This window comes from Nonomuraea sp. NPDC047897, from assembly GCF_043204415.1.
In the GTDB taxonomy this organism is placed as follows: Bacteria; Actinomycetota; Actinomycetes; order Streptosporangiales; family Streptosporangiaceae; genus Nonomuraea.
The window spans coordinates 1-107,702 of sequence record NZ_JBIDCC010000021.1; the positions used below are offsets into that span (position 1 = coordinate 1).

Consider the following 107,702-nt stretch of genomic DNA (forward strand, 5'->3'; position numbering starts at 1 on the left):
CACCACCGGTAACGCTCCGAGCGTCTTCTCCAGACTGGCCTGGCCCCACTGCGCACGCTGTCTCACCAGCCACGTCATACCGCGCAGCGGATCAGCACAGCAACCCGGAGATCTTCAATCAACCCAACGTGCGGAAAACGGGGCTAGCCCCAAGGCCGTTCAGTTTGCGAGTGGCTGGAGTTTGTCAAGGGGTGGGGTAAGAATGTTGATGCTGGTGGCTGCCTCGTAGCTGGTGCGGTCGATGCGGGGGCCCCGGGCCTGGTACTTGGAGATGGCACGTTTGACGATGCGAGGGCAGACGCGTAGCCGCCGCTCGGGCAGCAGCCGGACAAGGACCTGGGCTCCGGTGTCCGCGATGTCGGCCAGGAGCCCTTGGGCGGCGAAGTCGCGGTCGGCCAGCAGGATCATTCCGGGCCGCAGGCTGGGCAGCAGGCGCGGGGTGTAGGTCGTCTCACCTGCGGTGGTCGGGCCGAACACGGCGTCGATGATGGTGCGGGTGCCGCAGGCGACGAGGGCGAGCAGACGGATCTGCGGGTAGCCGGTGCCGCCGTGGTTGCCGGCCTGTCTGGTGAACCTGGTCAGGACTGCGGGGGTGTGGGGGACCGTCAAGGTGGTGCCGTCGAGCGCGACCACCAGCAGACCGCGCCAGCGAGTCCCCGGCCCGTGTGGGATTGCGGCCGGGCCGCGTAGCAGGTCGAACAGCCACTGCAGCGGTCTGCTGCCGACGCGTTGGCGGGCCTGGGCCGGCGCGCTCGCTGTCGGCGCGGCTTGGGGTAAGCCGGCGAGCGCCCCGGTGAGCTTGCGCCACACGCCGGAGTACCCCACCTCCGTGAACAGGCAGGCGGCCAGGATCAGGTACACCACGACCCGGGAGGGCAGATCCCGCAGCCGGGCCTGGACTCTTCCCGTCGCGCGCAGGGCCTCGTCGACCATCTCGAACGGTAGGAGCTGGGTGAGTTCACCGAGGTGGCCGGGCGTGAACCGTCCCCCGGCCAGACTGATGGTAAGGGTGATGACGGACTGGGTGCCCATCGGAGTCCCTGTACTTCAGCGATCTCGGTCGACGCTGTTCCAACAGGGACTCCGTTGCTTGTAGCGGCCGCCTTGACACCCTCACCCAGCCGTAAACTCAACGGCCTTGGGGCTAGTCGACCTTGGAGACCAGGACGGCGCCGCTGTCCCGGGTGGCGGTCGCGGTGTCGGCGTTGACGGACGTGACGTTGGTCGCCGCGCCGGTGCCGGAGGCGCGGGTGAAGACGTTGCCGAAGACGTTGCCCGACTGGGCGGACTCACGGACGGAGCTGGAGTTCTTGGTGGTGGTGGTGTCGGCGAGCGCAGGGGAGGCGATCGCGGCCAGGCCGGCTGTGGCGGCCAGGGACGCGGCGGCGAGACGAAGAGTGCTGATCATGATGGGTCCTCTCAGTAGAAGATGTAGGTCACCACGGTGCCGCCGTGGGTGGCGGTCGTGGCGGTGCCGTTGACGTTGGTCACGTTGGTGGACCAGCCCCAGGCGCGGTGGGAGGCGGCGATGTCGCCGAAGACGTTGCCCGAGTAGGCGGAGTCGTCGACATCGCTCCGGTTGCCCGTCCAGGTGTCGGCCTGGGCCGGCAGGGCCGGCAGGGCGGGCAGCACGGCTCCGGCCGTGGCCGCCGCGATGACGCACAGCTTTTTGATCACGCGGACGATCCTATAACTCTGCGTTGACACGATGCGACGGAGAGTTACTAGAAGATTGTTCGGCCATAGACGCTGACAGGGGATGACAGGGGGCCGGCCGTACCGTGCGGCCTGTGATCTACGAGTTCAGGCGCTACACGCTACGTCCCGGCCACAGGGACACGCTGATCGAGCTGTTCGAGCGGGAGCTCCTGGAGCCGCAGGAGGCGGCCGGCATGGGGGTCGTCGGCCAGTTCAGGGACATGGACGAGCCCGACGTCTTCTGCTGGATGCGGAAGTTCCCCGGCATGGAGGCTCGGCGGGCCGCGCTGACGGCCTTCTACGGCGGGCCCGTCTGGCGGGCGCACCGCGACGCCGCGAACGCCACGATGATCGACTCCGACGACGTGCTCCTGCTCCGCCCGGCGTTCCCCGGCGACCCCCTCCCCGCCGCGCGGCGGCCTGCCACCGGCGCCATCGAGGCGCCCGAGGCCTGGTACGTGGCCCACGTCTGGCCCGTCGGACCGGGGTTCGCCGGGTTCTTCGCCGACCGGGTGGCCCCCGCCCTGGCGGCGGCCGGGACGCCGCCGGTCGCGTGCTTCGAGACCGAGGACGCGGAGAACACCTTCCCCGCCCTCCCCGTACGCACCGGCGAGCGGGTCTTCGTGTGGCTCGCCAGGTTCGGCGGCCCGGCGGAGGCGGGCACGCCCGAGCCGCCCGGGGTGGACGCGTGGCTGACGGCCCCGCCGCGGCGCTTCCGGCTCTCCCCCACCCCGCGATCGGCCCTGCGGTGACGTCGGCCCTGGGTGACGGGGACGCGCGGGCCGGCCGCGCGGCCGGGACCCGCCCCGGCCCGGCGGGCCGGGGCGACGTTCGTCGTTGGCTGACTCCAGGGTGGGTGACGCCGGCGCCGGAGTCAGGCTAGGAGCGGGGGCGCTGCAGGGCTCTGCCGAGGACCGCGCGGATGTGGTCGGGGTCGGCCTCCTCGTCGTTGAGGAGGATGGCCGTGCACAGGCCGTCGGACAGGGCGACGAAGGCTTCGACCGCTTCGGGGTCGCCGGTCTGGGTGCGGGCGAGCTCCGCGACGTTGTCGCGCCATCCTCGTGCGGCCGGCCGTAGGGCGGGCCGGCGAGCCGCCAGGGTCGACAGCTCGCGTTCGGCGAGTGCTCGTTCGCGGCCCGTGCCGGCGGATTCGGCGATGAGGTGGGCCAGACCGCCGACCGGGTCGTCCTCGGACTCGATGAGCCGACGGATGCGGCGGGTGTACTCGTCCGTGACGCTGGTCAGGGCGGCGACCAGCAGGTCGTCCAAGGTCGCGAAGTAGTAGAGGGTCAGGCTGGTGGTGATCCCCGCTTCCTTGGCCACGGTGCGGTGGGTGACACCGCTGGCCCCGTCGCGGCGGACGATCGCGAGCGTCGCCTCGATGATCTGCGCCCGGCGGCGTTGGCCGCGCAGTTTGCGTCCGTCGACAGTGTCGTGTTCAGCCGCCATCATCCCGTTCACTCCATCGCCACTCCTGCGTGTGAGGCTATCGGCTCGGCCTCGGGGCCGGCGTGGCCGAGCGGCCGGAGGTGTCGCAGTGTCGTGAAGCAGGCCAGCGCGGCGGCCGCCACGGCGAGGCCCGCCACCACGGCGGCGGCGTTGAGTCCGCTGGTGAACGCGGCTCGTGCGTGGTCGAGAGCCCCGGCCGGCAACTGGTCCGCCAGGAGCGAGGCCCCGGGGAGACCGTCGCTGTACGTCTCCGCCGCGGACGGGGACAGCCCCGACGGGACCGAGACCCCGCTTCGGTAGATCACCGTGGTGAGGCTGCCCAGGAGCGCGACCCCTGCCGCGATGCCCAGCTCCTGAACGGTCTCCGAGAGCGCGGCGGCCGACCCGGACTTCTCCGATGGCGCCGCACCCACGACGATGTCGGTGCCGAGCGCGGCGATGACCCCCAGTCCGAGGTAGACGACGGCGAATCCGGCGACCACGCTCACCTTGTCGCCCGCCCCCGCGAGGCCCAGCAGCGCGTATCCGACCAACGACGACGCCAGGGTGACCGACATGACGACCCCGGGTGACACCCGACCGGCCACCAGAGGGGCGCCGATGGCTCCGACGAGCATGGCCAGGGCCGGCGGACCCATCCAGAGCCCGGCCGTCGTCAGCGAGAGGCCCTCGACGAGCTGCAGGTACTGGGTGACCAGGTACATCACCCCACCGAAACCGACCAGGCCGATCAACAGGACGCCCAGAGCCGCGGAGAAGGCCCGGCTGGTGAAGAGCTTCATGTCCAGCAGCGGCTCGCTCAGGCGCAACTGACGGCGGACGAACGCGACGGCGCTGCCGCCACCGACGAGGATCGCGACCCATGCCTGGACGTCGACGCCGTGGGCGGCCGCATGCTTGATCGCGTAGATGATCGGCAGCATCGCCGCCAGGGACAGCCCGACGCTCAGCAGGTCGAGCCGGCCGGCAGGGGTCCGATGCTCCGGCAGCAGCGCCGGCGCGCCGGCCAGCACCAGCACGGCGACCGGTACGGCGACGAGGAAGGCCGCGCCCCACCAGAGTTCGGCGACCATCACCCCGCCCAGCACCGGGCCGGCGGCCATCCCCAGGGCGAACATCGTGGCCCACACGCCGATCGCCAGCGCCCGCTGCCGGACGTCGGTGAACATAGTGCTGATCAGCGACAGTGTGGAGGGCATGAGCGTCGCTCCGGCCACTCCGAGCAGCGCCCGGGCCACGATCAGCCACCCGGCACTGGGGGCGAACGCCGCGAGGACCGAGGCCGCGCCGAACGCGGCCATTCCGATCATCAGCATCCGGCGTCGTCCGATCCGATCGCCCAGCGTCCCCATCGTGATCAGGAACCCGGCGATGAGGAAGCCGTAGGCATCCATGATCCACAACGTTTCCGTCGCGGTCGGATTCAGGTCGGCGGTCAGGCTGGGGACGACGAGGTAGAGCGCCGTCACATCGAGTCCCAGCAGCATGGTCGGTAGCGCCAGCAGCGCGAGACCACCCCACTCACGCCATCCGGCGCGCGCCGGCTGTCCCATGGTGGTCACACCTCACCCCTCAGTAGTTGAACCATCGTACTAGTTGTACCATAGTTCAAATTTTGTCGGGCGAGCGGCTTCCGGGCGCGTCAGGGGTTCCGTGGCGGGTGGGCGACCAGCCGGCTCCAGGCGGGCGTCTCACCGCCGCCGTGCACGTGCACCTCGGCGCCCGTGACGTAGCCGGGGGCGGCCAGCCACAGGCAGGCGGCGGCCACGTCGGCCGGGGTCGCCATCCGCCCGGCCGGGACGGTGGCGGCCACGGCGGCCGGGTCGGGACCGTAGTGCGCGGCGGCGTTCTCGGTGGCCGCCAGGCCCACCACCACGGTGTTGACCCGCACCTCGGGCGCCCACTCCGCCGCCAGGCAACGGGCCAGGTGGTGCAGTCCCGCCTTGGCGGCACCATAGGCGGAGGTGCCGGGCGACGGCCGGGCCCCGCTGGCGCTGCCGATCATCACGATCGCCCCGGCCGCCGCCCTGAGCAGCGGGTACGCCTGCCGTGACACGAGGAGCGGGGCGACGAGGTTGAGCTCGACGATCCGGGCGTGCAGCCGCGGCGAGGCGTCCGCCAGCGGCGCGTACGGCGACCCGCCGGCGTTGTTGACGACCACGTCGAGCCGGTCCAGGCCGGAAAGGAGCCGCTCCACGTCGGCGGGGTCGCGCACGTCGGCCCGGACGAAGCCGACACCCGGCCCCGGGACAGTCGGCGGCGGGGTGCGGGCGCAGACGACGACCCGCGCGCCGGCGGCGGCGAACGCGGCGGCGATGCCGGCGCCGATCCCCTTGGTCCCGCCGGTCACGAGGACGGTGCGGTCCGTGTAGTCGTAAGTCACGGTCACGGGTGCTACCGTACCAAGCAAGCGTTAGGTATACACCTGGGGAGCGGGATGGGGATCACGCTGCGGGCCGGGCCGATCGCCGAGGTCGTCATGAACGTCCCGCCGGTCAACGCCCTCGCCGTCCGGCACTGGCACGACCTCGCCGACGCCGTGAGCGCGGCCGGGCAGGACCACGCGACCCGCGTCGTCGTCCTGCGGGCCGAGGGGCGCGGCTTCAACGCCGGCGTGGACATCAAGGAGCTGCAGGCCGCGCAGGGGCACCGGGCGCTGGTCGGGGTCAACCGGGGCTGCTACGCCGCCTTCGCCGCCGTCTACGACTGCGCCGTGCCGGTGATCGCGGCGGTGCACGGGTTCTGCCTGGGCGGCGGCGTCGGGCTGGCGGGCAACGCCGACGTCGTGGTGGCCTCCGACGACGCCTACTTCGGCCTGCCGGAGGTGGACCGCGGGGCGCTCGGCGCGGCCACCCACCTGGCCAGGCTGGTCCCCCAGCACCTGATGCGCGCCATGGTCTACACCTGCCGGACCGTCACGGCCGCCGAGCTGCGCGGGTTCGGGTCGGTGCTGGAGGTCGCGCCGCGCGACAAGCTGCGCGACCTCGCCCTGGAGGTGGCGGGCGGCATCGCCGCCAAGGACCCGTACGTCATCCGCCGCGCCAAGGAGTCGCTCAACGGCATCGACCCGGTGGACGTCAAGCGCGCCTACCGGTTCGAGCAGGGGTTCACCTTCGAGCTGAACCTCATGGGAGCCGGCGACGAGCACCGCGACCGCTTCGTGGAGGGCCCGTGACCAAGGTGATGACCGCCGAGGAGGTGGCGGGCCGGATCCGCAGCGGGATGACCGTGGGCATCGGCGGCTGGGGGTCGCGCCGCAAGCCGATGGCGCTGGTGCGCGCCCTGCTGCGGACGCCGGTCAAGGACCTCACGCTCGTCTCCTACGGCGGGCCGGACGTCGGCATGCTGTGCGCGGCGGGCAAGGTGCGCCGGGTGGTGGCCCCGTTCGTGACGCTCGACTCGATCCCGCTGGAGCCGCACTTCAGGAGGGCGCGGCAGAGCGGCTCGGTGGAGTTCACCGAGTACGACGAGGGGATGTTCATGTTCGGGCTGCTGGCGGCCGCGCACCGGCTGCCGTTCCTGCCGACGCGGGCGGGGCTCGGTTCGGACGTCCTGCGGGTCAACCCGCACCTGCGGACCGTGCGCTCGCCGTACGGGGACGGGGAGGAGCTGGTGGCGGTGCCCGCGCTGGCCGTGGACGTGGCGCTGGTGCACCTCAACCGGGCCGACCGGCGCGGCAACGCCCAGTACCTGGGGCCCGACCCGTACTTCGACGACCTGTACGCCAAGGCGGCGGCGCGCGCGTACGTGTCGTGCGAGCGGCTGGTGGACACCGCCGCCCTGCTGAAGGAGGGCCCGGTGCAGTCGCTGCTGATCAGCCGGTCGATGGTGGCCGGCGTGGTGGAGGCGCCCGGCGGAGCCGGGTTCACCTCGTGCGAGCCGGACTACGGCCGGGACGAGGAGGCGCAGCGGCGTTACGCGGAGACGCCGTGGGAGGAGTTCCATGAGCAGGGCTGACGTGTGCGTGGTGGCGTGCGCGGAGGCGTTCAGGGGCGACGGGGAGATCCTCGCGGCCGGCATCGGCGGGGCGGTCACCGTCCTCGGGGCGCGGCTGGCCCGGCTGACGTTCGAGCCGGACCTGCTCACCTCCGACGGCGCGTGCCTGCTCACGGGCGACGTGCCGGCCCTGGGCGGGACGCCGGAGGTGGTGGAGGGGTGGCTGCCGTTCCGCGAGCACCTGTGGCTGGTGCTGAACGGGCGGCGGCACGTGATGCTCGGCGCGAGCCAGATCGACCGGTTCGGCAACACGAACATCTCCTGCGTCGGCGACTGGGCGCGGCCCCGGGCCCAGTTGCTGGGCGTGCGCGGCGCGCCGGGGAACACGCGGTGCGACCCGACGAGCTACTGGATCCCGCGGCACTCCCCCCGGGTGTTCGTGCCGCGGGTGGACATGGTCAGCGGGCTCGGCACCGACCGGGGGGCGTACGAGCTGCGGCGGGTGGTGACGGACCTGGCGGTGCTGGACCTCGGCGGGCCGGGCGGCACGATGCGGCTGGTGTCGGTCCATCCGGGGGTGCGGGTGACGGACGTGGTGGCGGCCACCGGCTTCGAGCTGGACGTGCCCGGGGAGGTGCCGGAGACCCGGCGGCCCACCGCGGCCGAGCTGCGGCTGCTGGACGAGGTGCTGGACCCGGGCGGCCTGCGCCGGCGCGAGGTGCCGGAGCGGGCCGCGTGAGGGCCGCGTCAGGGCGGCGTGTCGGCCGTGTGAGGGCCGCGTGAGGACCGCGCTGACCGAGCTGGTGGGCTGCCGGCATCCGATCGTGCAGACCGGGATGGGGTACGTCGCGGGCGCCCGGCTGGCGGCGGCCACCTCGGCGGCGGGCGGGCTCGGCGTCATCGCGGCGGCCACCCTGTCGGTCGGGGAGATGACGGCCGCGATCAGGAGCGTGAAGGAGCGGACGGACGCGCCGTTCGGGGTGAACATCCGCGCCGACGCCGCCGACGCCGCCGAGCGGGTCGAGGTGATGGTCCGGGAGGGGGTGCGGGTCGCGTCGTTCGCGCTGGCGCCGCGGCGCGAGCTGATCGCCCGGCTGAAGGACGCCGGGGTGGTGACGATCCCGTCGGTGGGCGCGCGCCGGCACGCCGAGAAGGTGGCCGCCTGGGGCGCCGACGCGGTGATCGTGCAGGGCGGCGAGGGCGGCGGGCACACCGGTCCCGTGGCGACCACGCTGCTGCTGCCCCAGGTGGTGGACGCGGTGGACATCCCGGTGGTCGCCGCGGGCGGCTTCTTCGACGGGCGCGGGCTGGTGGCGGCGCTGGCGTACGGGGCGTGCGGCGTCGCGATGGGCACCCGTTTCCTGCTGACGAGCGACTCGCCGGTGCCGGACGCGGTCAAGCGGGTCTATCTGGAGGCGCGGGAGACGGTCGTCACCACCCGGGTGGACGGGGTGCCGCACCGGGTGCTGCGCACGCCGTTCGTGGAGTCGCTGGAACGGTCGCGGTTGCTGCGCGCCGTCGTCAACGGCGCCCGGTTCAGGAAGCTGTCGGGGCTGTCGTGGGGCGAGCTGATCCGGGAGGGGCGCCGGATGCGGCACGGCCGCGAGCTGACCTGGGCCCAGGTGCTGCAGGCGGCCAACACGCCGGTGCTGTTGCGGGCCGCCATGGTGGAGGGCCGCGCCGACCTGGGCGTGATGGCCGCCGGTCAGGTGGTCGGCGTGCTCGACGACCTGCCGTCGTGCCGGGAGCTGATCGACCGGATCATGGCCGAGGCGGAGGCCGCGCTCGGGGTGCTGGCGGCCGTCAGACGACGGTGATGCCGCGGGCGGCCAGGATCGCGGCGGCCTGGACCGGGTTGATCGTCGCGCCGGCGAAGGCGCGGAGTCTGGCGTCGTCGGGCTCGCCCAGGTCGGCTCCGCGCAGGTCGGCCTGGGCGAACACGGTCCTGATCAGTTTGGCGCCGCGCAGCCGGCAGTCGCTGAACGTCGCCCCGGTGAAGTCGCAGCCCGACAGGTCGGCGTCGTCGAAGCGGACGCCTTCGATGACCTCGCCGCGCAGCGAGCAGCCGCCGAGGTTGGCCAGGGTGAGGTTGCAGCCCGAGACCCTGAACCCGGTGCCGCGTGACGCCGTGAGCGACGCGCCGATCATGCGGCAGCCGGTGAACGTGACGTCGGTGAGCAGCGCGCCGCCGAACCGCGCGGAGGCCAGGTCGACGTCGGTGAACGTCGCGTCGACCAGGTCGGCGTCGTCGAACCTGATCCGCATCCCGCCGCCGCCCCTGAACACGGCCCCGTCGAGGTCGGCCTTGCGCAGGTCGGCGCCGTCGAGCACGCACGCCTCGAACCGCGCCCCGCCCAGGGCCGCGCCGCCGAGGTCGGCCTCGGTGAGGTCGCACTCGCGGAAGACGTGGGGCTCGCCCGGTTCCAGCCGGTCGGCCAGCGGGGTGTGGGACAGGTCCGCTCCGGTGACGTTCACGGTGCCCGAGCCTAGCCGGTGGCCGCCCGGCCGGTGATCACTTCGGCCGCCGCCCGGCCGCACACCTCGGCGGAGCCGTACGTGGCGATGTGCACCGCGCCCAGGTCGGAGCGCTCGGGCAGGCCCATCTCGACGACGACGGCGCCGGGGCGGGCGCTGAGCAGGTGACGTACGGCCTGCTGCTGCCAGGGGTGGCGGTGCACGTCGCGGACCACGACCACGAGTGGACGGCCGGCGCCCGCGCGGATCAGGCGCTCGATCGCCGCTCCGGTGGCCTCGGCCGCCGTCAGCCTGGTCACGGTGGTGCCGGGCAGCAGCGCGGCGAGTGGCGCGCCGACGCCCCACGGGGTGCCCTTGTCGATGGCCAGGTTCATCTCGGGGGCCAGCTCGACGACGTGGGGCGCGGTGGCGACGGGCAGCGCGGGGGCGGCGGACCTGCGGGTGACGCGGACGGCCCGCCGGGCGGCTTCCAGGCCGACGCGGCGGTCCGGGGGCGTGGTGGTGGTGCTGCCCGAGGAGGTGGTCCAGACGGCCAGCTCGCGGACCCGGCGAGCGGCGTCGGCCAGGCGCTCCTCGGGCAGCACGCCTTCGGCGACGGCGGCGGCGATCGCGTCGCGCACCTCTGCGGCCGTCGCCTCGTCGGAGCGTTCGCCGCCGACGCAGACGGCGTCGGCGCCGGCGGCGACGGCGCGGGCCGCCGCCCCGCCGATGCCGTACGCGGCGGAGACGCCGGCCATCTCGATGGCATCGGTCACGATCACGCCGTCGAAGCCGAGCTCCTCGCGGAGCAGCCCGGTGAGCAGCTTGGGGCTGAGGGTGGCGGGCAGGCCGGGGTCGTAGGTGGGGACCAGGAGGTGGCCCGTCATGACGGTCCGTACGCCTTCGGCGATCGCCTCCCGGAAGGGGCGCAGGGCCGCCTCCACCCCGTCGAGCGACACCGTCGGCACCCCGTGGTGGGAGTCGACGGAGGTGTCGCCGTGGCCGGGGAAGTGCTTGACGCAGGCCGCCACGCCCGCCGACTGCAGGCCGCGGACGAAGGCCCTGGCGTGCCGGGCCACCAGGTCCGGGGCGGCGCCGAAGGCGCGCAGGCCGATGACGGGGTTGTCGGGGTTGGAGTTGACGTCGGCGGACGGCGCGAAGTCGAGGGTGATGCCGGCGGCGGCCAGCTCCCGGCCGAGGTCGCGGGCCAGTTCCTCGGTGAGGGTGACGTCGTCCACGACGCCGAGCGCGTACGCGCCGGGCCGGCTGCTGCCGGTGGCCGCCTCCAGCCGGGTGACCTCGCCGGACTCCTCGTCGGTGGCGACGAGGGCGGCGGGGTTCTCGGCGCGCAGGGCGGCCGCGAGCCGGGCGACCTGGGCGGGGTCGGCGATGTTGCGGGAGAACAGCACCGCCCCGGCGAGGCCCTGGCCGAGCCGCCGCCGGATCCAGTCGGGTGGGGTCAGGCCCGCGAACCCCGGCAACAGGACGGCGTCGGCCAGGCGAAGCAGGTCACCGCTGAGGCGCATGACCCGAAATCTAATAGGAAAGTTTCCTATTTGCTAGAGGCATTTTCTGACGTCAACGGCTCACAGGCGTTCAAGGATGGTGACGTTGGCCTGACCTCCGCCCTCGCACATCACCTGCAGGCCGTACCGGCCGCCGGTGCGCTCCAGCTCGTGCAGCAGCTTGACGGCGAGGACGGCGCCGGTCGCGCCGAGCGGGTGGCCGAGGGCGATGGCGCCGCCGTTGGGGTTGACGCGGGCGGGGTCGGCGCCGGTCTCCCTGAGCCAGGCCAGCACGACGGGGGCGAACGCCTCGTTGATCTCCACGGTGTCGATGTCGCCGATCGCCATCCCGGTCCTGCGCAGGGCGTACGCGGTGGCCGGGATGGGGGCCGACAGCATCTCGACGGGGTCGCCGCCGCGCGCGGACAGGTGGTGGACGCGGGCGCGCGGGGTCAGCCCGTGCTCGCGGACGGCCCGGGGCGAGGCGACGAGCAGGGCGGCGGCGCCGTCGGAGATCTGCGAGGCCAGCGCGGCGGTGAGCCGGCCGCCGTCGACCAGCGTCGGCAGCGCGGCCATCCGCGCCGGGCCCGTGTCGCGGCGCGGCCCCTCGTCGGCGGCGACGCCCTCGTACGGGGTGATCTCGCGGTCGAAGCGGCCGGCGTCGGCGGCGGCGACGGCCCGGCGGTGGGACTCGCAGGCGTAGGCCTCCATCTCCGCCCGCGACAGCTCCCAGCGGGCGGCGATCTGCTCGGCGCCGGCGAACTGCGAGATCTCCCGCGCGCCGTAGCGCGCGCTCCAGCCCTTGGACCCGGAGAACGGGGTGTCGTGGCCGAGCGGGCGGCCCGCGAGCATCGCCGACGAGATGGGGACCATGCTCATGTTCTGCACGCCGCCCGCCACGACGAGGTCGGCGGTGCCGGACAGCACGGCCTGGGCGGCGAAGTGCAGGGCCTGCTGGGAGGAGCCGCACTGGCGGTCCACGGTGACGCCGGGCACCTCCTCCGGCAGCCCGGCCGCCAGCCAGCAGGTGCGGGCGATGTCGCCGGCCTGCGGCCCGATCGTGTCGACGCAGCCGAAGACGACGTCCTCCACGGCCGCCGGGTCGGCGCCGGTGCGCGCGACCAGCTCCGCCAGCACGTGGGCGCCGAGATCGGCCGGGTGGGCGCGGGACAGGCCGCCGTTCCTGCGCCCGACGGGGGTGCGGACCGCGCCGACGATGTACGCCTCGTTCATCCCCGTATCTTAGCAAGCGCTTGGTCGCACGGGGAACGCCGGATGAGCAGGGCGAGTTCGGTGAACAAGCGATTGTGAAAGGGCTCATAATGGGAGACGTGACAACGCGTAAGAGCTCGGGCTCCACCACCGCCACCCCGGCGAAGCGCCAACGCGCGACCTCCGGGTCGGCATCCGAGCGCCGGGACCATCTCGTCAAACTCGCCGCAGAGATCTTCGCGCGCAAGGGCTTCCAGGCCACGACCGTGCGCGAGATCGCCACCGAGGCCGGGATCCTGTCCGGGAGTCTCTACCACCACTTCGACTCCAAGGAGACGATCGTCGACGAGGTGCTCTCGACCTTCCTCGATGATCTCATCGCGCGTTACCGCGCGGCGCTCGACTCCGGCTCCGACCCGCGCACGGTGCTGTCGGAGATGGTGCGCATCGGCTTCGGCACGCTGGAGCCGCACCGCGCCGCGATCACCGTCATGCAGAACGACTGGAACTACCTGCGCCAGTTCGAGCGGTTCAACTACCTCGTCAAGGCCGAGGACGAGGTCGAGCAGATGTGGGTGACGCAGATCAAGGCGGGCCAGGCGGCCGGCCAGTTCCGCTCCGACGTCGATCCCAAGCTGACCTACCGGATGATCCGCGACACGATCTGGGTCGCGGTCCGCTGGTTCCGGCCCGGTGGCCGGCTCAACCCCGCCGGGCTGGCCGAGCACTACATCACCGTGCTCTTCGACGGCCTGGCGACAGGCGAGCGGACCAGCCAGCGCGCATGAGCCTCGGCAAGGCGGTGCGCGAGGCACTGCGAGAGGCGGCGGAGCCCGACAAGGCCGCCGCGATGCGGGCCTACATGAAGTCCACGATGCCCTTCCTCGGTGTCCAGGCCGGCCCGCGGCGGGCCGCGCTCCGGCCGGTGTTCGCCGACCACCGCATCGCCACGGCCCCCGAGTGGCGGCGGACCGTGCTGGAGCTGTGGCGCGATGCCGAATACCGCGAGGAGCGCTACGCGGCGGTCGAGCTGACCGGCCACCGCTTCTACCGGGAGTTCCAGACCCTCTACACGGTCCCGATGTACGAGGAGATGATCGTCACCGGCGCCTGGTGGGACCTGGTGGACGAGCTGGCCACCCACCGGATCGGCAGCCTGCTCGCCGCGTTCCCCGACTCGATGCGGCCGCTCATGCTGGACTGGGCGCACGACGCCGACCTGTGGAAGCGCCGCACCGCGATCCTGTGCCAGAACCGGTTCAAGGGCCGCACCGACACCGCCCTGCTGTACGCCTGCATCGAGCCGAGCCTGTCCGACAACGACTTCTTCGCCCGCAAGGCGATCGGCTGGGCGCTGCGCGAGTACGCCAAGGTCAACCCACGCGAGGTGGTCCGCTACGTGCAGGCCAAGGGCCTGTCGGGCCTGAGCCGCCGCGAGGCGCTGAAGAACGTCCCGGCCGGCTGAGGCCCGTCACCGGGTCCACAGGGCGTCCTGGACGGCCTGCACCAGCGCCATCAGCTCCGGGGTGACGCGCTCCTTGGGCCAGGCCAGCGCGTACGTGACGCGCAGGCCCGCCGCCTCCAGCGGCACGAAGCTGACGTCGGTCCGGCGCACGCCCCTGACCAGGAGCTGCGGCGTCGGCAGCAGCCCGGACCCGGCGGCCACCAGGTCGAGCGCGGCGGCGAAGTCGTCATCGGCCACCAGGCGCGGCCGGCCCGGCAGCCCCGGCCACGGCCGGCCGCCCGGCGCGAGCACCACCTGGCCCGCCAGGTCGGCCACGACGGCGCGGGGCCGGCCGGCCAGCGGGTGCCCGGCCGGGACGGCCAGGTGATCCACCGAGACGTGAAACCGGGCCGCGGTCACGAACCTCGCCGGGGCGGGGGTCGCCAGGATGGCCGCCGACGCCTCCCCCGCGTCCAGCGCCGCCGACGCCGCGCTCCGCCCGGCCGCCGTCAGCTCCACGCCGATGGACGGCGTGCGCCCGGCCAGCCGCCGCGCGACCCGCGCCGCCAGCGTGCCCACCAGCGGTGGATAAGCAAGATGAATGGTTGGCCGGGCGAGCCGGGCCGCCTCAGCGGAGAACGCCACGGCCGCCTCCAGCGCCTGCTCGGCGTACGGCAGCAGCGCCCGGCCCCCGGCGGTGAGCCGGACGGCGCGGGCGGTGCGCTCGAACAGCCTGACCCCGGCAGCCCGCTCCAGGCGGGTGATCGCCTGGCTCATCGCCGGCTGGGACATCCCCAGGTCGGCCGCGGCGCCGGAGAAGCTGAGCCGGGCCGCCACCCTGGCGAAACACTCCAGCTCACGAAGAATAAGCGTCACGAATAGATGATGCATGACGTCGTCCGGGCCGGACACGATGCCCTGGTTGATCTGCCGCCTGATGTGAGGAGCCCGCCATGCCCGCCGTTCAGCCCGCCTTTCCCCGTTCCACCGTGCTCGGATACCCGCGGATCGGCCCGCGCAGGGAGCTGAAGCGCGCCCTGGAGGCGTACTGGGACGGCCGGTCCGGCCGTGAGGAGCTCGACCGGGTGGGCGCCGACCTGCGGGAGCGGACCTGGCGGCGGCTGGCCGAGCTGGGGCTGGAGGGGCTGCCGTCCAACACCTTCTCGCTGTACGACCACGTGCTCGACACGGCGGTGCTGCTGGGCGCGGTGCCGGAGCGCTACCGGGAGGCCGACGACCCGTACTTCGCCATGGCCCGCGGCACCCGGGGCCTCGCGCCGCTGCGGATGACCAAGTGGTTCGACACGAACTACCACTACATCGTGCCCGAGGTGGGGCCCGAGACGGTGTTCGCGCTGGACGCCGCCAAGCCGCTGGCGGAGCTGCGGCAGGCGCGGGCGCTGGGGTTCGAGACGCGGCCCGTCGTGCTCGGGCCGGTGACGTTCCTGCTGCTGTCGGAGCGGGGCGCCGCGGCGCTGGACCGGCTGGACGAGGTGCTGGGCTGTTACGCGGAACTGCTCGGCGTGCTGGCCGCCGAGGGCGTGGCGTGGGTGCAGCTCGACGAGCCGGCGCTGGTCGCCGACCGGACGCCCGGCGAGCTGGCCGCGGTGCGGCGCGCCTACGACCGGCTGGGCGGGCTGGCGGCGCGGCCGGGGCTGTTCGTCGCGGCGGCCTACGGCGACCTGGGCGAGGCGCTGCCGGTGCTGGCCGCGACCCCGGTGGAGGCGATCGGCCTGGACCTGGTGCGCGGCGGCCTGGACGAGCTCACCGCCCCGGCCGGCGACCGGCCGGTGCTGGCGGGGAAGACCGTGGTGGCGGGGGTGGTGTCCGGGCGTGACGTGTGGCGGACCGACCGGGGCCGGGCCGCGTACGCGCTGCGGGTGGCACGCGAGCACGCCGGGGACGTGGCGGTGAGCACCTCGTGCTCGCTGCTGCACGTGCCCTACGACCTGACGGCCGAGCCGGACCTCGACCCGGAGCTGCGGGCGCGGCTGGCGTTCGCCGAGCAGAAGGTCGCCGAGGTGGTGGAGCTGGCCCGCGCCACCCCGGACGGCCCCGTCGCCGTCCCGGCCCCGCCCGCCGCACCGGCCCCGGTGGCGGCCGAAGGACGCGGCCCGTACGAGGCGCGGGCGGCGGCGCAGGCCGGACGGCTGCGGCTGCCGCCGCTGCCGACCACCACGATCGGCTCGTTCCCGCAGACCGGCGAGCTGCGCGCGGCCCGCGCGGCCCTGGCGGCGGGCACGCTGGCCGAGGGCGCGTACGAGGAGCTGGTGCGGGCCGAGATCGAGCGGGCGATCCGCACCCAGGAACGGCTCGGCCTGGACGTGCTCGTGCACGGCGAACCCGAGCGCAACGACATGGTCCAGTACTTCGCCGAGCATCTCGACGGCTTCGCGGTGACCCGCAACGGCTGGGTCCAGTCGTACGGCTCGCGCTGCACCCGCCCGCCGATCCTGCACGGCGACGTGAGCCGGCCGGAGCCCATCACGGTCCGCTGGGCCCGCTACGCGCAGTCGCTCACGGACCGGCCGGTCAAGGGCATGCTGACCGGCCCCGTCACGATCGTGGCGTGGTCGTTCGTCCGCGACGACCTGCCGCTGCGCGACGTGGTGTTCCAGGTGGCGGACGCGGTGCGGGAGGAGGTGCGCGACCTGGAGGCGGCGGGCGTGCCGATCATCCAGGTGGACGAGCCGGCGCTGCGCGAGCTGCTGCCGCTGCGGTCGGCCGGGCGGGCGCGCTACCTGGAGTGGGCCGTGGCGGCGTACCGGCGGGCCACGTCGGGCGCCGGCGACGCCACGCAGATCCACACGCACCTGTGCTATTCGGACGCCGACCAGATCCTGGAGGCGATCGACGGCCTGGACGCCGACGTCACGACGATCGAGTCGGCCCGGTCGGGCGGGCGCATCCTCGGCGCGGTCGGCGCGTTCGGGCGGGGCCTGGGGCCGGGCGTGTACGACATCCACTCGCCGCGGGTGCCGGGCGAGGACGAGGTCGAGGAGCTGCTGCGCGGGACGTTGAAGGCGCTGCCCGCCGGCCGGGTCTGGGTGAACCCGGACTGCGGGCTGAAGACCCGCACCTACGAGCAGGTGGAGGCGGCGCTGGCGGCCATGGTGGCCGTCGCGCGCCGCCTGCGCGCCGAGCTGACCGCGTAGCTCGGCGAGGGGTCAGCCGGTGAAGGTGCGGGCCAGGTGGGCGAGGGCCGCGTCGGCGTAGCGGCGCGGGCCGGGGCCGAGGCCGTGGGCCAGGTCCTCAAGGAGGGCGCAGCGCGCCAGGAAGCGGACCCGGTCGGTGACCGCGTCGTCGAGCCGGCCGTCGTAGCGGGCCAGGGTCAGCTCGTACACCTCCGGGCCGAGGTCGCGGTGGATGCGGGCGAAGTCGTGGGCCGGGTCGGTCAGGGCCGCGTCGGTCCAGTCGAGGACGCCGGTGAGCGTGCCGGTGACGGGGTCGGCGAGCAGGTGCTCGGCGCCCAGGTCGGTGTGGCACAGGCGCGCGCCGGCCGGTGACTCTGCGAGCGGGTCGGCGGGCGGGTCCGCGGCGAGGAAGTCCTCGACCAGGCGGCGGTGCCCGGACGGGACGTGCGCGGCCACGGCCTCGTACGCCTGGGCGGCCTCCTCGCGCAGGTCGGCCAGCGGGTAGCGGTCGAGCGGCACCAGCTCGCCCAGCGGGCCGGGCGGGACGGCGTGCAGGGCGCCGAGGAAGGCGGCCAGCGGCCCGGCGAGCCGCCGGGGGTCGGCCACGGGGTGCCGGTTCAGCGGCCGGCCGGGGAGCCGGCGGTAGGCGATCACGCCCGCCGCCGGGTCGCTGAAGACGACCTCCGGCACGGGCAGCGGGGAGATCGGCGCGACGGCGGCCAGCACCGCCACCTCCGCCGCCGTGGCCTCGGGGTCGGGCTCCTTCGCGCACCGGACGATCAGCTCGCCGTCGACCTCGTACGCGACGTTGTCGAGCCCCTGCCCGACCGGGACGACGGAGCGCGCCTCGCGGCCGGGCAGGTGGCGCGCCAGCAGGGCGCGGACATCAGGGGGCACAGGGGTCACCCGGACACGCTACTTGAGCGCTCCCGCCGTCAGGCCCGACTGGATCTGGCGTTGGAAGACCGTGTAGATCACCAGCATGGGCAGGATCGCCAGCGTCAGCGCGGCGAACAGCGCCGACCAGTCCTGGTCGTAGCCGGCCGCCGTGGAGATGTCGGCGATGCCCTGCGGCAGCACCCACATGGAGCGATCCTGCAGCAGCACGAGCGGGAGCTGGTACTGGTTCCACTGGCCCAGCACGTTGAAGATCGTGACGCTGATGATGCCGGGCCGCGCCATCGGCAGCATGATCTGGAAGAAGACCCGCGTGTGGGACGCCCCGTCGACGAGCGCCGCCTCGCCCACGGCCGTGGGCAGCGTGCGGAAGAACGCCGCCAGGAAGAACACCGTGAACGGCATCGAGTAGGCGATGTAGACCAGCACGAGACCCGCGTGGGTGTTGAGCCCGATGAACGGCCCGACCAGCGGCACGTTGCCCATGTTCTGCACCACGAAGAACAGCGGGGTCAACGCCAGGTAGACGGGGAAGGCCAGCCCGGACACGAACAGGAGGTAGAACGCCCGGTTGCCGCGGAAGGGGTAGCGGGCGAGCACGTAGGCCGCCATCGACCCGAGCAGCATCGTGCCGAACGTGCTGAACGCCACCACGATGACGCTGTTGAGCATGTACTGCCCGATGTGCGCCTGCTCCCAGGCGCGGGCGAAGTTGTCCCAGCGCAGCGTGGCCGGCAGCGACCAGGCGTCGCCGAAGATCTCGTCCTCGCTCTTGACCGAGGCGAGGAACGTCCACAGGATCGGCACCACGGTCAGCACCGTCCACAGCAGCAGCGCGACGTGCGACAGGGCGCTCAGCGGGCCGAGCCGCCGTCTGCGCTCCTGCCGGGCGGCCCGGCGCGAGGTGGCCACCGCGGGCGAGGTCATCGTCGACATCAGTACTCGATCCGTTCGCGACGGGACAGCCGCAGGGACAGCACGGCGAAGCCCACGGTGAAGAAGAACATCACCACGCCCAGCGCGGAGGCGTAGCCGAAGCGGAAGTAGGTGAAGGCGTTGCGGTAGATCTCGGTGGCCATGACGGTGGTGGAGAAGTCGGGGCCGCCGTGCTGGTCGGTCATCACCCACACGATCGCGAACACGTCCAGCGCCAGGATGCCGAGGTAGACCCAGGCCACCTGGACGGTGTCCCACAGCAGCGGCAGCGTGATCCGGAAGAACAGGCTGACCCGCCCGGCCCCGTCGATCTGCGCCGCCTCGAACATGTCACGCGGGATGGAGGCGAGCCCGGCCGAGAACAGCACCACGTAGAAGCCGACCGCCTGCCACACCATCACGCCCAGCACCGACCAGAAGGCGATGTCCGGGTCCGACAGGAACCCGACCGGTCGCAGCCCCAGCGCCATCAGCGGCCCGTTCAGCATGCCGCTGCCGTCGGGCCGGAACACCTGCTGGAACAGCACCGCGACCACGGCGACGGCGAGCACCTGCGGGAAGAAGAACACCACCCGGTAGAACCGCGACCCGGGCACCCCGGCGGTGCCCCGCCCCGCGCCGCCCACGTTGAGCAGGAACGCGAAGAGCAGGGCGATGACGATCGTCAGCAGCGGCAGCAGCAGCAGGAGCGCCCCGTTGTGCGAGACCGCCTTCCAGAAGATCGAGTCGGAGAACAGCCGGACGAAGTTGTCGAACCCGATGAAGTTCGGCGTGGCGGTGACGCCTCTCCAGTCGGTCATCGCGATGTAGAACGCCTGCAGGTACGGCGAGATCACGTACACCAGGTAGAGCGTCACCGGGGCCGCCAGGAAGGCGGTGATGAACAGCCCGCGGCGATACCTGTTGATCATCAGCGCCGGTACTTCTTGATCGAGGAGTCGCCCTTGATCTCGTCGGCCTTCTTCTGCAGCCGCTCCAGGTACTTGTCGGGCGTGAGGCCGCCGCTCATCAGCTCGCCCGTGGCGGCCACGGCCTCGTCGTGCAACTGGGCGTACCAGTTGCGCCAGCGGAAGAAGACGGTGTTGTCACCGGCGGCGGCCAGCGCCTCGGTGGCGCTCTTCGCACCGGGCGACAGCGGGCGGCCCTCGCCCGCGCCCTTGACCACCGACACGGTCCTGACCAGCTCGCTGAAGTCGCCGGCCGCCTTCTTCGACAGCATGGCGCGCAGGTACTCCATGCCGCCCTGCGGGTTGGCGGCCTTGGCCGGCACCAGGAACGTCTCGCCGGGGCGGGAGTGCAGGGTGCCGTAGGGCAGCTTGTCGGAGGAGGTGAAGTCGGGGATCGGGAACATGCCGTACTCGAAGTCGGCGGGTGTAGTCGTTTTCTGCTCGTTCTCCAGCCAGGAGCCGGACGGCAGCATCGCCACCTTGTACTTGTTCTGGGCCGTCTGGGTCTGCACGTGGTCGAGCCCGGCCGTGCCCTCCATGAGGTACTTCGCGCCGATCTCGGCCCAGGCGGCTGCCGACTGCCGCATCGGCTCGGCCGTCCAGGCGCCGTCCTCCAGGTTGTCGAGGTTGACCAGCACCTCCTTACCGCCGATCTTCGCGGCCATGGTCATCAGCGGCTCGTAGAGGTACTGCGGGTGCTTGCCGGCGTAGGTGAACGGCGCCATCTTCCCGGACTTCTTGATCGTCTCGCACAGCTTGACGAACTCGTCCCAGGTCTTGGGCACCTGCCAGCCGTTGTCGCGGAAGACCTTCTGGGAGTACCAGATGCCGTGGATGTAGTTGACGTAGCCGAGCACGTGGAAGGCGCCGTCGTAGGTGCCGAAGTCGATGACGGCCGGGTCGAGGGTGTCGCGGACCTTGGTGCCGGGGTCGTCCCAGCTCGGCGCGTCGAGCAGCGGGCCGAGGTCCTGGAGCTGGCCGTCCTGCGCGAGGGCGCCCATGTCCATGGCGCCGGCGCCGGAGTTGTCGATGACGTCGGGCGGGTTGCCGCCGGCGAAGCGCGGCTGCAGGACCTTGGTGATCTCCTTGGTGGAGTTGTGCTTGACCTCCACCTTCGGGTACTTCACCTTGAACAGCGGCTGGTGGATGTCCTTGGCGTAGGCGTCGCCGAAGCCGCCGTCGAAGATCCAGACCTCGAGGGGCCGGTCGGCGGCCACGCCGAAGGGGTTGGCGGCGCTCGTCGCGACGGGCGCGGCCGACGGCGCCGGCGCCTTGCTCGCGGGGGTGGCGCACGCGGCCAGCGCGCCGGCCACGGGCATCAGCGCCGCGCCGCGCAGCAGCTCGCGCCGCGACAGGCGGGACGGGGTGCCGGGGGGGTCGATGGGGTTCGGCATGGTGCCTCCTGAAGGTTCAAGCTCCACGTCTGGTGCGAGGTTCAAGCTCGGCGGCTGGTGTCTCGGCGGTTGGCGGCTCGGCGGCTGGTGCGAGGCTCACGCTCCGCGTCTGATACGTCCTGCGTAGCGGCTCTCCAGGGCCTTGTTGTGCTCGTCGCCGCCGGTCACGTTGACCGAGAGGTAGACGGGCGGGGTCTCGCCGAGCGCCGCCAGCCCGGACACGGTCTCGGTGACCACCATCTGCGCGAGCAGCGCCGAGGTGATGGTGGAGACGGCGCCGTACGAGCCGCCGCCCGGCAGGTCGAGGATGGCGTCGCCGTACGGCGAGCCGTTGTCGAGCACCACGTCGGCCAGGTCGAGCAGCTTGCGGCCGGACGGATGGCGCGAGGTCATCCGGGTGCTGTGACGCACCGAGGTGATCGCGATCAGCGGGTGGCCCCGGTCCTTGACCAGCGTGGCCAGCTCGACGACGGCGCCGTTCACGCCGGAGCTGGAGACCAGCACGAACACGTCCTGCGGCTCGACCGGCGCCAGCGCGTAGATCTGGTGGGCGACGGCCGGGTCGCGTTCCAGCTCGGGGGTGAGCACGCCCGGAGGGTGCCCGCCGTACAGGACGAGGTCGCGGGGCGAGAGCCGGTTGCTGGGCACCAGGCCGCCGGCCCGGCCGGCGATCTCCATGGCGATCGCCTCGGAGTGGCCCGAGCCGAACGCGTTGACCACGCCGCCGGCGCGCAGGGAGGCGATCAGCAGGGCCGCCGCCTGCCGCACCGGCTCCGCCTGCGTCTCGGCGACGTGGTGCGCCAGCTTCAGGGCCTTCGTCGCGTACGTCATTCAGCCTCTCTCCACCCGGTGGCTCTCCACCGCGCTGATCGTGCGTTCGAAGGCTTCGTTGGTGCGCTCGTAGGTGCGCTGGGCGACGGCCACGTAGACCGCGTCGAGCACGAAGAGCTGCGAGTGGACGGCGGCCAGGCCGCCGAGCCGAAACGTGGTCTCCCTGCTGGCCGTGGTCAGCACGAGGTCGGCCAGCTCGGCCAGCGGCGAGCGGGCGAACGAGGTGACCGCGACCGTGGTGGCGCCGTGGCTGCCCGCCTCGGCCAGCGCCTCCATGACCTCGCGGGTGCGGCCCCGGTGGCTGATGCCGATCGCGACGTCGCCCGTCGCGAGCAGCGCGGCGTCCGACAGCGCGACGTGGGCGTCGCCCGCGCTCCAGCCCGGGATGCCGATGCGGCGCAGCCGGCCCTCCAGCATGGTGGCCACGTTACCGCTGGTGGAGACGCCGACGAGGAGCACTCGCGAGGCGGCCACGACCGCGTCGGCCACCCGGGCGACGACCGCGGAGTCGAGCTGGGCGGCGGTGTCCTGGATGAGCCGGGCGTCGGCCGCGGCCATCACCTCGATGGCGGAGTCGAGCGGGTCGTCGGGGCCGATCTCGTGGCCGACGCCGGCGCCCCAGCCGGCCTGCGCGGCGCGGCCGGTCTCGGTGGCGAGCGCCACCCTCAGCTCGGCGTAGCCGGTGAAGCCGAACGCGCGGCAGAACCTCGTCACGGTCGCGGGCGAGCTGCCCGCGCGCTCCGCGAGCGCGATGATCGTGGACCTGGCGGCCTCCGCGGGGTCGCCGAGGATCACCTCGCCCACGCGGCGCAGCGCCTCGGGCAGGCCCGGAAGCTCGGTGCCGATCCGCCCGAGGGCTCCTGAGGTCACGAATATTCCTTCCGAATCCCGGGCTTCTGGGCGAAAATTATTCTTGCTTACCGGTCACGTCAAGACCCAGAATCAAGCCGTGACTGAGTCGTTGGCGGGGCAGACCGCGAGGGCGTCCGTGGGGCCGTCCGTGGGGCCGTTCGTGGTCGGGGTGGACGCCGGCGCGACCTCCACCCGGGTCGCGGTGCACGCGCTCGACGGGACGCGGGTCGGCTACGCCACGGCGGGGGCGGGCAACCCCACCGCCCACGGCCTGCCCAGGGCGGTGGCGGCGATCGGCGCCGCGCTGGAGCGGGCGCTGCGCGGCGTGGACGCTTCGCGCGTGGTGGCGTCGCTCGCGGGCGTGGCCGGCCACGTCGACGCGCTGGAGCCGGAGTTGGCCACGGTCTGGGCGGGGCTCGGCGTTCCCCGGGGCCCGCGGGTGGCCGGTGACGTGGCCATCGCGTACGTGGCGGGCACGCCCGAGCCGTCGGGGTCGCTGCTGCTGTCGGGCACCGGCGCCGTGGCGGCCCGGATCGAGGACCACGAGCTCGCCGCCATCGCCGACGGGCTGGGCTGGCTGCTGGGCGACGCCGGCTCGGGTTTCTGGATCGGCCGCGCCGCCGCGCGGGCGGTCGTCGCCGCGCTGGACCGCGGCTCGCGGGACGGCCTGCTGGTGGAGATGGTGGCCGCGGACTTCCTCGGCGCCGGATCCACCGGTGGGGTGGGCGCGGGGGCCGGCGGGGTGGGCGCGGGGGCCGGCGTGGCGTGGGGCGCCTCGCCGCGTGCCGACGCCGATCGGATCGTCCGGCTCGCGCAGGCCGACCACATGCGGCTGGCCGCGCTGTCCCGGCTGGTCAGCCGGGCCGCCGCCGAAGGTGACCCGATGGCCGCGCGGATCGTCGGCGAGGCGGCCGCGCACCTGGTGGCCACGGTGCGGCGGGTGCACGTGTCGGGCCCGGTGGTCCTGGCGGGCAGCGTCCTGACCAGCGAGGGGCCGGTCCAGGACACGGTCCGCGAGCTGCTGGCGGGCGCGGACCCGACCGGCGCTGTCGCTCCGGTGAGGAGCGGTGGCGATGTCGACCGGCGGACCGTGGTCGACCGGCGGACCGTGGTCGACCGGCGGGCCGTGGTCGACCGGCGGGCCGTGAGCGTGGCGACGGCCCGCGACGCGGCGGGAGCGGCGGCCTGGCTCGCGGCCCGCACCGGCGGCGCGCTGCACCCGGACCAGGCACGCGAGCTGCACCCGGCCTTCACCGCGCCCGCCTGAGCCGGGCGGCGGGTGCGGCCGTCAGCCCGTGACCGTCCCGGCGGGGGCACTCACGGGCTGACGGCGAGCCGTTCGCTCAGCCGCTGGTCAGCTCCGCGGGTTTGGGGCCGCCGTAGACGGGGTTCCTGGGCAGGCGCTTCTCGGTGACCAGCAGGCGGACCACCCCGGGCTGCTCGGACTCGGCTTCCCAGACGATCCAGTCGTCCGCCACCGGCTCCGAGGGCGCGCCGGGGCGGATGCCGTAACCGTCGCCGTTCTCGTTCGGCACGATGGCCTGGAAGACGACCTTCAGGCCACGCCGGCGCGCCTCCGCGACGACCTCCCCGACCGGGCGCTCGTCCACCCGGAAGCCCGCCAGCATCTCCCCCTGACGGGTCGCCGTGCCGGACCCTTGGTACCTCTCCCCCGACCGGGCCGGCCGTCCGAGGTACAGGACTCCCTTGCCGGTGAAGTCGCGGCCGACCGTTACCTTGAGCCGGCAGTCCCCCTGCCCGAACGTGCAGCCCGCCGGCTCCCGGTCGCCGCCGACGCCCTTGCTGTGGCCCTTGCCGCCCGCGAATCCCATCCGCACGATCTCGCCCACCTGGCCGGGCGACACCGGCAGCAACTGCAGGTCGATGTCCAGCCCGACCGCCCGGAACGCCTCCGCGTACTCGTGGTGGTCGGCGAACGGGTCACGCACCTCGGCGACCCAGTAGTCGCCGCGCAGCTCGATCTCCATCGCCGCGTTGGCGTACGAGGTGGCCGTCCCCGCGCGGTCGCCCAGCAGACCGGGACCTGCGGCGACCGCGGTGACGACTGCCGCGGTGACGAGCGCGCCCGCGAGCAGGCGCCGCATGCGGCGACGGCGGGGCGGCGGCGGACCCGGTTCGTGGACGGTGTCGGCGGTGCCGGTGGCGGTGCCGGTGGCGGTGATGGCGGACAGCAGCGCCCGGGCCCCCGCGCCGGACGCCTGGCCCGCCAGGTCCTCGTCACGGACCCTGGCGAGCTGCCTGAGCTCGTTCATGTCGACTCCACGGGGATGTGAACGGCGACGCCCGCGCCGGCGAGCGCCTTGGAGAAGCGCCTGCGCGCCCGGTAGAGGCGGATGCGCGCGGCGTTGCGGGAGCAGCCGAGGACGTGGGCGATCCGGCCCGCGTCCAGCCCTTCCCAGGCGACCAGCGACAGCAGCTCGCGGTCGGCCTCGGGCAGCTCCCGGAACGCGAGCGCTATGGCGCCCACCTCGATGGCGCTGTCGGGGGTGCGGGCGTACAGGTCGGCCACGTCGTCGCCGAGCGCGGCCGGCCGTCTCCTGGCCGTGCCGCGGCGGTGGTTGGCCAGGACGTTGCGTGCCACGCCGTACAGCCAGAGCCGGGCCTGCTCGCCCTGCGGCAGCGCGTCCACGCGCCGCCAGGCGATGGCGAACGTCTCGGCCACCACGTCGGCGGCGTCCTCCGGCGAGTCGCAGCGGCGCACCGCGTATCCGAGGATCTGCTCGTAGGTCTGTGCGTAGACGGCCTCGAACCGGGTCTTCCGGTCGTCATCCACGGGCGGTCCCCATGGTCGGCCTCCTCTGTCGGGAACGATCGAACATCCCCTTCATGTCGGCCGACCCGCCGTCATTTCACCAAAATTCAGGACACGAGGATGGCGGCGCTGCCGTAGCTGCCGCCGAACCCGGTCACCAGCGCCGCCTGCCGGCCGTCGCGCAGCTCCCGCACGGCCTGGGCCACGTTGTTGAGGCCGTGCACGTACCCCTCCGACAGCAGCCCGCCGTGCGGGTTGACCCAGGCGTGCCGCCGCTCCAGCAGGTACGGCCCGAGGTCGCCCCGCGCCACGAACCCGAAGTCCTCCAGTTGTCTCGGCACCAGCCACGAGTAGGCGTCGTACGGCAGCGCCACGTCCACGTCCGCCGGTCGCATGCCGGAGACCTCCCACAGCCGGGGCGCCACGTACGCGGAGAAGACCGCCGTGACGTCGGGCGCCCGGTCCATCGCCGAGCAGCCGGGCCCGCCCGCGCGCACCACGGCGCGCACCCGCGGCCCGTCCAGCTCCCCGCTGACCAGCAGCGCGCACGCTCCGTCGCTCTCCTGGCAGCAGTCGGCGGTGCGCAGCGGCGTGCACACGTACGGCTTGGCCAGGTAGCCGGCCAGGTCCAGCGGCCCGGCGCGCAGCGCGCGGGGGTTGGCCACGGCGTTGGCGCGCGACTGGGCGACCACGGCGTGCAGGTGCTCCTCGGTGAGCCGGGTGTCGTGCAGGTACCGGGTGGCGGCCAGGGCGAACAGCGGGATCGGCCCGGCCATCCCGTAGGTGAACCGCTCCTGCTCGCCCGTGGAGACGGTGTTCATCCGCCGGCCGGAGCGGCCGTTCAGGGCCCGGTAGACGAGGACGTGCCGGGCCAGCCCGGCGTGGATCATCATGGCCGCGTCACCCAGGATGGAGGCCGCCTGGGTGCCGCCGCCGGCGATGTCGTTGTGCCAGCCGAGCCGTTCGACGCCCAGCGCGCGGGCGACCCGGGTGACGGGGACGGAGTCGTTCAGGTGGTAGCTGAGCAGCGCGTCCACCTCGCCGGGCGCGACGCCCGCGTCGGCGCAGGCCGCCCGGCACGCCTCGACGGCGAGGTCGAGCACGGTGCGGCCGGACGCGCGGGTGAGCGCGGTCATCCCCACCCCTGCCACGGCCGCCCGCCCGGCGAACGGCTGCATGGCGACCTCCCGGTTTGCCGCGCGGTCGCCCGCCGGGGCGGGGCGCGATCCATCCCGGCGGGCGACGTCCGCGGTGCTTGCCCGCCACGCTAACCCTCCACCGCGAGTCAGACAAGCGCTTGCTCGGCACGAGCTCAGAGCCCTCCCGCTGGATAGCGTTATTATCCATTGATGCGCATCTCGGAGCTGAGCGACCGTTCGGGCATCGCCCTCGCGACGATCAAGTACTACCTGCGCGAGGGCCTGCTCCACCAGGGCGAGCAGGTCGCCGCGACGCGTGCCGTCTACGACGACTCCCACCTGCGCAGGCTCCGCCTCATCAGAGCCCTGCTGGAGGTCGGCAGGCTGCCGGTCGCCGCCATCAAGCAGGTCATCGACGCCGTCGAGGACGAGTCGCTCCCCGTCCACCAGATGCTCGGCACCGCCCAGTACGCGCTCGGCCCGGCCACCGAGCCCGAGCCGGCCGAGGAGTGGCAGACGGCCCGTGCCGAGGCGGACCGCCTCATCGACGAGCGGGGCTGGACGGTCGCCCCCGACGCCCCGACGCGGAACGAACTCGCCCAGACCCTCGTCACCCTGCGCCGGGTCGGCCTGCCAACCGACCTGACCCGCTACGCCGAGACGGCCGGCGGGCTCGCCGCCGCCGAGCTGGACAGGCTCCCCCTCGACGGGTCCCGCGAGAGCACGGTCGAGGCGGTGGTGCTCGGCACGGTCCTGTACGGCCGGGCGTTCGACACGCTGCGCCGCCTCGCCCACGAGTCGGAGTCGGCCCGCCGCCTGACCGCAAAGGATCAACCTCCGTCAGCCGGGTAGGGCGGACGCATGTTCGAGGACTTCACGGAAGACATGATCGACGTCGGCGAGACGGAGCTGTACGTCAGGCACGGCGGGACGGGCGCCCCGGTGCTGCTGCTGCACGGCCACCCGAGGACGCACGCGACGTGGCACAAGGTCGCCGCCCTGCTCGCGCCGCACCACACGGTCGTCTGCCCCGACCTGCGGGGCTACGGCCGCTCCGGCAAGCCGCCCACCGCCCCCGACCACTCCCCCTACTCCAAGCGGGCCATGGCCGGGGACATGGTGGCCCTCATGCGCGCCCTGGGCCACGACCGCTTCACCCTCGTCGGCCACGACCGCGGCGCGTACGTCGCCCACCGGCTGGCCGTGGACCACCCCGAGATGGTGACCCACCTGGTGCCGCTCGACTCGGTCCCGCTGGGCGAGGCGCTGGCCCGCTGCGACGCGAAGTTCGCCGCCTCGTGGTGGCACTGGTGGTTCCTCGGTCAGACCGCCAAGCCCGCCGAACGGGTCATCGACGCCGACCCCGACGCCTGGTACCAGGTGGACGCCTCGGCGATGGGCGAGGAGGCGTACGCGGACCTGCGCCGCGCCCTGCACGACCCGGCGACCGTGCACGCGATGTGCGAGGACTACCGGGCCGGGCTGGGCGTGGACCGGGCCGCCGACGACGCCGACCGCGCCGCCGGACGGCGGGTGCGCTGCCCGGTGCTCGTCCTGTGGGCGACCAGGGACGACATGGAGGACCTGTACGGCGACCCGCTCGCGGTGTGGCGCGACTGGGCGGACGACGTGCGCGGCCGTGTCATCGACAGCGGGCACCACCTGGCCGAGGAGGCCCCGGCGGAGCTGGCCCGGGAGATCAGGGACTTCGCCGCCTGCTGACCGTCCGGCCCCGCCGGCTCAGTCCCGGACCGCCACCGGGCGCTTGAGCAGCCAGAGCGCCGCGCGCTGGAGCAGCGTCCGGTGGATCTCGTTGTCGTAGGAGCGCGTGTCGTGGCCGAGCGCGTCGTACAGGACGCGGCCGCGCCGTACCGGGCGGGCCCAGACGAGGGGCTGACCACCGGACGAGGCGAGCGGCCGGACGTCGGGCAGCACCTCCAGGTCGCTGTAGACCTCGTCCACCACGTCGAAGTCGCGCAGCCCCTCGACGACCGGGTGACCGCCGTGCACCCGCACGCCGGTCCAGCCGAGCGGCGGGTGGTGCGACTTGGGCCACGTCCAGCAGCCGCCCAGCACGCGGGGCCAGCCCTGCCAGTCTGGAGCGGAGGAGTCACCAGCCAAGACCATCACGCCTGCCCCGGCGGCGCCACCCCGTCAGGCGCGGCCGTCGCGGAGACCGTCACACCCGGTTGTCACATCCGCGGGCGGTGTCCCGTCCCTGTAACGGAACGGAACACCGGACCCCTGGAGTGATCATGCGTGTGCTCGTCGCGGGCGCCACCGGCGTCATCGGCCGTCAGCTCGTCCCCCTGCTCGCTGCCGTGGGGCACGAGGTCGTCGCCCTGTCCCGGACGCCCGGCGCCGTCGTGCCGGGCGCGGCCCTGACCGTCATCGCCGACGCGCTCGACCGTGACGCGACCGTCCGCGCGGTGCGGCAGGCCGGCCCGGACGCGGTCGTCCACCTGCTCACCGCCATCCCGAAGGTCATCGACCCGAGGCGGGTGGACCGCCAGTTCGCGCTCACCAACCGGCTGCGCACCGAGGGCACCCGCAACCTCGTCGAGGCCGCGCCGGGGGCCAGGTTCATCGCCCAGGGCCTCGCCTTCGCCTACCGGCCCGGCGACGGGCTCGCGGACGAGGACGCGCCGCTGTGGTCCGACGCGCCCCGGCCGTACGGGCCGGTCGTCGCGGCGCTGACGGAGCTGGAGCGGCAGACCGCCGGCGCCGGGGGCCTGGTGCTGCGTTTCGGGCACCTCACCGGGCCCGGCTCGGTCTACGCGGACGACGGGTCCACGGCCGAGGCCGTCCGCCGGCGCAGGCTGCCCGTCGTCGGCGACGGCGGTTCGGTGCTGTCGTTCACCCACGCCTGCGACGCGGCCAGCGCGATCGTCGCCGCCCTCGACAAGAACGTCACCGGCGCGCTCAACGTGGTCGACGACACTCCCGTGACCATGCGCGACTGGCTGCCCGCCTACGCGCGGGGGCTCGGCGCCCCCGCGCCCCGCCGGGTGCCCGCGCCGCTGGCACGGCTCGCCGTCGGCCCGTTCGGCGTGGCGTACATGACCCGGCTGCGCGGCGCCGACAACAGCCGGGCGCGGCTGCGGCTCGACTGGCGGCCCCGGCACGCCGCCATGCTCGACGGAGAGGGATGATTCCGGGGTGGACTTCGAAGAGCACCGTCCGACGCTCCTCGGGCTCGCCTACCGGCTGCTGGGCAGCATGTGGGACGCCGAGGACGTCGTCCAGGAGGCGTGGCTGCGCTGGCAGGCCACCGACCACGACGAGATCAGGGACCCGCGGGCGTTCCTGGTGACGGTCGTGTCGCGGCTGGCACTCGACCAGCTCCGCTCGGCGCGGGTCAGGCGCGAGTCCTACACCGGGTCGTGGCTGCCCGAGCCGGTGCTGACGGCCGAGGCGGGGCCGCTCGACACGGCGGAGCTGCGCGACACGGTGTCGTACGCCACCCTGCACCTGATGGAGCGGCTGACGCCGCCGGAGCGGGCCGTGTTCGTGCTGCGGGGGGCGTTCGAGTTCCCGTACGACGAGATCGCCGGGATCGTCGGCGTGTCCGTCGCCAACGCCCGCCAGTTGCACCGGCGCGCCTCGCTGCGGCTGGCCGACGGCCGCGACAGGTTCCAGCCGACCGGGGAGGAGCACGCCCGGCTGCTGGAGAAGTTCATCCGGGCGGCGGGCGGCGGCGACCTCGGTGCGCTGGCGGAGCTCCTGCACGAGGACGTCGTCATCTGGAGCGACGGCGGCGGCAAGGTGCGCGCCGCGCTCCGGCCGATCCTGGGCCGGCGCAAGGCGGTGTCGTTCATCGGCGGTGTGGTCGCCCAGCACGGCGCCGAGGGCGTCGTCACCGACGTCAACGGCCTGCCCGCGGTGTGGAGCGCCATCGGCGGCCACGCCCAGCTCACGGCGATCGCGGTCCGCGACGGCCGGATCAGCGAGATCTTCATCGTGCGCAACCCGGACAAGCTGCGACGAGTGGCGCCGGCGGACCTATAGTCGGCCCATGGATCTCGGCATCGCGGGCAAGGTAGCACTCGTCACCGGCGGCAGCGCGGGCATCGGCCTGGCCGCCGCCAGGAGCCTGGCGCGGGAGGGGTGCGACGTGTGCGTGAGCGCCCGCGACCCCGAGCGGCTCGCCGACGCGGTGGTGGAGCTGCAGGAGTTCGGCGGCGTGGTGCACGCCGTGCTGGCAGACGTGGAGGACCCGGAGGCGGCGGCGCGGGTGGCCGCCGAGACCCGCGAGGTGCTGGGGCCCGTCGACATCCTGGTGGCCAACGCGGGCGGGCCACCGGCCGGCCGGTTCGTCGACCTCGGCGCCGCCGAGTGGGACGTCGCCGTCCAGCGCAACCTGCTGGGCACCGTCCGGCTGATCCACGCCGTGCTCCCGGAGATGCGCTCGCGCGGCTGGGGCCGCATCGTCACGATCACCAGCAGGTCGGCGCGCGAGGCGCTCGACGGCCTGGCCCTGTCCAACGCCACCCGCCCGGCCGTGGCCGGGCTCGTGCGCACGCTGGCCCGCGAGGTCGGCGGCGACGGCGTGCTCGTCACCAACGTCATGCCGGGCCCGATCGACACCGGCCGGCTGCGCGAGCTGGCGGGCGGCGAGGACGGGCTGGCGGCGCGCGGCGCCCGCGTGCCCGTCGGCCGGGTCGGGCGGCCGGAGGAGGTCGGCGACGTGGTCGCGTTCCTGGCCAGCGAGCGGGCCTCGTTCGTCAACGGGGTGTCGCTGCTGGTGGACGGCGGCGAGGCGCACGTCGTCGCCTGAGCGGCGGGGCAGCGCCGCCCGCGGGGCCCGACGACCGCCCGGCGCATGACATGCTTCCCTTGAGGGACCACGTGGGGAAGGCAGGGCCATGGAAAAGCCGGTCATCGTGACGGTGGACGACGACCCGGGCGTCTCGCGGGCGGTGGCCCGCGACCTCAGACGCCGCTACGGCCAGCACTACCGGATCGTCCGGGCCGAGGCCGCGCACCAGGGGCTCGACGCCGTCAAGGAGATGCGGCTGCGCGGCGACGAGGTCGCCGCGATCCTCGCCGACTACCGCATGCCGCAGATGAACGGCGTGCAGTTCCTCGAGGCGGCGATGGACATGTACCCCTACGCGCGCCGCGTGCTGCTGACCGCCTACGCCGACACCGACGCCGCCATCCAGGCGATCAACGTCGTCGATCTCGACCACTACCTGCTCAAGCCGTGGGACCCGCCGGAGGAGAAGTTCTACCCGGTGATCGACGACCAGCTCGACGCGTGGCAGCGCACCGAGCGGGTCGAGGTGGCGGAGCTGCGGGTGGTGGGCGACCGCTGGTCGGCGCCGTCCTACCGGGTGCGCGACTTCCTGGCGCGCAACCATGTGCCCTACCAGTGGATGCTGGCCGAGGACCCGGAGGGCGCGCAGCTCGTCGCGGCGGTGGGCGAGCAGTGCCACCTGCCGCTGGTGATCACCTCCGACGGGGTGTCGCTGCAGGCTCCCGATCCGTCCACGCTCGCCTCGGCCGTGGGGCTGTCGACCACGCCGGCCACCGACTTCTACGACCTCATCGTGGTCGGCGGCGGGCCGGCCGGGCTGGGCGCGGCCGTCTACGGCGCCTCCGAGGGGCTCAACACCGTGCTGGTCGAGGCGCAGGCCTCGGGCGGGCAGGCGGGTCAGAGCTCCCGCATCGAGAACTACCTGGGCTTCCCCGACGGCGTCTCCGGCCAGCAGCTCGCCGACCGGGCGCGCCGGCAGGCGCTGAAGTTCGGCGCCGAGCTGCTGACCGCGCGCAAGGTCACCCATCTGGAGCCGCGCGGGCAGGCCCGCGTCGTGGGCTTCAAGGACGGCGGCGAGATCGCGGCGCACGCGGTGATCCTGGCGACCGGGGTCAGCTACCGCCGCCTGGAGGCGCCCGGCCTCGACGACTTCGTCGGCCGGGGCGTCTACTACGGCGCCGCGCTGACCGAGGCGCCGGCCTGCCGCGGCGCCGAGGTGTACATCGTCGGCGCGGCCAACTCGGCGGGCCAGGCCGCGGTCTACCTGGCGGGATTCGCGAACAAGGTCCATCTGTTGGTGAGAGGTGACGGTCTGGAGAGATCCATGTCGCACTATCTCATCGAGCAGATCCACGCCACACCCAACATCGAGGTGCACGTGCAGACCCGCGTCACGGCCGGGTCGGGCGACGGGCACCTGGAGCGGCTCACGCTGTCCACCAAGGGCGAGGAACACACGGTCGACGCGCAGTGGCTGTTCGTGTTCATCGGCGCCGAGCCCTACACCTCGTGGCTCGGCGACACGGTCGAGCGTGACGCCAAGGGGTTCGTGCTCACCGGCCCCGACCTGGTGCAGGGCGGGAAGCGGCCGCGCAACTGGCCGCTGCGCCGCGAGCCCTACTACCTGGAGACCAACGTGCCGGGCGTGCTGGCGGCGGGCGACGTGCGGGCGGAGTCGATCAAACGGGTCGCCTCGGCCGTCGGCGAGGGCGCGATGGCCGTCGCGCTCGTACACCGTTACCTGGAGAAGCAGTGAGCGTTCCGACCGACCTCCCCATCGACATCGACGAGCTGCGCAAGCTGTTCCTGTTCGAGCGGCTGACCGACGGGCAGCTCACCAAGCTGGCCGCCAGCGGTGCCGTGCGCTCCTTCGCGCAGGACGAGGACATCCTGCGGCAGGGTGAGCCCGCCGAGTGCTTCGCGGTGCTGATCGAGGGCGAGCTGCAGATGATCCAGGAGACCGTCAGCGCCGGCACCGTGGCCATGCCGCGCACCGCCCAGCCCGGCGTCTACGGCGGCGCCACCGCCGCCTACCTCGGCGACCGCGCCCCGGCGACCTACCAGCACACGCTGCGGGCCACCGCGCCGTCCCGGATGTTCATGCTGCCCGCCAAGAAGTTCGCGCACATCGTGGCCGAGTGGTTCCCGATGGCGATGCACCTGCTCGACGGCATCTGGTCGGGTGGGCGGATGCAGCGCGAGGTCATCGACCGGCGTCAGCGGCTCACCGCGCTGGGCACGATCACCGCGGGGCTCACGCACGAGCTGAACAACCCGGCCGCCGCGGCCGTCCGCGCGGTCGGCGAGCTGCGCTCGCTGATCAGGACGTCCCGCGTGGAGCTGGCCCGGCTGGCCGAGGACGGCATCCCGCCCGAGCGGCTGCGCGCGCTCATCGAGATGCAGGAGAGCTGCACCGAGGCGGTGGGCAACCTGCCGCCGCGCAGCCCGCTGGAGATCTCCGACGCCGAGGACGAACTGGCCGAGGCGCTCGCGGCGATGGGCGTGGACGACGCCTGGGACCTGGCACCGGCGCTGGTGCAGGCCGGGTTCGGCTGCGAGCATCTGGCCAAGGTGTGCGCGAAGGTGGGCGAGGAGCACGCGCCGGCGGCGCTGCGCTGGCTGTCGGAGGCGGTCGAGATCTCCCAGATGCTCGGCGAGGTCACCGAGGCGACCGAGCGCATCTCGTCGCTGATCCGCTCGGCCAAGCAGTACTCCCAGATGGACCGCGCGCCGTTCCAGATCTGCGACGTGCACGAACTGCTCGACAGCACGATCGCGATCTTCCGCGGCAAGACCCCGCCGGGCGTCACCGTGGTCACCGACTACGACCGGACGCTGCCGCCGATCCCCGCCTACGGCGGCGAGCTCAACCAGGTGTGGACCAACCTCATCCACAACGCGATCGACGCGATGGGCGAGGAGGGCACGCTGACCGTCCGCACCGCGCACGACGAGGACGAGGCGATCATCGAGATCGGCGACACCGGTCCGGGCGTCCCCGACGCGATCAAGGACCGGATCTTCGAGCCGTTCTTCACCACCAAGACCGTCGGCCAGGGCACGGGGCTGGGGCTCGACATCTCCTACCGCATCGTGGCCGGGCGGCACGGCGGCGAGATCAAGGTCCGCTCGGTGCCCGGCGACACGTGGTTCGAGGTGCGCCTGCCGCTGCGCGAGCCGGCCGCCGCGGCCGCGCCGGACCCCGGCGAGACGGACTGACCCCGCCCCGCCCCGGCCCACCCGTCCCTTCCTGACCGACGCCTGCCCGCCTGACCGACGCGCCCTCCGCCCTGACGTGCTCCCGCCGACCTGACGTGCCCCTCCGACCTGACGTGCCCGGCCGATCGGTCCGGGCCGACCGACTCAGCCCGTACGCACGCCTTTCCCGCGAACACCGTCCGCCAGGGAGGAACCCCCCGTGCCGATCGCCGACTGGACCCGTCAGGCCCTGCCCGCCATGCTCGCCGACATCAGGACCCTGGTCGAGCTGGAGACCCACAGTTACGACAAGGCCATGCTCGCCACCGGGCTCGCCGGGCTGCGCGCCCTGGTGGCCGGGCGGCTCGGCCGGCCCGCCACGGAGGTGGTGCGCGACGGCGGCGGGCACGGCGACACCTGGGAGGTGACCTACCGGGGCACCGCGCCCGGCACCGTGCTCCTGCTGTGTCACTACGACACCGTCTGGCCCACCGGCACGCTGGCCGAATGGCCGTTCCGGCTCGACGGGGAGACCGCGTCGGGGCCGGGCGTGTTCGACATGAAGACCGGGCTGGTGCAGGCGGTCTGGGCGGTGCGCGGGCTGCGCGAGCTGGGCCTGCCGCACCCCTCGGTCAGGATGCTGTTCAACGGCGACGAGGAGCTCGGCAGCCCGTTCTCCCGCCCGTACATCGAGGCGGCGAGCGACGGCGCGCTGGCCACGCTGGTCTTCGAGGCGTCGGCCGACGGCGGCAGGCTCAAGACGGCGCGCAAGGGCGTCGGCGTGTTCGACGTGACCGTCACCGGTGTGGAGGCGCACGCGGGGCTCGACCCGGAGGCGGGGGCCAGCGCGATCCACGCGATGGCCGAGGTGATCACGCGGATCGCCGCCTCCGGCGCGCCCGAGCGCGGCACCACGGTCAACGTCGGCATGGTCAACGGCGGCACCGGGCGCAACGTGGCCGCCGGGCGGGCGCGGGCGGGCGTGGACGTGCGCGTGGGCGAGCCTGCGGAGATGGCCCGCATGGACGCGGTGTTCGCGGGGCTGGGCGTCGCCGACCCGCGGGTCACGGTGACGGTCTCGGGCGGCTGGAACCGGCCGCCCATGGCGCCCAATCCGGGATCGCGGCGCCTGTTCGAGGCGGCGGTCGCGGTGGCGGCCCGCCTCGGCCTGCGGCTGGAGGGCGTCGCGGTCGGCGGCGCCAGCGACGGCAACTTCGTCTCGGCGCTGGGCCGCCCGGTGCTGGACGGGCTGGGCGCGGTGGGCGGCGGGGCGCACGCCCGGCACGAGCACGTGCTCCTTGAGCACGTCCCGGTGCGTACCGCGCTGACGATGGGGCTGGTCACGGGGCTGGTCGGCGGGCTGGTCGACGGGCCGGGGTAGGGACCGGCGCGGGAAAGCCGGGCCCGGCGGGGCTCTCAACCGGCGGCTGACCTGATACGCTCCCAAGCGAGCGCTTGGTTCACATCTGTGAGAGGCCACCGCATGAAGTTCTCCACCTTCCACCTCTTCCACCGGTTCGACGGGCAGAGCTTCAAGGACGTCTACGACCACCACCTGGAGCTCATCGAGCTGGCCGAGGAACTGGGTTTCGACGGGGTGCGGCTGGCCGAGCACCACTTCCGCGACTACGGCGTGGCGCCCAACCTCTTCACCGTGCTCGCGCACGCGGCCGCCCGGACCTCGCGCCTGCGGCTGGGCACCGGCATCGTGGTGCTGCCCCTGCACAACCCCGTCCACGTGGCCGAGGAGGCCGCCCAGGTGGACGTGCTGTCGGGCGGGCGGCTGGACCTGGGGATCGGGCGGGGTTACCAGAGCTTCGAGTTCGAGGGGTTCGGCATCGACCTGGCCGAGGCCCGCGACCGGTTCAACGAGGCGCTGGAGGTGATCCTCGGGTTGTGGACGCGGGAGACGTTCGGGCACGAGGGCAAGTTCTACCGGACCGGCGCCGAGGTGGCGCTCGCTCCACGCCCGCTCCAGACGCCGCACCCGCCGCTGCACGTGGCCGCCGTGTCGCCGGAGACCGTCACCATGTACGCCGAGCGCGGGCTGCCCATCCTCGCCGACCCGGCGGCGCCCTTCCGCAAGGTCGTCAAGGCGGCCGAGACGTGGCGGGAGACCGCCGCCCGGGCCGGCCACTCCGCGCGGGCCGAGCTGGTGGTGGCGCGCAGCGTGTACGTGGCCCCGACGGCCGAGCAGGCCCGGCGCGACCAGGAGAGGTTCGAGGCGGCCTTCGACCGCTCACGCATCTTCAACGAGCGCAGCGCTCCCATCGACCCGCGGACCGGCCGGGCCGCGCAGGGGTTCGAGTACTACCAGGACCGCTACCTCAAGGGCGGCAGCGTGTCGGCCGACTTCCGGTGGGAGCAACTGGAGGTGATCGGTGACCCGGAGCGGGTGATCGAGCAGATCACGCTGCTGCGCGACGCCGGGTTCGCGAACCTGCTGTGCGACTTCGGCAGCACCCGCCCGATGCCGCTGGAGGAGATGAAGAAGGTCATGCGCTTCTTCGCCGCCGAGGTCATGCCCGCTTTCTCGTGATCCGTACGCACGACCGGGCCGCGGCCCACTGGCGGGCACGGCCCCCACCCCCGCAGGAGGCGCGATGATCCACAGTCTCACCCTCTCCGACGTCCTGGCCGAGCACGCCCGCAGCCGCCCCCGGCGGACGGCGGTCGTGGACGGGGACATCCGGCTCACCTACCCACAGCTCGACGCCCGCGTCAGCCGGCTGGCCGGCGCCCTGGCGGCACGCGGGGTCACGCCCGGCGAGCGGGTGCTGTGGCTCGGCCAGAACTCCCACGCCGTCCTGGAGCTGCTGCTGGCCTGCTCGCGGCTGGGGGCGGTGTTCTGCCCGGCCAACTGGCGGCAGTCGGCGGACGAGCTGCGGTTCGTGGTGGAGGATCTGACGCCGCGGGTGGTGGTCTGGGAGCCGTCGGAGGCGACCGCGGCCACCCGGGAGGCGGGAGCGGCGACGGCCGCGTGGGTGCGGGCGGGCGAGGAGTACGAGGGGCTGCTGGCGAGCGGGCCGGAACGGGAGTTCGAGCCGGTGGCCGACACCGAACCGGTGCTGGCGCTCTACACCGCGGCCTTCGGCGGGCGGCCGGCCGCCGCGCTGCTGAGCAGCGCCGCCCTGGTGGCCCACAGCACGTCCCTGCTGGTGGTGCGCCAGATGGAGCCGGACTTCACCTTCCTCAACAGCGGGCCGCTGTTCCACGTGGGGACGATGATGTTCTGCCTGGCCACGCTGCAGATAGGCGGCGTGAACGTCTTCATGCCCGCCTTCGACGCCGAGGAGGTCTGCCGCCTGGTCGATGCCGAACGGGTCACGCAGGCGTTCCTGTTCGGGCCGATGATCGACGCCGTGCTGGCGGTGCGGCCGCAGGGCAAGTACGACCTGTCGTCGCTGCGGTTCGTCTCGCACTCGGCGGAGTGGGACGCGCTGATCACGGTGGACGACTCGCCCTGGTGCCGGTCGAAGATGGGCGGTTACGGGCAGACCGAGGTGGGCGGGATGCTCACGTTCCTGGGACTGGCGCCGGGCGCGGCGGGCCTCGCCGGGCGGCCGTCTCCGCTGACGCAGGTCCGCATCCTCGGCCCGGACGGGACCGAACTGCCGGTGGGGGAGGTGGGCGAGATCTGCGCCCGCGGCAAGGCCCTCTTCTCCGGATATTTCGCCCGGCCGGCCGTGAATGCCGAGAAGTTCGCGTACGGCTGGCACCACACCGGCGACCTCGGCCGCCGCGAGCCGGACGGCACCCTCACCTTCATCGGACCCAGGCTGCGCATGATCAAATCGGGCGGCGAGAACGTCTACCCGGCCGAGGTGGAGCGCGCGCTGCGCAGCCATCCGGCCGTCGCCGACGCCGCGGTGATCGGCGTGCCCGACGAGCGGTGGCACCAGGCGGTGAAGGCCGTGGTCGTCCTCGACGGCGGCGCCCGGGCCACGGCCGAGGAGCTGATCGGCCACGTCAAGGGGCTGGTGGCCGCGTACAAGAAGCCCCGGGAGGTGGTGTTCGCCGACGCTATACCCAAGCGCGGCCACACCCCCGACTACGACGCCCTCGACCGCGCGTACGGCGGCGGCAACTACCCCGGCGCCTGACGGGACCCGCCGTCACAGGATCGCCAGGGGGTTGACCGGGCTGGCCGTGCCGCCCTCGATCCTGAGCGGCGCCGCGACGAACACGAACTCCGTGCGCCCCGTCTCGCTCAACTCCTCCAGCCACAGCATCTCCATCAGGTGGATGCCGTGCCGGTGCAGCAGGACGAGGTGCAGGTCGTCGTCGAGGCCCTCGGCCGCGGCCTGGCCGGAGTCGAGCCCGCCGACGGCGGCGTTGTCGCAGGCCACGGCCGACACGTCGTGGGCGGCCAGCCACCGGCCCGCCTCGGCCGACAGTCCCGGCTGGCCGGACCAGTACTCCTCGGGCGAGCGCCGCCAGACGGCGGGCCAGCCGGTGCGGACGACCGCGACGTCACCGGCGCGCACGTCCGGCACCAGCGCCTCCAGCTCGCCCACGGTGACGCGGTGGCCGGCCGGCAGGTGGCCGAGGCCGAGGTGGCGTGGCACGTCGAACAGCACGCCCCTGGCCACCACGCCGCCGACCTGCTCGATGCCGCACCTGGTGGCGCCGTAGGAGCGCACCCGGGCGGCGGGGTGGCCGTTGTAGAGCTCGTCGCCGGACCACATGTGGCACAGCGCGTCCATGTGCGTGGTGGTGCCGTGCGGCGAGACGACCAGCGCGTCGTCGGCGACCCGCAGGCCGGCGCCGATCGGGCGCGCCCCGGCCGCGTAGTCGCCGCCGTCCACCGACATGAAGTGCTGCGGCAGCGGCCTGCCCCGCAGGTGCGGCACGGTCGTGGGGGCGGCCGAGGAGGTGGCGCCCCTGATCGGCAGGGCCAGGCTGAGCACCCGGCCCGTGGCGGCGGCGCCGAGGGCCCGCAGGACCACCTCGGGGGTGAGCAGGTTGAGGGTGCCGCGTTGGTCGGCTGGGCCGAACCGGCCCCAGTTGTTAGGCTCGGCAACCAAGTAAGCGCTTCCTTTCCTCACGGTCCGGCAGTCAGGGAGGCACGATGCACTGCGATCCCCGGTTCTCGCGCGTGCGCGAGGTGTTCGAGCGGCACTTCACCGACGGCGAGGAACTGGGCGCCGCGTTCGCGGTGTACCTGGACGGCGAGCTGGTCGTGGACCTGTGGGGCGGCCTGGCCGACCGGCACACCGGACGCCCGTGGCGGCGCGACACCCCCGTCTTCGCCTACTCCTGCACCAAGGCGATCACCGCGACGGTGCTGCTGCAGCTCGCCGAGCGGGGGCTGGTGGACGTCGGCGCGCCGGTGGCCGAGGTGTGGCCGGAGTTCGCGGCCGCGGGCAAGGCGGCGGTCACCGTCCGGCAGTTGCTCACCCACGAGGCGGGGCTGCCGGTGCTGGAGGAGCCGGTGCCCGTCGAGGAGTTCGGCGACCATCCGGCCATCGCGGCGCGGCTGGCGCGGCAGCGGCCGCTGTGGGAGCCGGGGTCGGCCCACGGTTACCACGCGCTGACGTACGGGTTCCTGGTGGGCGAGGTGGTGCGGCGGGTGACCGGCAAGTCGGTGGGCGAGCTGGTCGCGGCGGAGATCGCCGGCCCGCTCGGCCTGGACCTGTGGCTCGGCGCGCCCGACGCGGTGATCTCCCGCGCCGCCCGCATCACGGCCGGCGACCGCCGCTCCCCCGCGGCCGACGAGGACCGGGCCGCGACGGAAGGCGCGGGTACGGAGGGCGCGGGGACGGAAGGCGCGGGAACGGAAGGATCGGGGACGGGGGGCGCGTTCGGGCGGATGGCGCGGGACGCGCGGGACCCCGGCAGCCTGATGAACCGGGCCCTCGGCAACCCCGCCATGCAGCGGCTCAAGGGCGGCGCCAACCACCCCGTGATCATGCGTGCCGGCTGGCCGGCCGCCGGGGTCGTCACCACGGCCACCGCGCTGGCCGGGTTCTACCGGTCCCTCGTCGCGGGCGACATCCTGCGCCCCGAGACGCTGGCCGGCGCCGTCCGCGCCCGCGTCTCGGGCCCGGACCGGGTGCTGCACGTGGACAGCTCGTTCGGGCTCGGGTACATGCGCCCGTCGACGACCTTCTTCGTCCCGTCGCCGACGGCGTTCGGCCACACGGGACTGGGCGGCTTCCTCGGGCTGGGCGATCCCGATCGCGGCCTGGCCGTCGGCTACGTGATGAACCGGATGGCCGACGCCGTCTCGGGCAGCCTGCGCGCCTACCGCCTGACCGAGGCGGTCTACGGGTCGTTGTGAGCGCGGGGGGCGCACGGCGGTCATGGCGGTCATGGCGGTCAGTGCATGGTCACGCCGCCGCTGACCGACAGGGTCTGCCCCGTCAGGTAGGCGGCGCGCTCCGTGCACAGGTAGGCGACGAGTCCGGCCACGTCGGCGGGCGTGCCGAGGCGGCGCAGCGGGACGGTCCTGACGATGCGCTCGACCAGGCCGGGCGAGGCGGCCGACACCCGGTGCAGCATCGGGGTGTCGGTGGGGCCGGGACAGACGACGTTGGAGGTGACGTTCGCCCGGGCGGCCTCCCGGGCGAGCGTCTTGGCCAGCCCGAACAGCCCGGCCTTGGTGGCCGCGTACGCCCCCTCGCCGCCCGAGCCGGCCCTGGCCCCGTCGGAGGAGACGAACACCAGCCGCCCCCACCGTCTGCGCATCATGCCGGGCAGGAGCAGCTTGGTCAGCAGCATCGGGCCCCGCAGGTTGACCTGCCACATCAGGTCCCAGCCGGCGGGATCGCTCTCGGTGAACGGCTCGACGACCGAGACGCCGGCGTTGTGCACGAGGACGTCCACGTCGTGCCCGGCGACGGCCTCCCGGCAGAAGCGTTCGACCGACTCCGGGGAGGCGAGGTCGAGGGCCAGCGGGACGCCGCCGGCCAGGCCGGCGGCGACCCGTTCGGCGCCGCGCAGGTCCACGTCGGCGACGACGACGCGGGCGCCCAGTGCCGTCAGGTCGGTGGCGATGGCCGAGCCGATGGCGCCGGCGCCGCCGGTGACCACGGCCACCCGCCCGTCCAGCCGCATCCCGTCCATCACCGGTCCGTCCCGGCCTTCCAGCGGTCCACGAGCGCGGCCGCCGTGGTCCGGGTGGCGAGCAGGCTGATCGTGTGCCGCAGCACGGACCGCGCGTACTCTTCCGGCACGCCGGCCACGGCGTCGGTGACGACGGTGACGCGGTAGCCGAGGTTCACCGCTTCGAGGGCGAGCCCGGGGATGCCGAGGTTGAGGGAGACCCCGACGGCGACGACGGCGGAGACGCCCAGCGAGCGCAGCGTCATGTCGAGGGAGGTGCCGGTGAACGGCGAGAAGCCGTGCAGGCGCCTGCTCTCCAGGTCGCCGGGGTGGCGCAGCTCGGGCAGCACCTCGACGGCCGGCGTGCCGTCGAGCATGTGGGCGGGGTCGTCGAGCAGCGACACGATGAACGGGCAGTTGGCGGTGTGGGAGCCGGCCCGGTCGGCGCGGAAGGCCGCGGTGCAGTGGACGACCGGGAAGCCCGCCGCGCGGGCGGCCTCCAGGACGGCGGCGGTGTTGGGGACCACGTCGCGCAGCCGGCAGGCGGTGACCAGGTCCGGGAACGTGGTGAGGTCGCCGACGACCCCTCTCTGCATCTCCATGACGAGCACGGCCGTCCGCTCCACCGGCGCCCCCTTCTTAGCCGAGCGCTTGCTTGGGTACACCGCAGCGTACACGATGGGCCGCCGCCGCGCGGCCCACCGGGCGCGGCACTGTCGGGACACACGGTGATATTTCGGCAGACGTGACAACCCGCACCGCGGGTGAGACCGTCAAATCCACGAGGAACGGCGCGATGGGGGTGGGACGTGGTCCCGGGGTACCGCGAAGTTCGCCAGCTCGGCGCGGGACGCACCGGCCGGGTGTTCCTCGCCACCTACGAGGCGACCGGCGCGTACGTGGCGATCAAGTACCTGAACGCCACACTGCGCCGCGACGCCGGGTTCATGGAACGCTTCCGGTCCGAGGCCCGCGCGCTCGTCGAGATCGACCACCCGGCCGTCGTCAGGACGTACGAGTACGTGGAGACGCCCGACCGGGCGGCCGTGGTGATGGAGCTCGTCGACGGGGTGTCGCTGCGCACGCTCCTCGGCGAGCACGGGCGGACCGGCCCGGAGGCGGCCCTCGCCGTGCTCAAGAGCACGCTGCTGGCCCTGGCCGCCGTGCACGGCGCGGGGGTGCGGCACCGGGACGTCACGCCGGGCAACGTGTTGGTCCAGGCCGACGGCACGGTCAAGGTGGGGGACTTCGGGATCGTGGTGCACGCCGAGGAGCCGGGAGTGCCGGCCGGCAGCCCGCCGTACATGGCGCCGGAGCTGTGGACCGGGAGCGCGGCGGGGCCGGCCACCGACCTGTACGCGGCGGCATGCCTGCTGTTCGAGGCGGCCATGGGGCGGCCGCCGTACGCGGCGGGCGACGTCGCGTCGCTGCGCGAGAGGCACCTGTCGGAGGCGGTGCCGCTGGAGGTGGCCCCCGACACGCTGCGCGACCTGCTGCGGCGGGGCATGGCGAAGAACACCGACTTCAGGTACGCCTCGGCCGCGCAGTTCGCCGCCGAGCTGGAGGAGGACGCGGCCGCGGCGTACGGTCCGGCCTGGGAGCAGCGCGGCCGGCGGCACCTGGCGGAACTGGCCACGGTGCTCGCGCTCCGCTTCCCGCTGGCCGCGGGGACCGAACCGGCGCCCGCTGCGCGGACGCGCGCCAGGCCGCCGAAGCTGCCGCCGCACCTGTGGATCACGGGGGCGGCGGTCTCCGCGGTGCTGGCCGGGCTGCTGCTGGCCGGTGGGGGATCGTCCGGGCCGGGCACGGTGCTGATGCCGCCCCCCAGCTCACCCGGCGAGGAGCCGGCGCCCGACGCGACGGCTCCGCCCCGCCGGACCCCGACCGGCTCGCGCCCGCCCGCCACCCCGGACCGCAACCCGCCGGACACGGACACCGCGCCCGACACCCGGCCGCGCACCGCGACACACGCCGGGACGCACGCCGGGACGCCGCCCGGGACACGCGCCCCGGCCTCCGCCTCGCCGCCCGGCCCGAGCGGCACGCGCCCGCCCGTGCGGCCCACCCCCTCCCCCGGCACGGCGGCGCCCGTCCCGTCGCGCGGCGCGGTCGCGCGGCCGTCGGTGCGGTCGGCGGACATCGTGCGGTGGAGCGGTTCTGCGGGCGCGGTGCGGGTGGCCGCCGACGGCACCGGACCGGTCCGATTACGGATCACCTACACCCGGCGGGAGGGCGACGGTCCGGCCCGTACCGTCGCCGAGGAGACGCGCACGCTCACCGGGCGCGACGTCTACACGAGCACCGTGCTGCGCGACCTGGGGGACGTGCCGTGCGGCACCCGCGCGCACTTCGGGCTCGTCGTGCTGACCGAGCCCGTCGCGGGCAACGGCCCGCAGGTCAGCGAGGCCGCCGTGGACGGCGCGCCGTGCCCCTCCACCCCCGCCCCCGCCGCACCTCCTCCGGATCCGGGCCGTGACGGCGCCCTGCCCTCCCCGGCGACCTGGTCGCCTCCGGACGACCGGTCGGGCGCCGGCGGAGCCGGCTGAACGGCGCGCCGGGACCGGCAGGGGTAGCGGACCCGCACGACCCTTGTCCATCAACCAAGCGTGCGCTAGCTTGGCAGGCGATGACCGGTGACACCTCCGCCTACTGGGCGGCCTGCAGCCGCGGCGAGCTGGTCGTCCAGCGCTGTACGGCCTGCGCCCGGCGCGTCCACCTCCCCGAGGCGGACTGCCCCTGGTGCGGAGGCGGCCCGCTCGTCTTCGAGCCGGTGTCGGGCGACGGCGTGGTGCACACGTTCACCGTGGTGCACCGGTCGTTCGCGCCCGGCTACCAGGGGCGCGAGCCGTACGTGCTGGCCTGGGTGGACCTGCCCGAGGGGGCCCGCGCCTTCGGCCAGGTCGTGGGATGCGCGCCGGGCGAGGTCCGCGTCGGCCTGCCGGTGCGGGTGACGTTCGTGGACGACCTACCGCATTGGAGGCCCCGGTGAGCGTGCTCGGCAAGGTGGGCAACGTGCTGATCCCCGTCGCCGACCTGGACCAGGCGATCGCCTTCTACGGGCTGCCGGTCAAGTTCCGCGACGGCGACCGGTTCGCCGCGCTCGACGGAGGCGGTGTCACGGTGGCGCTGGCCGGGCCGGCCGAGCACGTCACCGACTCGGCGGCGCCCGCGTACCGGGTGGCCGACGTGGCCGCCGCCGTACGGGAGCTGTCGGCGCGGGGCGGCGAGGTGGTGCGCGCGCCCGAGGACGGGCCGCACGAGACGCGGGCCGTGCTGCGCGACCCCTCGGGAAACGTGTTCGTGCTCTACTCGCCCCGCTGACCGGGAGGCCCCCATGACGCGATCCCCCTACGGCAACTACGGCCACGCGATCCTGACGGCCGGCGCGCTGCGTGCCCCCGACCAGGTGGCGCTCACCTACTGCGGTGAGCGCCGCTTCACCTACGACGAACTCAACCGCGCGGTCAACCGGCGCGCCCACGCCCTGCTGGCCGCCGGGATCACCCCCGGGCAGCGGGTGGCGGCGCTGCTCGACGAGACGCTGCACGTGGCCGAGGTCTACCTGGCGCAGGCCAAACTCGGCGTGGTCACCGCCGCCCTGAACCCCTACTGGCCGCTCGACACGCTGCGCGCCGTCGTGGCCCACTCGCGCTGCACGGCCTTCGTCTACGACGCGACGGCCGAGCGGGCGGTGGCCGAGATCCGGCCGTCCCTACCGGAGGTCACCACCTGGATCAAGGTCGGCGGCCCCGGCGCGGACGCGGTCGACCTCGACGCGCTGGCCGCCGCCGCCCCCGAGGAGGAGCCGCCGCTCGTGGGCGGCCACGACGACCCGCTCGCCCTCTACTACACCTCGGGCACGACCGGCCTGCCGAAGGCCGTGGTGCACACGCACGCCTCGTCGCTGGCGACCGCGCAGATCTGGCTGGACGTGCCGCGCGGGCCGGACGCGGTGTTCGGCACCGGCGCGATCATCTGGGGCATCGGCTTCCCCGCCATCGTCGGGCCCGCCCTGTACGCCGGGATGCGCCTGGTGCTGGAGCAGGACTGGGGCCCGGCCAACTTCCTGCGCGTCGTGCCGCGCGAGCGCGTCACCCACGTCTCGCAGATCCCGTCGTTCTACACGGCGCTGCTCGGCTCCGCCGACCACGCCGAGGCGGACCTGTCGTCCCTGCGCGTGATCATGCTGGGCGGCGAACCGCTGACCGCCGCCATGCTGGAACGCGTCAAGCGACGCCTCCCCGGCGCCGCCGTCTACTCCTACTACGGCCAGACCGAGGCCCCCTACACCTGCATGGGCCGGGTGGACGACGGCTCGGCACCGCTCGGCTCGTCGGGCCGGGCCCGCACCGGCAACGCGGTGCGGGTGACCGGGCCGTCCGGCGAGCGGGTGGTGGGCCGCACGGGCGAGATCAACCTGGCCGGGCCGCACGTCATGGCCGGGTACGACGGCCTGCCCGAGCGGACCGCCGAGGTGCTGCGCGACGGCTGGTACGTGGGCGGCGACCTCGGCTCCGTCTCGGCCGACGGGGTGCTGCGCGTGCTCGGCCGGCGGGAGGACGCCATACTCAAGGGCGGCGTGTGGAGCCAGCCGGTCGCCGTCGAGGAGGCGGCCACGGCGCTCGACGGCGTCGCCGAGGCGGGCGCGGCCGGCATCCCCGCCCACGCCGACGGCCAGGAGGCGGCCGAGCAGCGGATCCTGCTGGCCGTGGTGCCGCGCGCCGGGCACACCCTCGACCCGTCCAAGCTGGCGCTCGCGCTGGCCGACGCGCTGCCGCCGCACCAGCGGCCCGACCACGTCGTGGTGGCCGACGCGCTGCCGCACTCCCAGGACGCCTCGGGCGGGCCCGGCAAGCTGCTGCGCCGCGAGCTGCACCGGCTGCTGGAGAGCTGAGTGTTCGAGTACCAGGCCAAGGAGCTGCTGCGCCGGGCGGGGGTGCCGGTGCCCCGCGGGGTCGTGGTCACCGGGGATCCCCGCCCGGCCGACCTCGCGGGGCTGGACGAGCCGCTGGTGCTCAAGGCGTTCGGGGCGGGGCTGGTGCACAAGTCGGACGCCGGGGCGGTGGCGCTGGACCTGCGGCGCTCTCAGGTGGCCGAGGCGGCTGCCCGGATGCGGGCCGCCCTCGCCGGGCGGGGCATCGCGCCGGCGGGCTTCCTCGTCGAGGAGCAGGCGGCGGCCGGGGTGGAGCTGATCGTCGGGCTGGTCCGCGACCCGGGGTTCGGGCCGGTCCTGCTGGCCGGGCTGGGCGGGGTGTGGGCCGAGGCGCTGCGCGACACCTCGGTGCGCCTGTGCCCCGTCTCGGAGGCGGACGCGCGCGGCATGCTGGCCGCGCTGCGCGGCGCGGCCCTGCTGCGAGGGTACCGGGGACGGCCCGGCGTGGACGTGGACGCGGTCGTCAAGCTGCTCATGACCGTCGGCGGGGCCGGTGGGCTGTGGGAGCGGCTGGAGCTGGGCGAGTTCGAGGTCAACCCGGTCATCGCCGCGCCGTCCGGCGTGACGGCCGTGGACGCCCGCTACCTCCCGGCCGCGGGCCGGGCCGGGTCGCCGACGGCCGCGCCCGCCGTGGCGGTCCCGTCCGCCCCGTCCGGGCCCATGGTCGCCGCCGGGGGTGGTGCCGGGGGTGGTGCCGGCTTCGCGGCGCTGTTCGAGCCGCGCGCCGTGGCCGTCGTGGGCGCCTCCACCACCCGGCCGAACTTCGGCAACATGTTCCTCGACTTCTACCGGGCCGCCGGGATGCCGGTGGTGGCCGTGCACCCCGAGGCCCGCGAGGTCGCCGGGGTGCCCGCCGTGCCGTCCCTGGCCGAGGCCGCCGGCGTGGACTACGCGCTCGTCGCGGTGCCCGCCGAGCGGTGCGCGGGCGTCGTGCGGCAGGCGGCGGGGATCCCGTACACGCAGGTCATGAGCGGCGGGTTCGGCGAGGCGGGACGGCCGGAGCTGGAGGCGGAGCTGCTGGCCGCCGCGCGGGCGGCGGGCACCAGGCTGCTGGGCCCCAACTGCATGGGCGTGTACTGCCCGCGCGGGCGGCAGACCTTCACCGGCGGCGGGCTCGGGCCGCCCGGCACGATCGCGCTCGTCTCGCAGAGCGGCGGCCTCGCGGGGGAGGTCGTCAAGGTCGGCGAGCGGCGCGGGCTGGCCTTCAGCCGGGTCGCCACGGTCGGCAACGCCGCCGACGTCACCCCCGCCGAGCTGCTGCGCTGGCTGTCGCGGGACGGCGAGACCCGGGCCGTCGGGCTGTACCTGGAGGACCCTCGCGACGGGCGGGCGCTGTACGAGGCGCTGGCGGCCACCGTCCTGCCCGTCGTGCTGCTCGTCGGCGGGCGCAGCACCCAGGGGCGGCGGGCCGCCGCCTCCCACACGGGCGGCCTGGTGAGCGACGGGCGGATCTGGCGGGCGCTGGCCGAGCAGACCGGCGCGACGTTCGTGACGAGCCAGGACGACCTGATCGGGGTGCTCGCCTTCTTCCAGGCGCACGGCTCCCGGCCGGTGACCGGCGACGGCGTGCTGGTCGTGGGGCCGAGTGGCGGGGCGAGCGTGCTGGCCGCCGACGCCTTCGACCGGGCCGGGGTACGGCTGGACCCGCTGCCCGGCGAGGTGCACGGCGACCTGCGGGAGCTGGGCCTCGGCGCGGGCAGCGCCCTGGCCAACCCCCTGGAGGTTCCCGTCGGGCCGCGCGGGCGACCGGAGCTGGTCCCGCGCGTGCTGGCGGCCGTCGCGCGGCGCCGGCCGTACCGGGATGTGGTCGCGCACGTGAACGTGCAGAGCTTCTTCACCTACGGCACGGCGGCCGAGCCGCTGCTCGGCTACGCCCGCGCGCTCGCGGGGGCGCAGGACGCCCTGCCCGGCGCCAGGGTCACCCTGGTGACCCGGAACGCCGAGTGCGCCCCGGCGGGCGTCGAGGACGAGATCAGGGCCATCGCGGCGGCGGCCGGGGTGCCCGTCTACCGATCCATGGAGGCGGCGGCGGTGGCCGTCGCGGCAGGAGGCCGGCATGGGACTGCTTGACGGCAAGGTGGCGCTGGTCACCGGCGGGGCGCGCGGCATGGGCGAGGCGCACGTGCGGCTGTTCCTGCGGGAGGGGGCGGCGGTGGTGTTCGGCGACGTGCTGGACGAGGAGGGCAAGGCGCTGGCCGAGGAGACGGGTGCGGCGTACGTCCATCACGACGTGACGAGCGCGGCCGAGTGGCGGCAGGCCGTCGAGACGGCCGTCAGCGTCCACGGCAAGCTCGACATCCTGGTCAACAACGCCGGGATCCTGAAATATCGGCGGATCGCCGATATGGAGCCCGAGGACTTCGACCGGGTGATCGGCGTGAACCTCAAGGGCACCTGGCTCGGCATCAAGAGCGTGATCGAGCCGATGAAGGCCGCCGGGCAGGGCTCGATCGTGAACATCTCCTCGATCGAGGGCTACGTCGGCGCCGAGGGGCTGTCGGCGTACGCGGCGTCGAAGTTCGGAGTGCGCGGCGTCACCAAGGCGGCGGCCAGGGAGCTCGCCCGGTTCGGGATCCGGGTCAACTCGGTGCATCCCGGCGCGATCGACACCGCCATGGTCAAGAACCCCGACCTGATGGGTGAGGTGGACGGGGAGGCGTTCGTGAAGTCCATGGTGATCAAACGGTTCGCCGAGCCGGTGGAGGTGTCGCACGTGGTGGCGTTCCTGGCCTCGGACCGGTCGAGCTACTGCACGGGCAGCGAGTTCACCGTGGACGGCGGCCTGCTCACCGGTGCCGGTTACTGACGGGCGGGGCCGCCGCCCGCCGCCGGCCGGCCGGTGCCGCCAGACGGGGCGGGGCCGCGCTCCAGCCAGCCGGTCGGGGTGACGAACAGACCGGTCGCCTCGACCAGCACCGTGCCGTCCGGCAGGGCGATGCGGCCCTCGGCCCACGACTTGCGCCCCTCCGAGCGGGTGTGCTCGGCGGTGGCGAGCAGCGGCGTGCCGTACGGGACGGGCGCCCGGTAGCGGACGGTCAGGGTGCCGGTCATCCCGGCCAGGCCGGCCGCGGCCACCGCCTGGCCGAGCAGGTGGTCGAGGATCATCGCGCTGATCCCGCCGTGGACCGCTCCCGGCGGCCCCTCGTGCAGCGGGCGGAAGGCCAGGTCGGCGCGGACGCCGCCGCCGTCCGCCCGTTCGACGGTGAGCGGCAGGGCGTGCGGGTTGGCGGCGCCGGTGACGGCGTTGCCGAGCTGGCGCAGCGTTCCGTCCGGTGCGACCTCGAACGGCTGGGGCGTGGTGCGGGCGGCGGCGCGCAGCCGCCCGGTGAGCGCCGAAAGCTCGGCGGTGACGGCGGCCAGTTCCTCCTCGGCCACGTCGGTCAGCGCGACCGCGTCCATCAGCTCGCGGGCGTGCCGGGCCAGGACGCACAGGGCGTCGAGGCGGGGTTCGCCGGCCGTGACCTCGATCGTCATGCTGGCATCCTAGAACACGTTCTACCGTAACGGCTTTGTCACCACGACGCCAGAACATAGATCATTTTGCTATAAGCACAACTTTCTTGGGACATTTCTGGCAGGCTCTTGACCTGCAGCTTCCCCCCTCCCTTGAGCGCGACACTCCCTTGGTGAGTGCTTGACCTGCCTTTTTGTCACGGTAGCCTCCCAGATCACGGAAGACTACAGGCCTCCGGTTTTGTCACACCGGTCCCGGGTTACCCCTCCTTACCCGGGGCTGTGCGGACAAACCCGGTCTTGCCCGGAAGGTTCCACAGCACTTCGATGACGCCAGAGACACAGAAGTTCATCGACCTTCTCGAAAGCCAGCTGGGCTACGCCGAGAAGGCCGGTGCCTACACCAAGTTCGGCGCCTGGTACGGCAAGAACGTCGAGTTCGACGCCGACTACACCGGCGCTCCCTGGTGTGACATGTTCCTCGCCTGGGCAGCCAACAAGCTCGGGTACGAGGAGTGGATGGGCGAGTTCGCCTGGACCGTCAGCCACGCCAAGTGGTTCAGGAAGAACGACGCGTGGGGCACCGAGCCCGAGGTGGGCGCGTTCGTCTTCTTCGACTGGAGCGGCACCAACGACCTCGACCGCATCGACCACGTCGGCGTCGTCACCAAGGTCGTGGGCCGCAAGATCCACACCATCGAGGGCAACATCGACGGCGGCGTCGCCAAGCGCAAGGTCCGCGACACCGACAAGGTCGTCGGCTACGGCTACCCCGCGCGGATCAAGGAACGCCTCGACGAACAGCTCGCCAAGCAGCAGGCCATCGAGAACGCCCACCGCGAGCAGCTCAGCCAGCCGCCCGGCCAGCAGGTCAACCAGCTCCAGAACGGCCCGCTCAGCTCGCTGATCCCCTCCACCGAGGTGCACGTGGAGGTGCAGCCCCCGCTGGCCTCCCGCAAGGAGGCGGCGCCCAGGACGGGCGACCAGGCCCGGCAGGAGGGCGCCCCGTCGGCCGCCCACGCCAAGCCCGGCGCCCAGACGCGGGCCGACGGGCGGACCGAGGCGCAGGCAGGACCGCGGGCCGAGGCCCCGCGGACCAGCGCCACCGGGCGCACCGAGAAGAAGGGCAAGCACGCCAAGCCCGCCACCGCCGACACCACCGCGGTGACCGCCGAACCCCTGCCGCCCACCGTCGAGGCGGCCCGGCCCATCACCTCGACCTCGCTCGACTCGCCCACGCTGGTCGGCTCCGCGCTGGTCGCCGCCCTCGCCCTGCTCGCGATCGCCAAGACCCGGCAGTTGCGGACCCGGCCCGCGCTCGCCGGCACGGCCACGGCCGCCACCAAGGCGACGCCGGCGGCCCGCCGCCACCGGCACCGTCGCAAGGCCCGCGCCCTCTTCGCCGCCGCGTCCGGAGGCACGCCCGCCACCGTCCCCGGCCGGCCCGCCGAGCTGCCCACGCCCGAGGCGCCCGAGACGGTCACGGTGCCCGCCGGGTTCCCCGCCGAGCTGCCCATCGCCGCGCGGCTCGCCGTCGGCGCCGGCGCGGAGGGCCCGCTGGAGTCCTTCGAGCCGATCGTCATCCCGCGCACCCCGGCAGCCGGCTCCTCCGGCCCGCGGTTCCGCCCGTTCGAGCCGGTCGCGCTGCGCCTGCCCACGCCGTCGGCGGGCGCCCTGACCCCCTCGGGCGCCGACCCCCTGACCGCCCGGCTCGCCGCCCCCTCCGAGCCCCTGGCCGCCCGGCACACCGCCCCGTCCGGGGCGGTCGCCGCCGGCCGCGCTTCCGCGCCGACCGGGGGGCGGCCGGCGCCGCCGTTCGGGCCGATCACCATTCCCGAGGCGACGAGCGCGTTCGACGCCTTCGCGCCGCCCGCAGGGAGGGCCGCCACCGCCCGCCGGGCAGCCGGCGACCGGCGCCCCGCCACCGAGTACGCGCGCGGACGCGACTCCTGGGACGCCTTCGAGCGTCCGGCCCGTCCGTCGCGCCGGCACGACGCCGGGTACGCCGCCCAGGCACGCGCCACCCGCCCGGAGGGCGCGGGCGGCGGCTACCGGGGCAGGCGGCGCAGGAGCGGACACCCGGTCGAGGAGCCGGCGGCCTTCACCGCGGACGCCCCGCTGCGCGGCCGCCGCCACCGCGTCACCGCTCCCCACTGTCCCGACCAGCAGCGCCACGACCCGCACGGCCCCGACTCGGCCCGCCCGGGCCAGCGCCGCCTGGACGCCCCCTGGGCCGAGTACCGGCTCGACGGGTCTCCGCGGCGGGGCGGCGACGGCGGCGGGGCCGCCCAGCAGGACCGGACGGCGTTCGCCGCATGGGATGGTCCGGCTCGCGGACGCCGCCACGCCCGGGGGGCCGACGGGCCCGCCGACGGCCCGTTCTTCCAGGACACGCCGTCGCGCGGCCGCCGCCACCGCGCCTCCCGCCCCGCCGAGGGCAGCACGCCCGCGCCCGCCACCGTCACGGCCTTCACCCCCGCGGAATCCACCGTCACAGCCTTCACCGCCGCGGAGTCCGTCCCCGAGGGCTGGTCCCCCACCACCACCGGCGCGTTCGCCGCCGTGACCTTCCCGGCCCCGACCGCGGCCGACACCTCCGACCTGCCCGGCCCCGGCGTCCCCGTACCCGGGCCCGGACCGGCCAGGCTGGCCGCATCCGCCAGCACCGCATCCGCCACCATCGCAGCGGCCAGGGAAGGCCGCACCGGTGCACGCCGAGGCCGGCACCGCGCCTGACCACGAGACCCACCCGTGAAGTCCCACCGACCAAGCCCTGACCCACCGGGCCGACACCACCGGGCCTGGCCCGCCGGGCCGGTGGGCAGCCGCGATCAGAGCGTCGTCGCCGGTGGCGCGACGCCGTAGGCGGCGGCGAAGGACTCCAGCGCCGCCACCGCGTCCCGGCCGCGCCGCCAGGGCCGGACGATGAGCCGGTCGACGCCGAGCGCCGCCCAGGACGGCACCTCCTCCGGGGAGCCGAGCCCGTAGGCGTGGGCCGTCACGGAGCCGGTGCCGCCCAGCGCGGCCAGCCGGTCGAGCTGCGGCCGGATGGACTCCAGGGTGTGCGGCATGCTGATCCACCCGTCGCACAGGCGGGCCGCCCGCCGCAACGCCGCGGCGGATTCGCCGCCGCAGAGGACCGGCAGCCGGTGCTGGACGGGCTTGGGCTCGAAGGCCACCTCGGGGAAGGCGTAGAAGCGGCCGGAGTGGGCGACGACGGGTTCGCTCCACAGCCGCCGGGCCACCGTGATGGCCTCGTCGAGCCGGGCGCCCCGCCCGGCGAAGGGGATGCCCGCGGCGTCCCATTCGCCCCGGTACCAGCCGGCGCCAACCCCGCAGACGGCCCTGCCGGACGAGACGACGTCCAGGGTGGCGAACGCGCGGGCGGAGACGAACGGGTGGCGCAGCGCGAACAGGTGCACGGCCGTGCCGAGCCGGACCCGGGTGGTGCGGGCGGCCAGCCAGCACAGGTAGGCGGGGGCGTCGAACAGCGGCGTCGACGGCCTGATGCCGGGGTCGGCGGTTCCGGGGTAGCCGGCCGTGGACAGGCCGGTGGTGAAGACGAGGTGTTCGGGCAGCCACACCGACTCGAAGCCCAGCTCGTCGGCCGCGACCGCGACGTCCTTCCACGCGGCCGGGTGGAGCAGGCCGAGGGGCACGCCGAACTTCACGGGTACCTCCGGGTGTCCCCGGCGAGCACGGCGGCGCGGATCGCGGCCCGGTGTTCGGCGGCCCCGCCGTAGGCGGCCGACAGGGACCAGGCGCGGGCCAGCCAGAACCGCAGGTCCAGCTCCTCGGTGTAGCCGATGGCGCCGTGCGTCTGCAGGGCGGCCCGCGCGGCCAGCACGGCGGCCTCCCCCGCCGCGGCCTTGGCGCTCCTGGCATCCCGCCACGCGGTCCCCCCGCCCGGGCCCGTGGCCCGCTCCTGGACGTCCGCGCAGACGGCGGCCCGGTGGACGAGGGGCGCGGCGAAGGAGACGGCGACGGCCACGTCGGCGAGCTGGTGCTTGACCGCCTGGAAGGAGCCGATGGGCGCGCCGAACTGGCGGCGTGTGCCCGCGTACGCCACCGACAGCTCCAGCAGCCGCCGGGCCACCCCGATGAGCTGCGCCGCGGTCGCCACGGTGGCCCGCAGCAGGGCCGGCTCCAGCGGCCGTTCCAGCGGCGTGGAACCGGTGTACGACACGTCGAACAGCGGCCGGCACGGGTCCGTGCCGGGCCGGGGCGCGAGCCGTACCGACTCCCTGGTCACCAGGCGGGCCCCGCCGGGCCGGGCCACCACCACCAGGTCGGCGAGGTCGGCGTCCGGCGCGAAGGCGGCGCCCGGCGGCAGCACGGCCACGCGGACGGCGCCCGAGGCGAGTCCGGGGACGCCCGGCAGCAGGTACGGCGCGGCGACGGCGGTCTCCACGACGGGCCCCGGCAGGCAGGCCCGGCCGGTCTCCTCCAGCGCGGGCAGCGCGTCGGTCAGCCCGAGGCCGAGCCCGTCGGCTTCGGGCGGGACGAGCAGGGCGAAGAACCCGACCTCGGCGAGCCGGTCCCAGGCGGGCAGGCGTTCGGTGCGCAGCGCCCGCGGCGGGCAGTGCGCGGCCAGCACGTCGCGGACGGTCCCGGCCAGGGCGAGCTGGTCGGGGGTGAAGGCGAAGTTCATCGGGCGGCCCCTCGGCTGGGAGACGGGTCAACGGGGCAGGTCAACGGGGCAGGCCGAGGACGCGCTCGGCGATGATGGTGCGCTGGATCTCGTTGGTGCCGGCGTAGATGGGCCCCGCCAGCGAGAAGAGGAACCCGTCGAGCCAGGCCGTCTCACCGGCCCGGTCGCCGAGGAGTTCCATGGCCAGGGTGTGCATGCGCAGGTCCAGCTCCGACCAGAAGACCTTGCCCATGCTGGTGGCGGGCCCGGCCTCCTCTCCCGCCATGAGCCGGCGCGCGGTCTGGAAGGTGTGCAGCCGGTACGCCTCGGCGTCGGTCCAGCAGCGGACGGCCCGGTCGGCGAGCACCGGGTCGGCGAGCGTCGGGTCGGTCTGGCGGGCGAGGGCGATGAGCCGGTCGGCGGTGGCCAGGAAGCGGCCGGGGCTGCGCAGGGTGAGGCCGCGTTCGGAGGAGGTGGCGGCCATCGCGATCCGCCAGCCCTGGCCCACCTCGCCGATGACCATGGAGTCGGGAGTGAAGACCCCGTCGAAGAACAGCTCGGCGAAGCCGGGCAGCCCGTCGAGCTGCGCGATCGGCCGGACGGTCACCTCGTCCATGGGGAACATGAGGTAGGTCAGCCCCTGGTGCCGCGCCCCCGAGGTGCGGAACAGCCCGAATCCGTGCGAGGCGTGGCAGGCTCGCGAGCTCCACGTCTTGTGGCCGTAGAGGCGCCAGCCGCCGTCGGCCCGGACGGCGCGGGAGGTGAGGGCGGCCAGGTCGCTGCCCGCCTCCGGCTCGGACCAGGCCTGCGCCCACACGTCGTCGGCGCGCGCCATCGCCGGCAGCCAGGTGCGCCGCTGTTCCTCGGTGCCGAAGGCCATGAGGGTGGGGGCGAGCAGGAAGATGCCGTTCTGGCCGACGCGGGCGGGCGCGCCCGCCGCCCAGTACTCCTCCTCGAAGATCAGCCATTCGACGAGGGAGGCGTCCCGCCCGCCGTAGGCGACCGGCCAGGAGACGACCGACAGCCGGGCCGCCGCGAGCTCCGCCTCCCACGCGCGGTGCGCGGCGAAGCCCTCGGGGGTGTCCAGGGAGGGCAGCGAGCGGGGGACGTGGGCGGCCAGCCAGTCGCGGACCTCGGTGCGGAAGTCCTGCTCGGCCCGGGAGAAGTCGAGATCCACGCCACCAACCTAGCGCACGCTTGGTTAACTGGCCAGGCCGCCGAACGCCCGCCCGAGCGCGGCGATCCGCGCCTCCTTGGCCCTGACGCTCAGCGCGGCGTCGGGCACCAGCATGTCGAAGCCGTGGAAGCCGCCCGGGTACACGTGCAGCTCCGTCGACACCCCGGCCGCCAGCAGCCGCCGCGCGTAGTCGACGTCCTCGTCCCTGAAGACCTCCAGCTCCCCCACGTCCACGAACGCCGGAGGGAGCCCCGACAGGTCCTCGGCCCTGGCCGGAGCGGCGTACGCGGAGACGTCACCGCCGCCGGCCCGCTCGCCGAGCAGGGCACGCCAGCCGAAGAGGTTGGCGGCCCGGTTCCACATGACGGCGTCGGTGAACTCGTGGCTGGACGGTGTGACGTTGCGGTCGTCGAGCATCGGGCAGACCAGGAGCTGGAAGGCGACAGCGGGGCCGCCCCTGTCGCGGGCCAGCAGCACGGTGCCCGCGGCCAGCCCGCCGCCCGCGCTGGCGCCGCCCACGGCCAGCCGATCGGGATCCACTCCCAGTTCGGCGGCGTTCTTGGCGGCCCAGACGAGTCCCGCGTAGCAGTCCTCGACCGGGGCGGGGTCCGGGTGCTCGGGCGCGAGCCGGTAGTCCACGGCGACGACGACGCAGCCGAGCCGCCGGACGAACTCGGCGAGCAGGTCGTCGTCCATCTCCGGCTTGCCGATCATCATCCCGCCGCCGTGGATCCAGTAGAGGCAGGGCCGGACCTCCTCCGGCCCCTCCGGGCGGTGGACCCGCAGCCGGACGTCGGGCTGGCCCTGCGGCCCCGGCACGTGGCGGTCCTCGGCCACCACGCCGGCGCCGGGCGGGGGCGCGGCCGCGATCATCGCGTGCACCTGGGCCCGGACGCCCGCGACGTCCTCCATGGTCATGGCCGAGGCGTCGAACGCGGCCATCGGCGTCCGCTCCAGCGCCGCCCGGAGTTCCGGATCAAGGTTGGGGTGATGTGCCATGCCGCATCCCCTTTCCACCAGGCGGATGCCGTACTCCTCGTGGCAGTCGCGGAGGCGGCGCGCGACGGCCCCGGACGACCCGGTCCATCGGCCACGTTCAGCCGAGGTAGGCGGCGCGGACCACCGGATCGCCCCGCACCTCGTCCGGGGTCCCCGACGCGATGACCCGGCCCAGGTCGAGCACGACGAGCCGGTCGCAGGTCCGCATGACGAAACCCATGTCGTGCTCGACCAGCAGCACCGTGGTGTCCAGCGCCGCGACGACCTCCCGCAACCGGGCCGTCTGCTCGGCGTCCAGACCCGAGGTCGGCTCGTCCAGCAGCAGCAGCCGGGGCCGGTCGGCGAGGGCGCGGGCCAGCTCGACCAGCCGCCGCCACCCGGCAGGCAGCCCGGCGGCGTGCACGTCGCGCAGCCCGGTCAGCCCGCACAGCTCCAGCACCTCGGCGACCCGCTCGCCGCGCTCGCGCTCCAGCCGCCGCCGGGCGGGCCGGCCGACCAGGTCGGCGAGCAGGCCGCCGCCTCCGCCGTGCCAGTCGAGCGCCGCCAGCACGTTCTCGGCCACGGTCAGCCTGCCGAACACCTGGGTGCGCTGGAACGTCCGGCGCACGCCGAGGCGCGCCCGGCCGACGGCCGACGTCCTGGTCAGGTCCACGCCGGCCACGCTGACCCGGCCGGCGACCGGCCGGCGCAGGCCGGACACCACGTCGAACAGCGTCGTCTTGCCGGCCCCGTTCGGCCCGATGACGCCGCACACCTGGCCGTCGGGCACCTCGAACGACACCCCGTCCAGCGCCCGCACCCCGCCGAACGCCACGGACACCTCACTCACGCCGAGCATCACGACACCCCCAGGTAGGCGGCGGTCAGCCGGTCGGCGTCCACCTCGGACCGCGGCCCGCTCCACACGACCCGGCCGAGCCGCACGAACGCCACCCGGTCCGCCACGGCCAGCGCCTCGGTCGCCTTCTCCTCGACCAGCAGCAACGCCACCCCGCGCTCCCGCAGCTCGGCGAACACGTCGAACACCTGCCGCACGACGAGCGGCGCCAGCCCGAGCGACGGCTCGTCGGCGATCAGCACTCGAGGAGGGCGCACGAGGGCGGGCGCCAGCGTCAGGAGCTGCTGCTCGCCGCCCGACAGCGCGCCGGCGAGCACGGTACGGCGCGCGGCGAGCTGCGGCATCCGCTCGTAGGCGGGGCCGGGGTCGGGCAGCCAGGTGCGCAGGTTCTCCTCCACGGTCAGACCGGGGAAGACGCCCCTGCCCTCGGGGGCGAGCACCACCCCGGCGCGCGCCCTGCGGTGCGCGGGCCAGGCGGTGATGTCGGCGCCGTCGAGCAGCACCCGCCCCGCGGTCACCGGCACGTCACCGGCGGCGACGGCACACGTGGTGGACTTGCCGGCCCCGTTGGCGCCGAGCAGTGCCACGACCTCGCCGGGCCGCACGGCCAGCTCGACCCCGCGCAGCACGGTCACGTCGCCGTACCCGGCCACGACCCGCTCCAGCCGGAACACCCCGTCCCCGCCGCCCGCCACCACCACCCTGGACGGCCCGCTGGACGGCCCGCCGGACGACGTCGGACCCGCCACCACGGACACCGCGTCGGACACCGCGTCGGACACCGCGTCGGACGCCACACCGGACACCACCGCGGGCGCCGGTGCGGATACCGCATCGGACGCCGGTGTGGACGGCGGCGCGGACTCAGGCGTGGACGGCGGGGCCCCGCCCGGTGGCGGCGTGCCACCCCCGGTGGCACCGGCGCGGGACCCGGCGCGCCGCCGGCGGCGGTGGCGCCGCTCGGCGAGCTGCGCCAGCACCCCGTCCGGGTGCCTGGCCAGGATCACGCCGCCCGCCCCGAACAGGATGGCCCCCACGTGCCCCGACACGTCCCAGGCGGCGAGCAGCTCGGGGAAGACGGCCGCGATGAGCCCGCCGAGCACGGCCCCACCGACGCGGCGCACCCCCTGCAGCACCACCACGGCCAGCCAGACGAACCCGGCGAAGGCCGGCAGGTCGGTCGCCGTGACCGAGCCCTTGGAGATCGCGAACAGCACCCCGCCCAGTCCCGCGATGCCGGAGGCCAGCACGAACAGCGTGATCTTGGCGCGCGGCGCCGACAGCCCCGAGGTGACCGCGGCGGCGGGCGCCGAACGGACGGCGAGGATCGCCCGCCCGGAGGGCGACCGTTCCAGGTTGCGGATGAACAGCGCGACGAGCCCAATCAGCGCCAGCAGCAGCACCACCCGCACCCGGGGGTCGGAGGTGTCGGCGAACCCGAAGCCCAGGGCGGGCAGCGGCCAGCCGATCGTGCCGTTGCTGAACGCGTCCACCTGGAACAGCACCTGGTCGGCCAGCAGCGCCAGGGCGAGCGTCGCCAGCGTCAGCACCCGCCCGCCGAGCCGCAGCGCGGGCAGCGCCACCAGCAGGCCGACGGCGCACGCGGCGAGCACCCCGAGCCCGATCGCCACCACGAACGGCAACCCGGAGGCGAACGCCCAGCCGCAGGTCAGCGCGGCCATCGCGGCGAAGGAGGCCTGGGCCAGGTTGACCATGCCGCCGATCCCGGTGACCACCACGAACGAGCAGAAGATCAGCGCCAGCACGAGTCCGTGCGCCGCCACGCCCACGTAGTACTCCGGCCCCACGGCGGTGAACGCCAGCAGCGCCGCCAGCGACAGCGCCCACGGCAGCCGCCGCCGCCAGACCGGCACGCCGGCCAGGTGGTCGGGCGGTGGCGCGTCCTCGGCCGCGCTGCCGGCGACCCGCTCCCGCGACCGGTTGAGCAGCACCAGCCCGGCGAACAGCAGGATGACCGGCACCGCCGTGCGCAGCCCGGTGATCTCCTCCAGGAAGTCGGTGTAGCCGGCGACCAGGTTCTGCACGACGCCGAGCGCCAGCCCGGCGGCGAACGTCCACGGGACGGACCGCAGCCGCCCGAAGACGGCCGCCGTCGCCGAGGCGAACAGCAGCACCGTGTACGCGGTCGCGTCCAGCCCGAGCACCGGCACGGCCAGCACTCCGGCGAGGCCGGCCAGGCCGGAGCCGAGCATCCAGGCCACGGCCGAGGTGGCGTCCGCGTCGATGCCGCGCAGGGTGGCCAGCCGCCTGCGGTCCACGCAGGCGCGCATCCGCAGCCCGTACGGGGTGTGCCGCATGAACGCCCACAGGCCGGCGGCGGTCACGATCGACGCGCCGAAGGTGATGAGCTGGTCGGTGTCGAGGCGCACGCCGAGCACGTCGAACGGCACGGCGGGGTGCGGCCCGATGCCGCGCGGCAGGGACGTGGCGTCGGCCGGCGGCAGCCCGGCGACGTCCACGACGAGCAGGCCGAGCGCGGGCAGCGCGATCGTCAGCCCGATCGTGCCGACGATCTGCGCGGTCTCTCCGGCCCGGGCGAGCCCGCCGAACATGGCCCGGTGCAGCAGGTAGCCGAGCGCGGGCGCGAAGAGGCCGGCCGCGAGCAGGGCCGACAGCCAGGAGGGCAGCCCGGCGGCCACGTTGCACTGGTAGAACAGCAGCGCCGAGACGAACCCGATGGCGCCGTGGGCGAAGTTGAACACCCCGGTGGCCGCGTACGACAGGGTCAGCCCCGAGCCCATGATGGCGAAGATCGCTCCGGTGACGAGCCCGCTGACGACGTAGCCGACGATCATCGCAGCGGCACGTTCTCGAAGCACTTCATGCTCTTGGCCACCGTGAAGGCGCCGTCCTCCAGCTTGACCAGGGCGCCGCAGCCGTTCGGCTCGCTGTGGTCCCCGGGGTAGCGGATCCGCCCGAAGCCGGGGTTCTCGTAGGAGTAGGAGCCGTTGCCGGTGGCCAGGAATCTCTCCCTGGTCAGGTCCTTGCCGGTCTTGGTGAGCATGTCGAGGAAGATGTCGGCGGCCCAGTAGCCGATCGCGAGGTGCTGGGTGAGCCGGGTGCCCGGCGCGGTCTTCGCCACGTCGGCCTTGAGCTGGGCGATCTCGGGGGCGGTCGACTCGAACGGCTCGAACATCGGCGCGGCGATCACGCCCTCCAGCGCCTCGGCGCTGGCCGGGTCGGCGAGGATGGCGGTGTCGTAGCTGGTGGCGTCGGTGAGCACGCCCTTGTACCCGGCCCGCTTGAGCGCGGCGTAGAGGCCGACGTTGAACTTCGTGCCGGCGATGACGGAGACCACGACGTCCGGCGGTCCGCCGCCGTCCGATGTCATGATCTTGTTGACGTACGGCAGCCAGTCGGGCGGCGGGGCGGCGGCGGGCAGCCCGGAGTTCACGCCGGCCAGCTCGAACCCGGCCGCGGTGAACGACTGGGAGATCGTGGTGCCGCCGTACTTGCTGCCGCTGGAGTCGCTGGTCTGCACGTAGACGCTCTTGCCGGCGGCGCCGCCGAGCAGCTCGGCCATCTGCCTGCCCCACCAGGTCTGTGAGCCGGCGCCCTTCTTGGGTGCCAGGCAGCCGTTGTAGCCGAACCCGGTCCTGGTGCCGCACCACTGCGGGCCGGTGGCCCAGCCGAACCACGGCACGCCCTGCCGCTCCAGGAAGGCCGCGCCGCCGAAGTTCGGGGCGTGCACGGGCACGAGGGCGAACACCTCGTCCTTCTGCACGAGCTTCTTGGCCGCCGCGTCGCCCTTGGCCGCGTCCTGGCCGTCGTCCTCGGCGCCGAGGAACTCGATGCGCCGCCCGTGCACGCCGCCCGCGGCGTTGGCCCGCTCGAACCTGGCGCGGGCGCCGATCTCGGCGTCCTTGGTGGAGTAGCCGCTGGCGCTGGTCTTGGTCAGCACGCCGCCGACGCGGACGGTGGTGTCCGTGACGCCGGGCGCGGCGCCGCCGCCCGCGCCGGGGGCCCGCTGCGGGGCGGCGCACCCCGCGAGCAGCGCCGTCGCCAGCACGGCCGCCGCGCCCCGCCGCACCCGAACCCGCCGCGCCCCAACCTGCCGCGCCCCAACCTGCCGCGTTCCGTCCTGCCGCGTTCTGTCGTGTCGTCCGCGCACCCCACGCCTCCACCTCGTGTACGGCAGGCACCCCGCCCGCGACTTGGCCTAGCGCTCGCTTGGTTTTGGGCTGAGCGTAAATTCGCCCCAAAGGGGTGTCAACGGACGCCGACCCGACAGCCGAGCAATCGCTTGCTCAGACAACGCGGGCCAGGCTAGCGTGAGCCCATGCTGATGCGCGCCGCCGTCCTCACGGCCTTCCACAAGCCGTTGGAGATCCGCGAGGTGGAGATCGCCGATCCCGGCCCCGGCGAGGTGCGGGTGCGGATCAAGGCGTCGGGGGTGTGCGGGTCGGACCTCAAGGCGATCGACGGCAAGAGCCCGGTCGTCAGCCGCCTGCCGTTCATCCTGGGCCACGAGAGCGCCGGCGTCGTGGAGAGCACCGGCCCCGGCGTCACCGGGGTCGCGCCGGGCGACCACGTCATCATCGCGATGAACGGGCCGTGCGGCGGCTGCCGCAACTGCGGGGCCGGCCACTTCCACCTGTGTTCGGGCCCGGCCAGGATGACCGCTGTCATGGGCGGCGCGCCCCGGGTCACGCTGGACGGCGAGCAGACGCGCCGTTTCATCGGCATCGGCTCGTTCGCCGAGTACGCGGTCGTGAGCGAGGGCATGTGCATGCGGATCGACCGGGGCGCGCCGTTCGCCGCGATGTCACTGCTGGCCTGCGCCGTCGTCACCGGCGTGGGCGCGGTGCTGAACGTGGCGCGGGTGGCCCCCGGCGCCTCCGTCCTCGTGGTGGGCTGCGGCGGCGTCGGGCTCAACGTCGTCCAGGGGGCCGTCCTGGCGGGCGCCACCACGATCATCGCGGCCGACGTGGCGGAGACGAAGCTCAAACTCGCCGAGCGCTTCGGCGCCACCCACACCCTGATCCCGGGCGACCTGCCCCGCCAGGTGGGCGAGATCGTCGGCGGCGGCGTGGAGCACGCCTTCGACGCCACGGGCGTCCCCGGCGTCCTGGCCGCCACGTTCGCCGCCACCGCACCGGGGGGCACCACCGTCATGGTCGGCAGCCCTCCGGCCGGCCGGCCGGTCGAGATCGACCCGGCGCTGCTCTTCTCCTCACGCCGCCTCATGGGCACCCAGGGCGGCGACGCCGCACCCCGGCGTGACCTGCCGATGCTCGCCGCCCAGTATCTCCGCGGCCGCCTCGACCTCGACGGCCTCATCACCGAGCGCCTGCCCCTGGAGCGGGTCAACGAGGCGGTCGAGCACGCGCGCCGGGGCACGGTCGCCCGGACCGTGATCGTGTTCTGACGACAACCCTGCTACTCTTCTAACGAACTTTAGAAGAGAGGCACGTCCATGTCCTACCCCGACGCCCGCTACTTCGGTGACAAGGGCGAGACCGGCGGCCGGTTCCGGCCCGCCGACGCCCCCCACGACCTGCGGATGGGTCCCGCCACCGACGACCCGGCCCAGCGGCGCACCCACGTCCACTACCTCGCCACCGGCGACACCACCGGCGGCGCCTTCGGCCTCTACCGCTGGGAGATGGGCCCGCGCCCCGGCGGCCCCGACCCGCACTTCCACCGCACGATGACCGAGTCGTTCTACGTCCTGGACGGCACCGTTCGGCTCTACGACGGCGACCGGTGGCGCGACGGAAAGGCCGGCGACTTCCTGTTCGTGCCGGAGGGCGGCATCCACTCCTTCAAGAACGAGTCGGGCGAGCCCGCCACCATGCTCATCCTGTTCACCCCGGGAGCCCCGCGCGAGAGCTACTTCGAGGAGCTCGCCGAGATCGCCACGTCCGGCCGGCAGCTCACCGAGGAGGAATGGACCGAGCTGTACCTGCGCCACGACCAGTACATGGTCGGATGACCTCCTTCCCCGAAGAGCCGATCTACGAGCAGCTCGCCCGCATCGGCAAGGTCCTGGCCAACCCGGTGCGGCTGCGCCTGCTGGACGTGCTCGACCAGCGCGAGCGCACGGTCGAGGAGCTGGCCGAGGAGGCCGGCATCCCGCTGAAGAACACCTCGGCCCAGCTCCAGCGGCTCCGCGACGCCCACCTGGTGACCAGCCGCAAGGAGGGCACCCGCGTCCACTACCGGCTGGCCGACGAGGAGGTCTCGCGCTTCCTCGGCCGGATGCAGGACTTCGCCCAGGGCCGGCTGGCCGACCTGCGCGACGCGGTGACGCGGCACCTGGGCCTGGCGGAGGGAGTGACGGCCGACGAGCTGGCCGCCCGCCTCGACGACCCCGGCACGGTCGTCCTGGACGTGCGCTCGGCGGCGGCCTACGCCGACGCGCACCTGCCGGGCGCCCTGTCGCTGCCGCTCTCCCAGTTGGAGGGCCGCCTGTCCGACCTGGACGCCCGGCTCGCCGGGCTGCCCCGCGACGCCGAGATCGTCGCCTACTGCGGCGGTCCGTACTGCGTCGTCTCGCCTCAGGCGGTGCGCCTGCTGCGCGAGCGCGGCTACACCGCCCGCCCGCTGGACGGCGGCATCACCGGCTGGCGCCGCTCCGGCCACGCCGTCCAGACGAGCTGATCTACGTACGGACCAGAGGACGGGCGGGCGACGCCGGAGCGGGCTCGTCCTCCTCGTGCCCCTCCACCGACAGGTTGGGCAGCAGGCGGTCCAGCCGGCGCGGGCACCACCAGTTCGCCCGGCCGAGCAGCACCATGGTCGCGGGCACCAGGAAGCCCCGGATGATCGTGGCGTCCACGGCGATGGCCGCCGCGAGTCCCACGCCGAAGGTCTTGACCATCGGGTCCGGGTAGGCGATGAACGCCACGAACACCGACACCATGATCAGGGCCGCCGAGGTGATGACCCGCCCGGTGGATCCCAGGCCCTCGGCCACGGCGCGGGCGTTGTCGCCGTGCCGCAGGTACGACTGGCGCACCGCGGTCAGCAGGAACACCTCGTAGTCCATCGACAGCCCGAACAGCACGGCGAACAGCATCAGCGGCACGTAGTTCTCGATCGGCACCGTGAAGAAGAACTCCCGCACGTAGGACCCGTCGAGCGGCGGGTCCATGCCGACGAGCCGGCTGCCCAGCCCGTACGAGAAGACCAGCGCCAGCGCCCCGAAGGCGGCGCCCAGCGACACCAGGTTCATCAGCGCGGCCTTCACGGCGACGAGCGGGGCGCGGAAGGCCAGCAGCAACAGCAGCGCGCTGAGCAGCACGACCACGCCGATGACCAGCGGTGTCCGCTCGGCCATCCGGTCGGCGGCGTCGGTCATCCCGGCCACCTCGCCGCCGACGTGCACCCGCGCGCCGGGCACGGACAGGGCGCGGACGTCGTGCACCACGTCGGCGGTGCGCGTGTCGCTCGGCGCGTAGTCCGGGACGGCCTGGATGAGGACCGAACGCCCTGACTCGTTCAGCTTCGGCGGGGACACGTGCGCCACGCCCTCGACGTCCCCGATCTCGCGCGCGAGCCGGCGCACGACCGGCGCCTCGGCGTCGGCGGCCCGCTCCGCCAGCTCGGCCAGGATGATCATCGGACCGTTGCTGCCGGGGCCGAAACCCGCCGCCATGAGCTCGTACGCCCGCCGGGACGGGGCGTCCTGCGCCGCGTACCCCTCGTCCAGCGGCCCCAGCTTGATGGCCAGGGCGGGGGCGGCCAGCGCGGCCAGCACGACCACGCTGCCGATGAGCACCCGCCACGGGCGGCGCGCCACCCAGGCGCCCAGCCCGCCCCAGCCCGACGACTCGGGACGCCGGCCGAGGAACGGCACCTTCAGCGCGTTGATCCGGTGGCCGAGCAGCCCGAGCAGCGCGGGCACCAGGGTCACCGAGGTGAGCACGGCCATCACCACGGAGATGCCGGTGATCCACCCGAGCGTGCTCAGCAGCGGGAAGCCGCCCAGCATGAGGGCGCTCAGCGCGACGATCACCGTGCCGCCCGCGAACACCACGGCCCCGCCCGAACCGGCCACGGTCCGCCGGATGGAGTCGTGCACGGCGACGCCGTCGGCCAGCAGCCTGCGGTGCCGTGACAGCAGGAACAGCGCGTAGTCGATGCCCACGCCCAGCCCGATCATCGTGGCCATGATCCCGGCCTGCTTCGGCACGTCGAGGACGTGTCCGAGCAGCCCGATCAGGCCGAGCCCCGCGGCCACGCTGACCAGCGCGGTGAAGATCGGCACGAGTGCGGCCGTCAGCGTGCCGAACGCGAACACGAGGACCAGCAGCGCGCACAGCACCCCGATGATCTCGCTGGGACCGGTCTTGATCTCCTTGTCCGCCGGGGAGCCGCCGTCCACGGCCACGACCTCCAGGCCGGCGTCCCGGGCCGGGTCCGCGGCCTTCGACAGCGCCTGCGTGGTCTCGCCGAGCTTGGCCGGGTCGTGCCCCTCCATGCGCACGGTGATCAGGCCCACCTGCAGGTTCGAGGAGATGCCACCCGCCCGGGAGGGCGTGTCCACCTTCTCGACGTGCGGCATCACCCGCAGGCGGTCGGCGGCCCGGTCGAGCGCCCGCTGCCGGTCCTCGTCCAGCAGGGACCCCTGGGGAGAGTGGACCACGAGCTGCACCGTGCCGCCCTGCGCGTATCCGGGGCCGAACCCGGACCGCATCAGGTCATGGGCACGCTGCGCGTCGGTGCCGGGGATCGACACGTCGTTGCTCACCGGGCTGCCCAGCACGAGGCTGCCGCCCATCAGTCCCGCAGCCGCGACCACCCATAACGCCAGCACCACCAGCCCGTGCCGGGCGCACCAGCCGCCCAGCCGTCCCAGCAAGCGCGCCATCGCCAGCCCCCTCCTCTACGGCCGTCCTGTACGGTCGTACAGGACCTACGATAGGGCGGAGAAGACCGCGAGGGCTGCGGAGAGCCTGGAAATGAGACGATGACCACAGCCGACGACACGCGCAGCCGCATCCTGACCGCCGCCCGCGAGCTGTTCGCCGAGCGCGGCTACGCCGGCACCTCGCTGGCCGACATCGCGGCGGCCGTGGGGCTGACCAAGACGGCCGTGGCCTACCACTTCCACCCCAAGGACAAGCTGGCCGCCGAGCTGATCGCCCCCGCCGCCGAGGACATGATCGCCCTGCTGGGCTCCGACTTCGCCGGCCGGTCCGCGTTCGTCGAGGCGCTGGTCGGCTTCACCGTGCGGCACCGGGCGGTGATGCGCCTGCTCATGGACGACATCAGCGGCGCCGACCACGCCCCGCCGGGCTCCACCGGTGAGGCGATCAGGACGTTCAGGGACGCGCTGTACGCCAAGCTCGCCGGCCCGGACCCCGACGCCGAGACCCGGCTGCGGAGCTGGGCCGTGCTCGGCGCGCTCCAGGGCGCCATCGTGCAGACCATGGACCTGCCGGAGGCGCAGGTCCGCGACGCCCTCGTACGGGCCGCCCTGGCGATCTGAGAGCCCGGCCCTGCTATCCGGCCGGATCTTCGGCCCCGCTGTCGGTCGGCGTCGGCCGGGGCGTCTGCGTGGCCGGGGGTTCGGTGGGCTCCGTCGGGTCGGGCTCGCTCTGGCCGGCGACGCCGACCGTGATCGCCACACCGGCGCCGGACGAGGCGCAGGAGCCGGCCGCGACGCCCTGCGCCAGCACGGTGCCCACCTGCGCCTCGTCGGCCACGACCCGGGTCCGCGAGGTCACGTCGAACCCGGCGGCGCGCAGCGCGGCGCGGGCCGCCGGCCCGGAGCGGCCCACGACCGCGGGCACGACCGCGCCGTTGCGCGACACGACCAGCGCCACCTTCGCGCCGCCGGAGACCCGCGTGCCCGCCGCCGGCCTGCTCGACAGGACCTCGCCGTCCGGCCGGGCGGAGCAGGAGGCGCCGACCGCGCCCACGGCGAGCCCGGCCGCGCGCAGGGCGCTCTCGGCGGAGCCCCGCGGCAGGCCGGTGACGGCGGGTACGGCCTGCCCCGCCGAGACCCGCAGCGCGACCGCGCTGCCCCTGGGCACGGAGGCGCCGGCGGCGGGCCTGCTGTCCAGCACCCGGCCGATCCGCTGCCGGGAGCCGACCTGCGTGACGGCGCCCGCCACCAGGCCGGCCCGCTTCAGCGCGGCGGTGGCGGCGGCCCGATCGAGTCCCTGCAGCGCCGGGACCCGGACGCCGACGGCCGCCCTCGCGGGCGGATCCGCGGAGGGCCGGCTCTCGGGCGCCTCCCTGTCCCGCTGGGTGGCGATGCCGTCGGCCCGTTCGGGCCCGGTGTCGGTGCCGGTGTCGGCCGGCCCGACGGTGACGACGGTCGGCACGGCGGCGGCCTGGGACGGTTCCTCCTTGCGCAGGCCCGGCACCACCACGCTGAACAGCACCGCCGCGCTCACCAGCAGCGCGGCGGACGCGGCCAGCCCGGCCCGGTTCGCCGCCCGGCCCGTGCGGCGGGTCACCTCCGGGTCGCCGGGAACGTCCCCGATGATCCGCAGGGCCGCCGCGCCGCGCCGCCCCTCCGGCGGACCCGAACCGGCGACCGAACCCGAGCCCGAGCCGGAGACCCAGCCCGAGCCCGAGCCGGAGACCGAACCCGAGACCGAGCCGGAGCCGGAGTCGCAGGCCGAGATCGGCAGGTGATAGCCACCCGGCGTGCCGGTCTCCTCCGGCTCCGCGACGGCGGGCAGGATGTGCTGCGGCGGCGGCGAGCGGAGCACCTCCGCCGGCCCGCCGTCACCCCCGCCCAGCAGTTCCAGGAGGAGTTCCCGGCTGCTCGGCCGGTTGCGGGCGTCCTTGTCCAGGCACACCGCGACGATCTCCCGCAGCCGCCCCTCCAGCCGCCCCAGCTCGGGCGGCGCGGTGAGGATGCGGTGCAGCACCGGCGCCACCGAGTCCTGCCCGAACGGCGCGCTGGCGTTGGCCGCGAAGCACAGGGTGGCGGCCCAGGAGAACACGTCGGCCGCCCCGGTGACCGCCGAGGCGGTGATCTGCTCGGGCGCCATGTACGCGGGCGTGCCCACGCCCCTGCCGCTGACAGTCGCCGCCGCGTCGAGCGCGCGGGCCAGCCCGAAATCGATGACGCGCGGCCCGTCCGCGCCGAGCAGCACGTTCTGCGGCTTGACGTCGCGGTGCACGATGCCGGCCCGGTGGATCGCGGCGAGCGCCGTGGCGGTGCCCACGGCGAGCCGTTCCAGCGCGGCGCCCGTCCGCGGGCCGGTCCGCGCGACGTCGCGCGCCAGCGAGGGGCCGTCGACGTACTCGCTCACGATGTACGCGCGGCCGTCGTCGAACCCGGCCTCCACCACCTGCGCCGTGCAGAACCTGGCCACCTGCTTGGCCAGTTCGACCTCGCGCAGGAACGCCGCCCGCTCGTCCCCCACGGGGCCGTGCAGCAGCTTGACCGCGTAGTCGGCCTCGTTCCTCGTCCCGAGGTACACCACGCCCTGACCGCCCTCGCCCAGGCGCCCCGACAGCTCGTACGCCCCGAGCCGTCGCGGGTCCCCCGTTCTGAGCGGGTGCGCCGTTGGCACGGGGCGCCTCCCCTCGCCGCCACCCCACTTCTCCCTCCACTGAAGGCAACGGAGGCCCGGCCGTCAACGGCCCGGCCCGCAATCGCGGCCGGACCGTGACACGGCAGCTCAGCACAGGTGTGAAGACCTGGCCCGTCGGGTGACATCCCTGGCACCCCGGGGTGTCAGCTTGCTGGCGGGGCGGCTTCAGATCAGCCGGGCGTACGCGTCGAGCACGGGCAGGACCGCGTCGGCCGGGGCGCTCGGCAGGCTGGCGACGGTCTCCTCGATGCCGAGTCCGGCGTAGTAGTCGAGCTTCTCCCGCGTCGGCAGCGTCCCGAACGGGATCACCCGGGCGGCCGGCCTCCCGGCCTTGTCGCACGCCTCCCGCAGGGCGGGCAGCGCGGCCTTGACGCCCCGGCCGCCGATCGGCATCCAGCCGTCGGCGTACTCGGCGATGTGCGCGAACAGTGTCGGCCCGGCCGCCCCGCCGAGGTAGACGGGTGGCCCGGAGACCGGTTTGGGCCATGACCACGACGGCTCGAACCGCGTGTGCGCGCCGTCGAAGGCGGCGACCTCGTCGCGCCACAGGGCGCGCATCGCCAGCACGTGCTCGCGCGCCACCTCCCGCCGCGAGCGGTACGGCACGCCGTGGTGGGCCAGTTCGTCGGCGTTCCAGCCGAAGCCGACGCCGAGGACCACGCGTCCGCCGGACAGGTGGTCGAGGGTGGCGACGGCCTTTGCGGTGACGATCGGGTCGCGCTGGGCGGCGAGCAGGATGCCGGTGCCGACCCGCAGCCGCGTGGTCACGGCGGCGGCGTAGGCGAGCGCGACCAGCGGGTCGAGGGTGCGCCGGTACTCCTCGGGCAGCTCGTCCTGTCCCGCCGGGGGCGGCGTGCGCCGGGAGGTCGGGATGTGGGTGTGCTCGGGCAGGTAGAGGGAGGCGAACCCGCGCTCCTCGGCGGCCCGGGCGAGCTGGTGGACCGGCATGGCCAGATCCGTGGCGAACATCGTGACCCCGAGCCGCATGCGCCCTCCCTAGGTCAACCAAGCGATTGCTCGGCTAAGATTTCTAGAGTAGCTTGCCGCACAGAGACGCGCCCCGCGGAAAGAAGAGGTCTCCCGGTGAAGTTTTCCATCTTCCTGAATCCGCAGATCCCCGGCTCCGGATACGCGGCTGAGGAGAACGCCAAGGCCAGGCGTCCCATCGGGCGCGACACGGAGTCGTACCAGCGGCTGCTGCACGAGGTGCGGGAGATCGCCGTCCACGCCGACCAGCTCGGCTTCGACGCGCTGATGATGACCGAGCACCACTTCCACTCGGAGGGGATGGAGTTCTCGGTCAACCCGCTGATGTTCCTCACCGACCTCGCCGCCCGCACCGAACGCATCCTGCTCGCGCCGCTCGGCCTGGTGCTGCCCGCATGGGACCCCATCCGCGCGGCCGAGGACGTGGCCCTGCTCGACCAGTTCTGCAAGGGCCGGCTGCGCCTGGGCGTCGCCCGCGGCTACCAGAACCGCTGGATGAACGTGCTCGGCCAGCGCTGGCACGCGGCGGCCGCCCGCTCCGACGGCTCGGCCTCCGACACCCGCAACTTCGACGTCTTCGGCGAGGTGCTGAAGATCATGAAGCTGGCGTGGACCCAGGAGACCCTCCGCTACCGGTCCGACGTCCTCGACTACCAGGTGCCCTACCCGTACGAGGGCATCGAGGGCTGGCCCGCCCAGGAGTGGACCCGCACCTTCGGCGCGCCCGGCGAGCTGGACGACCAGGGCCGCGTCCAGGCCGTCTCCGTCTGCCCCCGGCCGTACCAGAACCCCTACCCGGAGCTGTGGCAGCCGTTCACCATCTCCGACCGCTCGGTGATCAGAGCCGCCCAGGAGGACATCCTGCCCTGGCTGTTCACCCCCAACCCCGACGACCACGCCGCCAAGGCCAGGCTCTACCAGCAGGAGTCGGCCAAGCACGGCCGCGACTACAAGCTCGGCGAGCACACCGGCATCCTCAAGGTCGTCGGCATCGCCGACACCACCGAGGAGGCGATCGACACCTTCGGCCGCAGCATCCCCCGCGACTTCGCCGCCTTCTTCGGCCCGTTCGGCTACCTGGAGGTGCTGCGCAAGCAGGAGGACGAGAAACACCAGCCCATCTCGCCGGAGAAGGGCGACGCCAAGCGGATGAACGAGGTCGAGATGGCGCTGTTCGGCAGCCCGGACGACGTCAAGCGCGGCATCCAGCGCATGCTCGACCGGATGCCCGACCTGGAGTGGTTCGGCCTGTACATGCAGGGCCAGCAGGGTGTGCTGCCGCTCGACACGGTCAAGCGCAACCTGGAGCTGTTCGCCACCAAGGTCGCCCCGGAGTTCCGGTGAGGTTCTGGCTGGGGGCCTCGTTCTCCGACACCGGGCACTTCGTGGAGCTGGCCCGGGTCGCCGAACGGTGCGGCTTCGACACCCTGACGCTGTCGGACCACCTGTTCTACGCCGACTTCGCCTCCCCGTACCCCTACTCGACGTCGGGGCGGCCGCGCTGGGACGCGCGCACCCACTGGCCGGACGTGTGGGTGACGATCGGCGCGATGGCCGCCGTGACCAGCACCCTGCGCTTCTCCCCCAACGTCTACATCGCGCCGGCCCGCGACCTGTTCACCGTCGCCAAGCAGGTCTCCACGGCCGCCGTGCTGTCCGGCGACCGGGTCACGTTCGGCGTGGGCGTCGGCTGGTGCAAGGAGGAGTTCACCGCCACCGGCCAGGACTTCCACACCCGGGGCCGGCGGCTCGACGCGATGCTGCCGGTGCTGCGCGAGCTGTGGTCCGGACGCGCGGTCACGCTGGACGGCCTGCCCGAGCTGTCCATCGCCCCCGTCCCGGCGCGGCCGGTGCCCGTGCTGGTGGGCGGTGACAGCCCGGCGGCGCTGCGCCGGGCCGCCCGGCTCGGCGACGGCTGGATCGGCAACCGCGTCTACACCGAGGAACAGCTCGACGCCGTGCTGGAGTCGCTGCGCGGACGACTCGCCGAGCACGGCCGCACGGCCGGCGACTTCGAGATCATCGCCCCGCTGGCCGTCATGCCCGACGCCGAGACCTACCACCGCTTCGCCGCCAAGGGCGTCACCGGCACCATGGCCGCCCCCTGGTGGCTCGCCACGCCGCAGGAGAAGGAGAAGTACGGCGAGCACAGCCTGGCGCTCAAGGTCGCCACCATGGAGCGCTTCGCCGACGAGGTGATCGCCAAGATGTAGGACGCCGCCGTGATCCGGGCCCGCCCCGCGGGACGATAGCCTCGTGGCGTGCTGGAATCCATCGCGGCCACCCGCTACGTGACGCCGCTGCGGGAGGGCGGATCGCTGCCCGGGGTCGTCGAGGCCGACGATCTCGGCACCTACGTGGTGAAGTTCCGCGAGGCCGGGCAGGGCCGGCGGGTCCTCGTCGCCGAGATCATCTGCGCCGAGCTGGCCCGGCGGCTGGGCCTGCGCACGCCCGAGCTCAAGCTGATCGACCTCGACCCGCAGCTCGGCGTCCGCGAGCCCGACGAGGAGGTGCAGGACCTGCTCAAGGCCAGCCCCGGGCTCAACCTCGCGATCGACTTCCTGCCCGGCGCGCTCGGCTTCGAGCCGCTGGCCTGGCCGCCCGACCCGGTGTTCGCCTCCCGGGTGGTCTGGTTCGACGCCCTCGTGCACAACGTCGACCGGAGCTGGCGCAACCCCAACCTGCTGGTCTGGCACCGCGACACCTGGCTGATCGACCACGGGGCCGCGCTGTGGTTCCACCACAACTGGCGGACGGCCGACCCGCAGCGGCCGTTCGACGCGAGCGACCACGTGCTGGCGCCGTTCGCCACCAAGCTCGACGCCGCCGCGGCCGAGCTGTCGGCGAAGATCACCCCCGAGCTGCTGGAGACGGTGACCGCCCTCGTGCCCGACGCGTGGCTGGACGGCGAGCCGGGGTTCGGCTCCGCGCAGGCCGTCCGCGACGCCTACGCCGACCACCTGCTGCGGCGCGCGCACGGCCCACGGCAGTGGCTCACCCTGGCGGGCGCCGAGCCGCGGCACGAACGCCCGGGCCCGGGATCGGTCGGCGAGTTCTGGCGAGGAGGCGGCCGGTGACCAGGGACGTCTACGAGTACGCGGTGATCCGCGTCGTGCCCCGGGTGGAGCGCGGCGAGCTGATCAACGCCGGGGTGCTCCTCTACTGCCAGCCGCGCGGCTACCTGTGCGCGCGGGTCGAGCTGGACGCCGCGCGCCTGCGTGCCCTCGACCCCGACGCCGACACCGACGCCGTGCGGCAGGCCCTCGGCGCCTACGAGCTGGCCTGCGGCGAGCAGGCGGGACCGCTGGCCGGCGAGTCGCTGGGCGGCAGGTTCCGCTGGCTGACCGCGCCGCGCAGCACGATCGTGCAGGCGGGCCCGGTGCACGCCGGCCTCACCGGCGATCCGCACACCGAGCTGGCCCGCCTCTTCGACAAGCTGGTGCGCCTCTGACCCGGCCGGCCGGGCGGGTGGAGCCGCGCCGACGAGCCCGGCGAACCAGCACCGCCAACGCGAAGTGAAATGTGCATGAACGCTGATGATCTTGTTTGATGATCCCCGCCCGGACCCCTAATCTGGGAGACCATGGATTTTCTGCATGATTTCCTGGCGTTACGGGAGTCCGCCACGGCCGCGGACGGGCTCGTCAGCGTGGAAGTGGACGGCACCTCCGACCTCACCGGACTGGAACTCGACCCGCGGGCCATGCGGCTGCCCGCCGCCGAGCTGGCCGAGGCGATCATGGAGGCGTTCGGCCGGGCCCGGGAGGCGGCCCAGCAACGGGCCACCCAGGCCATGCCCGACGTGCTGAAGCAGGACCCGCTGGAGCTGACCGACCTGATCGAGAAGGTCAAGGCCGACACCCAGGCGGACATGGACGAGCTCCTGTCCACCGTCAACGGGCTCACCGCGCGCCTGGATCGGTTGATGCGGCCATGAGCGAGACGTTCGACGGGATCCAGGTGACCTTCGGCTCCCGGGTCCGCACCGCCCAGGACCTGGCCGCGGTCGCCGACCGCCTTCAGCGGGCGGTCACCCTCGCGCTGCCGGGTGTGGCCCGGTGCGCCGGCACCCGTGACGAGCTGAGCGAGGAGTTCGACGCCGAGTGCGCCGGCCTCACCGACCGGTTGGGACAGCACTTCGAGAGCATCGCCACCGGCCTGCGCGGCATGGCGGCCAGGCACGTGGCCGCCGAACGCGGCTACGTCCACACCGAGTACGCCAACGGGGCGGCGTCGTGAACGAAGGACTGCCCGAGAGCTTGCGCTGGGCCCACAACCTGATCGCCGACGTGGCCCCGTTGGGCAGCCATGGCGACGACCTCGACCGCCTCCAGGGGACGTCGGCCTCTCTCGACATCGCCACCGAGGCCAAGAGCGGCCGGAGCGGCACGAACGACGCGGCGGCCCATGTGCGCACGGCGGGCAACGTCAGCGACGACCTGACGGCCTTCGAGGACCTCCTGCCCGTCGCCCAGGCCGAGACCGACAAGGGCGGCGTGGCCGCCGCCGTCTCCGGCACGGCCACGATGCTCCTGGTCACGCTGAAGATGGTCTGGAGACTGTACGTCATCGCCGCACTGATCGCCCTGGTGATCGCGCTCGTCCGCTACTTCGCCCTCGGCCCCGCGCTCGGCACCGCCGGAAGCAGGCTGTACATCGCGGCCCTGCGCCAGCGGATGCAGGTGGCGCTCGCCGGCATGAAGGACAACATCCGGCGCAACCCGGTCGCCGCGTTGAGGCACGCCAAGGCCCTGCTCAGGGCCACCGCGAGGATGGGAGACCTGGGCGCGGTCGGCTACGTCACGGGCTTGGCCACCGTCCCCGCCCTCGTCGCGGCGGGGTTCGCCGTCCCCTGGGACGACAACGAGGAAGCCCGCGACCTCACCGAGCGAACGCTGCGCGAGACGGAGGAAGGCCGTGCGGCGCTCGCCTACGCCAGGGACCACGGCATCACCACGATCTACCGCAACGAGCTCTCGGGCGCCGAGACGTCCAGGTACCATCCCGAGAGCAAGCTCCTCATCCTCGACGCGCACGACTTCGGCCGCTGGAACGACTCCGACGATCTCGCCGAGGACTTCATCCGCCACATCGAGGTGGCCAGAGGAGATGACGGCCGTTTCGGCGACGGCTCCGGCCGCGCCGACACCCGGACCGAAGACGAGCGAGAGCAGGACGCGGCCTGGTATCGCCTCCACTACGAGCGGCCGACCTCCGGCGGCCAGGGAGTCGACCCGGACAAGATCACCTGGCCGTACGCGCGGATCAACGAGCTGTTCGACCTCCGCTGACCGGACACCACCCCGGTCGGCGGACCCTCACCAGCGCGACGTCCACCGCCGGAACACCGCTAGAACAGGACCGACATGAACGTGTCGACCTCGTGGAAGCCCACCCTGCGGTAGACGGCCCGAGCCGCGTGGTTGTAGTCGTTGACGTACAGGGTGACGACCGGCGCGAAGCACGCCAGCGCGGCCTTGACGACCGCGGCCATCCCGGCCACCGCGTGCCCCCGCCCGCGCAGCTCCGGGTCCACCCACACGCCCTGCACCTGGCAGGCGAACGGGGTGACCGCGCCGACCTCCGCCTTGAACACCACCCGCCCGTCGTCGATGCGGGCGTACGACCGGCCGATGCGGATCAGCTCGGCCACGCGGGTGCGGTAGAGGGCGCCGCCGTCACCCAGGTTGGGCGAGACCCCCACCTCCTCGGTGAACATCGCCACGCAGGCCGGCAGCAGCAGGTCGAACTCGTCGGGCGTGACCCGCCGCACCAGCGGGTCGGCGGGCACCGCAGGCGGATGCGAGATGGCCATGACCGGCTGCTCCCACCGGATGGCCCGGGCCCGCCCCCAGTGCGGCTCCAGCCGCTCCCACAGCGGCGAGACCGCCTCGGCGGGCCCCACGATCGACGAACAGCGGCGCCCCTGCTTGCGGGCGCGGTCGGCGAAGGCGTGCACGGCCTCGGGGCCGGCGTTCACCGGCACCAGGTTGGCGCCGGCGTAACAGAGCGAGACGAGCCCGCCGCGCGGCCCGAACCCCCACATCTGCCCGCCCAGACGCGCCGGGTTGAGTCCGACCGTGCGCACTCGGGAGGAGACGAAGACGTTGGCGACCGGATCCAGGTCGAGCAGGGCCAGAGCCTCGTCCCGGTCGCTGTCGTCGAGCACACGCGACGCCGATGTACGCAGCATCACATGGTCAGACTACGCGACACCCTGCCAATTGGCTCATCCCTGACGCGGCTCGGTGCGCCGATCGTGACCCCTGGCCCGGCCGGTGGCCATCCGGGCGGCCGGCTTGGGCGCCGGGACGGCCGCGCACGTGGCGCCGCGCGCCGGCACCGTGCCGTCGGCGAGGTAGGCGGTCAGGTGCCGGTCGACGCAGGCGTTGCCGACCAGCGAGACGCCGTGGTTGCCGCCCTCGTCCACCACCATCCGGGCGGTCGGGAAGCGCTCGCGCATCCCCAGTGCCCCCTCGTACGGCGTCGCGGCGTCACCACGCGACTGGAGGATGAGGATCGGCGGCAGGTCGGACGAGCCCTTGATCGCGACGGGCGTGCCGGCGCGGGCCGGCCAGAACGCGCAGGGCGCGTTGTACCAGGCGTTGGGCCACGTCATGAACGGGGCGCGGCGGTGCTGGCGCGTCATGTCGGCCCGCCAGGCGGTCCAGTCACGCGGCCAGGCGGCGTCGGTGCACTGCACGCTCAGGTAGACGGCGTAGCCGTTCTCGTCCTCGGCGTCCTGCTTGCCGTGCCGCTCGTAGGCGGCGAGCATGGGCCGCGCGTCGCCGCGGCGCACGTAGGCCGACCAGGCGCCGGCGAGCTCCGGCCAGACGCGGTCGGTGTAGCCGCCGACGGTGAACATGTCGTCCAGTTCGCTCGGGCCGACCACTCCGCCGGCCGGATTCTCGCGCAGCCGCGAGCGCATGGCGTACCAGGCGAACGTCGTCTGCCGGGCGTCGGTGCCGAGCCGGTAGGCCCGGTTGTTGCGGGCGGTCCAGGCGAGGAAGTCGCGGTGCCTGCGGTCGAAGGCGAGGTTCTGCGCCAGGTTGGTCTGGTACCAGACGCCGCCCGGGTCGACGGCGCTGTCCATGACCAGGCGGTCGACCCGGTGCGGGAAGAGCGTGGCGTAGACGGCGCCGATGTAGGTGCCGTAGGAGTAGCCGAGGTAGCTGATCCGCTCCTCGCCGAGTGCCGCGCGCAGCACGTCGAGGTCGCGGGCGACAGCCTCGGTCGTCATGTGCGGCAGCAGCCACGCCCACAGGCTGCCGCACCGCTCGGCGTACGTGGCGGCCCGGCCGAGCAGCGCCTGCTCGTCGTTCGCGTCGCGCGGCACCGCGTCGGGGCGGGGCGGGGCGTAGTAGACCTCCGGGTCGACGCAGCGCATGGCCGGTCGGCTCAGGCCCACACCGCGCGGGTCGAACCCGATCACGTCGTAGCGCTCGGCCACCCTGCGCGGCAGCGTCCTGGCGACGTGCTCGGCGAGCGAGCGCCCGGACGCGCCGGGGCCGCCGGGGTTGACCAGCAGCGTGCCCAGCCGGCCGCCGTCACGCGGCTTCGTGGCCCTGATCCGGTTGACGGCCAGCGTGATCGCGTGACCCGCCGGGTCGGCGTGGTCGAGGGGCACGCGCAGCGTCGCGCACTCCGTGGCCGGGACGCCGGCCTCCCGCACGGCGGCCGTCGCCGTGCCCTCGGCGGGACACGCCCCCCACTCCAGCCCCGGCACCGGCCTGACCGGCTCCGCCACGGCCGGCCCGGCGGCGCTTCCCGCCACGCTCACCACGCCACCGGCCAGCACCGCCACGGCGGCGACCATCCGTACGCACCGCTTCACCCGTCTCATGACCAGTGATGCTGCCCGGGTGACCGGCCCGTCACGATCGGTATGGGGGAACGCTTGCCATCCTGTAATGACTCAATGGCTCAGCGTAACGAAAAGGCGGCTCAGCCCACGGTGACCTGGGGGCCGGGAGCCTCGTCGTCGTCGAGGTCGACCTCGACGCCCATCTCCTCGGCGATCCGCAGCGCCTCCTCGATGAGGGTCTCCACGATCTGCGACTCGGGCACCGTCTTGACGACCTCGCCCTTGACGAAGATCTGACCCTTGCCGTTGCCCGAGGCGACGCCCAGGTCGGCCTCACGCGCCTCGCCGGGGCCGTTGACGACACAGCCCATGACCGCCACCCGCAGCGGCACCTTCAGCCCCTCCAGGCCGGCCTGCACCTGCTCGGCGAGGGTGTAGACGTCGACCTGCGCCCGGCCGCACGACGGGCACGAGACGATCTCCAGCCCGCGCTCGCGCAGCCCAAGCGACTCGAGGATCTGCGTGCCGACCTTCACCTCCTCCACCGGAGGCGCCGACAGCGACACCCGGATCGTGTCGCCGATGCCCTCGGCCAGCAGCGCGCCGAACGCCACGGCCGACTTGATCGTGCCCTGGAAGGCCGGCCCGGCCTCGGTCACACCCAGGTGGAGCGGGTAGTCGCACCGGGCGGCGAGCAGCCGGTAGGCGTTGATCATCACGACCGGGTCGTTGTGCTTGACCGAGATCTTGATGTCGCGGAAGCCGTGCTCCTCGAACAGCGAGCACTCCCACAGCGCCGACTCGACGAGCGCCTCGGGCGTGGCCTTGCCGTACTTCTGCAGCAGCCGCGGGTCGAGCGAGCCGGCGTTGACGCCGATGCGGATGGGAACGCCGTGCTCGGCGGCCGCCTTGGCGATCTCACCCACCTTGTCGTCGAACTTCTTGATGTTGCCCGGGTTGACCCGCACCGCCGCGCAGCCCGCCTCGATCGCGGCGAAGACGTACTTCGGCTGGAAGTGGATGTCGGCGATCACCGGGATCTGCGACTTCCTGGCGATGATCGGCAGCGCGTCGGCGTCGTCCTGGGACGGCACGGCCACGCGCACGATCTGGCAGCCGGACGCCGTCAGCTCGGCGATCTGCTGCAGGGTGGAGTTGACGTCGGCGGTGACCGTGGTGGTCATCGACTGCACGGAGACGGGCGCGTCGCCACCCACGAGCACGTTACCCACCCTGATCTGCCGCGAGTGCCGTCGTTCGGCCAGCGGCTTGGGGCGGACCGTCGGGATGCCGAGTGCTACAGAAGACATTGCTCCTCTTAGATGTCGAAGACGGTGTCCAGTCTAGGAAGTCAGCGGGACTGCCGCGTCGTCAGCTCCGCCGCCCGGGCCCGCGCCCACCCGTCGGCGGCCAGCACCTCCTCGACCGAACCGGCGGGAGTGACGTCGTGCTCCTCCACCACCCGGGCGACCGTGTCGACGATGGCGAGGAACGGCAGCTCACCGCGGAGGAACGCCTCCAGGCACGCCTCGTTGGCCGCGTTGTAGACGGCCGGGGCGGTGCCGCCCGCCGAGCCGACGTGCCTGGCCAGGGCCACGGCGGGGAACGCGGCGTCGTCGAGCGGCTCGAAGGTCCAGGTCTGCGCCCGGGTCCAGTCGACGGGCCGGGCGACGCCGGCCAGCCGCCGGGGGTGGCCCAGGGCGAGCGCGATCGGCAGCCGCATGTCGGGCGGGCTGGCCTGGGCGACGGTGGAGCCGTCGACGAACTCGACCATGGAGTGGATGACCGACTGCGGGTGGACCACCACCTCGATCCGGTCGAAGCCCAGGTCGAACAGCAGATGCGCCTCGATCACCTCCAGCCCCTTGTTGACCAGGGTCGCGGAGTTGATCGTGATCATGGGGCCCATCGACCAGGTGGGGTGGGCGAGCGCCATCTCCGGCGTCACCTCCCCCATGTCGGCACGGCTCCAGCCGCGGAACGGGCCGCCGCTGGCCGTGATCACGAGGCGCCTGACGGCGTCGGCGTCGGGGCCGTCCGGCCCGGCCGCCCACAGGCACTGCTGGACGGCGGAGTGCTCGGAGTCGACGGGGAGGATCTGGCCCGGCTTGGCCAGCCGCTTGACCAGCGGCCCGCCGATGATCAGGGACTCCTTGTTGGCCAGCGCCAGCGTCCGGCCGGACTCCAGGGCGACGAGCGTGGAGGTCAGGCCGAGCGCGCCGGTGATGCCGTTGAGCACGGTGTCGCACTGCCACGCGGCCACCTCCGCCACGCCCGCCGGACCGGCGAGCACCAGGGGCGCGGCGCCCAGCGCGGCCAGCGCGTCCTTCAGAGCCGGCACCGCCGCCTCGTCGGCGACGGCCACGACCTCGGCCCCGACCTCGGCGGCCTGCCGGGCCAGCAACTCGACCTTGCCGCCCCCGGCCGCGAGCCCCGCGACACGGAACCGGCCGGGGTCGGCGGTGAGGACGTCGAGGGCCTGGGTGCCGATCGAACCGGTGGAGCCCAGCACGACGACGGAGCGGAGGGACTCTGCTTGCACCCGTCCATTGTCCCCGCTCGAGGGCGCGCCTGGGCACTCTGCCGCGACGTTCCCGGAATCGACCGGGTTAGTGACGGACGGTATCGTCGCCGGTTCGTATGGTGATGCGCCATATCGGATTGCGCATAGGTTGAGAAAAAGGGATATCGCCATACGTACCTTCCAACGGCAGATTCCGGTTTCGGGAGGTACGCAATGCACCGCAGAGTCGCCCTGCTCTCCGCCGTCGCGCTCGCCGCCGCGGGCGCGCTGATCCCCGCGTCCGCGGCCGCCGCCCGGGCCGGCACCTCTGCGACCGGCCTGGACCCCGGGCCCGTCCGCTGGTCCACCACGGACTCCTGGGCGGAACGCCGCACCGTCCTGCAGTACTGGACGTCGCAGCGCATGCTGGCGGCCGAGCCCCTGTCGTCGCCGGCGCCCCGCCGCGCCTCCTCGGACACGCCGACGCAGGGCAGCCCGTGGGCCACCCGCGGCTCCTCGACCACACCCCGTGGCGGCACCGGCACCTGGAACGGCACGGGCACCGGAGCCGACACCGGGCGCGTGCCGTACACGATCCGCGGCTCCTCGATGGGCGGCGGACGCGGCGCACCCTGGTCGGTGGGCGGCACCGCGCCCGCCGCCGTCCGGCAGGCCACCCGGCAGGCGCAGGTGCCCAACAGCCCCGGCCTGCGGTGGACCGACGGCGGCGGCGTCGTGCGCACCGTGGGGCGCGTCTTCTTCACCACCGCGGGCGGCCGCAACTCCTCCTGCTCCGGCACGGCCGTCACCAGCGCCAACGAGAGCGTCGTGATGACCGCGGGGCACTGCGTGAAGCTGAACGGCGCCGCCCACCGCAACTGGGTGTTCGTCCCCGGGTTCGACAACGGCCGGCGTCCGTTCGGCACCTGGGTGGCCACCAGGCTGCTGACCACCCAGCAGTGGAACGCCCGCGAGGACATCAACTTCGACATCGCCGCCGCCGTGGTCGCGCCACTCGGCGGCCGGACGCTGACCGACGTGGTGGGCGGGCAGGGGATCGCCTTCAACCAGGCCAGGCGGCAGCAGATGTACTCCTTCGGCTACCCGGCGGCCGCGCCGTTCGACGGCTCGCGGCTCATCTACTGCAGCGGGCGCTCGTTCGACGACACCGTCATGACCCGCGATCTGGGGCTGCGCTGCGCCATGACAGGCGGGTCGAGCGGCGGACCGTGGTTCCGCAACTTCGACGAGTCGACCGGGCTCGGCTGGCTCAACTCCGTCAACAGCTTCAAGTACAACTTCGCCCCGGACTTCATGTTCGGCCCGTTCTTCGGCACCGAGGCGCAGGCCGTCTACCAGGCCGCGCAACGCACCAACGCACTCTGAGGCGTTTTACCGAAAGTAGCCACAAGGGCACACGTTGTAGTGCACACTCGGGTGCCATGACGCTGAGCTCCCCTCTGCTGGCGGCCGTTCCGCTCGTCGCGGGGCTGATGGGCCCCGCCCTCGTCGGCGCGACTCCCCCACAGCGACCCGCGCCCTCCGCCCAGGCGGACCATCGACCGCCCGGAGCCCCGGGCGCCGGGCCCCGGGCGGCGCGGACCGGCCAGGCCACGAAGGCGGCCGGCGCGGCGCGGCGCACCGACGTCGTCGAGCACGTCGCCGCCCGCGGCCCGGCCGACGAGCGGCGGGTGCTCGGCTACTGGACGCCGCGGCGGATGGCCGCGGCGCTGCCGCTCGGTCTCGCGGGCTCCGTGACGGGCTCGCTGGCGGGCCTGACGCGCACCGCGCAGCGGGACGGCGGCCTGCTCGGCGGGCTCACCACCCCCGAGCGCCGGCCGGCCGCCGCCGAGCGCCGCCCCGCCCTACCGCAGCAGACGACGTACGGCGCGCGCTGGTCGGCCGGCGGCGTGGTGACCAAGACCACCGGCCGCGTCTTCATGACCATGAACGGAGCCGACTTCGTCTGCTCGGCCAGCACGGTCAGGAGCGCCAACCGCGACGTGGTGGTGACGGCGGGCCACTGCGTCAAGGACGGCGCCGGCCAGTGGGCCGCCAACTGGACGTTCGTACCCGGCTACCGCGACGGCGGCGGCCACCCGTACGGGAGGTACCCGGCGCGCCGCATGTTCGTCGCCGGCCCGTGGTCCCGCTCGGCCGACGACAGTCACGACGTCGGCATGGTCGTCCTCGGCACCTCGTCGGGCAGGCACGTCGCCGACGTGGTGGGCGCCCAGGAGATCGCCTTCAACCGTCCGCGCGGCGGGCACGCCTTCGGCTTCGGCTACCCCGCCGACCCGCCGTACAACGGCGAGCACCTGGTCTACTGCGCCGGACGGCTCCGCGACGACCCCTACGGCGAAACCCGCGACCAGGGCCTCGGCTGCGACATGACGGCCGGCTCCAGCGGCGGCCCCTGGCTGTCCGGCTTCGACCACGACACCGGCAAGGGCACCCTGACCTCCCTGAGCAGCTTCAAGTACAGCGACGACCACCGCACCATGTACGGCCCCTACTTCGGCGACGCCGTGAAAACCCTCTTCACCACCGCCGAACGCGCCTGACCCACCACGTGGCGTCAGATCCAGCCCTCCTCCCACGCGCGGTGGGCGGCGGCGTGCCGGGAACCGACGCCGAGTTTGGCCATGGCGGCCGACAGGTAGTTGCGCACCGTGCCGGGGGCGAGGTGGACCTGGGCCGCGATCTCGTTGACCGAGGCGCCCGTGCGGGACGCGCGCAGCACCTCCAGCTCCCGCTCGGTCAGCGGGCAGTCGTCCTCGGCCAGCGCGGAGGCGGCGATGTCCGGGTCGACGTACCGGCGGCCGGCGGCGACGTCGCGGATGATCTCGGCGAGCCGGGTCGCGGCTGTGGTCTTCGGCACGAAGCCGCTCACCCCCGCGGCGAGGGCGCGTCGGAGCACGCCCGGCCGGGCGTGCCGGGTGACGAGGACGATGCGGGTGGGCAGCGCGGCGCGGATCTCCTGAGCGGCGCTGAGCCCGTCGGCGGGTGGCATCTCCAGGTCGAGCACGGCGATGTCGGGCCGCCGTTCGCGCGCCAGCCGCACCGCGTCCGTGGTGGTGGCCGCCTCGGCGACGACGTCCAGGTCGTCCTCCAGGCTGAGCAGCGCCGCCAGGGCGCCCCTGATGAGGTCCTCGTCGTCGGCGATCAGCAGGCGGATCACGGCGTGCCCGCCTCGGCCGGGTGCGCGGGCGGGGCGGGCGGGGCGGGCGGGGCGGCCGGCAGCGAAGCCGCCACCTCGAACCGCTCGCCGTCGCGCCGCCAGTCCAGCGTGCCGCCGGCCCGCTCCAGCCGCTCGGCCAGGCTGCGCAGCCCGGTGCCCGGGTCCGGCCGGGGCGGGTCGGCGGCGCCGTCGTTGCCGACCAGCAGGCGGGCGCGGCCGTCCTCGACGCCGTAGGCGATGCGCGCCCGGCGGGCCCGGCTGTGGCGCAGCACGTTGGTGGTCGCCTCGCGCATCACCAGGCCCAGCACGTGCCGGGCGGGCTCAGGCAGCGGGCGCGCGCCGGCGGCCCTGTCCCGGTCGACGGCCGTGTCGATGCCGGCCGCGGTCAGCACCTTCGCGGCGTTGGCGATCTCGTCCTCCAGGGTCGTGCGCCGGTATCCCTGCACCACGGCGCGGGTGTCGCGGAGCGCGTCGGCCGCCAGGCGCCGCACCTCCCGCATCTCCGCGGCGGCCCGGGCCGGGTCGGCCTGGACGAGCCGCGCCGCCAGCTCGCCCTTGAGCGCGATCACCTGGAGGTGGTGCCCCTGGATGTCGTGCAGGTCGGCGGCGAACCGCAGCCGCTCGTCCTTGACCGCCAGCTCGGCGGCCAGGTGGCGTGCCCGGTCGAGCCGGTCGGCGACGTCCCAGGCCCACAGCATGCCGAGCGCCATCCAGGCGACGGACGCGACCATGCCGGCCGGGAAGGCCGCCGCGAGCAGCCACCCCTCGTCGCCCGAGGCGAGGGCCGCGGCCCCGCCGACCGCCGCCGCCGCGACGATCGCGCCCGCGATGAGGGTACGTCGGCGGGCCGGCCTGAGGAACGTCGCCGTGATCGACACCATGACCGCCGGGGCCACCGACCACAGCCCGTCGTCGCGCACCGCCAGCGGAACGGCCCCCAGCACGGCCGCGGCCAGCCCCCCCGTGACCAGCCAGCCGACCGGAGGCCGCCCGCGCACCGCACCGCCGGACACGCCGTTCCCGGGCGGGCGGCGGAGGCGGCGCGCGAGGAGGACGGCCGCGGCCACGACGAGCAGCACCAGCGCCAGACCGCTGACAGCGCCGGCCCACGGCGGCACCCCGTCGTCCAGGGCCCATGTCCGGACGAAGAGCACCAGGGAGAGCGTGATGCTCCCCGTGAGGCTCCACCACGTGTAGCGGCGGAAGCCGCTCAGCCCCGCCCCTCGATCGCCCGGCCCGTCACGCACGCGGCCATTCTCCCCCTTCGCCGCACGGTACGGGGGTATGGCGGGCGTGGATGACAAATGTCACGCGATCTGATGACAGCTCCATGCTCGGACGTGCCGTTCCGGCACTACTGGCCCGACCCGCCGTCCAGCAGTCTGGGTTCCGGATACCCCAACCCGGTACACAGGAGGAGCACGAGATGAGAGCGACAGCGGCCCACGGGCGCGGCTGGTGGCCGTTCGCCCGCCACTACCTGGAGATGGTTGCGGCGATGTTCGTCGGCATGGCGGTGCTCGGCGCCGCCGTGCGCGGCGGGCTGGCGCTCGCGGGCCTGGAGTTCCCGGCACGGCCGGAGCCGGCCGCCCTGGAGATGGCCGTCCACATGTCCGTCGGGATGATCGTCTGGATGCGTTACCGCGGCCACGGCTGGGCCTCGACGCTGGAGATGGCCGGCTCCATGTTCGTCCCCGCCCTCGTCCTGTTCCCGTTGCTGTGGACAGGCGTCGTCTCGGCCGGCGCGCTGCTCCTCCTGGAGCACGTCGTGATGCTCCCGCTGATGCTCCTGGTGATGCTCCGCCGGCGCGCCGAGTACGGGGGTCCCGCCCGTGCCTGACCCCACGTCGCGCCGGTCCCGCTGGACTGCCGTGCTGCGGCGCTGGCCGGCCGCCCTGGCCGTGGGTACGGCGGCGGCGCGGCTGGCCGGGGGCTCCTCGGACGGGGAGATCACCGCGCTCGCCGAGGTGGCCCTGCTGCTGCCCCTGGTCTACCTCGTCGTGGCCGGCGTCCGGCGGCGGGCGGCGTCGTGGCCGACGCTCGCCGTGTTCGTCGTCCTCTACGTGAGCCTGCGGGTGCTGGACGCGGTGCCCGCGCCGACCGTGTTCGCCGGGATGGCACTGGCCGTCCTGGTGTGGGGCGCCGTCTCCGATGAGCTGCGCCGCTCGAAGGAGTTCCGGGTGCAGGCCCTGGGCGTGCTCGCGTTCGGGGCGCTGGTGCTGGCCGCGCTGGCGGCGGAGCCGGACCTGGGCCGCTACCTGGTGGCCGCGGCCTGGTTCCTGCACGGTGTCTGGGACTTCGTCCATCTCAGGAGGGACGCGGTCGTGTCGCGTTCGTACGCGGAGTGGTGCGGCGTCTTCGACGTCCTCGTCGCCGCGCAGCTGGTCTTCCTCGCCTGAACGGCGCGCACGGGCCCGCCCGTGCGCGCCGCCGGGCGCCGTCTCAGAGCGACAGCCCCGTCACCACCATGACCTTCTCGTACGTGAGGTCGCGCATCGCCGATCCGAGGCCCTCGCGGCCGATGCCGGAGTCCTTGACGCCGCCGTAGGGCATCTGGTCGGCCCGGTACGAGGGCACGTCACCGATGATCACGCCGCCGACCTCCAGCTCCCGGTTGGCCCGGAAGGCCGCGTCCAGCGAGCGGGTGAACACCCCGGCCTGCAGGCCGTACGCGGAGTCGTTGACCATCGCGTACGCCTCCTCCATCGACGCCGCCGGTTGGAGGATCATGACGGGCCCGAAGACCTCCTCGCGGGCCACCTTGGCGTCGGCGGGGACGTCGGCGAGGACCGTGGGCGCGACCGTGGCGCCCTCGCGGGTGCCGCCCGCGAGCACGCGGGCGCCGCCGCGCACGGCCTCCTCGATCCACTGCTCGACCCGCTCGGCCGCCGCCTCCGACACCAGGGGGCCGACCTGCGTCTTCTCATCGGCCGGGTCGCCGGTGACGAGCGCGCCGACGGCCGGGAGCAGCCGCTCGACGAACGCGTCGTACACCGGCTGCTCGACGATCACCCGCTGCACGGCGATGCAGCTCTGGCCCGCCTGGTAGTTGGAGTAGAGGGCGACGCGGCTCGCCGCCCAGTCGAGGTCGGCGTCGGCCAGCACGACGGCCGCGGCGTTGCCGCCGAGCTCCAGCGTCACGTGCTTGCGCGGCACCTGGTCGGCGATGGCGTAGCCGACCGGGGCCGAGCCGGTGAACGACACCACGGGCAGCCGCGGGTCGTGCACCAGGCCGCTCGCGCGTTCGTTCTCGACCGGCAGCACCGAGAACATCCCGGCGGGCAGGTCGGTCTCGGCCAGGAGTTCGCCGAGCAGCAGGGCGGTCAGCGGCGTGGCGGGGGCGGGCTTGACGACGACGGGCGCGCCGACGGCGATGGCGGGGGCGACCTTGTGGGCGACCAGGTTGAGCGGGAAGTTGAACGGCGTGATCGCCAGCACCGGCCCGTACGGCACGCGCGAGACGTAGGCCAGCCGGCCGGCTGCGGCGGGTTCGGTGTCGAGCCGCTGCACCTCGCCCGACCAGCGGCGGGTCTCCTCGGCCGCGAAGCGGAACGTCGCCACGGCGCGGCTCACCTCGCCCCGCGCCCACAGGATCGGCTTGCCGTTCTCGGCGGTGATGAGCTGCGCGAACTCCTCGGACCGCGCGGTCAGCCGGCGTGAGACGTGGGCCAGCGCCTCGGCGCGCACGTGCACCGGGAGCGCGGCCGCCTGCCGGGCCACCGCGTCGGCGGCGGCCACGGCCTCCTCCACCTGCGCGTCGGTCGGCACCGAATGCCGGCCGACCTCGCGACCGTCGTGGGGATTGGTCACGGTGTGCTCGCCGTCCCCTGAGGCGGGGCGCCCGGCGAGCCAGAAGGTACGCACGTCCATACCCCCGACGTTATGCCACCCCGGGATCGGCGCCCTGTGCCAACTTGCACAACACCGCGCCCCCCGCTGGCCGTCCCGTACAAGTCGCGGCGACGCGGGCCGCGTCTGGTGGCCGGCGGCGGCGATGACATCGAGGAGGTCATGGCGCAGCTCGTAGACGGCGCGTTGGCGGGCCGCCCCGGAGCCCACGCACCGGAGTCGGTCCAACTGGCCCCGCACCCGGTCCGCGTCGCCCGCGGCTACGAGAGCCTGTTCGACGTGGCGGACGAGCCGGTGCACCAGATGCCACGCCGGAACCAGGGTGGCCGATGCCACGTCCAGGCCCTCGCCCTCCAGACCGTCGCGGGCGGCACGCCAGTATGCGGCGCGCAGGACCGCCTCGGCCGGGTGGGGGGCCGGACGGCCGGTCCGGATGTCGCCGAGCGCGGTGGCGACCAGGCCACGCACCAACGCGGCCTGCAGGACGGCTTCGCCCGCGGTCGTGCCCACGTCGGCCACTCGCACCTCCACCGTGGGCAGGTGGTGTGAGCGCCGCACCAGCCAGTAGACCATGGCCTCGTCGAGGATCATTCCCGAGCGCAGCAGCAACCGCACCGCGGCACGGTAGTCGGCGGCCGAGGTGAAGTACGGCGGCAGGCCGAAGCTCGGCCATCTCCCCAAGGCGACGGCGCGCCAGCTCGCGTAGCCGCTGTCGCCTCCTCCGGTGAACGGCGAGTTGGCGGTCAGCGCCTGCAGGCAGGGCAACCACACGCGCAGGTGGTTCGAGACCTGGACGGCCTCCTCGTCATCGGTCACCTCGACGTGCACGTGGCAGCCACAGCACTTCTCGCCCCCGACCACCGCCCCGTACGCGCGGGCCATGCATCGGTACCGCGCGTCGTCGGTCAGCTCGGCACGGCTGGCGGAGTGCTCGTAGGGGGCCACCCCGATGGCGACCAGCCGGTCCCCTTCTTCACGGGCCGCCTGCGACAGGCTACGCCTGAGCAGGTCGAGCTCGGCCTGCAAGGGAGTCAGCGTGAGGTGGGGCGATGACGTGATCTCGACCTGGCAGGCGGCGAACTCCCTCCCGACCATCGGGCGGAGGACGGCCGGGACGCGGCCGATGACGGCGGCGGCCTTCGGGGACGTACGGCCGCTGTCCGGATCGATGAGGAAGAACTCCTCCTCCACTCCCACCCGCAGGTTCTCCACCGCACCCCCATCGCGCTCCTCGGGGAGGCCCAGGCGGCCGTCGCGCGGCCTCGTCGTCGGTGAAACGGCACGGCACCGACCGGTCCGCCGTGCCGGAACGTACTGCCTGAGCTGCACGTATGCTTCCCCGGCCGGGAAACCTCACACCGGGCTGCCGGGAAGCCGCGCACCCTGATCCGGAGGTCTTGGCCGGAGACCGGCGAGCTCGCCCGGTCGCCGGGGCGCGGGCGGCGGCGCGGCGCGAGGATCGGGGGCACCGGCCCTGCGCTCGACTCTCACACACCCCGGCCAACCCCCTCCTTTACCCACGATGTAACAGAAGTAGACCTAATTCGGGATGTTTACCGTGCGGAGCGGTTTGAACGGGCTCCGCCGTGGCTAAGTCAACGGGTGCGGGTCTCCAGTGCGGCGGGCCCCCGAGCAGAAAGGCGTGGGCCCATGACCTCCTCGGCGCCGCTTGGGCTTCAGGGCGCCTATCTCCTGGGCGAACGGGCCGGCCACGACGAGTTGCGATCGCGGCTGCTCGACGTCGCGGTCAACCTGCTGGTGACCGACGGACCCGAGAGCCTCACCACGCGCCGGATCGCCTCCGAGGCCGGTTGCACCACCACCGTCATCTACACGATGTTCGGCAACCGGGAAGGGCTGGCCGAGGCCCTCTACCTGGAGGGTTTCGAGCGGTTCAGGCGTTTTCTGGAGGCGGTGCCGCAGCGCCGCGACCCCTTCGAGTACCTCACCGCGCTCGGCCCCGCCTACCGGCAGGCGTGCCTGTCGGAGCCCGGCTACTACAGCCTCATGTTCGAGCGGGCCATCCCCGGCTTCGAGCCCAGCGAGCGCGCCAGGACCCTGGCCCGCGCCGCGCTCAACATCCTCGACCGGGCGATCGCCGACTGCATCTCCGCCGGCTACCTGGTCCCCACCCAGCCGCGCAAGATCGCCGACGCGCTGTGGGCGGCGGCCCAGGGCGCGATCAGCCTGGAGCGCGCCGGCCATCTGCGCGACGGCCGCACCTACGAGGCGGTCACCACGGCCACGATCTGCTGCTACCTGGCCGACAAGTAGCCGTCACCGGCTGTCCGGCGCTCCCCCGGGGTCCGGCGCAGAGGCGGCGGCCAGCGCTATCCACAGCTCGGCCCGCACTCCCGGGTCGTCCAGGTCGCGGCCGAGCAGCTCGGACACGCGCCTCATCCGGTAGCGCAGGGTGTGGCGGTGCACCCCGAGCCGCTGGGCGGCCGCGTCCCAGTGGCCGTTGGCGCCCAGGTAGGCGCGCAGCGACTCCATAAGGTCGGCGCGGGCCCCGTACCGGACGAGGGGGGCCAGCAGCGCCGCCGAGAACGCCCGCGCCGCGGCCGGATCGAGCAGCCGCAGCAGCCCCTGACCGGCCAGGTCGGCGTAGCGGACCACCCCGCCGCTCCCGGCGCCGAGCGCGCGCCGCGCCTGCTCCAGCCCGCTGCCCAGCTCCGCGTACGCGCACGGCGCGCTCATCCCGGCGGCCCCGCCGGCCAGCGCCGCCACCTCCTCGGCGGCCTGCTCCGCGACGAGCGCCACCACCTCCCCTCCGGGCGGCGGGGCCTCCCCGGCGGGGCACGTGGGAGAACCCGTGGGGAGGCGAGCGGTGAAGGCGTGCGCCTCCAGGGCGTCCAGCGCCTCGCCACCGGCCGCGAGCACCACCAGCGGCTCGCCGGGCAGCCGGCCGCCGAGTGGCGCCAGCACCTCACGCGCCCGGTCGGTCGCGCCGGCGAGCAGCAGCCCGAGCACGGCGGACCGGACCCGGCGTTCGGCCTCCTGCCGGGCGCCGCCCTGCTCCAGTGCCAGGGTCAGCAGGGACGCGGCGGCGTTGATCACCGTCTGGGTGACGGGTGAGAAGGGCCGCACCGCGCCGACCGCGAAGAACCCGCGCGGCCGCGGCCCGCCGCCCAGGGGTTGCACCACGATGTGCCGGCCGGGCCCGGAGATCGCCAGGCTCGACGGCAACCGCTCGGCGCCGCCCGCGCCGGGTCCGCCGCCGGACCGCGCGGCCGGACCGCCACGGGAGCCGCCCGCAACGCCCGTCCCCTCCGCGGCAGCGGCGGCGGGGCCCGTCGTGTCCGCGGCGCGCAGGCGGCCCAGCTCGGCGGCGACCGCGCCGGCCTCGGCCCCCGGCGTGGCGTGCCGCAGCTCGCCGTGTTCGTCCAGCAGCGCCGCCCAGCCGCCGATCTCCCGGGCCAGCCGGTCGATCACCGCGTGCATGCCCTCGGGACGCAGCGCCGCCCGGGTCAGCCGCCCCTGCGCGGCGAAGGCCCTGGTGATCTCCTCGTACTGCTCGGCCGCCAGCAGCTCGCTGACCGCCTTGCCGATCGTGATGAACGGCGTCTCGCGCGGCACCTCCAGCAGCGGCAGCCCGGCCGCCGAGGCCGCCTGGACCAGGGCGGGGGGCACGTCCTCGTGGGTGAGGCCGACGCCGAACGCCAGCCCGGCCACGCCCCGCGCCACCAGCCGGGCTACATAGTCGGAAAGGTCGCCTTCCAGGCGCATCCCGGTCGTCAGCAGCAGCTCGTCCCCCTCCAGGAACGGCGTGGGGTCCTCCAGCTCGCTGACCGCCACCCAGCGCACCACCGGATCGAGCGACCCGGTGACGGGCCGCAACCCGGTGCGTCGCACCACGACCCGCAGCGAAGGCGCCATGTCCTCGAAGTTGTCCATTCCGGCGAAGCAAGCCCCCTCAGTGTGCCATATCGACAGATAAGCGCAGCTCAAGGGGGGCCGTACCGTCGGAGGTATGAGCATTCCGCAGGAGCGTCGCCTCGCCACCGCCATCCCTGGACCCAGGTCTCAGGAGCTGCTGGCCCGCAAGCAGGCCGCCGTGCCGCCCGGCATCGGCACCACGCTGCCGGTGTTCGTGACCCGCGCCGGCGGCGGCGTGATCGAGGACGCCGACGGCAACACGCTGATCGACTTCGGCTCCGGCATCGCCGTGACCAACGTCGGCAACGCCGCCCCGCGCGTGGTGGAGCGGGTTCAGCGGCAGGTCGCGGACTTCACCCACACCTGCTTCATGGTCACCCCGTACGAGTCGTACGTGCGGGTCTGCGAGAAGCTCAACGAGCTGACGCCCGGCGACCACGACAAGCGCACGTTCCTGGTGAACAGCGGCGCCGAGGCGGTGGAGAACGCGGTCAAGGTCGCCAGGTACGCCACCGGGCGGCAGGCCGTCGTCGTGTTCGACCACGGCTACCACGGCCGCACGCTGCTGACCATGACCCTGACGGCCAAGAACATGCCGTACAAGCAGGGCTTCGGACCGTACGCGCCGGAGGTCTACCGGGCGCCGCTGGCCTACCCGTTCCGCTGGCCGACAGGGCCGGACAACTGCGCGGCCGAGGCCGCCGCCCAGGCCATCGACATGATCGACAAGCAGATCGGCGCGGGCAACGTGGCCGCCGTGGTGATCGAGCCGATCGCGGGCGAGGGCGGGTTCATCGAGCCGGCCAAGGGGTTCCTGCCGAGGATCGCCGAGTTCTGCCGCGAGAACGGCATCGTGTTCGTGGCCGACGAGGTGCAGACCGGGTTCGCGCGCACGGGTGACCTGTTCGCCTGCGAGGACGAGGGCCTGGTGCCGGACATCATCTGCACCGCCAAGGGCATCGCGGGCGGCCTGCCGCTGGCCGCGGTCACCGGCCGGGCGGAGATCATGGACAAGGTGCACCCGGGCGGCCTCGGCGGCACGTACGGCGGCAACCCGCTGGCCTGCGAGGCCGCGCTCGGCGTGCTGGAGACCATCGAGGAGCAGGACCTGGTCGCCCGCGCCCGCCGGATCGGCGAGATCATGCTCCCCCGGCTGGAGGCGCTGCGCGAGCGCTTCGACGTGATCGGCGACGTGCGCGGGCGCGGCGCGATGATCGCGATCGAGCTGGTACGGCCCGGCACGAAGGAGCCGAACCCGGCCGCCGTCGCCGAGCTCGTCCGGCGCTGCCACGCCGAGGGCCTGCTGGTGCTCACCGCGGGCACCTACGGCAACGTGCTGCGCTTCCTGCCGCCCCTCGTGATCCCCGAGCAACTGCTGGAGGAGGGGCTCGGCATCCTGGAGAAGGCGTTCGCGGGACTGTAGAAACCCTTACGAAACGGGCGTCCAGCTTGTAGCTGGATGCCCGTTTTTGTTGGCGTACGCCGCTGTCACCGGGTAGAGAATTCACCCTGACTTGACGCTCAGCTAGACGATCACGGGGATGGTCGGAGTTATAACGGATCCGGTACACGGGTGCGCGATCACCGCGAGGAGCGTGATGAACTGGGGCCCGACAGGAACGACGCAGGACATGGTGACGTTCGACCCCGATGACCTCAGCTGGGCGCAGCGCGAGGGCGACGCCTGCGTCGTCTGCCACAAGAGGTGGCCCAGGCCACGCGTCCGCGTGGGCCGCCTCCCCGACGACTCGGCCGTACTGGCCTGCGCCGACTGCGCCGAGGCCCTCATGCCGGCCTCACTGGCGACGGTGGTGGCCTTCCCCGGCCGCTGACACCGGAGGAAGAGACCGTCGCTCAGGGGAGCCGGCTGGCCATGGGCGCGAAGCGGGAGGGAGACCCTCCCCCCTGAGGTGGCACGCGCGCTGTCGTCCTGCGAGCATCTGCGGATGCGCATACTCGCCGACGATCTCGGCCACCTCTCCTACGTCGTCGCCGGCGACGGCCCGCCTGTCGTCCTCGTGCACGCCGGCATCGCCGATCACCGCATGTGGGACGCGGTCGTGCCCGCCCTCGCAGAACGGCACACGGTCATCCGGTACGACCTGCGCGGCTTCGGTGAGTCCGCACCCCCGACCGGGCCTTTCAGCGAGACCGACGACCTGCGCCGCCTTCTGGACCACCTCTGCCATGAACGGGTCCGGCTCGTGGGCGCCTCCTGGGGCGGCCGCGTGGCCGTGGACTTCACTCTCACCCACCCGGACCGGGTGCGTTCCCTGGCGCTGCTCGCCCCGCCATGGCCGGGATACCACTGGTCTGCGGACATGGTCGCCTACGACGAGGCCGAGACCCTGGCCCTGGCCGCCGGCGACCTGGACGCCGCCATCCGCGTGAATCTGGACATGTGGTTGCGCGGGCCCGCTCGCGGGTGGGATGACGTCGCCGCGGTCCTGGCCGACCGACTCCGCGGCCCGCTACGGACGTCGCTGGTGAACCAGGCCGTCGTGGGCAGGCACTCGCGGGGCGCCACGACCGGCGACATCGCCGCCATCTCCGTCCCCACGCTGGTGGGCATCGGCGGGCTCGACGTCGCCGACTTCCAGGACATCGCCCGCCGGTACGCCGCGGAGATCCCCGACGCCACGCTGGTCGAGTTCGCTGCCGCGGCCCACCTCGTCGCACTGGACGCCCCCACCGAACTCGCCGCGGTACTGGGCCCGTTCCTCGCCCGTTAGCGTCCTCTCCGCCGATGCGTCCAGCCCGGCCGAGCGGGCGCGCTGGACGGGCGGCGGGCTGGACGGGCGCGCTAGGCGGCCTGGCGGGGCGTCTCGCGGATGTCCCACGGCGAGCCGTACTCGTGGAGCAGGTGGAGGAACGGCACCGCGTCGAACGCCTCCGGCCCGAGCACGCCCGACCCCTTCCAGGCTCCGTTCGCGACCAGCTCCAGCGCCACGACCGGGTGGATGGCGGTCTGCCAGACGACGGCCTGCGCGCCGTACTCGCGCATCGACCAGGCGTTGTCCACCACGTGGTAGAGGTACACCTCGCGCGGCCGGCCGTCCTTGCCGGTGCCCTTCACCCAGGTGCCGGCGCAGGTCTTGCCGTGCATGCGGTCGCCGAGCGTCGCCGGGTCGGGCAGGCTGGCGGCCACCAGGTCGCGCGGCGCCACCTCCGCACCGCCCACCCTGATCTTCTCGGCGCTGTCGAGGCCCAGCTTGTGCAGCGTCTTGAGCACGCCGATGAACTCCTCGCCGAGCCCGTACTTGAACGTCACCCTGCGTGCCGGGATCCACCGCGGCACGAGCAGCACCTCCTCGTGCTCGACGTTCACGCACTCCACCGGTCCGATGCCGGCCGGGAAGTCGAACACCTCGGGCTCGCTGAACGGCTCGGTGGTGCGCCAGCGGCCGTCCTCCCACACCACGGGCGGGTTGAGGCACTCCTCGATCGTGGTCCAGATGGAGAAGGTCGGCGCGAAGTCGTATCCCTCGACGACCAGGTTGGAGCCGTCGCGCACACCTACCTCGTCGATGCTGGAGAACAGGTGGTCGGCGGCGTAGCGGGCGAACACGTCGGCCAGCCCCGGCTCGACGCCCATCCCGACCAGGGCGAGCCTGCCCTTCGCCCGCCATTCGCCGTCGCGGGCGAACTGCTCGTCGCCGAGCTTGACCCCGGGCTCGGCGTACGGCCTGCTGGGGTGCGGCTTGGACAGCGACATGGCCATGTCGAGATAGTGCGCCCCGGCTTCGAGCGCCGCCTCGAACAGCGGCATCGTGAAGCGCGGGTCGACCGCGTTGAACAGCACGTCGCAGCGGTGCTCGCGCAGCGCGGCCACGACCTGGGCGCGGTCGGCGGCGTCGAGGGTGACGGCGGTGAAGCGCGGGTCGTCCACGGCGGCGACGGCACGGGCCGCGCGGCTGCGTTGGGAGTCGGCCACGACGATGTGTTCGAAGAAATCTCGGCGGGCGGCGATGGGCACGACGGCGGAGCCGACGCCGCCGGCTCCCACGAGGAGGATTCTCATGTACCGACCATACTCACTGACTGGTCATTCAGTCGAATTTCCGGGCAGGTCTCACCCGGAGGCGAGAACCGCCGATGGCGGCCTACTTGACCAGCTCGCGCCAGCGGTCGGTCCACGCCTCGTAGTCGGCGCACTTGCCGTCCGCGCACCCGCCCGGCGGGCGCACGGCGAAGGCGATGCGGTCGAGCCTGCCGTCCTTGCCCACGCCGTAGGCGTCGCAGACGCGCTTGGCCCCCCGCGTGCACGCCTTCGGGTTGGCCGGAGCGAGCCCGACCCAGGCGGCCGCGCGCCGCTGCACCGCCGCCGAGGTGGTGTAGCCGAGCCAGCGGTAGGCGCACTCGGTGTCGGACACGCCGGCGCCGAGCATCCAGGAGTCGACCCAGCCGGTGGTCCGCCGCAGGGTGACCGCCTTGACCGGCTTGCCGGCCTTCTCCAGCAACAACCGGTGGTAGGGGGTGGCCTGGGCGTAGTCGAGCCTGCCCGTGGCGAAGCCCTTGACCAGGTCGAGGGGGTTGCGCCAGTAGGCGCGCCCGGCGTGCTCGGCCAGCACGCGCACGGCCCGGTCGAGCTGCTCCTTCGTCAGCTCGTACGGGTCGTCCACATCCTTGTCGGTGAGGGCGGCGTCGGCGATGGTCAGCGGGCTGTCCTGGAGCGCCACGTCGTCGGAGTCGAAGACCCGGCGCAGGTCGTCGCCGTCCTTGACCCGGGAGGAGTCGTAGAGGAACTCGTGGGAGCCCCACAGGTAGGGCACGCCGTACACCTTGCCGGACTCGGTGGACATGTCGCGGAACCGCTTGCTCAGCTCGGTGTAGCCGGTGACCTCGGCCGTGTCGATCGGCTGCACCTGGCCGCTCTCGACGAGCGCGGCGCCCAGCGCGGGCCCGGCGGAGATGACGTCGTAGGGCCGCTGGGCGGCCCAGGAGGCCATCTCGTCGGCGGTCTGCACGGTGTCGAACCGGGCGATCCGGCAGCCGGTGATCTTCTCGAACTCGGCGGTCGTGCCGGCGTAGTCGGCGTAGCCGCGGTAGGTGAGGATCTGCAGCGTGCCGTCGCTGCGGGTGGGGCTCGCCGACGGCTTGGGGGTGGGCGAGGCCGTCGCCCTGACCGGTGCGGAGGAGGCCGGCGTGGCAGGGGCCGCCGCGGGCGCGGCCGCGCCGACCCCGGCGACGGCCAGGGCGGCGAACGCCATGACGCGAGTACGGCGATCCACGATGTCTCCCCCCTAGTGCCGTGCCCTGGAGCTTACCGGGGACCGCACCAGGGAGGAGAGCCTCGTGGTGCTACCTGCCTCGTGATGCTACTTGTTGGTCGGGAAGCCGAGGTTCACCCCGCCGTGCGACGGATCGAGCCAGCGGGAGGTCACGACCTTGCCGCGGGTGTAGAAGTGGACTCCCTCGGTGCCGTGCACGTGCGTGTCACCGAACAGCGACGCCTTCCAGCCGCCGAAGCTGTAGAACGCCATGGGCACCGGGATCGGCACGTTGACGCCGATCATGCCGACCTCGACCTCGTTCTGGAAACGCCGGGCGGCGCCGCCGTCGTTGGTGAAGATCGCCGTTCCGTTGCCGTACTCGCCGTCGTTGATGACCTGCACCCCCTCCTCGTACGAGCCGACGCGGACGATCGACAGGACGGGCCCGAAGATCTCCTCGGTGTGCACCCGCGAGCCCGCGGGCACGCGGTCGAGCACGGTGGGCCCGAGCCAGAAGCCGGACGCCTCGCCGGCCGTGCCGCCGCCCAGCACCGAGGTCTTACGCCCGTCCACGACGAGCTCGGCGCCCTCCTCGACGCCGAGGTCGAGATAGGAGGCGACCTTGTCGCGGTGCTCGCGGGTGACGAGCGGGCCCATCTCGGACTTCGGGTCGTCGCCCGGGCCGACCACCAGCTTGTCGACCCGTTCGGCGATCTTCTTGACGAGGTCGTCGCCGACCGGGTCCACGGCCAGCACCACCGAGATCGCCATGCAGCGCTCGCCGGCCGAGCCGAAGCCGGCCGACACAGCGGAGTCGGCGACCAGGTCGAGGTCTGCGTCGGGCAGCACGAGCATGTGGTTCTTGGCCCCGCCGAGCGCCTGGACGCGCTTGCCGTGGGAGGTGCCGGTCTCGTAGACGTAGCGGGCGATGGGGGTCGAGCCGACGAACGACACGGCGCGCACGTCGGGGTGCTCCAGCAGCCGGTCGACGGCGGCCTTGTCGCCCTGGACGACGTTGAACACGCCGTCGGGCAGCCCGGCCTCCTGCCACAGCCTGGCCATGAGCAGCGACGCCGACGGGTCCTTCTCCGACGGCTTGAGCACGAACGCGTTGCCGCAGGCGATCGCCACCGGGTACATCCACATCGGCACCATGGCCGGGAAGTTGAACGGCGTGATGCCGGCCACGACACCGAGCGGCTGCCGGATCGAGTAGGTGTCGACCCGGGTGGAGACGCCCTCGGAGAAGCCGCCCTTGAGCAGGTGCGGGATGCCGCAGGCGAACTCCACGACCTCCAGGCCGCGGGCGACCTCGCCGAGCGCGTCGCCGTGCACCTTGCCGTGCTCGGCCGAGATCAGCGCGGCCAGTTCGTCACGGTGGGCGTGCATGAGCTCCCGGAACCGGAACAGCACCTGGGTCCGCTTGACCAGCGAGGCGTCCCGCCAGGCCGGGAAGGCCGCCGCGGCGGCCGCCACGGCCGCGTCGACGTCCGCCGCCGACGCCATCGCGACGTGGCCGGCCACCTCGCCGGTGGCCGGGTTGAAGATCTCCCCCTTGCGCGAGGTGTCGCCCTCGACGAGGGCTCCGTTGATCCAGTGGCTGACTGACTTCACTGCGCTGCTGCCTCTGCGTTGATGGTCTCTAGTGCGTTGACGATGATGGCCAGCCCCTCGGCGGCCTCCTCGACGGTCAGCGTGAGCGGCGGGGCCATGCGGATGGCCGTGCCGTAGAGGCCGCCCTTGCCGGCCAGCAGGCCCGCCTTCTTGGTCTCCTCCATGAACCGGGCCGCCTGGGCGGGGCTCTCCAGCTCGACGGCGAACATCAGGCCCTTGCCGCGCACGTCCCGGACGATCGGCAGGCGGGCCGCGGCCTCGCGCAGGCCGTCGATGATGAGGGCGCCGGTGCGGGCGGCGTTGGCCTGCAGGTCGTGGTCGAGGACGTAGTCGAGGGTGGCGTTGGCCGCCGCCATGGAGATGGGGTTGCCGCCGAACGTGGCCAGCCCGACGGCGGGCAGGGCGTCCATGAGGTCGCCGCGGGCCACGACGCCGCCGACCGCGAACCCGTTGCCGAGGCCCTTGGCGAAGGTCATCATGTCGGGGGTCACGCCGTGGTTCTGGATGCCGAAGAAGGCGCTGCCGGTCCGGCCCCAGCCGGTCTGCACCTCGTCGGAGATGAACAGGATGCCCTGCTCGTCGAGCACCTCACGGTAGGCGGCGAACAGCCCGTCGGGGGCCATGGTGAAGCCGCCCACGCCCTGGATCGGCTCGGCGATGAGCGCCGCGACGTTCCCGGCGACGGCCGTGGCGAGCACGTGGCGCAGGTCCTCCACGCACGCCTCGACGTACTCGGCGTCGGACATGCCCCTGAACTGGGCCAGGTGCCGGTCGGTGCCGTGCAGGAAGTGCGCGTTGAGCGGCGACAGCGAGTTGTTCTTCCACGACCGGTTGGAGGTGACGCTGATCGCGCCGAAGCTGCGGCCGTGGTAGCTCTGCCGCATGGCCAGCACCTGGTCGCTGCCGCGGGCGTACGTGGCGAGCAGCAGGGCCGTCTCGTTGGCCTCGGTGCCGGAGTTGGTGAAGAAGACCTTGGCGTCGGGGATGCCGGAGAGCCGGGCGATCTTCTCGGCCAGCTCGACCTGGCCGCGCAGCAGGTAGACCGTGCTCGTGTGGACGACTCCGGTGGCGAGCTGACGCTCGACGGCCTCGCGCACCTCGGGCACGTCGTAGCCGATCATGTTGGTCAGGATGCCGGCGAAGAAGTCGAGGTAGCTCTTGCCCTCGGAGTCGACGACCCGGTTGCCCTTGCCGCTGACGATCTCGATGGGCTCGTTGTAGTTGAGGGCCAGCCAGTTCGGCATGACGGCCCGGTGGCGCGCGAGAAGCTCCGACATGCTTCCGAGTATCCCGCCTGCGTGGCGGTTCCTCTCCCTCCATGCTGTCGGCTCGGCGCGGAAAAGCCTTACGGTGTGTCACACCCCTAGGGGATCTCCCGTGCGCTCGCGGGCGTACGTGGCGCCCGGCCGGTACGTCCGGGGAGGCACCGCGAGTCACCACCGGCGGCCGACGACCGGGAGGGGGTCGATGACCCACGATCAGGACATCGACCGGAACGCGCCGAGGAGACGGACATGACACTCACCCTGGACCACCGCCCCGAGGCTCCCGCCGGCCCGCCGAAGCTCGGCCCGGCCGAGCTGCGCCTGGCCCAGCAGGAGACCCTGGACACCCCGCGCATGGCCTACAGCCTGCTGGCCAGGATGATGTTCAGGCCGGTCGACCTGCTCTACGGCCGGCAGGGCTCGTTCACCAAGTTCGCCATGCTGGAGATCATCGCCCGCGTGCCGTACCAGGCGTGGGAGCGGATGGGCTACTGGGCGGTGCACCGCCACGCGGGACGCTCGGCGCTCGCCGAGCGGGTCTTCGAGCGGATCGTCGAGGCCCGCGCCGACCAGGACAACGAGCAGTGGCACCTGCTGATCATGCAGGATCTCGTGCAGCGTCACGGCCACCGGCAGACGTGGCTGCTGCACAGGGCGGCGCCCTGGCTGATCTCGTTCTTCTACTACCACGTCTCGTGGGTGCTGTTCCTGGTCAGGCCCGACTGGAGCTACCGGCTGAACGCCGAGTTCGAGGACCACGCCGAGCACGAGTACATGACCTTCGTGGCGGACAACCCCCACCTGGAGCACACCCCCGACCCGGGCACCTACGCCGAACGCTACGGGCGTTACGGTTCGGTGGCCGACCTGCTGCGGCAGATCGGCCACGACGAGCGGACGCACAAGCTCGACAGCCTGGAGAGCATGCGCGAGCCCCGCGTCCGGTAGCTAGACCTGCGCGGGCTCGGGGGCCGCCGCGGCGGGGGCGGGCGGCCGCAGCACCGCCAGGGCCAGCAGCGCGGCGGCCACGCAGAACCCGCCGCCCACCCATGAGCCGAAGTGCACGGCGTCGGTGAAGGCGGCCTTGGCCGGCTCCACGACGCCGAGCGCGAAGGCGTCGCCGATCGACGCGCGGGCCGCCTCGGGCACGCCTTCGGGCATGGAGGCGGTGAACACCCCGGCCAGCACGCTGCCCAGGATGGCGATGCTCAGCGCCATGCCGACCTGCTGGACGGTGTCGTTCAGCGCGGAGCCGACACCGGCGTGCTCGATGGGGATCGCGCCCATCAGCGAGGCGTAGGCCGCGGGACCGGCGAGCCCGCCGCCCACGCCCATGACGAGCAGGCCGGTGAGCAGCGGCAGGTAGCCGGTGGTGGTCGCCAGCACGGCGAACCCGCCCGCCATGACCAGCAGCCCGCCGGAGACGAGGACCCGGTTGCTCACCTTCTGGCCGAGGGCCGCGCCCACGCCGTTGAACAGGGCCGCGGCCACCGCGTACGGCAGGAGGGCGAGTCCCGCCCGCATCGGCCCGTACCCCAGCACGAACTGCAGGTACTGCGTCAGCATGAGCATGACGGCCCCCGCGCCGAAGGACATCAGCAGGATCGAGAACGACGCTCCGCTGAAGTTGCGGTTCCTGAACAGCTCCAGCGGGAGCATCGGGTGCGGCGAGCGCCGCTCCCACACCACGAAGGCGACGAGCGTGACGACGGCGATCGCGATGACGGGCACGTTCCACTCGCGCTCGATGATGACGTAGACGGCCGACGTCAGGCCGACGACCGACAGCACCACGCCCACCGGGTCGATCCTCCGCCCCGCGCTGCGCGTCTCCGGCATCAGGGTCACCGCGGCCAGCACGGCGACGGCCGCGATCGGGATGTTCAGCAGGAACACCGAGCCCCACCAGTAATGGTCCAGGAGGAATCCGCCCAGCGTCGGCCCCGCGATCACACCCACCATGGCCACGGCGCTCCAGGCGGCCATGGCCTTGCGCCGCTCGCCCTCGTCGAAGACCGTCATCAGGATGGACAGCGTGGAGGGCATGAGGATGGCTCCGCCCACGCCCATCAGCGCCCGCGCCCCGATGAGCTCCCCAGGCTCGGAGGCCAGCACGGCGAGCAGCGACGCGCCACCGAAGAACACCAGCCCGATGACGAGGAAGCGGCGGCGCCCGTACCTGTCGGACAGGCTGCCCGCGGTGAGCAGCAGCCCGGCGAAGGCCAGCACGTAGGCGTCCAGGATCCACTGGATGTCGCCCGGGCTCGCTCCCAGGTCGCGGATCAGCTTGGGGATGGCCAGGTTGAGCACCGTGTTGTCCACGACCAGCACCAGCAGCGAGAGGCACAGGACGACGAGGATCCACCAACGGCGGGGGTCCCGTACAACGTTCGAGTCTTCTCGCACATCGTTCGATTTCACTCGCACACTGTACGACGATCCTCGTACAGTGTGCGAGTGGATTTATCCTGGTGGCATGAGCGGCCCGCAGATCTCCTCCGTATGGCTCCGTGAGCCACGCCAGAGCGTCCGGACCCCCGGCCGCAGCCGCGAGGAGATCGTCCGCGCGACACTCGAACTGCTGGACGCCGAAGGGCTCGACGGCCTCAGCATGCGCAAGCTCGGCGCCAGGCTGGGCGCCGGCGCCACGAGCGTCTACTGGTACGTGGAGAACAAGGACGAGCTGCTGGAGCTCGCTTACGACGAGATCTGGGGCGAGATCTTCCTCCCGGTGCCGGAGGAGGCCGGCTGGCGCGAGACCTCCTCCACCTTCGCCCACAGCATGCGGACCGTCATCCTCGGCCACCCCTGGGTGGCCGCGCTCCTCGGCCGCCTGCCCGCCCTCGGCCCCAACGCGCTGCGGATGGCCGACGTGCTGCGCCGCACCTTCCGGCAGGCCGGCTTCCGCGGCCTGGACATCGACTACGCCAACACCACGCTCACCGCGTACGTCTTCGGCATGGTCATCCCCGAGATCGCCTGGCGGCAGACGATCGGCGACGAGGAGATCGACCCGAAGAGCATGCGCGAGACGTTCGCGAACGTCGCCAAGGACTTCCCCGACCTCCTCCAACGCCTCACCGAGCTCAACGACCTGCCGGCCCGGACGATCCGCGAGCTCAGCTTCGACTTCGGGCTGCTGTCGGTCCTCGACGGGCTGGAGGTCAGGCTGCACGCCACCCGAAGGTGACCTTTCAGTCTGTAAATGAGCAGATAGGCGATCTTACAGACTGATCGGATAGGCTCGGTTCGTGCTACCCACGATCGCCGATGTGCTCGCCCTGGAGACCGTCCGCCGGGGCAACCCGCGCGTGGTCGCCGGCGCGGATCGGCTCGACAGCAAGGTGCGGTGGGTGCACGTCGGGGAGATCGCCGACATCGCCCAGCTCCTGCGCGGCGGCGAGCTGGTGCTGACGACCGGGGTCGCCCTGCCCCAGGACCCCGGCAAGCTCGCCGACTACATCGCCGGGCTGTCGTCCGTGGGCGCCGCCGGGCTGATCGTCGAGCTGGGCCGCAGGTTCGTCGGCGAGCTGCCGTCCGCCGTGGTCAAAGCCGCCGAGGAGCACGGGCTGCCGCTCGTCGTGCTGACCCGCGAGACGCCGTTCGTGCAGATCACCGAGTCGGTGCACGCCCGCATCATCGACATCCAGCTGGAGGAGCTGCGCGCCTCCGAGCAGCTCCACGAGGTGTTCACCGAGCTGTCGGTCGAAGGCGCCTCACCCGCCGAGGTGCTCGCCCAGGTCGCCCGGCTGTCCGGCCGCCCCGTGCTGCTGGAGAACCTCGCCCACCAGGTGCTGGCCTGCGAGTCGGCCGGCCGCGACACGGGCACGCTGCTGGCCGGCTGGGAGACCAGGTCACGGGCGGTCGCCCCGCCCGAACGCACCGCCTACGACCCCGCGTCCGGCTGGCTCGTCACCACGGTCGGCGCGCGCGGCCAGGACTGGGGGCGGCTCATCCTGCTCTGCGAGCTGCCGCCGTCGCCCCGCGACCTGGTCCTCGCCGAGCGGGCCGCCACCACACTCGCCCTCGGCCGCCTGCTCGAACGCCACCAGGAGTCGCTCGAACGGCAGGCGCACGGCACCATCATCACCGGCATCCTCACCCACGCCTACGCCGACCCCGAAGAGGCGGCCGCCCGCGCCCGCGCCGTCGGCGTGCCGCTGACCGGCCGCAAGCTGGTCAGCGTCGTCATCCGGCCCGTCGACCCCACCGACCAGGCGCTCGACGGACACGCGCAGCTCGGCGAGCTGGCCGAGGCGACCGCCGCCGCCTGCCGCGACGCCAAACTGCCCGCCCTCGTGGGCGCACTCGACCAGGACCGCATCGGGGTCCTGCTGCCGCTGCCGCCGCGCGCCCAGGCCGAGCCCGCGCTGACCGCCCTGGCCGAACGGCTGCGCGCCCTGTCCAAGACCGGCGGCGCGTTCGTGCTGGCCGCCGGCTCGGTGGTGGAATCCCTGCGCGACGTACGGCGCAGCTTCCTCGAAGCCGAGCAGGTGGCCGACGTCGCGGTCCGCCAGCCCGACGGCCGCCCCTTCTACCGCCTGCCCGACCTGCGCCTGCGCGGCCTGCTGCACCTGCTGCGCGACGACGCGCGGCTGCAGACGTTCGCCGAACGAGAGCTCGGGCCGCTGCTGGCCCACGACGCCCAGCGGGGCGGCGACCTCACCCGGATCCTGCGCATCTACCTCGACGCCGGGCGCAACAAGGCAGTCGCCGCGCAGAAGGCGCACCTGTCGAGACCCGCCTTCTACGACCGGCTCCGCCGCCTCGAACGCATCCTCGACACCGACCTCGACGACGTCGAGTCGTGCCTGTCGCTGCACGTGGCGCTGCTCGCCCTGGAGTCGTTCCGCCGCGACAGCCGGTAGCTCCCCGTCTTCAGCAGCCCGTCTTCAGCAGCCCGTCTTCAGCAGCCCGTCTTCAGCAGCCCGCCTTCAGAAGCCCGCCTTCAGCAGCCCGCCTTCAGAAGCCCGCCTTCAGAAGTCCATCGCGTCGCGCACCTCCGCCAGGGTGACGACCGCCCGCTCGCGGGCCCGCTCGTTGCCCTCCCGCAGCACCGCCCGGACGTCCGTCTCGGCCAGCCCGGCCCGCCGCACCCTGATCGGCCGCAGGAACTCGTTGACCGCCTCCGTCACCACCTTCTTCAGCATCGCCGCGCCGCCGTCCCCGATCTCCGCGGCGACGTCCTGAGGTGAGCGGCCCAGGCAGAGCCCCGCCAGCGTGAGCAGGTTGGCCACCTCCGGCCGGGCGGCCTCGTCGAACGTGATCAGCCGATCGGAGTCCGTCCGCGCCTTGCGGATGAGGGCGGCCGTCTCGTCCGCGGTGGCCGACAGGGCGATCGCGTTGCCCCGGCTCTTGCTCATCTTGCCCCCGTCGAGCCCCCGCAGCAGTGGACTGTCACCCAGCATCGCCTCCGGCAGCGGGAAGACGGGCCCGTACCTCTCGTTGAAGCGCCGCGCCACCATCCGCGTCACCTCCAGGTGCGGGAGCTGGTCCCGGCCCACGGGCACCAGCGTTCCCTTGCAGAACAGGATGTCGGCCGCCTGGTGCACCGGATAGGTGAACATCAGGCCGCTGACCGCCTGCTGGCTGCTGTGCGCGATCTCGTCCTTCACCGTGGGGTTGCGGCGCAGCTCCGCCACCGACACCAGGCTGAGGAACGGCAGCAGCAACTGGTTCAGCTCCGGGACGGCGCTGTGCTGGAAGATCGTCACCTTGGCCGGGTCGAGCCCGACGGCTAGGTAGTCGAGCAGCAGGCCGGTGATGTTGGCCTGGATCGCCCCCGGCATGTCCCGATCGGTGATCACCTGATAGTCGGCGACCAGCACGTACATCGGATGGGTGTCCTGCAGGGCGACACGGTTGGCCAGCGAACCGAAGTAGTGGCCGAGATGGAGCGGCCCGGTCGGGCGGTCTCCGGTGAGCACGACGTGATCCATGATCTCTCCTTGGGGTCATGCCGTCCCAGGAGAGCCCCACGCGCCGGGACCGCCCTGAGGACGGCCCGAGCATGCGAAGTCAGCGGCCGTCTGGGGGCCGCCACCACATACTGACGCGGGTCATGACCCCATCTTAGGCGGGGACGGACCACGGGCGTCCTTTCCGCCGGGGGTGTCAATCTCGTAACCTCTCCAACCCGTTTGGCGTGTTTCCCTCACTCCCACACCATGATCACGCCAGGATGGTGCGGTCCGTTTGTCCGCCCTCTGGAGTTTTCATGTCTCGACGCACCCTCGCCGTAGGCCTCGCCCTGGCCGCAACCTTCACGGTCACCACCGTGCCCGTCGCCGCCGCCGAGCAGCCTTCGGTGAAGTTCCCGTCGGCCAAGTTCCCGCTGGGCGTCCCGTCCGTGCCGACCAGGACGATGACGAGCGTCGCTCAGGGCATCGACCTGTACGACGTGAAGGCCGGCCGCGCCACCGACGGATACACCGTGACCGTGCTCATGCCGAGCGGCCGCGACTACGGCATGCGGCACACCGCCGAGGCCAAGCTCGCCGAGGTGGAGGCCACCGGCGAGGTCGCCGCCCTGCAGAAGGTCGTGCGTCCCCAGGTCGCCGACGCTCCCGCCCAGGAGGTCTACATGGTGCGGGTGGGGCTGTGGAAACTGGAGGAGAAGGCCAAGGCCGACGACATGGCCAAGAAGCTCAAGGAAGCCGGTCTGAAGGTCAAGGTCGACTACCTGGGCGACGACGGCCTGCGGACGACCGGCCCGTGGAACGTCAAGGTCATGATGGTCAACCCGAGGGCGTTCCGCGGCTCGTACGCCGCCTCCCTCGGAGCCAGCGTCGCCAAGCGGGAGACCGTGACGGCGATGGCCAAGGCCGCCAAGGCGCTCGCCGCAGTCAACGGCGGCTTCTTCAACATCCACACGGCCGCCGCGCTGCGCGGCGAGCCGGTCGGCGCGTCCGTGGTCGCGGGCAGGCTCCTCAGCGAAGCCGTCCCCGGCCGGTCCGCCGTCGTGCTGAAGGGGCGCACGGCCCGCGTCACGGAGCTGAAGACGACCGTCACCGCCATCGCCGCCTCCGGCGACAAGCTGCCCGTGAACGGCGTCAACCGGGCCGCCGTGGCCGAGGAACTCGTCCTCTACACCGAGGAGTGGGGCGCCAAGACCCCGGCCGACGGCGGGACCGACGTGGTGCTCGACGCCACCGGCAGGGTCGTCGGCGTGCGCGTCCCGGGCGCCGCCGTGCAGCGCGGCACACAGGTGCTGCACGGCTCGGGCGTCGCCGCCGAGTGGCTCGCCGCCTACGCCCCGGAGGGCGCCACCGTCAAGCTCGACACCAAGGTCGTCGACCTGCGCAAGGGCCGGGCCATCAAGCTCACCCCGGATCTGCACGTGATCGCCGGCGGCGTGGGCCTCGTCCGCAACGGCAAGACCCGCATCACCGCCAAGCGCGACGGCCACGACTCCATGAACATGATCCTCCGCCGCCACCCGCGCACCCTCCTGGGCACCACCCGCAACGGCACCCTCATCCTCGCCACCATCGACGGCCGCCAGCCGGGGGTGACGGTGGGCGCCAGCTTCATCGAGGCGGCGCAGTTCATGCGCTGGATGGGCGCCCGGGACGCGATCAACCTGGACGGCGGCGGCTCGACGGCGATGGTCGTGAACGGCAAGGTCGTCAACCGCCCGTCGGACGGCGCCGAACGCCCCGTCGGCGACGCCCTCCTGGTGCTCCCCAACTGACCCGCCCGCCCCCGGCCCGCCTTCCCGGCCGGGCCGGGGCCACCACTCCCCGTACACATGGGGAGATACGCGACACAACCCCACCGAGTTCACCACCCGGCCCACCGAGACCCGGGACCTGCACGGCCCGGTGCCGAGACCTGCACAGCCCATTGCCGGGACCTGAGCCTTCGGCGCACGCACCCGGCTCATCGCTCATGACCGCCCGCTGCGCGCTCCGGATACGTCAAGCGGCTACGGATGAGAACCGCTGCGGGTCCGACCACACTTGCCGACAAGGGCAATGTCGGGGCACGTCAACATGCGCCTGTGCCGTACCAAGCAAGGCAGGCACAAGGCCGCCTCGGCAGGCACAGGGCCGCCTCGCAAAAGATCGCGAATCGCGCTCACGGGCTGCGCCGCCACACGCCGCCGCACTGCCGAGGCTGAGGATTCCTCTCGCCGAAACAGAAAATGGGGCCTCACCCGAAGGTGAAGCCCCAATTCCCTCAACAAAAATTGTCCGGCGGTGACCTACTCTCCCACACCCTCCCGAGTGCAGTACCATCGGCGCTGAG

General features: G+C 73.7%; 97 protein-coding genes and 2 pseudogenes. 50 read left to right on the forward strand and 49 right to left on the reverse strand.

Annotated elements, in window-relative coordinates; all coding sequences use genetic code 11:
• Positions 1–159 precede the first annotated feature (159 nt).
• The 3 genes from ACGF0J_RS34290 to ACGF0J_RS34300 all read right to left on the reverse strand — a co-directional run bounded on the left by ACGF0J_RS34290 (position 160) and on the right by ACGF0J_RS34300 (position 1,677).
• Positions 160–1,032, reverse strand: coding sequence for an IS4 family transposase (locus ACGF0J_RS34290; protein WP_393152746.1), 873 nt, complete (start codon positions 1,030–1,032; stop codon positions 160–162).
• 112 nt (positions 1,033–1,144) lie between these two features.
• Complete coding sequence (locus ACGF0J_RS34295) at positions 1,145–1,408, reverse strand: hypothetical protein (RefSeq protein WP_393152748.1); 264 nt, start codon at positions 1,406–1,408, stop codon at positions 1,145–1,147.
• Between the two features lie 11 nt (positions 1,409–1,419).
• The gene (locus ACGF0J_RS34300) at positions 1,420–1,677 is read right to left on the reverse strand and encodes a hypothetical protein (protein WP_393152750.1); all 258 of its coding nucleotides are present in this window, start codon (positions 1,675–1,677) and stop codon (positions 1,420–1,422) included.
• A gap of 113 nt (positions 1,678–1,790) precedes the next feature.
• Here ACGF0J_RS34300 and ACGF0J_RS34305 point away from each other — a divergent pair, with 113 nt between their 5' ends.
• Positions 1,791–2,450, forward strand: coding sequence for an NIPSNAP family protein (locus ACGF0J_RS34305; RefSeq protein ID WP_393152752.1), 660 nt, complete (start codon positions 1,791–1,793; stop codon positions 2,448–2,450).
• A 127-nt stretch (positions 2,451–2,577) separates the two neighbouring features.
• Here ACGF0J_RS34305 and ACGF0J_RS34310 read toward each other — a convergent pair whose 3' ends face one another.
• The 3 genes from ACGF0J_RS34310 to ACGF0J_RS34320 form a co-directional block, all read right to left on the reverse strand.
• Positions 2,578–3,150, reverse strand: coding sequence for a TetR/AcrR family transcriptional regulator (locus ACGF0J_RS34310; RefSeq protein ID WP_393152754.1), 573 nt, complete (start codon positions 3,148–3,150; stop codon positions 2,578–2,580).
• A 5-nt stretch (positions 3,151–3,155) separates the two neighbouring features.
• The gene (locus ACGF0J_RS34315) at positions 3,156–4,700 is read right to left on the reverse strand and encodes an MFS transporter (protein ID WP_393152930.1); all 1,545 of its coding nucleotides are present in this window, start codon (positions 4,698–4,700) and stop codon (positions 3,156–3,158) included.
• Between the two features lie 89 nt (positions 4,701–4,789).
• The gene (locus ACGF0J_RS34320) at positions 4,790–5,536 is read right to left on the reverse strand and encodes an SDR family oxidoreductase (RefSeq protein ID WP_393152756.1); all 747 of its coding nucleotides are present in this window, start codon (positions 5,534–5,536) and stop codon (positions 4,790–4,792) included.
• A gap of 48 nt (positions 5,537–5,584) precedes the next feature.
• Here ACGF0J_RS34320 and ACGF0J_RS34325 point away from each other — a divergent pair, with 48 nt between their 5' ends.
• The 4 genes and pseudogenes from ACGF0J_RS34325 to ACGF0J_RS34340 all read left to right on the forward strand — a co-directional run.
• Positions 5,585–6,322, forward strand: a complete 738-nt coding sequence (locus ACGF0J_RS34325) for an enoyl-CoA hydratase family protein (RefSeq protein WP_393152758.1) — start codon at positions 5,585–5,587, stop codon at positions 6,320–6,322.
• An 8-nt stretch (positions 6,323–6,330) separates the two neighbouring features.
• The gene (locus ACGF0J_RS34330) at positions 6,331–7,104 is read left to right on the forward strand and encodes a CoA transferase subunit A (protein ID WP_393152932.1); all 774 of its coding nucleotides are present in this window, start codon (positions 6,331–6,333) and stop codon (positions 7,102–7,104) included.
• Positions 7,091–7,822, forward strand: coding sequence for a CoA-transferase subunit beta (locus tag ACGF0J_RS34335; RefSeq protein WP_393152760.1), 732 nt, complete (start codon positions 7,091–7,093; stop codon positions 7,820–7,822). Before ACGF0J_RS34330 ends, ACGF0J_RS34335 begins: the two co-directional genes overlap by 14 nt.
• 28 nt (positions 7,823–7,850) lie before the next feature.
• Positions 7,851–8,900 (forward strand): annotated as a pseudogene (locus tag ACGF0J_RS34340) (NAD(P)H-dependent flavin oxidoreductase); the annotation flags it as partial.
• Here the strand turns inward: ACGF0J_RS34340 and ACGF0J_RS34345 are convergent.
• Genes ACGF0J_RS34345 through ACGF0J_RS34355 form a run of 3 tightly spaced genes read right to left on the reverse strand, consistent with a single transcriptional unit; the run spans position 8,887 to position 12,275 of the window.
• Positions 8,887–9,558 (reverse strand): pentapeptide repeat-containing protein, encoded by a 672-nt coding sequence (locus ACGF0J_RS34345; protein ID WP_393152762.1) that lies wholly within the window; start codon positions 9,556–9,558, stop codon positions 8,887–8,889. The pseudogene ACGF0J_RS34340 and the gene ACGF0J_RS34345 overlap by 14 nt on opposite strands.
• An 11-nt stretch (positions 9,559–9,569) precedes the next feature.
• Complete coding sequence (locus tag ACGF0J_RS34350) at positions 9,570–11,063, reverse strand: glycoside hydrolase family 3 protein (protein WP_393152764.1); 1,494 nt, start codon at positions 11,061–11,063, stop codon at positions 9,570–9,572.
• Positions 11,064–11,123: 60 nt separating this feature from the next.
• A complete protein-coding gene (locus ACGF0J_RS34355; RefSeq protein WP_393152766.1) occupies positions 11,124–12,275 on the reverse strand; it encodes an acetyl-CoA C-acetyltransferase in 1,152 nt (383 codons plus the stop codon).
• A gap of 89 nt (positions 12,276–12,364) precedes the next feature.
• Between ACGF0J_RS34355 and ACGF0J_RS34360 the strand changes: the two genes are divergently transcribed.
• The gene (locus ACGF0J_RS34360) at positions 12,365–13,042 is read left to right on the forward strand and encodes a TetR/AcrR family transcriptional regulator (RefSeq protein ID WP_393152768.1); all 678 of its coding nucleotides are present in this window, start codon (positions 12,365–12,367) and stop codon (positions 13,040–13,042) included.
• The gene (locus ACGF0J_RS34365) at positions 13,039–13,719 is read left to right on the forward strand and encodes a DNA alkylation repair protein (protein WP_393152770.1); all 681 of its coding nucleotides are present in this window, start codon (positions 13,039–13,041) and stop codon (positions 13,717–13,719) included. Before ACGF0J_RS34360 ends, ACGF0J_RS34365 begins: the two co-directional genes overlap by 4 nt.
• Positions 13,720–13,725: 6 nt before the next feature.
• Here ACGF0J_RS34365 and ACGF0J_RS34370 read toward each other — a convergent pair whose 3' ends face one another.
• Positions 13,726–14,574, reverse strand: coding sequence for a LysR family transcriptional regulator (locus tag ACGF0J_RS34370; protein WP_393152772.1), 849 nt, complete (start codon positions 14,572–14,574; stop codon positions 13,726–13,728).
• A gap of 77 nt (positions 14,575–14,651) precedes the next feature.
• Here ACGF0J_RS34370 and metE point away from each other — a divergent pair, with 77 nt between their 5' ends.
• Positions 14,652–16,853, forward strand: coding sequence for a 5-methyltetrahydropteroyltriglutamate--homocysteine S-methyltransferase (gene metE, locus ACGF0J_RS34375; RefSeq protein WP_393152774.1), 2,202 nt, complete (start codon positions 14,652–14,654; stop codon positions 16,851–16,853).
• A gap of 12 nt (positions 16,854–16,865) precedes the next feature.
• Here the strand turns inward: metE and ACGF0J_RS34380 are convergent, their stop codons facing one another.
• From ACGF0J_RS34380 to ACGF0J_RS34405, 6 genes are all read right to left on the reverse strand, one after another.
• Positions 16,866–17,738 carry a phosphotransferase family protein gene (locus ACGF0J_RS34380; protein ID WP_393152776.1) on the reverse strand — a complete coding sequence of 291 codons (873 nt, stop codon included), beginning with the start codon at positions 17,736–17,738 and terminating at the stop codon, positions 16,866–16,868.
• Positions 17,739–17,747: 9 nt separating this feature from the next.
• Positions 17,748–18,665, reverse strand: coding sequence for a carbohydrate ABC transporter permease (locus tag ACGF0J_RS34385; RefSeq protein ID WP_393152778.1), 918 nt, complete (start codon positions 18,663–18,665; stop codon positions 17,748–17,750).
• The gene (locus ACGF0J_RS34390) at positions 18,665–19,576 is read right to left on the reverse strand and encodes a carbohydrate ABC transporter permease (protein ID WP_393152780.1); all 912 of its coding nucleotides are present in this window, start codon (positions 19,574–19,576) and stop codon (positions 18,665–18,667) included. Before ACGF0J_RS34390 ends, ACGF0J_RS34385 begins: the two co-directional genes overlap by 1 nt.
• Positions 19,576–21,006: an N-acetylglucosamine/diacetylchitobiose ABC transporter substrate-binding protein gene (gene ngcE, locus ACGF0J_RS34395; RefSeq protein WP_393152782.1), complete on the reverse strand. Its 1,431-nt coding sequence runs from the start codon at positions 21,004–21,006 to the stop codon at positions 19,576–19,578. The genes ACGF0J_RS34390 and ngcE overlap by 1 nt, the downstream gene beginning before the upstream one ends.
• A 96-nt stretch (positions 21,007–21,102) precedes the next feature.
• Positions 21,103–21,837: a sugar isomerase domain-containing protein gene (locus tag ACGF0J_RS34400; protein WP_393152784.1), complete on the reverse strand. Its 735-nt coding sequence runs from the start codon at positions 21,835–21,837 to the stop codon at positions 21,103–21,105.
• Positions 21,838–22,707 (reverse strand): MurR/RpiR family transcriptional regulator, encoded by an 870-nt coding sequence (locus ACGF0J_RS34405; protein WP_393152786.1) that lies wholly within the window; start codon positions 22,705–22,707, stop codon positions 21,838–21,840.
• 79 nt (positions 22,708–22,786) lie between these two features.
• On the opposite strand from ACGF0J_RS34405, the gene ACGF0J_RS34410 reads away from it, so the two are divergent.
• On the forward strand, positions 22,787–23,956 hold the full coding sequence (locus tag ACGF0J_RS34410) for an N-acetylglucosamine kinase (RefSeq protein ID WP_393152788.1): 1,170 nt from the start codon (positions 22,787–22,789) through the stop codon (positions 23,954–23,956).
• Between the two features lie 76 nt (positions 23,957–24,032).
• Here ACGF0J_RS34410 and ACGF0J_RS34415 read toward each other — a convergent pair whose 3' ends face one another.
• From ACGF0J_RS34415 to ACGF0J_RS34425, 3 genes are all read right to left on the reverse strand, one after another.
• The gene (locus ACGF0J_RS34415) at positions 24,033–24,962 is read right to left on the reverse strand and encodes a hypothetical protein (RefSeq protein WP_393152790.1); all 930 of its coding nucleotides are present in this window, start codon (positions 24,960–24,962) and stop codon (positions 24,033–24,035) included.
• Positions 24,959–25,483, reverse strand: coding sequence for an RNA polymerase sigma factor (locus ACGF0J_RS34420; RefSeq protein ID WP_393152792.1), 525 nt, complete (start codon positions 25,481–25,483; stop codon positions 24,959–24,961). Before ACGF0J_RS34420 ends, ACGF0J_RS34415 begins: the two co-directional genes overlap by 4 nt.
• Positions 25,484–25,569: 86 nt before the next feature.
• The gene (locus ACGF0J_RS34425; protein WP_393152794.1) at positions 25,570–26,640 is read right to left on the reverse strand and encodes an acetyl-CoA acetyltransferase; all 1,071 of its coding nucleotides are present in this window, start codon (positions 26,638–26,640) and stop codon (positions 25,570–25,572) included.
• A gap of 171 nt (positions 26,641–26,811) precedes the next feature.
• Here ACGF0J_RS34425 and ACGF0J_RS34430 point away from each other — a divergent pair, with 171 nt between their 5' ends.
• Positions 26,812–27,453, forward strand: coding sequence for a MerR family transcriptional regulator (locus tag ACGF0J_RS34430; RefSeq protein WP_393152796.1), 642 nt, complete (start codon positions 26,812–26,814; stop codon positions 27,451–27,453).
• Between the two features lie 9 nt (positions 27,454–27,462).
• Positions 27,463–28,323 carry an alpha/beta fold hydrolase gene (locus tag ACGF0J_RS34435; RefSeq protein WP_393152798.1) on the forward strand — a complete coding sequence of 287 codons (861 nt, stop codon included), beginning with the start codon at positions 27,463–27,465 and terminating at the stop codon, positions 28,321–28,323.
• Between the two features lie 18 nt (positions 28,324–28,341).
• On the opposite strand, the gene ACGF0J_RS34440 is transcribed toward ACGF0J_RS34435, so the two are convergent.
• The gene (locus ACGF0J_RS34440) at positions 28,342–28,731 is read right to left on the reverse strand and encodes a ThuA domain-containing protein (protein WP_393152800.1); all 390 of its coding nucleotides are present in this window, start codon (positions 28,729–28,731) and stop codon (positions 28,342–28,344) included.
• A 125-nt stretch (positions 28,732–28,856) separates the two neighbouring features.
• On the opposite strand from ACGF0J_RS34440, the gene ACGF0J_RS34445 reads away from it, so the two are divergent.
• The 8 genes from ACGF0J_RS34445 (at position 28,857) to ACGF0J_RS34480 (ending at position 38,661) form a co-directional block, all read left to right on the forward strand.
• A complete protein-coding gene (locus ACGF0J_RS34445) occupies positions 28,857–29,753 on the forward strand; it encodes an NAD-dependent epimerase/dehydratase family protein (RefSeq protein ID WP_393152802.1) in 897 nt (298 codons plus the stop codon).
• 7 nt (positions 29,754–29,760) lie between these two features.
• Positions 29,761–30,609, forward strand: coding sequence for an RNA polymerase sigma-70 factor (locus ACGF0J_RS34450; protein WP_393152804.1), 849 nt, complete (start codon positions 29,761–29,763; stop codon positions 30,607–30,609).
• Between the two features lie 7 nt (positions 30,610–30,616).
• Positions 30,617–31,378, forward strand: coding sequence for an SDR family NAD(P)-dependent oxidoreductase (locus ACGF0J_RS34455; protein ID WP_393152806.1), 762 nt, complete (start codon positions 30,617–30,619; stop codon positions 31,376–31,378).
• A gap of 88 nt (positions 31,379–31,466) precedes the next feature.
• Positions 31,467–33,116, forward strand: a complete 1,650-nt coding sequence (locus ACGF0J_RS34460; protein WP_393152808.1) for an FAD-dependent oxidoreductase — start codon at positions 31,467–31,469, stop codon at positions 33,114–33,116.
• Positions 33,113–34,579 carry an ATP-binding protein gene (locus ACGF0J_RS34465; RefSeq protein WP_393152810.1) on the forward strand — a complete coding sequence of 489 codons (1,467 nt, stop codon included), beginning with the start codon at positions 33,113–33,115 and terminating at the stop codon, positions 34,577–34,579. The genes ACGF0J_RS34460 and ACGF0J_RS34465 overlap by 4 nt, the downstream gene beginning before the upstream one ends.
• Before the next feature lie 238 nt (positions 34,580–34,817).
• On the forward strand, positions 34,818–35,939 hold the full coding sequence (locus ACGF0J_RS34470; RefSeq protein ID WP_393152934.1) for a M20 family metallopeptidase: 1,122 nt from the start codon (positions 34,818–34,820) through the stop codon (positions 35,937–35,939).
• A gap of 102 nt (positions 35,940–36,041) precedes the next feature.
• Complete coding sequence (locus tag ACGF0J_RS34475) at positions 36,042–37,097, forward strand: LLM class flavin-dependent oxidoreductase (protein ID WP_393152812.1); 1,056 nt, start codon at positions 36,042–36,044, stop codon at positions 37,095–37,097.
• Between the two features lie 64 nt (positions 37,098–37,161).
• Positions 37,162–38,661, forward strand: coding sequence for an AMP-binding protein (locus ACGF0J_RS34480; RefSeq protein WP_393152814.1), 1,500 nt, complete (start codon positions 37,162–37,164; stop codon positions 38,659–38,661).
• A 12-nt stretch (positions 38,662–38,673) separates the two neighbouring features.
• Here the strand turns inward: ACGF0J_RS34480 and ACGF0J_RS34485 are convergent, their stop codons facing one another.
• Positions 38,674–39,585 carry a cyclase family protein gene (locus ACGF0J_RS34485; RefSeq protein WP_393152816.1) on the reverse strand — a complete coding sequence of 304 codons (912 nt, stop codon included), beginning with the start codon at positions 39,583–39,585 and terminating at the stop codon, positions 38,674–38,676.
• Between the two features lie 44 nt (positions 39,586–39,629).
• Here ACGF0J_RS34485 and ACGF0J_RS34490 point away from each other — a divergent pair, with 44 nt between their 5' ends.
• Positions 39,630–40,841, forward strand: a complete 1,212-nt coding sequence (locus tag ACGF0J_RS34490) for a serine hydrolase domain-containing protein (protein WP_393152818.1) — start codon at positions 39,630–39,632, stop codon at positions 40,839–40,841.
• A gap of 38 nt (positions 40,842–40,879) precedes the next feature.
• On the opposite strand, the gene ACGF0J_RS34495 is transcribed toward ACGF0J_RS34490, so the two are convergent.
• Positions 40,880–41,626: an SDR family NAD(P)-dependent oxidoreductase gene (locus tag ACGF0J_RS34495; protein ID WP_393152820.1), complete on the reverse strand. Its 747-nt coding sequence runs from the start codon at positions 41,624–41,626 to the stop codon at positions 40,880–40,882.
• The gene (locus tag ACGF0J_RS34500; protein ID WP_393152822.1) at positions 41,626–42,231 is read right to left on the reverse strand and encodes a cysteine hydrolase family protein; all 606 of its coding nucleotides are present in this window, start codon (positions 42,229–42,231) and stop codon (positions 41,626–41,628) included. The genes ACGF0J_RS34495 and ACGF0J_RS34500 overlap by 1 nt, the downstream gene beginning before the upstream one ends.
• Positions 42,232–42,414: 183 nt before the next feature.
• Here ACGF0J_RS34500 and ACGF0J_RS34505 point away from each other — a divergent pair, with 183 nt between their 5' ends.
• The 6 genes from ACGF0J_RS34505 to ACGF0J_RS34530 all read left to right on the forward strand — a co-directional run bounded on the left by ACGF0J_RS34505 (position 42,415) and on the right by ACGF0J_RS34530 (position 49,344).
• Positions 42,415–44,151, forward strand: coding sequence for a protein kinase (locus ACGF0J_RS34505; protein WP_393152824.1), 1,737 nt, complete (start codon positions 42,415–42,417; stop codon positions 44,149–44,151).
• An 80-nt stretch (positions 44,152–44,231) separates the two neighbouring features.
• Positions 44,232–44,594 (forward strand): Zn-ribbon domain-containing OB-fold protein, encoded by a 363-nt coding sequence (locus ACGF0J_RS34510; protein ID WP_393152826.1) that lies wholly within the window; start codon positions 44,232–44,234, stop codon positions 44,592–44,594.
• Positions 44,591–44,926: a VOC family protein gene (locus tag ACGF0J_RS34515; RefSeq protein ID WP_393152828.1), complete on the forward strand. Its 336-nt coding sequence runs from the start codon at positions 44,591–44,593 to the stop codon at positions 44,924–44,926. Before ACGF0J_RS34510 ends, ACGF0J_RS34515 begins: the two co-directional genes overlap by 4 nt.
• Before the next feature lie 13 nt (positions 44,927–44,939).
• Positions 44,940–46,499 (forward strand): class I adenylate-forming enzyme family protein, encoded by a 1,560-nt coding sequence (locus ACGF0J_RS34520; protein WP_393152830.1) that lies wholly within the window; start codon positions 44,940–44,942, stop codon positions 46,497–46,499.
• On the forward strand, positions 46,500–48,608 hold the full coding sequence (locus ACGF0J_RS34525; RefSeq protein WP_393152832.1) for an acetate--CoA ligase family protein: 2,109 nt from the start codon (positions 46,500–46,502) through the stop codon (positions 48,606–48,608).
• Positions 48,595–49,344, forward strand: a complete 750-nt coding sequence (locus tag ACGF0J_RS34530; RefSeq protein WP_393152834.1) for a glucose 1-dehydrogenase — start codon at positions 48,595–48,597, stop codon at positions 49,342–49,344. Before ACGF0J_RS34525 ends, ACGF0J_RS34530 begins: the two co-directional genes overlap by 14 nt.
• On the opposite strand, the gene ACGF0J_RS34535 is transcribed toward ACGF0J_RS34530, so the two are convergent.
• Positions 49,338–50,012, reverse strand: a complete 675-nt coding sequence (locus ACGF0J_RS34535) for a PaaI family thioesterase (RefSeq protein WP_393152836.1) — start codon at positions 50,010–50,012, stop codon at positions 49,338–49,340. The genes ACGF0J_RS34530 and ACGF0J_RS34535 overlap by 7 nt on opposite strands.
• A gap of 306 nt (positions 50,013–50,318) precedes the next feature.
• Between ACGF0J_RS34535 and ACGF0J_RS34540 the strand changes: the two genes are divergently transcribed.
• Positions 50,319–52,727, forward strand: a complete 2,409-nt coding sequence (locus ACGF0J_RS34540) for a CHAP domain-containing protein (protein WP_393152838.1) — start codon at positions 50,319–50,321, stop codon at positions 52,725–52,727.
• 95 nt (positions 52,728–52,822) lie between these two features.
• On the opposite strand, the gene ACGF0J_RS34545 is transcribed toward ACGF0J_RS34540, so the two are convergent.
• The 7 genes from ACGF0J_RS34545 to ACGF0J_RS34575 all read right to left on the reverse strand — a co-directional run bounded on the left by ACGF0J_RS34545 (position 52,823) and on the right by ACGF0J_RS34575 (position 61,686).
• Positions 52,823–53,662 carry a TIGR03619 family F420-dependent LLM class oxidoreductase gene (locus tag ACGF0J_RS34545; protein WP_393152840.1) on the reverse strand — a complete coding sequence of 280 codons (840 nt, stop codon included), beginning with the start codon at positions 53,660–53,662 and terminating at the stop codon, positions 52,823–52,825.
• Positions 53,659–54,642 (reverse strand): acyl-CoA dehydrogenase family protein, encoded by a 984-nt coding sequence (locus tag ACGF0J_RS34550; RefSeq protein ID WP_393152842.1) that lies wholly within the window; start codon positions 54,640–54,642, stop codon positions 53,659–53,661. The genes ACGF0J_RS34545 and ACGF0J_RS34550 overlap by 4 nt, the downstream gene beginning before the upstream one ends.
• A gap of 40 nt (positions 54,643–54,682) precedes the next feature.
• Positions 54,683–55,798 (reverse strand): acyl-CoA dehydrogenase family protein, encoded by a 1,116-nt coding sequence (locus ACGF0J_RS34555; RefSeq protein WP_393152844.1) that lies wholly within the window; start codon positions 55,796–55,798, stop codon positions 54,683–54,685.
• Between the two features lie 24 nt (positions 55,799–55,822).
• Positions 55,823–56,797 (reverse strand): alpha/beta hydrolase, encoded by a 975-nt coding sequence (locus ACGF0J_RS34560; protein WP_393152846.1) that lies wholly within the window; start codon positions 56,795–56,797, stop codon positions 55,823–55,825.
• Between the two features lie 97 nt (positions 56,798–56,894).
• Positions 56,895–57,635: an ABC transporter ATP-binding protein gene (locus tag ACGF0J_RS34565; RefSeq protein ID WP_393152848.1), complete on the reverse strand. Its 741-nt coding sequence runs from the start codon at positions 57,633–57,635 to the stop codon at positions 56,895–56,897.
• Positions 57,635–60,451, reverse strand: a complete 2,817-nt coding sequence (locus ACGF0J_RS34570) for an ATP-binding cassette domain-containing protein (RefSeq protein ID WP_393152850.1) — start codon at positions 60,449–60,451, stop codon at positions 57,635–57,637. The genes ACGF0J_RS34565 and ACGF0J_RS34570 overlap by 1 nt, the downstream gene beginning before the upstream one ends.
• Positions 60,448–61,686 (reverse strand): ABC transporter substrate-binding protein, encoded by a 1,239-nt coding sequence (locus tag ACGF0J_RS34575; protein ID WP_393152852.1) that lies wholly within the window; start codon positions 61,684–61,686, stop codon positions 60,448–60,450. The genes ACGF0J_RS34570 and ACGF0J_RS34575 overlap by 4 nt, the downstream gene beginning before the upstream one ends.
• Before the next feature lie 249 nt (positions 61,687–61,935).
• Here ACGF0J_RS34575 and ACGF0J_RS34580 point away from each other — a divergent pair, with 249 nt between their 5' ends.
• From ACGF0J_RS34580 to ACGF0J_RS34590, 3 genes are read left to right on the forward strand one after another with little or no spacing between them, the layout of a single operon-like run.
• Entirely contained in the window at positions 61,936–63,024 is a 1,089-nt protein-coding gene (locus ACGF0J_RS34580; RefSeq protein WP_393152854.1) for an alcohol dehydrogenase catalytic domain-containing protein, read from the forward strand.
• Positions 63,025–63,072: 48 nt separating this feature from the next.
• Positions 63,073–63,591 (forward strand): cupin domain-containing protein, encoded by a 519-nt coding sequence (locus ACGF0J_RS34585; protein ID WP_393152856.1) that lies wholly within the window; start codon positions 63,073–63,075, stop codon positions 63,589–63,591.
• Complete coding sequence (locus ACGF0J_RS34590; protein WP_393152858.1) at positions 63,588–64,259, forward strand: ArsR/SmtB family transcription factor; 672 nt, start codon at positions 63,588–63,590, stop codon at positions 64,257–64,259. Before ACGF0J_RS34585 ends, ACGF0J_RS34590 begins: the two co-directional genes overlap by 4 nt.
• 1 nt (position 64,260) lies before the next feature.
• On the opposite strand, the gene ACGF0J_RS34595 is transcribed toward ACGF0J_RS34590, so the two are convergent.
• Positions 64,261–66,471 (reverse strand): MMPL family transporter, encoded by a 2,211-nt coding sequence (locus tag ACGF0J_RS34595; protein ID WP_393152860.1) that lies wholly within the window; start codon positions 66,469–66,471, stop codon positions 64,261–64,263.
• A gap of 99 nt (positions 66,472–66,570) precedes the next feature.
• Between ACGF0J_RS34595 and ACGF0J_RS34600 the strand changes: the two genes are divergently transcribed.
• Positions 66,571–67,092, forward strand: coding sequence for a TetR/AcrR family transcriptional regulator (locus ACGF0J_RS34600; RefSeq protein ID WP_393152862.1), 522 nt, complete (start codon positions 66,571–66,573; stop codon positions 67,090–67,092).
• Positions 67,093–67,105: 13 nt separating this feature from the next.
• Here ACGF0J_RS34600 and ACGF0J_RS34605 read toward each other — a convergent pair whose 3' ends face one another.
• Positions 67,106–69,139 (reverse strand): PASTA domain-containing protein, encoded by a 2,034-nt coding sequence (locus ACGF0J_RS34605; protein WP_393152864.1) that lies wholly within the window; start codon positions 69,137–69,139, stop codon positions 67,106–67,108.
• 186 nt (positions 69,140–69,325) lie between these two features.
• On the reverse strand, positions 69,326–70,147 hold the full coding sequence (locus ACGF0J_RS34610) for a TIGR03619 family F420-dependent LLM class oxidoreductase (RefSeq protein ID WP_393152866.1): 822 nt from the start codon (positions 70,145–70,147) through the stop codon (positions 69,326–69,328).
• A gap of 96 nt (positions 70,148–70,243) precedes the next feature.
• Between ACGF0J_RS34610 and ACGF0J_RS34615 the strand changes: the two genes are divergently transcribed.
• From ACGF0J_RS34615 to ACGF0J_RS34645, 7 genes are all read left to right on the forward strand, one after another.
• Entirely contained in the window at positions 70,244–71,491 is a 1,248-nt protein-coding gene (locus ACGF0J_RS34615; protein WP_393152868.1) for an LLM class flavin-dependent oxidoreductase, read from the forward strand.
• Positions 71,488–72,360 carry a TIGR03619 family F420-dependent LLM class oxidoreductase gene (locus ACGF0J_RS34620; protein WP_393152870.1) on the forward strand — a complete coding sequence of 291 codons (873 nt, stop codon included), beginning with the start codon at positions 71,488–71,490 and terminating at the stop codon, positions 72,358–72,360. Before ACGF0J_RS34615 ends, ACGF0J_RS34620 begins: the two co-directional genes overlap by 4 nt.
• Before the next feature lie 48 nt (positions 72,361–72,408).
• On the forward strand, positions 72,409–73,224 hold the full coding sequence (locus ACGF0J_RS34625; RefSeq protein WP_393152872.1) for a HipA family kinase: 816 nt from the start codon (positions 72,409–72,411) through the stop codon (positions 73,222–73,224).
• Positions 73,221–73,598 (forward strand): DUF3037 domain-containing protein, encoded by a 378-nt coding sequence (locus ACGF0J_RS34630; RefSeq protein ID WP_393152874.1) that lies wholly within the window; start codon positions 73,221–73,223, stop codon positions 73,596–73,598. The genes ACGF0J_RS34625 and ACGF0J_RS34630 overlap by 4 nt, the downstream gene beginning before the upstream one ends.
• 132 nt (positions 73,599–73,730) lie before the next feature.
• Positions 73,731–74,084, forward strand: coding sequence for a YbaB/EbfC family nucleoid-associated protein (locus ACGF0J_RS34635; protein ID WP_393152876.1), 354 nt, complete (start codon positions 73,731–73,733; stop codon positions 74,082–74,084).
• Positions 74,081–74,386: a hypothetical protein gene (locus ACGF0J_RS34640; protein ID WP_393152878.1), complete on the forward strand. Its 306-nt coding sequence runs from the start codon at positions 74,081–74,083 to the stop codon at positions 74,384–74,386. Before ACGF0J_RS34635 ends, ACGF0J_RS34640 begins: the two co-directional genes overlap by 4 nt.
• Entirely contained in the window at positions 74,383–75,438 is a 1,056-nt protein-coding gene (locus ACGF0J_RS34645; protein ID WP_393152880.1) for a hypothetical protein, read from the forward strand. The genes ACGF0J_RS34640 and ACGF0J_RS34645 overlap by 4 nt, the downstream gene beginning before the upstream one ends.
• Positions 75,439–75,497: 59 nt before the next feature.
• Here ACGF0J_RS34645 and ACGF0J_RS34650 read toward each other — a convergent pair whose 3' ends face one another.
• From ACGF0J_RS34650 to dxr, 4 genes are all read right to left on the reverse strand, one after another.
• Entirely contained in the window at positions 75,498–76,340 is an 843-nt protein-coding gene (locus ACGF0J_RS34650) for a GNAT family N-acetyltransferase (RefSeq protein ID WP_393152936.1), read from the reverse strand.
• A gap of 36 nt (positions 76,341–76,376) precedes the next feature.
• Positions 76,377–77,990 carry an alpha/beta hydrolase gene (locus tag ACGF0J_RS34655; RefSeq protein ID WP_393152882.1) on the reverse strand — a complete coding sequence of 538 codons (1,614 nt, stop codon included), beginning with the start codon at positions 77,988–77,990 and terminating at the stop codon, positions 76,377–76,379.
• Positions 77,991–78,091: 101 nt separating this feature from the next.
• Positions 78,092–79,261 carry a flavodoxin-dependent (E)-4-hydroxy-3-methylbut-2-enyl-diphosphate synthase gene (gene ispG / locus ACGF0J_RS34660; protein WP_393152884.1) on the reverse strand — a complete coding sequence of 390 codons (1,170 nt, stop codon included), beginning with the start codon at positions 79,259–79,261 and terminating at the stop codon, positions 78,092–78,094.
• Between the two features lie 41 nt (positions 79,262–79,302).
• Entirely contained in the window at positions 79,303–80,493 is a 1,191-nt protein-coding gene (gene dxr, locus ACGF0J_RS34665) for a 1-deoxy-D-xylulose-5-phosphate reductoisomerase (protein WP_393152886.1), read from the reverse strand.
• 195 nt (positions 80,494–80,688) lie between these two features.
• On the opposite strand from dxr, the gene ACGF0J_RS34670 reads away from it, so the two are divergent.
• Positions 80,689–81,840 (forward strand): trypsin-like serine peptidase, encoded by a 1,152-nt coding sequence (locus ACGF0J_RS34670; protein ID WP_393152888.1) that lies wholly within the window; start codon positions 80,689–80,691, stop codon positions 81,838–81,840.
• Positions 81,841–81,896: 56 nt separating this feature from the next.
• On the forward strand, positions 81,897–83,018 hold the full coding sequence (locus ACGF0J_RS34675; RefSeq protein WP_393152890.1) for a trypsin-like serine peptidase: 1,122 nt from the start codon (positions 81,897–81,899) through the stop codon (positions 83,016–83,018).
• A 14-nt stretch (positions 83,019–83,032) separates the two neighbouring features.
• Here ACGF0J_RS34675 and ACGF0J_RS34680 read toward each other — a convergent pair whose 3' ends face one another.
• Both ACGF0J_RS34680 and ACGF0J_RS34685 read right to left on the reverse strand, forming a co-directional pair.
• A complete protein-coding gene (locus ACGF0J_RS34680; RefSeq protein ID WP_393152892.1) occupies positions 83,033–83,635 on the reverse strand; it encodes a DNA-binding response regulator in 603 nt (200 codons plus the stop codon).
• Positions 83,632–84,882 (reverse strand): sensor histidine kinase, encoded by a 1,251-nt coding sequence (locus ACGF0J_RS34685; RefSeq protein WP_393152894.1) that lies wholly within the window; start codon positions 84,880–84,882, stop codon positions 83,632–83,634. Before ACGF0J_RS34685 ends, ACGF0J_RS34680 begins: the two co-directional genes overlap by 4 nt.
• Before the next feature lie 179 nt (positions 84,883–85,061).
• On the opposite strand from ACGF0J_RS34685, the gene ACGF0J_RS34690 reads away from it, so the two are divergent.
• Positions 85,062–85,475 (forward strand): hypothetical protein, encoded by a 414-nt coding sequence (locus tag ACGF0J_RS34690; RefSeq protein WP_393152896.1) that lies wholly within the window; start codon positions 85,062–85,064, stop codon positions 85,473–85,475.
• Positions 85,468–86,034 carry a hypothetical protein gene (locus ACGF0J_RS34695; protein ID WP_393152898.1) on the forward strand — a complete coding sequence of 189 codons (567 nt, stop codon included), beginning with the start codon at positions 85,468–85,470 and terminating at the stop codon, positions 86,032–86,034. Before ACGF0J_RS34690 ends, ACGF0J_RS34695 begins: the two co-directional genes overlap by 8 nt.
• Before the next feature lie 43 nt (positions 86,035–86,077).
• On the opposite strand, the gene ACGF0J_RS34700 is transcribed toward ACGF0J_RS34695, so the two are convergent.
• Positions 86,078–87,505, reverse strand: coding sequence for an aldehyde dehydrogenase family protein (locus tag ACGF0J_RS34700; protein WP_393152938.1), 1,428 nt, complete (start codon positions 87,503–87,505; stop codon positions 86,078–86,080).
• Positions 87,506–87,619: 114 nt separating this feature from the next.
• A pseudogene (locus ACGF0J_RS34705) lies at positions 87,620–88,813 on the reverse strand (glutamate--cysteine ligase); the annotation flags it as partial.
• Positions 88,814–89,134: 321 nt separating this feature from the next.
• Between ACGF0J_RS34705 and ACGF0J_RS34710 the strand changes: the two are divergent.
• Positions 89,135–89,758 carry a TetR/AcrR family transcriptional regulator gene (locus tag ACGF0J_RS34710; protein ID WP_393152900.1) on the forward strand — a complete coding sequence of 208 codons (624 nt, stop codon included), beginning with the start codon at positions 89,135–89,137 and terminating at the stop codon, positions 89,756–89,758.
• 3 nt (positions 89,759–89,761) lie between these two features.
• On the opposite strand, the gene ACGF0J_RS34715 is transcribed toward ACGF0J_RS34710, so the two are convergent.
• On the reverse strand, positions 89,762–91,378 hold the full coding sequence (locus ACGF0J_RS34715) for a PucR family transcriptional regulator (RefSeq protein WP_393152902.1): 1,617 nt from the start codon (positions 91,376–91,378) through the stop codon (positions 89,762–89,764).
• A 76-nt stretch (positions 91,379–91,454) separates the two neighbouring features.
• Here ACGF0J_RS34715 and gabT point away from each other — a divergent pair, with 76 nt between their 5' ends.
• From gabT to ACGF0J_RS34730, 3 genes are all read left to right on the forward strand, one after another.
• A complete protein-coding gene (gene gabT, locus ACGF0J_RS34720) occupies positions 91,455–92,783 on the forward strand; it encodes a 4-aminobutyrate--2-oxoglutarate transaminase (protein WP_393152904.1) in 1,329 nt (442 codons plus the stop codon).
• A 175-nt stretch (positions 92,784–92,958) separates the two neighbouring features.
• Positions 92,959–93,192 (forward strand): hypothetical protein, encoded by a 234-nt coding sequence (locus ACGF0J_RS34725; protein ID WP_393152906.1) that lies wholly within the window; start codon positions 92,959–92,961, stop codon positions 93,190–93,192.
• A gap of 114 nt (positions 93,193–93,306) precedes the next feature.
• The gene (locus tag ACGF0J_RS34730) at positions 93,307–94,092 is read left to right on the forward strand and encodes an alpha/beta fold hydrolase (protein ID WP_393152908.1); all 786 of its coding nucleotides are present in this window, start codon (positions 93,307–93,309) and stop codon (positions 94,090–94,092) included.
• Between the two features lie 71 nt (positions 94,093–94,163).
• On the opposite strand, the gene ACGF0J_RS34735 is transcribed toward ACGF0J_RS34730, so the two are convergent.
• The 4 genes from ACGF0J_RS34735 to ACGF0J_RS34750 all read right to left on the reverse strand — a co-directional run bounded on the left by ACGF0J_RS34735 (position 94,164) and on the right by ACGF0J_RS34750 (position 99,464).
• Positions 94,164–95,381, reverse strand: a complete 1,218-nt coding sequence (locus tag ACGF0J_RS34735) for a saccharopine dehydrogenase family protein (protein ID WP_393152910.1) — start codon at positions 95,379–95,381, stop codon at positions 94,164–94,166.
• An 82-nt stretch (positions 95,382–95,463) separates the two neighbouring features.
• The gene (locus ACGF0J_RS34740) at positions 95,464–96,591 is read right to left on the reverse strand and encodes an extracellular solute-binding protein (protein WP_393152912.1); all 1,128 of its coding nucleotides are present in this window, start codon (positions 96,589–96,591) and stop codon (positions 95,464–95,466) included.
• Between the two features lie 87 nt (positions 96,592–96,678).
• On the reverse strand, positions 96,679–98,187 hold the full coding sequence (locus ACGF0J_RS34745; protein WP_393152914.1) for a CoA-acylating methylmalonate-semialdehyde dehydrogenase: 1,509 nt from the start codon (positions 98,185–98,187) through the stop codon (positions 96,679–96,681).
• Positions 98,184–99,464 carry an aspartate aminotransferase family protein gene (locus ACGF0J_RS34750; RefSeq protein ID WP_393152916.1) on the reverse strand — a complete coding sequence of 427 codons (1,281 nt, stop codon included), beginning with the start codon at positions 99,462–99,464 and terminating at the stop codon, positions 98,184–98,186. The genes ACGF0J_RS34745 and ACGF0J_RS34750 overlap by 4 nt, the downstream gene beginning before the upstream one ends.
• 237 nt (positions 99,465–99,701) lie before the next feature.
• Between ACGF0J_RS34750 and ACGF0J_RS34755 the strand changes: the two genes are divergently transcribed.
• Positions 99,702–100,400 (forward strand): alternative oxidase, encoded by a 699-nt coding sequence (locus ACGF0J_RS34755; RefSeq protein WP_393152918.1) that lies wholly within the window; start codon positions 99,702–99,704, stop codon positions 100,398–100,400.
• Here the strand turns inward: ACGF0J_RS34755 and ACGF0J_RS34760 are convergent, their stop codons facing one another.
• Positions 100,401–101,873 (reverse strand): MFS transporter, encoded by a 1,473-nt coding sequence (locus ACGF0J_RS34760; RefSeq protein ID WP_393152920.1) that lies wholly within the window; start codon positions 101,871–101,873, stop codon positions 100,401–100,403.
• A 55-nt stretch (positions 101,874–101,928) separates the two neighbouring features.
• Between ACGF0J_RS34760 and ACGF0J_RS34765 the strand changes: the two genes are divergently transcribed.
• Together ACGF0J_RS34765 and ACGF0J_RS34770 are read left to right on the forward strand one after the other, a co-directional pair.
• On the forward strand, positions 101,929–102,642 hold the full coding sequence (locus ACGF0J_RS34765; RefSeq protein WP_393152922.1) for a TetR/AcrR family transcriptional regulator: 714 nt from the start codon (positions 101,929–101,931) through the stop codon (positions 102,640–102,642).
• Positions 102,643–102,703: 61 nt separating this feature from the next.
• Positions 102,704–104,320 carry a PucR family transcriptional regulator gene (locus ACGF0J_RS34770; RefSeq protein ID WP_393152924.1) on the forward strand — a complete coding sequence of 539 codons (1,617 nt, stop codon included), beginning with the start codon at positions 102,704–102,706 and terminating at the stop codon, positions 104,318–104,320.
• Positions 104,321–104,428: 108 nt separating this feature from the next.
• Here ACGF0J_RS34770 and trpS read toward each other — a convergent pair whose 3' ends face one another.
• On the reverse strand, positions 104,429–105,391 hold the full coding sequence (gene trpS, locus ACGF0J_RS34775) for a tryptophan--tRNA ligase (protein WP_393152926.1): 963 nt from the start codon (positions 105,389–105,391) through the stop codon (positions 104,429–104,431).
• A gap of 278 nt (positions 105,392–105,669) precedes the next feature.
• Here trpS and ACGF0J_RS34780 point away from each other — a divergent pair, with 278 nt between their 5' ends.
• Entirely contained in the window at positions 105,670–107,145 is a 1,476-nt protein-coding gene (locus ACGF0J_RS34780) for a phosphodiester glycosidase family protein (RefSeq protein ID WP_393152928.1), read from the forward strand.
• The last annotated feature ends 557 nt before the right edge of the window (positions 107,146–107,702 follow it).

Bases quoted from the DNA above. Each gene is read 5' to 3' on its own strand.
- ACGF0J_RS34290 (WP_393152746.1), bottom strand. From the start codon at position 1,032: ATGGGCACCCAGTCCGTCATCACCCTTACCATCAGTCTGGCCGGGGGA.
- ACGF0J_RS34295 (WP_393152748.1), bottom strand. From the start codon at position 1,408: ATGATCAGCACTCTTCGTCTCGCCGCCGCGTCCCTGGCCGCCACAGCC.
- ACGF0J_RS34310 (WP_393152754.1), bottom strand. From the start codon at position 3,150: ATGATGGCGGCTGAACACGACACTGTCGACGGACGCAAACTGCGCGGC.
- ACGF0J_RS34315 (WP_393152930.1), bottom strand. From the start codon at position 4,700: ATGGGACAGCCGGCGCGCGCCGGATGGCGTGAGTGGGGTGGTCTCGCG.
- ACGF0J_RS34325 (WP_393152758.1), top strand. From the start codon at position 5,585: ATGGGGATCACGCTGCGGGCCGGGCCGATCGCCGAGGTCGTCATGAAC.
- ACGF0J_RS34330 (WP_393152932.1), top strand. From the start codon at position 6,331: ATGACCGCCGAGGAGGTGGCGGGCCGGATCCGCAGCGGGATGACCGTG.
- ACGF0J_RS34335 (WP_393152760.1), top strand. From the start codon at position 7,091: ATGAGCAGGGCTGACGTGTGCGTGGTGGCGTGCGCGGAGGCGTTCAGG.
- ACGF0J_RS34350 (WP_393152764.1), bottom strand. From the start codon at position 11,063: ATGCGCCTCAGCGGTGACCTGCTTCGCCTGGCCGACGCCGTCCTGTTG.
- ACGF0J_RS34355 (WP_393152766.1), bottom strand. From the start codon at position 12,275: ATGAACGAGGCGTACATCGTCGGCGCGGTCCGCACCCCCGTCGGGCGC.
- ACGF0J_RS34360 (WP_393152768.1), top strand. From the start codon at position 12,365: ATGGGAGACGTGACAACGCGTAAGAGCTCGGGCTCCACCACCGCCACC.
- ACGF0J_RS34365 (WP_393152770.1), top strand. From the start codon at position 13,039: ATGAGCCTCGGCAAGGCGGTGCGCGAGGCACTGCGAGAGGCGGCGGAG.
- metE (WP_393152774.1), top strand. From the start codon at position 14,652: ATGCCCGCCGTTCAGCCCGCCTTTCCCCGTTCCACCGTGCTCGGATAC.
- ACGF0J_RS34385 (WP_393152778.1), bottom strand. From the start codon at position 18,665: ATGTCGACGATGACCTCGCCCGCGGTGGCCACCTCGCGCCGGGCCGCC.
- ACGF0J_RS34390 (WP_393152780.1), bottom strand. From the start codon at position 19,576: ATGATCAACAGGTATCGCCGCGGGCTGTTCATCACCGCCTTCCTGGCG.
- ngcE (WP_393152782.1), bottom strand. From the start codon at position 21,006: ATGCCGAACCCCATCGACCCCCCCGGCACCCCGTCCCGCCTGTCGCGG.
- ACGF0J_RS34400 (WP_393152784.1), bottom strand. From the start codon at position 21,837: ATGACGTACGCGACGAAGGCCCTGAAGCTGGCGCACCACGTCGCCGAG.
- ACGF0J_RS34415 (WP_393152790.1), bottom strand. From the start codon at position 24,962: ATGAACGAGCTCAGGCAGCTCGCCAGGGTCCGTGACGAGGACCTGGCG.
- ACGF0J_RS34425 (WP_393152794.1), bottom strand. From the start codon at position 26,640: ATGCAGCCGTTCGCCGGGCGGGCGGCCGTGGCAGGGGTGGGGATGACC.
- ACGF0J_RS34430 (WP_393152796.1), top strand. From the start codon at position 26,812: ATGCGCATCTCGGAGCTGAGCGACCGTTCGGGCATCGCCCTCGCGACG.
- ACGF0J_RS34435 (WP_393152798.1), top strand. From the start codon at position 27,463: ATGTTCGAGGACTTCACGGAAGACATGATCGACGTCGGCGAGACGGAG.
- ACGF0J_RS34445 (WP_393152802.1), top strand. From the start codon at position 28,857: ATGCGTGTGCTCGTCGCGGGCGCCACCGGCGTCATCGGCCGTCAGCTC.
- ACGF0J_RS34455 (WP_393152806.1), top strand. From the start codon at position 30,617: ATGGATCTCGGCATCGCGGGCAAGGTAGCACTCGTCACCGGCGGCAGC.
- ACGF0J_RS34460 (WP_393152808.1), top strand. From the start codon at position 31,467: ATGGAAAAGCCGGTCATCGTGACGGTGGACGACGACCCGGGCGTCTCG.
- ACGF0J_RS34470 (WP_393152934.1), top strand. From the start codon at position 34,818: ATGCTCGCCGACATCAGGACCCTGGTCGAGCTGGAGACCCACAGTTAC.
- ACGF0J_RS34475 (WP_393152812.1), top strand. From the start codon at position 36,042: ATGAAGTTCTCCACCTTCCACCTCTTCCACCGGTTCGACGGGCAGAGC.
- ACGF0J_RS34480 (WP_393152814.1), top strand. From the start codon at position 37,162: ATGATCCACAGTCTCACCCTCTCCGACGTCCTGGCCGAGCACGCCCGC.
- ACGF0J_RS34490 (WP_393152818.1), top strand. From the start codon at position 39,630: ATGCACTGCGATCCCCGGTTCTCGCGCGTGCGCGAGGTGTTCGAGCGG.
- ACGF0J_RS34495 (WP_393152820.1), bottom strand. From the start codon at position 41,626: ATGGACGGGATGCGGCTGGACGGGCGGGTGGCCGTGGTCACCGGCGGC.
- ACGF0J_RS34510 (WP_393152826.1), top strand. From the start codon at position 44,232: ATGACCGGTGACACCTCCGCCTACTGGGCGGCCTGCAGCCGCGGCGAG.
- ACGF0J_RS34520 (WP_393152830.1), top strand. From the start codon at position 44,940: ATGACGCGATCCCCCTACGGCAACTACGGCCACGCGATCCTGACGGCC.
- ACGF0J_RS34530 (WP_393152834.1), top strand. From the start codon at position 48,595: ATGGGACTGCTTGACGGCAAGGTGGCGCTGGTCACCGGCGGGGCGCGC.
- ACGF0J_RS34535 (WP_393152836.1), bottom strand. From the start codon at position 50,012: ATGACGATCGAGGTCACGGCCGGCGAACCCCGCCTCGACGCCCTGTGC.
- ACGF0J_RS34540 (WP_393152838.1), top strand. From the start codon at position 50,319: ATGACGCCAGAGACACAGAAGTTCATCGACCTTCTCGAAAGCCAGCTG.
- ACGF0J_RS34550 (WP_393152842.1), bottom strand. From the start codon at position 54,642: ATGAACTTCGCCTTCACCCCCGACCAGCTCGCCCTGGCCGGGACCGTC.
- ACGF0J_RS34560 (WP_393152846.1), bottom strand. From the start codon at position 56,797: ATGGCACATCACCCCAACCTTGATCCGGAACTCCGGGCGGCGCTGGAG.
- ACGF0J_RS34565 (WP_393152848.1), bottom strand. From the start codon at position 57,635: ATGCTCGGCGTGAGTGAGGTGTCCGTGGCGTTCGGCGGGGTGCGGGCG.
- ACGF0J_RS34570 (WP_393152850.1), bottom strand. From the start codon at position 60,451: ATGATCGTCGGCTACGTCGTCAGCGGGCTCGTCACCGGAGCGATCTTC.
- ACGF0J_RS34580 (WP_393152854.1), top strand. From the start codon at position 61,936: ATGCTGATGCGCGCCGCCGTCCTCACGGCCTTCCACAAGCCGTTGGAG.
- ACGF0J_RS34585 (WP_393152856.1), top strand. From the start codon at position 63,073: ATGTCCTACCCCGACGCCCGCTACTTCGGTGACAAGGGCGAGACCGGC.
- ACGF0J_RS34590 (WP_393152858.1), top strand. From the start codon at position 63,588: ATGACCTCCTTCCCCGAAGAGCCGATCTACGAGCAGCTCGCCCGCATC.
- ACGF0J_RS34595 (WP_393152860.1), bottom strand. From the start codon at position 66,471: ATGGCGCGCTTGCTGGGACGGCTGGGCGGCTGGTGCGCCCGGCACGGG.
- ACGF0J_RS34600 (WP_393152862.1), top strand. From the start codon at position 66,571: ATGACCACAGCCGACGACACGCGCAGCCGCATCCTGACCGCCGCCCGC.
- ACGF0J_RS34610 (WP_393152866.1), bottom strand. From the start codon at position 70,147: ATGCGGCTCGGGGTCACGATGTTCGCCACGGATCTGGCCATGCCGGTC.
- ACGF0J_RS34635 (WP_393152876.1), top strand. From the start codon at position 73,731: ATGGATTTTCTGCATGATTTCCTGGCGTTACGGGAGTCCGCCACGGCC.
- ACGF0J_RS34640 (WP_393152878.1), top strand. From the start codon at position 74,081: ATGAGCGAGACGTTCGACGGGATCCAGGTGACCTTCGGCTCCCGGGTC.
- ACGF0J_RS34650 (WP_393152936.1), bottom strand. From the start codon at position 76,340: ATGCTGCGTACATCGGCGTCGCGTGTGCTCGACGACAGCGACCGGGAC.
- ACGF0J_RS34655 (WP_393152882.1), bottom strand. From the start codon at position 77,990: ATGAGACGGGTGAAGCGGTGCGTACGGATGGTCGCCGCCGTGGCGGTG.
- ispG (WP_393152884.1), bottom strand. From the start codon at position 79,261: ATGTCTTCTGTAGCACTCGGCATCCCGACGGTCCGCCCCAAGCCGCTG.
- ACGF0J_RS34670 (WP_393152888.1), top strand. From the start codon at position 80,689: ATGCACCGCAGAGTCGCCCTGCTCTCCGCCGTCGCGCTCGCCGCCGCG.
- ACGF0J_RS34675 (WP_393152890.1), top strand. From the start codon at position 81,897: ATGACGCTGAGCTCCCCTCTGCTGGCGGCCGTTCCGCTCGTCGCGGGG.
- ACGF0J_RS34690 (WP_393152896.1), top strand. From the start codon at position 85,062: ATGAGAGCGACAGCGGCCCACGGGCGCGGCTGGTGGCCGTTCGCCCGC.
- ACGF0J_RS34700 (WP_393152938.1), bottom strand. From the start codon at position 87,505: ATGGACGTGCGTACCTTCTGGCTCGCCGGGCGCCCCGCCTCAGGGGAC.
- ACGF0J_RS34710 (WP_393152900.1), top strand. From the start codon at position 89,135: ATGACCTCCTCGGCGCCGCTTGGGCTTCAGGGCGCCTATCTCCTGGGC.
- ACGF0J_RS34715 (WP_393152902.1), bottom strand. From the start codon at position 91,378: ATGGACAACTTCGAGGACATGGCGCCTTCGCTGCGGGTCGTGGTGCGA.
- gabT (WP_393152904.1), top strand. From the start codon at position 91,455: ATGAGCATTCCGCAGGAGCGTCGCCTCGCCACCGCCATCCCTGGACCC.
- ACGF0J_RS34725 (WP_393152906.1), top strand. From the start codon at position 92,959: ATGAACTGGGGCCCGACAGGAACGACGCAGGACATGGTGACGTTCGAC.
- ACGF0J_RS34730 (WP_393152908.1), top strand. From the start codon at position 93,307: ATGCGCATACTCGCCGACGATCTCGGCCACCTCTCCTACGTCGTCGCC.
- ACGF0J_RS34735 (WP_393152910.1), bottom strand. From the start codon at position 95,381: ATGAGAATCCTCCTCGTGGGAGCCGGCGGCGTCGGCTCCGCCGTCGTG.
- ACGF0J_RS34750 (WP_393152916.1), bottom strand. From the start codon at position 99,464: ATGTCGGAGCTTCTCGCGCGCCACCGGGCCGTCATGCCGAACTGGCTG.
- ACGF0J_RS34755 (WP_393152918.1), top strand. From the start codon at position 99,702: ATGACACTCACCCTGGACCACCGCCCCGAGGCTCCCGCCGGCCCGCCG.
- ACGF0J_RS34765 (WP_393152922.1), top strand. From the start codon at position 101,929: ATGAGCGGCCCGCAGATCTCCTCCGTATGGCTCCGTGAGCCACGCCAG.
- trpS (WP_393152926.1), bottom strand. From the start codon at position 105,391: ATGGATCACGTCGTGCTCACCGGAGACCGCCCGACCGGGCCGCTCCAT.
- ACGF0J_RS34780 (WP_393152928.1), top strand. From the start codon at position 105,670: ATGTCTCGACGCACCCTCGCCGTAGGCCTCGCCCTGGCCGCAACCTTC.